The organism is Pseudomonas sp. XS1P51 (assembly GCF_054897845.1).
The window spans coordinates 57,672-166,456 of the sequence record NZ_CM142707.1; the positions used below are offsets into that span (position 1 = coordinate 57,672).

The following is a 108,785-nucleotide window of genomic DNA, read 5'->3' on the forward strand; positions in this document are numbered from 1 at the left end:
GCAGGCTCGCTCCCACAGGTGATCGGGTTGAAACACATATTTGTGAACGACTCAGGTCCTTGTGTGCGAGCCTGCTCGCGATGGGGCCGGCCTTGCCGGCCTCAATCCCCCTTCGGTAACTCAATCACAAACCGCGTCCACCTGTTGTCCGATTCGCAACGAATCTGCCCGCCATGGGCGCGGATGATCGACTGGGTGATCGCCAATCCCAACCCCGCATGCTCGCTACTGCCTTCACGGCGCGCCGGATCGGCTCGATAAAAACGGTCAAACAACCGCGGTAGCAAGTCTTGCGAAATCCCGTCCCCGGTGTTTTCGATACTCAAGCTCAGGCTATTGGGCTGCTCAACGATCTTTACCCGCACTTCGCCGTGCGCCGGCGCAAACCGCAGCGCATTGTCCAGCAAATTGGAAAGCGCCCGACGCAACATGCTGCGATCGCCCTCCATGTGCGCATTTCCCTCACGACTCAACGCCACCCGGGCTTCCTCGGCCAGTGGCGCGAAAAACTCCAGTAACAGATCCGCTTCTTCCGCCAGTTCCAGCGGTTCACGCTTGGGCATCAACAACCCGTGGTCAGCCTTGGCCAGGTACAGCATGTCGTTGACCAGTTGCGCCATCCATTGCAGTTCTTCGAGGTTGCTGTGCAGCGCTTCGCGGTAGTCCTCGATGGGGCGTGGGCGGGTGAGGGTGACCTGAGTGTGGGTCAGCAGGTTCGACAGCGGTGTGCGCAACTCATGGGCGATGTCGGCGGAGAAGGCCGAGAGCCGTTGAAAGGAGTCGTCGAGGCGTCCGAGCATGGCGTTGAAGTTGTGGGCCATTTCCGCGAGCTCTGGCGGCATGTCCGCTTCGGGCAGGCGTGCGTTGAGCGATTGCGCCGAAACACCGCTGGCGACCGCACTCATGCGCCGCAACGGACGCAAGCCGCTGCGCGCCGCCCAGGCGCCGAGCAGGGCGGTGGCCAGGGCTGACAAACCGACGGTCAGCCAGATCAGGTGCTGCATGCGTTGTAGAAAGTGCTGGTGATGGGTGATATCCAGCAGCAAGGTCAATTGCGGTGAATTCGGCTTGTCGACAAACAACGGCGCATTCAGGACTCGGTAGTCGGTGCCATCGTCGCTGATCGTCGACAGACCCGGTTTTTGCGGGAGCTTATCGGGCAGGCGCACCGAGCTGTCATACCAGCGCTGGCCGTCGCTGCCAGTGATTCTCACTGAAAGATCGGCTTGCCGGCTCAACTCGTCCGCCAGTTTGACTTTGCTTTCGCTCGATTGAATGTCGTGAAGCGCCCGACGCAAACCAATCAACTTACCGTCCAGCAGCTGCTGATCAAGCTCCACAAAGTGCGCCTCACTGGCGCGGCTGAACAGCACCCCGGCGAACAATGAAACCACCGCAGTGCAAGCGGCAAACAGCAACGCCAGGCGGCTGCTTAACGAAAGCCGGCGCATCAGGCGGGGCGCTCTTCGAGGACGTAACCCATGCCGCGCACGGTGTGAATCAACTTATTCGGGAACTCATCGTCGATTTTCAGGCGCAGCCGGCGGATAGCCACTTCGATGACATTGGTGTCGCTGTCGAAATTCATGTCCCAGACCTGGGAAGCGATCAGCGACTTGGGCAGCACTTCGCCCTGACGTCGCAGGAGCATTTCCAGCAGGGCGAACTCCTTGGCGGTCAGGTCGATGCGCTGGCCATTGCGCTCGACGCGGCGGCGGATCAGATCCAGCCGCAGATCTGCCAGCTGCAAACTGGTCTCCTGCGGCGTGGCGCTGCCGCGACGCAACAAACTGCGGACCCGGGCCAGCAGCTCGGAGAAGGCGAAAGGCTTGACCAGATAGTCGTCGGCGCCCAGTTCGAGGCCGTGAACCCTGTCCTCCACGGCGTCTCTTGCGGTCAGAAACAGTACCGGCGTGTCGAGGCCTGCACTGCGCACTGCTTGCAGAATCTGCCAGCCATCGCGACCGGGCAGCATCACATCGAGAATCAACAAGGCGTAGTCGCCGCTCAGCGCCAGTTGCTGCCCGGTGCTGCCATCGGCCACCAGTTCGGTGTTGAACCCGGCCTCGGTCAGGCCCTGGCGCAGGTAATGGCCGGTTTTGGGTTGGTCTTCGACGATCAGCAGTTTCATGGGCGACTCGTGGCAAATGGAACGAACGCTTTATACCGTGGGCAGCGTGAGTACAGGCCAACCTGACAAAGTTGTAATCTGGCTGTCAGGTTGCAGGCAGTGGCAACAGTTTAGAGTTTTCCACACGCTGAACCTTATCTTGTTGGAGTACGACTATGTTTTTGCGCAAACCTCTGGTGCTGGCCGCGTGTTTGTTGGCGCTGAGTTCACCTGTGTGGGCATCGCCGGCGCATAGCTACGACTTCGGTCAACCGGCCCCGGCCGCCAAGGCTACCCGTAGCGTCGAAGTGGTGATGGGCGACATGTCGTTTACCCCCAAAGCCATCGATATCAAGGCCGGTGAGACGATTCGCTTCGTGCTGGTGAATAAAGGTCAGTTGCTGCACGAATTCAACCTCGGCGACGCGGCGATGCATGCAAAACATCAGCAGGAAATGATGAAGATGCAGCAGAGTGGCATGTTGACGCCTACAGGCATGAAGGAAATGGACCACGGTTCGATGGCTGGCATGGATCACGGAATGATGAAACACGACGATCCGAATAGCGTCCTCGTTGAACCGGGTAAAACCGCCGAGCTGACCTGGACCTTCACCAAGGCCACCATCCTGGAGTTTGCCTGCAATATTCCCGGCCACTATCAGGCTGGCATGGTCGGTAAACTGACAGTCAGTCAGTAAGCACTCTAAGGCGGGAGCAAAGGCTGGTAGAATCCGCTGATTCTTCAGTCAGGTTTCCGCCATGCATCCCGCAGCCGAACACTCGCCGCTGGGTAAATCCAGCGAATACATCGCCACGTACACGCCGTCCTTGCTGTTCCCGATCCCGCGCACCGCGAAATGGGCCGAACTGGGCCTGACGGCTGAAACCCTGCCCTATAAAGGCGTGGACTTCTGGAACTGCTTCGAGCTGTCGTGGCTGTTGCCGTCCGGCAAGCCCGTGGTGGCGATTGGCGAATTCAGCATCCCGGCGGATTCACCGAACATCATCGAATCCAAGTCGTTCAAGCTGTATCTGAACTCGCTGAATCAGACACCGTTTGCCGACACCGCGAGCCTTGAAGCGACGCTGGTGAAAGACCTGTCCGCCGCTGCCGGCAAACCGGTCGGCGTGCGGATTCGCAGTCTCAAAGACGTTGAGGTTGAAGGCGTCGTGGCGTTGCCGGGCGTGTGTATCGATGATCTGGACATCAGCGTCAGCAACTACGAGCATCCGCGTCCGGAGCTGCTGCGTTGCGATGAATCGCGCATTGTCGAGGAGAGCGTGCACAGTCATTTGCTCAAATCCAACTGCCCGGTGACCAGCCAGCCGGACTGGGGCAGTGTGGCGGTGGAGTATCGGGGGGCGGCGCTGGATCACGCGAGTTTGCTGGAATACATCGTGAGCTTCCGTCAACACTCGGACTTCCATGAGCAGTGCGTGGAGCGGATCTTCCTTGACCTGCAGCGGTTGCTGAAACCGGAGAAACTGACGGTGTATGCACGGTATGTGCGCCGTGGTGGGCTGGACATCAACCCGTATCGCAGCACTGAAACCGTTCAACTGCAGAACCACCGACTGGTCCGCCAATGAAGATCTAATGTGGGAGCGAGCCTGCTCGCGATGGCGGGGTGTCAAACAGCATCAATGTTGAATGTGCTGGCCTCATCGCGAGCAGGCTCGCTCCCACAGGGAGTTGCATTTCAGGCTGTACGAAATAAAAAGCCCCGCTATTGATAGCAGGGCTTTTTTGTATCCGGCGGGTTCAGATGCCCATGTTGCCCAGGGTCAACACGATGTTGCGCAAGGTGCCGGCAATGGCAGGGTGTTCGAGTTCGAAGCGTTCGACGGCCAGGTTTACGCCGTCAGCGAGGCTGGAGTCCTGGGTTTTGGTTTCGAGCTCGATTTCGAGTTCGATCTGTTGCATCAGCGTGTGCAGGTCTTCGCGCTCGACTTCGGACAGTGGCGGATTCTGTTCCAATTGCTCGCGCAGAGTATTGAGCTGTTCTTGCAGTTCGCGGGCAGGCATGGCGTTCTTCCTTTTATCGATAGGCACTGGCATAGACCGCAGCGGCACGCCAAAGGTCTATGGCTGACCTTTAGATTAATCCACTCCCGCGCAACCTGCATGATCTCGATCAGGGCTTTTCGCCCTTGAGCCGGCGCAGGCTGATGTCGGCCAGGCAGGTGTCGAGTTCACCGAGGTGATCGATCACCGAATGCACGCCCAGACTGAACAACTGCACCGTTGCTTTGCCGCGCAAGTGTTCGCGTTCCTTCTGGCTCAAGGCGTGCCATTCGTTGGGCGCCAGCCCGCAGAGCGAGCCGCAGGACGCCAGGCCAATTGTCCACAACCCGGCGTTCAGACCCGATTGCAGTAAGCGCGGTTCGCCGCTCACCAGCACGCAACCATCCAGGCGCTCGACGTTCAATGCCATCAACGCTTGCCAGCAGGCATTGGGTGCCGGCCATGGATTGATTGTTGCGGGGTGTTGCGAAGGTTTGATCCATTCCGGCAAGGCGACGGCCAGGGAATGGCTGAGGCCCGGGGGCAATTCATCGAGCCAGGCACAGGGAATTTGCTGTTGCTGCAAGCTGCACAGGCTGTCCAGCGCGCCGGGTGTGACCTCGGCGTGCTCGGCAGCCTGGGCGCCGTGCTGGTGCGTGCGAGCGCCGAAATCCACCAGGCAACCGCTGAGGCCGAACAGTACGGCGGTCAGGCTGGGTGCAGCGAGGGGCAAGGTTTCGGCGTGCGGCATGTCAGCGTCCCTGAAATAGTGACAAGGCTATGCGCCGCCGGTGACAGTTGAGTGACACTGATGTGAATCGCTCACAGTCATGACGAATCATCCGTAGGCTACAGCGCACGATGCTGCCTAAAGCCGCTTTTCCGTCTTATACTAGCCAGCTTAACGCTTGGGCCAAGGGCCCGCGCCAGTACAAATCCAAGGAGTTTTCTATGCGCTGGAGCAATCATCTAGCTCAGCTTTGTGTATGCGCCAGCGTGCTGCTGGTTCCGTTTGTTGCCCAGGCAGCCACGGAAGAAGATCCTTGGGAAAGCATCAACCGCCCGATCTACAAGTTTAACGATGTGGTCGACACCTATGCACTGAAGCCTTTGGCTCAGGGTTATCAGTTCGTGACGCCGCAGTTTCTTGAAGACGGCATCCACAACATGTTCCGCAACGTCGGTGATGTCACCAACCTCGCCAACAATATCCTGCAGGCCAAACCGGCCGCCGCTGGCGTCGATACCGCGCGCCTGATCTTCAACACCACTTTCGGCCTGCTGGGTTTCTTCGACGTGGGCACCCACATGGGCCTGCAACGTAGTGATGAAGATTTCGGTCAGACGCTGGGCTACTGGGGTGTAGGAAGCGGTCCATACGTGATGTTGCCGTTGCTGGGGCCAAGCACCTTGCGTGATGCGCCATCCAAGTATGTCGACAGCTACACCAGCCCGTATCGCTACATCAACGATGTGCCCGTGCGTAACTCGATCTTCGGTCTGAACATCGTCGACACCCGCGCCAGCCTCCTGTCGAGCGAGAAGCTCATCAGCGGCGACAAGTACGTCTTCATTCGCAATGCGTACTTGCAGAACCGCGAGTTCAAAGTGAAGGACGGCCAGGTTGAAGACGATTTTTAACGTCGACCGGTAAAACGAAGAAGGCGGCCGATTGGCCGCCTTCTTTATTTTTGGATCCGGTTATTTCATCTTCAAGATTGTAAGGCCGAGTTTCTGACTGCTGCCGTCCTGTTCTTTCACCCATACCACCTCGGTGTCAGCCTCAAGCCCTTTCAGCGCCGCATGATCGGAATCTATCCGCACGCTCAGCCGGTCACCGACCTTGAACAATCGAGGTGCCTCAACCTGCATGCCACTGCTGGAAAGGTCGATGCAGACAGCTGCAACCTCGTCGCCTTCATGAATCAGCGCGACATCGGCATCGACCCGCATGCGGATGAAATCACGCTTTTCGCTGTAGTCCCGATCGGTTTGACTCATGGGCTTCATCCTTCCATTGGGTTACGGTTTTGCCTGTTCTTATAACTCCCGGCGATTTGACAAGTAAAGACGTCAAGCGACCATCGGCGTGAGCTTGAAACGCCCCGCGGATGGGAGTACCGTCTGCGCCTTAGAAGGGCACCTCTGGTGTGCCTGTGAGTAGGGCGAATGCTCGAAAGCGGTGCGACAGAGAGGCTAGAAAGCGAATCCAGTAGTGTGAGCCGGGACAAAACCCCTGCCTGCTACGCCAACCTAATTCTGGCGCCGTTTGCCCACATGCCAAAAACCAGTGCCACGCTGCTGATAATCGATGATGACGAAGTAGTGCGCGCGAGCCTCGCCGCCTATTTGGAAGACAGTGGTTTCAGCGTCTTGCAGGCCAGCAATGGCCAGCAGGGTCTTCAGGTATTCGAGCAAGACAAGCCCGACTTGGTCATCTGCGATCTGCGCATGCCGCAGATGGGCGGACTCGAACTTATCCGTCAGGTCACCGAGCTGTCGCCGCAAACCCCGGTCATCGTGGTTTCAGGCGCTGGCGTGATGAACGACGCGGTCGAGGCCCTGCGCCTGGGCGCGGCGGACTACCTGATCAAGCCTCTCGAAGATCTGGCCGTGCTCGAGCACTCTGTGCGCCGGGCCCTGGATCGCGCGCGCCTGCTGCTGGAAAACCAGCGCTACCGCGAGAAGCTGGAAAAGGCCAACCGCGAGCTCGAAGCCAGCCTGAACCTGCTCCAGGAAGACCAGAACGCCGGTCGCCAGGTGCAGATGAACATGCTGCCGGTCAGCCCCTGGAGCATCGACGAGTTCAAGTTTGCTCACCAGATCATCCCGTCGCTGTACCTGTCGGGTGATTTCGTCGACTACTTTCGGGTCGACGAGCGTCGGGTAGCCTTCTACCTGGCGGACGTTTCCGGTCATGGCGCCTCATCAGCCTTCGTGACCGTGCTGTTGAAGTTCATGACCACGCGCTTGCTGTTTGAATCCAAGCGCAGCGGCACATTGCCGGAATTCAAGCCTTCAGAGGTCCTTGGTCATATCAACCGGGGCCTGATCAGTTGTAAGCTGGGTAAACACGTCACAATGGTCGGTGGAGTCATCGACGAGGAGACAGGTTTGTTGACCTATAGCATCGGCGGTCATTTGCCGTTGCCTGTGTTGTACACGCCAGACAGTGTTCGTTATCTGGAAGGGCGCGGTCTGCCGGTGGGCCTCTTCAACGAAGCCACCTACGAAGACCACGTGCTGGAACTGCCGCCGACGTTCAGCCTGACGCTGATGTCTGATGGCATTCTGGACCTTTTGCCAGAACCCACACTCAAAGAGAAAGAAGCTGCTTTACCGCAACGGGTGAAGGCAGCGGGCGGCAGCCTGGATGGTCTGCGGCAGGTTTTTGGATTGGCCACGCTAGGGGAGATGCCGGATGATATCGCCCTGTTGGTGTTGAGCAGGAATCTTTAATGAGTACCGGTAGAATCCAGTTCGCCGAGCAGGACGGCACCTTCGTCCTGAAGTTCGTCGGTGAAGTTCGCCTGACCCTGTGTTCGGCGTTGGATGCGACTATTGAGCGGATCTTCACGGCGTTGAACTTCAACGCGATCGTGATCGACCTGACCGAAACCCGCAGCATCGACAGCACCACCCTTGGCCTGCTGGCCAAGCTGTCGATCCTGTCGCGGCAAAAGGTCGGCCTGCTGCCGACCGTCGTCACCACCCACGAAGACATCACCCGTCTGTTGCAGTCCATGGGCTTCGAGCAAGTGTTCAACATCGTTGACCGCCCGATCCCTTGTCCTGAGTGCCTGACCGACCTGCCAGACCAGGACCAGTCCGAAGAAGTGGTGCGGATCAAAGTGCTCGAAGCACACAAGATCCTCATGGGCTTGAACGATTCCAATCGTGAAGCGTTCCATGATCTGGTGAATGCGCTGGAGCGTCACTGATCCTCTGACCAGGCGGCGCCTATCCGGGCGCCTCGAGTAGCTCCGAGTTGAATGCCGCACCCAGAGCACTTGTGGGAGCGAGCCTGCTCGCGAAGGCGTCATAACAAACACCCAGATTCAAAGCGTAAAAAAGGGCGAACCTGTCAAGGTTCGCCCTTTTTGCGTTTGCTCCTGGTGGATCAGAGCTTGGCTTGCAGCAATGCTTCGAGTTTTTCCTGGTCGCGAGCAAACTGACGAATACCCTCAGCCAGCTTCTCGGTCGCCATCGCATCCTCGTTGGATAACCAACGGAACTGCGCTTCATTCAAGCTCAAGCGCGCTTCACCGGCATGACCCGGTGCCAGTTTACGCTCCAGCTTGCCAGTATCCGCCGCCAGCTTCTCCAGCAGATCCGGGCTGATGGTCAAGCGGTCACAACCGGCCAGTTGCTCGATCTGATTCAGGTTACGGAAGCTCGCGCCCATGACCACAGTCTTGTAGTCGTTGGCCTTGTAGTAGTTGTAGATGCGCGTCACCGACTGCACGCCCGGATCATCCGCGCCGGTGTAATCGTTACCGTTGGCCTTCTTGTACCAGTCGTAGATACGGCCCACGAACGGCGAAATCAGGAACACACCCGCATCAGCACAAGCGGCAGCCTGAGCGAACGAGAACAGCAGCGTCAGGTTGGTCTGGATGCCTTCTTTTTCCAGGATCTCGGCGGCGCGGATGCCTTCCCAGGTGGAAGCGATCTTGATCAGCACGCGGTCACGGCCAATACCAGCCTTTTCGTACAGCTCGATCAGACGGTGCGCACGCTTCAATACAGCGTCAGTGTCGAACGACAGGCGCGCATCCACTTCGGTGGAAATACGGCCAGGGATCACTTTCAGAATTTCTTGCCCTACCGCGACACCAAAACGGTCGCTGGCCAGGCCGACATCGCCCTTGCAGTCGCTGACGCAAGCGTTCAGCAACTCGGCATAACCGGGAATGGCCGCCGCTTTGAGCAGCAGGGAAGGGTTGGTGGTTGCGTCCACGGGTTTAACGCGAGCGATAGCTTCGAAGTCGCCGGTGTCGGCAACCACGGTGGTCATTTGTTTGAGTTGTTCCAGCTTGGAAGTCATGGGCGTGCTCTGTCCTATGGGTCTGATGACATTACCCGAGCGCTGACAGCCACTCAAGGGCGCGTACGTGTATCGATGGCCCCAGCGGCAACAACCTGAAAACGGCTGTTTGAAAGGCGGGGCGCGGTATCGGTAAGTAGGATGCCAAAACGGAGCACAGGTTCAAAGCAACTGACCGTTGACGCCACTCCTGCAACTCCACCGTCTGCTTGATAGATAGGTGTACGGGGGGCACTGATTGTTCTCAATGGTCGATGAGTATCATGCATTGCGTGCATGAACGGAAAAGCTACCGGGCCCGGTCGAGTCGAATTTAACCGTTAGAATATGTCAAATAATGAACTTCGGATGGCGTGTAATGTACTGATGATAATGTATGTACTGGATGGGAAGATGACTTCACAGGGAAGGCGGGTGTCCGGGGTTGGGGAGGCTTTCGATGACCTTGTTCTCCGTTATGTCTTAAAGAAACTGACGGAGGTGTTTGAAGAGCTGCTCGAAGTTTCAAAAAGAAACTACCCGGATAACATGGCGGGTATGCTCGAGTTGGGGCAGGTTAAAGCCGCAAAGAAAATTTCCGGCTGGCTAGGTCGAGTGAGATACAGCACTCCCTATCAGGTCACTCGCGCATTGACTGACCAAATGAACGATTCGCAGAAGTTAAAGAACGACCTGCGCTTTGAGGCGCAAGCCGTATTATTGGAAGTTTTGGTAGAGGCGTCGTTGGCAATGGACGCCGCGAGTTATTCAGAGTTTATGAGTAAACCTCTCCATTAACTGCGAGCTGGTCATAAGCTACTGCATCTTCAGTAACGTCTTGACGGCGGTTTGCGCCGGTTTGGATTTGCCATCGGATGTGATGAGTCCAAAGCTTTTCTCGCGGTCGTTACTTCCTGAGTCGCTGTTTTTCCATTCGTAAAGGGACGTGAGCGGTATATTCAGGGTTTTGATGTCTGTAACGAATTTTTTGACTCTTATTGCTTGTCCGGTTACTCCTCCGATGGAACTGAGCGACGGCACTCCCCACTCAGTAATGACACCAGGGACATGGAAGTTATCAAGTATAAATGCTTGGGCGCTGCTTATCTCAGTGCTCGACATGCCATAGGGATGATAGGAGACGGCACTCAGGCATTGCGGGTGATCAGTGATGATTTTAGTCAGTGCTACTGCTGCCTTGGAGTCTTTGGTTGGCGCCCGTGCGAAGCCGAACCCGATCAGTGGTGTGGAACGTTCTCGTTTTTGTAACGCCTCGCACACTGTACTCATGAAAGGAGCAAACGTTACTTCAAAGTCCTGGGTTGGCCAGTATTTTGGCAAGTCAGGTTCATTCCATATTTCAATGGCTACAAGCTGCGTGCTGTATGTGTTTTCCAGATCGATGACTGAGTTGGCGAACGTCTGTCCTGCGGCGATGAGATCACTGCCACTGTTTTTCGTTTTGCTGGTTAACGCCTTGGTTGAACGGACGGTCATCAATACCGGTAGATCGGCGGATTTGGCGGCCGCAAAGGCTTCATTGATCTGGTTGTGATACGCCGAACTGTTCAAGCTGTTCGTCCAGACGCCAAAACGCACGAATCCGAACCCTGAGGCTTTGATCTGTTGGGCGTCTGAGGCAGAGAAATTTTGTATTTTTACCTGAACGCCTATTGTCTTGTTGTCTGTAGCCAGCACTGGAAAGACGCTGTCAGCGTGAGCGTGATTGAAGGGGCTGATGATGAGCAGTGTTGAAACGGTGAGAAGTCTAAATCGCGTTGAGGTCATGTCTGGCGTTCCTGCTGAGTCAAATGTGCCGTCCGTGCATGAGTCATGGTGAAAATGGTATTGGCCAGTAAACACGGCGATGTGCTCAATCCTATAGGAGTAATACTCCAAGTGATCCACTGTTATTTTTTGTCTGGCAAATAACTGTCGATGTGCCAGTGTTATTTTTGGTCCGGTTATTCTGGTTGGGCGTTTTTTGTGTGTCGTGGTACTTAATACACTTGTATTTCCAAGATTGATCCATCTCTGAATGCGGGGCCGACGCTATCGGTTCACTCATATCCCTGCGACACATTGGACGATTCGACACAACACGGGAAGAGTAGCCTTGTTCAGAAAAATACTTGTCGTCTGCGTTGGCAATATTTGTCGAAGTCCAACCGCGGAACTGTTGCTGCGCAACGCGCTGGAGTCTTCAGATGTCGTGGTTACTTCTGCGGGCCTGGACGCGCGAGTGGGCGAGTCTATCGAGCCAAATGCACGCGTGGTTCTTGAGGAGCATGGTCACGTTGCCCAAGGGTTTACCGCGCGGCAGATCACTCCAGCCATTGTTAATGAATCAGACCTCATTCTGGTCATGGAAAAAGAGCATGTAAAAGGCGTGCTAAGGATTGCATCACACGCGAGGGGCAAAGTGTTTCTTCTGGGGAAGTGGCAGAGTGAACGCGAAATAAAGGACCCGTATCGTCAAGGAAAAGCTGCTTTTGTCCATGCCCATGCATTGATCGAAGATGCTGTTTGCTCATGGGCACAGCACCTCGGACGTTGATGGATGATTTTCAGATTAGTAATAATGGTAAAAGAATAGACATTATGCAGTTACCGTCAGTAGTCAATGCCCAGGAAAAAGATAAAGACGAGATTGATCTTCTCGGTCTATTAGGTACGTTGCTTGATCATAAATGGTTAATAGGCGCCATTACCGGTGCGTTCATGGTGACAGGCGCAGCGTATTCGATTCTGTCGCCGCCGGTGTATTTGGCGAACGCTTTGGTTCAGGTCGAGCCGAAAAAGAACGATATGTTGGGCTTCTCGGATATCAGCAGCATGCTCGGTGGGCAATCTCCGGCGGCTACCGAGATCGGTATTATCAAGTCCCGCGCGGTCATCGGTAAAACAGTCGATGATCTACATCTTGATATTGTGATAACGCCTAACACGTTTCCCGTTGTGGGCGGTTTTCTTGCAAGACGTTATAAAGGCACTTCCGTCGACAGTGTTTCACCTCCTCACTTTGGCATGAACAGTTATGCCTGGGGCGGTGAGCGTCTGGATATCGCCACGCTCAATTTGCCTGATGAACTGCTCGGTAAAAAATTGACGCTGGTTGCTGCGGAGCAGCATCGATTCAAACTCTTCGATGACAACGGCGGCTTGCTGGTCGATGGAGTCACAGGCGAAGCAGTCGCAGAGAATGGCGTCGAGGTGCTCATCGCGAACATGGCCGCGAACCCGGGCACTCAATTCGAAGTGGTTCGCAACCCGCGAATTGTCACCATTCAGAACTACCAGGACGCTCTTGATGTTTCCGAGCAAGGTAAAGAGTCGGGCATTATAAGCCTGGCCCTGGCCAGCACCGACTACTCCCTGGCGGTGAAGATCCTGAACAAGATCTCGACACTTTATGTGCAGCAGAATGTGCAACGCACCTCTGCCGAAGCGGCCCAGAGTCTGGATTTCCTGCAAGCACAGCTCCCTCAAGTCAAAGACGATCTGGTCAAAGCCAGCAATGCGCTGAACAGCTATCAAACCCGCGGCAATACAGTAAATATCTCACTCGAGACCAAGTCTGTCCTGGAACAGATAGTGACCCTGGATACGCGCATCTCCGAGTTAAAACTCCAGCAAGCGGACATGGATCGCAAGTTCACCAGAGAGCACCCGTCCTACCGCGCCTTGATGGCGCAGATGGGTGATTTGAACAACCAGCGCCAAGGGTTGGAGAAAAAGGTCCAGGGGCTTCCGGCGACACAACAGGAGTTGTTGAACCTGACCCGTGATGTGGAAGTGGCGACACAGATCTATACCCAGTTGCTGAATAAATCCCAGGAGCTGGACATCGTCAGGGCAGGGGCGGTCGGCAACGCGCGGTTGATCGACACGGCGGATGTCGACATGACAACGCCAATCAAACCACGCAAAGCCCTGATTGTTCTTATTGCGACCTTCCTGGGTGGATTTGTCGGTGTTGCCCTGGTGTTAGTGGGTAAATCACTGAGTCGGGGACTCGAAGGGCCGGAAGCCATCGAGCAACTTGGGCTGCCCGTCTATGCGTCTGTTCCCTACAGCGCTTTGCAACAAGAGCAGGATAAAAAAGTCCGGTTGGACGACGTTTCCGACAGCCAGGCGTCTCTCTTGGCACTGCGTAACCCCACTGACCTGTCTATTGAATCGATACGCAGCCTGCGAACCTGTTTGCATTTTGCCGGGCTGGATGCAACCAACAACCGAATCATGATTTCCGGTCCGAGCCCACAAGTAGGCAAAACCTTCGTTTCCTCGAACCTGGCTGCCGTCATTGCTCAAAGCGGGCAAAGGGTCGTGCTGATCGATGCCGATATGCGTAAAGGTCATCTGCATAAAACCTTGGGCACCCCTGTCAGCAATGGCTTGTCAGATCTATTGGTCAAGCGGTGCAGCATTGAGCAGGCGGTCAATAAGATCGAGGTCGAGAATCTGCATTTCATCAGTCGGGGACAGGTGCCTCCTAATCCGTCAGAGCTGTTGATGCACGTCAATTTCAGAGAACTACTGGCAGAGCTTAGTGAACTTTACGATGTGGTCATTATCGACACACCACCACTTTTGGCAGTGACGGATGCTGCCATTGTGGGGCGTGAAGCAGCCATTAATCTGATTGTGACGCGCTTTGGTGTAAATCCTGCCAAAGAGATTGAATTGACCATTCGGCGATTCGCTCAGAATGGTATCGAGTTGAAGGGCGCTATTTTTAACGGCGTCGAGAAGCGAGCATCCAGCTATTACGGTAATGGCAGTTATGGCTATTACAACTATGAATACGCCTCTGACAAGTCGTGATGCGAGTTCTATCTGCCGGGTAATCAGGTCGAGAGTGGTTGATGACACGAAATCACTCTCGGCTTTGATTTGCCTGCGACTATGTTCAAGGAGATAGGTGGATTGTGAAAAAAATACTACACGTGGCAGAAACTATAAAAGGTGGGGTTGCGACCGTCATTCGCACAATATCGACCCCCCCTGAAGGTGATGCTCTACAGTATGAACTTGTTTATTTGATCCCGTTCGACCAGAGGAAAGAGTTGCACGGTATTGATGAACAAAGCATCAGAACCTTCTCAAGGACGAAGAGGGACGTGGTATCCCTCTTGCGGTTTGCCTGGCAAATGGCCCGTGTGATCTTCAAGGAAAAACCGGATGTCGTGCACTTGCACAGCACGTTCTCCGGTGTGATTGGTCGATGTGTGTGTCTGGTCATGCGCCCTTGGCGGTCACCTAAAGTGGTGTACTGCCCACACGCATTTTCTTTTTTGATGGAGAGTTCTCCAGCCAAACAAAAAGTGTATTCGCTGGTTGAGCGGCTTTTACAGAAGGTCACGGATGTCATTATCTGTGTCAGTCAGTACGAACTGGACAAGGCCGCTTCCTTTGGTATCGATCGTCATCGCATGAAGCTGATCTACAACGGCATTCATTATAAGAGCGATGAGAGCAGGTGCAGTGAAAACTCGGGCATCCATCTTTTATATGTGGGCCGACTGGACTACCAGAAAGGCTTTGATGTTTTGCTGAAGGCGTTCGCTGAAGTCGGGCGAACCGACCTGAAACTCACCATCGTTGGAAGTGCTGTCAATGAGGACCAGGTAGAGTGCCCCGTCATCGAGGCGGTTGAATACCTGCCTTGGGTGACCCCCAGCGAAGTAAATGACCTCTACAAAACGGCGGACGCCTTGATTGTTCCCAGTCGCTGGGAAGGCTTTGCCATGGTTCCCCTTGAGGGAATGGCCATGGGATTGCCCGTTATTGCCAGTGATTGCACCTCGCTCCCTGAGTTGGTGACGCACGATGTCACGGGCTACATCTTCTCGACGGGTGATCACCAGGCGCTGGCAAACATATTGGTGAATATCAAGAAGCAAACGTTGCTGGATCTTGGGGCCGAAAGTCGCAAGGTGGTGCGTGAGCGTTTCAGTGCGACTTTGATGATTCAGCAAACCTATGACGTGTATTCCGCTCAAACTTATTAAGTAGAAATCAAATGATGAACGTAACTATTTTGCATGGCTACAGTGCGTCCAACTCGGGTGATGGCCTTCTCGTCGACTTGGCAATCGCCTTGGTGCAGCGAAACTTTGGTGCTGACACTTTAATTAACGTAGTTGCGTCTGACCCTAAATCATTTAGTTATCTTCCTCATAAGCGGTATGGCGCACCGGTCATGGCAGCCAAAGGATTGGGCAGAGTCAAGGAGGCTGTTTTCCTTAACCAGTCTTATGTGGGGCTCGCGGATCTCTTGCGCACGAGTGATCTGATTGTCGGGGTCGGCGGTGGGTACATGAGGTCAAAAAGTGCCTTCGAACATATCAAGCTGAAGCTGGGTCATGCCAAACAGCTCGAAACGGCCATTTTGAGTAAGGTGCCCTCCGTTTACCTCCCTCAAAGTATTGGCCCGTTCCACGGCGAGAGCAGCAAAATCGTAGGGCACTACGCCAGTGCCGATGCGGTATTTGTCAGGGACAATCGGTCGGCGGCTATTTTCAACTCCAATGAAAATGTTTATCGAGCGCCGGACCTGGCGGTCCAGGCGTTAGCGAAAAAGATACTGGTGCAACCCAAGTTCACCCGCTGTGCATCCTCGCCCTCCGTGGTGTGCGTTGTTTTACGCAAGCCACCGGAATGGACTAAAGAAAAGAAAGTTGCCTACGTTGCCAACCTGAAGCTGCTGTTGATGAGATTAAGGGCAAAGAGCAAAGTGGTCTGCGCTGTACAAAGTGCCGTCCGTGGCAACGATGACGGGGCTTTTTACCGGGAGCTGGGCATTACCGAGGATCTGCTGCCGCTGAAGGCGACACTGTCGAAGTATCGGCCTGATCTGGTTATTTCCGTAAGACTGCATGGGGCCATTGAATCGCTCCTCGCCGGAGTACCTGCTTTTCATATCAGTTATGAGCGCAAAGGCTTTGGTGCGTATCAGGATATGGGTGTGGAAGACTGGGTAATAAACGGTGGAGACATCGACGTCGATTACATCATCAATACCGTATATGCCCCGAACGCTTTATCCAGATTTGGTAAGAAACTAACGGATACCTGCAAAGAAATAGAAGGCAAAACGGCGCTGATGGACAATATCATCAAAGGGATTGTTCGATGATATTTCGGTTGTTGCTGCGGGGAGGTGCATTAGGCGCAAAGTTTTTGCTGGTGCTGGCCATCACCCATTACCTGGGTTATGACGCATTGGGCTTTTACGGCGTAGTGGTGGCCGCCTCCTTGATAGCCTCAAAGTTTTACAGTGTCGGGTTCAGTTCTGAAATCAACCGGTTGATCAGCGTCAGGGGCAGTTCGCGACTTGTTGTCGATAAAGTACTGGCCTTGTACCTGGCCGTCGGTTTGTTGTTATCGGTGGTGACGGTCGCACTCTACTCACTCATCAGCGATGTAGAGGCGGGCGCCGCGCTGATCGCGTGCGTCACGCTTCTGTTGCTCACCGAGCATCTCTCCTTCGAAATAAACTCGTTTGTTTTCTCGGCACAAAAAGCCAACTGGGGCGCGTTGTTGTTCTTCATAAAAACCGGCCTCTGGGCGCTCATTGCCGTGGGAGGACTCATGGCGGGCGTGGTGTCCACCATCGCCAGTGTTCTTTGGATGTGGGTGGTCACCAATCTCCTGGTGATCATCGCCGGCTACCTTATTGTGGTTAATGTTCATAAGGGACGGGAAGTCAGTGCCGTCACCACGGTTTCTGTCTGGAGAGCAGGGCTGCCCTTTTATCTGGGAGGCGGCCTGATTGCATTGAGTCAGTACGCCGAGCGTTTTCTCATTCTGGACATTGAACCCTACGCAAGCCTTGGCAAGTACGTGTATTCCTGGTCTGCCGCCAACACTTTGCAAGCGCTGTCATACGCGGTGGTTGCGGTCGTTGCCATCCCGGTGCTCGCCAAACGCTACAAGGATGACCCGCAGGCACTGACTGTCCGGCAACTATTCCTGAATCAATGGGTGCTGCGTTCCCTCGTTGTTTCCGGTGCGGTTGCGGTCTTGATTTATGCCTTCTTTAACATCCTGCTTGATTATGTCGAGGCGGCAGTCCCGCGCCCGGATAACAGGATTTTATCCATTCTGATTTTCTCGTTTACCCTTCGCGCTGTCGGCGACATCGTCTGGGGAGGTTTGATTGCCGCGAAGAATAGTCGGGTCTCGTTAGCCAGTGCGGCTATTTGCCTGGCGATTTCATTGCCGGTCAGTTACGTGCTTATCAAACACTATTCAATTTATGGCGCCGCGTGGGGGAATGTCTTCTCGATTACGGTGCAGTTAGTCGTTATTGCGTTGCTGACCAGGTTTGCCCGGTCGAAGGTGACCGCGTAATGGCTCTATCACTGCCCTCCATAGAATTTCGCGGCAGAAAACTGGACTCGTCCATCTCATTCCTGATTTTGATGTGCGGTCTTTTTCTGTCCATTGCGATGCCGCTGCTGATGCACCGAGATCCGGGCCCTGATGCGATGACGTTGTGGTCGTCATACGCTCGCTCCGACAACTGCAATTTCTGGAATCCCTTTTCTCCCGATCGGTCTTCTTACGAATGCTCCGCCTACCTGCTGCGCCCCACAGGTATCAACCTGGACAATGCGTGGGCCTACGGGATGCTGTGCAACCTGTTTCTGACCTCCATTCCCATCTTTATCTTCAGAAGAATACCGATAACGATTTTTCTGACCTTGTGCCTGTGGGGTGTCGTCAGGTCGTTTTTTCTCGATAACCTGACCAAGGAAATTATTGTTTCGGTGGCAGTGATCGCCATTCTGGTTTTTTCATTTTCGACACGATACAGAGCGGGCTTTTTCCTTTCGGCGCTGTTTTACGGCGTGCTGATTCGGCCTTACTGGATATTGTTCTCGTTGGTCTGGGTCGGCGTGTGCGTCATGAAAAAGCGTGTGTCACGTTTCAGTTTTTTCCTGATGTTGTTCATGTTCTATCTGGCGATCGCAACCGCGATTCAATTGGTGGTCGGCTATTCGGTTTCGTCCATTCGAGCCAGTAACAATGAACAGCGCACGTTGGGTGAGGAGGGATCAAAGTCATTGATCGTGTCGTGGATCAGCGGCGGCGATTTCGTCTCGCAGGCCGTGGATTCGATGAGCATCTTTTTCAGGCTGTCTTTCCCGGTGGAACTGATACTGCTCTCCGGCCTGGGTCAGATCATATTTGTCGTCCTGATGATGATGACCTCGTTACTGATGTTCAAAATGATGACGTCCAGTGACTACAAGGGCGCAATCATCGAGCCGAAAGTTAAAGAGCTTATCGCTATCCCACTGTCCTTTTTATTGGTGCAGGGCCTGTTCGAGCCTGACTTCGGCTCTTTTGCACGACATTTTTCCATGGTGGTGCCGGTGCTGTTTCTGGGGCTGGGGTTGCAGTTACGCGCAAAAAACCTGAGTGGGTTGAACCAGGCATCTTGAACTGAGGTTTGTGTTCCATGCAAAGCAAGAAAAAGTCGTTGGAAATAGAAACACTGCGAGGTCTGGCGTGTCTCCTGCTGGTGCTTTATCACGTGATAGGGCCGTTGGGGGGCGGACTGAAAATAGACCTGGGGTCACCTTATCGAGTCCTGGCCGATTCGATGGTGTATGTCCGGATGCCGTTGTTCACCTTTATCTCGGGTTACATCTATTCCATTTACAAAATCAGAGGCAATGACTTTTCCGCTTACGTTGTTGGCAAGGTGAGAAGGTTGATCGTGCCCTTGTTTTTTGTCGGTATTCCATTTTCGGTGCTGCAGGTTGTGGGGCCAGGTGTTAACAAGGATCTCGGTTTAACCGATGCCTTGCTGTCGTTTTATGTGCCGGTTAACCATTTCTGGTTTTTGCAGGCGGTTTTTATCATCTTCATGTTTGTCGGTTTTCTTCAGTGGCGCGGTCTGTTGCAGACGGCGACGCGGCTGTATCTGTTGTTTTTGTTTTCGGCGATTGTGTTCTTGTTGCCGTCCTTTCCGGTCGATGCGTTTGGCATCAATGGCGCCATCTATTTGCTGCCTTTTTTCGTGACAGGGATGATTTGTCACGAGAAGGTCAGTGCCATAAAGCAGTCGCTTAAAGTGATCGGACCGGTCGTGTTTGTCTTGATATCGGTCGCTCTGCTCTATATTGCGGCTGTGGATCGCGAACTCATCGTCGATCGCAGAAGCCTTGTCGGCTTGCTCGTTGGCTGTATTTCCTGCGTCGCGTTACTGTCGAGTGACATGCGCTCGAAATCGCTGATCTGGCTGGGGGGACATTCCTACGCGATTTTCCTCTTTCACGTGCTGTTCGCTGCCAGCTCACGGTTCGCGTTAGGTCGTTTGGGCGTGACCGATGAAAGCGTCCTGATCGGCGGCGGGGTGCTGTGCGGATTGTTGGGCCCGGTGGTGCTTTCGAATATTTTCAGCCGTTTCGCCATCACTTCTACTCTGTTTTTGGGCGAGCGTGCGACCAGTAAAAAGCCCCCAGGGCCAGCGCTTAAGGTGTCTCAATCCTGAGCGCCGGTTCAGTGGTTTTCTGATAGGCGGATGAGCCAATGGTCTATGTCGATGATGTGCGTCCCGTTCCGGCTCCGGTTATCGAAGTGAGAAGCTCCCGCGAACGGCTTGCCGAACTGCGCAAGGGTAAAGCGGGGGAAGTGCTGGCCATCTCGGTGATTGGTGACAGCTATAGCGCCGGGCAGGATTTTTATCTGAATGACCTCACTCAGCGCCTGGCGAAAGATTATGGTTTCGCCGGGCCTGGCTATGTCGGGTTCAACCACGGCGCCGCGCTCGGTGGTACGAATTTCAAGTACACCCGTAGCAGTAAAAAATACTTCGGAGGGGATTGGGACGTTTCCGGTCTTGGACAAGCGAGTCCGGACAGTCGCACCGTTACCGGGCAGGTGGGTGCTTATCTTGAAGTAGATTCGAACGAAACGCCGGCCATCGATACATCCATTGCCCACGCCAAATTACTCTACCTGGGGAACGGCAAAACCAATGAGTTGCGGTACAGGTGGACACCTTCAGGTACGTGGCATCCGTTGACGATTGCCGGGTCGGGTGTGCAGGAGGTGGAACTGTCCGGCGTGCCGGACGGTGCTGATTGGGCGTTAAGGCTTGAAGTGGTAAAGGGGGCGCCCACGTTGTTTGGCGTGTGGCTGGCCAATAACCGTGGCGGCGTCAGGGTTTCCAAACTTGCTGCTTCAGGTGCCGCCTCAGGTGACTTTTATAAAAGCGACAGCCAATGGCAGGCCCGGTGGAAAGCGGTCGTTTCAAAGATACCCGCAGACGTTTACCTGATTATGTTAGGTGGGAATGACCAGGGTTTTGGCGTCAAGCCAAGGGATTATCTGGAGAACATTAAAGGACTGGTGCGGATGGTCCGCGAGATTGATCCGGCGGCGAGCATCAATGTGATCATGCGTCAGGACACGACTCGGTCCAGTGCCTATCCAATGTCCGATTATGCTCAGGTGCTTGAACCTTGGGCACGCTCTGAGAACATCGCCTATTCGAGTTTGCAGTGCACGTTCGGCCCCGACTTCAAGCGTTATGCCAGTGACGGACCGACCCCGATGATCGGCCCGGACAAAATACATCCCATCCCGGGTTCGGGAGGTCGGCTGATCGCGGATTATTTCTATCGTCTGACCGTCGGCGGGGTCAGTGCGGTATCGGCCCAGGGTGAATGCGGTGCCGCTTTGAAATAACCGCTCACCGTTCGAAGTGTTCCAGTTGGCCCAGCAACTCTGCAGTTTTGAGAGGCATCAGCTCGGGATCACAGCGCGTTTCAACATTGATGACAATAGCCGGGTCGCTACCGCGGATGCGAACCCGGAATCGCCAATTGTTGAACATCACTTTAAGCCCGTCGCGCTCATCGACATCCAGAGCCTGGTGGGCGTACAGGCTTTTCAGATGGGCGAGAAAGGAGAGCGGGTCTCTGACCCGGCGATGAATATCGCCCGAAGAGGGGAACACCCCGATACGCTCTACCAGCAGGGTTGTGCCCAGCCAGGCGGCAGCGTTGGAGGACAACGACGGGTCTTTCGACAGCCAGGCCATTACCCCGAAGTTGCTCGCTTTCAGTTCGATGTCTACCGGGTGTTTTGCAGTGGTCATAGTAGTCTGCCTGAATGAAAGAGTTTGACGACGGCTCCGGGGAAAGAGCGCTGAGTATTAAAGGCCCTTGAGATACAACTGCTCATAACAAAAGTTGGTCGCGTCGATGTAGCCTTCTGCACCACCGCAATCAAAGCGCAGGCCTTCGAACTTGTAGGCCAGCACGCAGCCATTTTTCGCCTGCTTCATGAGCGCGTCGGTAATCTGGATTTCGCCGCCCTTGCCGGGTGGGGTGTCGGCGATCAGATCAAAGATGTCGGGGGTCAGAATGTACCGGCCAATGATCGCCATATTGGACGGTGCGTCTTCAGGGGCAGGCTTCTCAACCATGCTGTTGACCCGGTAGATCCCTTCGGAAATAAGTTCGCCGGCGATCACGCCGTATTTGTGAGTCTGGTCACGGGGTACTTCCTGAATGGCCACGATCGAGCAGCGAAATTTCTTGTAGAGCTTGATCATCTGCGCAAGCACGCCGTCACCTTGCAGGTTCAGGCACAAGTCATCGGCCAACACCACGGCAAAAGGTTCGTCACCGATCAAAGGGCGACCACTGAGAATCGCGTGCCCCAGGCCCTTCATTTCCACCTGACGGGTGTAGGCGAAGGTGCAGGTCTCGATCAGCTCTCGGGTGCCGGCCAGAAACTTTTCCTTCTCGGTGCCGCGAATCTGATGTTCCAGTTCATAGCTGATATCGAAATGGTCTTCCAGTGCCCGTTTGCCCCGACCGGTAACGATTGCCATGTGCTGCAACCCGGCGTCCCGCGCCTCTTCGACGGCATACTGGATCAAAGGCTTGTTGACGATCGGCAGCATTTCCTTCGGCATCGCTTTAGTAGCAGGCAAGAAACGCGTGCCATAACCGGCGGCGGGGAACAAGCATTTACGAATCATAGAAATATCCTGGAAAGTCATTGTTCACAGCCAAGTAGAAGACAGTGTCTACACGGGCTGTGATATTCGATGTATTACTACGTTTGTACTTTAATACCCCAGATGTGTTGTAGGTTGCAATTATCAACCGGTGCAGAATGAGATGAATGTTATTAGTTGTCTGGCCTGTCTGTAATTGGTTAATTTTAGTCGGGCTCTATCGGTAGTGTCGGTTTTTTCAAAGTGCTAATAAGTAGTGGGTATCAATTCGTGGCTTGCGTGAATAGTTTCAGGCGGGACGCCGGATATATACACGCTATTTAGTACTTCAATACCCCACTATGGACCGCTCTATGAAGATTCTGGTAACGGGTGGAACCGGTTATATCGGTTCGCACACAACACTTGCATTGCTCGAAGCGGGCTTTGATGTAGTTGTGCTGGACAACCTTTGCAATAGCTCTGACGCTTCATTGGATGCGGTTGAGTCCATCTGCGGAAAAGCGGCCTTATTGATTCATGGGGATGTGTGCGACAGAGCCTTGCTGGATCGGATTTTTCAGGAACATTCAATTGATGCCGTCCTGCATTTTGCCGGGCTCAAGGCCGTAGGCGAGAGCGTTCGCAAGCCGCTCGAGTATTACGAATCCAACGTTTGCGGGAGCATTGCGCTCTGTCAGGCGATGGCCACAGCCGGCGTATTCAGGCTGGTGTTCAGTTCATCGGCCACGGTGTACGGCGCACCTGAGCAGATGCCGATTCGTGAAGATTTTCCAACGGGCACGCCCACCAACCCTTACGGGCAATCCAAGCTGTTCATAGAAAACGTGCTGCATGATCTGTGTGCGGCAGAGCCGCGCTGGAGCATTGCGCTGTTGCGGTATTTCAATCCGATCGGCGCTCACGCCAGTGGGCTTATGGGTGAAGATCCCAACGGGATTCCCAATAACCTCGTGCCCTATATCAGCCAGGTTGCCGTGGGCAGTCTGCAGGAACTGTCGATATTTGGTGACGATTACCCCACCGTCGATGGCACCGGAGTGCGCGACTACATTCACGTCGTGGATCTGGCTGACGGGCATCTCAAAGCGTTGCAATCGATCTCTGTGCGCACCGGGATCAACATCTGGAACCTGGGCACGGGAGACGGTTATAGCGTTCTGGAGGTACTGCGGGCATTCGAGCAGGCGTCGGGGCGACCGGTGCCTTATCGCATGATGCCGCGTCGCTCGGGTGATGTCGCCGAGTGTTGGGCGGATCCCTCCAAAGCGGCAAAGGAGTTGGGCTGGAAGGCCACCCGGAATTTGCAGGAGATGATGGCGGATACCTGGCGTTGGCAATCGAATCATCCGAAAGGCTATCTCGAGTAGGACCGATTGTTATATCTGGCCTCAATGTTAAAGATCGTCGGAAAAATTGACTGGCCATCTATTCGGCAAGTCCGTAGATATAAAGACTACCGTTCGACGCCATGTTCTGTATTTAACTGAACGCCTGGTATCACTCCAAAGGGTCGAACACCAGGAAGGAGTTTTATATGAAAAAGATGATGGTAATAGCCTTGTTGTCGATGACGAGCAGCTGGGCGCTCGCCGCAGAAGAACCACTCACGATGGCGACAAAAGTGGTGGGTGACGTGACTGCCGCGCAAGCAGCACTGGCCAGCACTGCACTGGTTGCAGGTGCCGTGGCCGCTTCCAACAGCGGCGGAAGTTCCAATGGCGGAACCACCGGTACAACCGGAACCACTGGCACTACCGGGACAACCGGCACAAGTAACTGAGAAATTTCGCAGGTGTAATACAAGATTGCCCGGCTAATACCTGGGCGATCTTGTTTTGGGTTTGCCCTTGAATAGCGTAGTGCCATTATGATTCGTAGTGTTCCTTTTTTAATGCTGGCAAGTATTGCTTTGCAAGGTTGTATGTTTTCCCCAGGTCAACATCTGAGCACCAGTGATATCACTCGTGAAGGCGCCAGCGAAAGCAGTCGGGTTGAGCTGATTCCGATTACCCCCAAGCTCATCGCCATGGACAGGGCGACACAGGTACGTGAGTCTCTGCCCCCGGAATTGTTGACGACACCCGTCGAATACCTCATTGGTAACAACGATGTCTTGTACATCACGGTATGGGATCACCCTGAGCTGACGGCACCTTCAGGAGCGCAGCAGCAGATCGATGCAAACGGCCGTCTTGTTCGTTCCGATGGCACGCTCTACTACCCCTACATCAAAGAAGTCCAGGCCGCCGGCAAGACCATCCAGCAACTGCGATCCGATATCGCCGAGAAGTTGTCGACCTTCATCTCGGAACCGCAAGTGGATGTCGCCGTGTTGCGTTTTGCCAGCCAGAAAGTGGTGGTGTCGGGCGCCGTATTGAAAGCAGGCCCTCAACCGATTTCCACCAACCCGCTCAGTATTGTCGAAGCCTTGGGATCCGCCGGCATTGACCCGTTGAATGCTGATTTGTCCGGGTTGCTGTTGACGCGTAACGGGCGGGTCTATCCGCTGAACCTCGATGCGCTCAATCAACAAAATGCAGAGTTGCAGAAGGTCTACTTAAGAGGCGGCGATCAGTTGTACCTGCCGTACAACGACAACAAAAAGATCTATGTAATGGGCGAGGTCAATCAGCCACGCGCGTTGACGTTCAAGACCCGCACCATGAATCTCTCCGACGTCATTGGCTCGGTAGGGGGGTTGAACCAGACCACCTCGAACGGCAACGCCGTGTACGTTATCCGGGGCGTAGAAAACCTCGATGTAGAACCCGCCAAAATCTATCAGCTGCAAGCCGAGTCGCCTTCCGCCATGGCGCTCGCCACTCACTTCGCTGTTCGTCCCCAGGACATTGTTTACGTCGGACCTGCCAACGTCACTCGCTGGAACCGCTTCATCAGTCAATTGGTGCCATCGGCCTCGATTCTCGGTATGGGCGCTGCCGCACAAAACAACTTAAGTGAAGCCAACAACAGATAAGGCCTGGTCCAACTGTGAGAACGTTGAATGTTAGCGTCTGCTTGATGGCGGCCTTGCTGTTGTGTGGATGTAATCCCCTGATGACTGCCACGCTGGCGAACTTCAAAGCCGTTGCGAGTGGACCCGACACCCTGGATTTGACCCCGGCCCAAGTGGCCGAAGTTCACTATCCCCAACTCAAGTTGACCACCCCTTCCGGCGAAGGGGTGTTGGCGTTGGTGCGTGAACGCGGTGATTTGCAGTTCTGGGTCGCGTCCGGCAAGCAGGTGCTGTTGCTACGTGACGGGCTGGCGGTTCGCAGTGTCGGTCTTGGTTACGGTGGTGATCTGGACGGGACTCGTTTTGAAGCGGTCTCGCCGTTCAAGCAAGGGCTTCACCGGTTGCCCGATGGCTACACCAGCCAGCGCTGGATCGATCTCTATCAAGGCTACGAAGTGGGTATCGCCTTGAACAGTCGCTTTACCCGCAAGCCCATGGAAACCATCAGGATCCTGGACAAGGAATACGCGTTGCTGCGTGTCGATGAGCATATTGATGCACCGGCTATTGGCCTGCACGCGACCAATCATTATTGGGTCGATCCAACTAACGGTTTCATCTTGCAGAGTGAGCAGCAACTAACTGCGCAACTGCGGGTGAAGATCGTTCAGTTGACCTATGAACGTGGGATTGTCCGTTGAAATTTCCCAAGGTTTTATGGGCCAGCCTGCTGTTGATCACCAGCGGCGTGAGTCATGCGGCAGTCTTCGTCAGTGGCGACGTGCGCAATCCGGGGCCGGTCGAATTGCAACCCGGTGGCCGCGTGCTGGACGTGATCCGTTCCGCACAACCGAATGCTGAAAGTTACTGGCTGGCGGCAGCCTGGCTGCGACGGCCATTGCTCGAAGAGCAGGCCCGGCTTAAAGCCGGGGTCTTGTTCGATTTGAAAGTACTGCAACGCACGGCCCTGCTGTTCGATCGATCCAGCCGGGCGGCATTGGCGTCGCGGTTGTACGAGCAAGTGAGCCGCTTGCCGGTGACGGGGCGCCAGGTGGCCGTGCTGGATCCGATCGCCGTGGAAGTCGGGTTCGCCCGCAACTTTCGCCTCGATGACGGCGACAGCCTGATCTACCCGTTGCGTTCCGGTGTGGTTGAAGTGCTGGGTGCTGTCGCCGAACCATGCCGAGTCGCGTATCGCGCCATGCAGGAGGCTCGCGATTACCTGCAGGGGTGTTTGCCACTTGCCGATGCTGAAGCCGATTACCTCTGGATTATCCAGCCCGATGGCGTCACCCGCCGGGTCGGCATTGCGCCGTGGAATCGCGAGAGTGGGCAGGTGCCTGCCGCTGGCAGCAAAATCCTGGTCCCTGTCAAAACCGATGATCTCAATCCGCCTATACCTGAACTGAATCAGCAGTTGGCCGAATTTCTTGCCACGCAACTGGCTGAGGTGGTTCCTTGAATTTACGTTTTGCAGCAGTGTTGTTATTGCCCTGTGGTTTGGCTCACGCCGAGCCGCGATGGACTCAGAATGATTTCGGCGGTGTGGGTTTGATGCAGACACCGACTGCCCGAATGGCACCGGCCGGCGAGTTGAGCGTGAATGCCAGTCGAACCAGCCCCTATAGCCGTTACAGCGTTTCACTCCAGCCATTTGAATGGCTCGAAGGTTCATTTCGCTACACCTCGATCTCCAATCGCAACTATGGCCCCGACTCGTTGAGCGGCGACCAGAGCTATAAAGACAAGGCCGTGGACGTCAAGGTACGCCTGTGGCAGGAAAGTCACTGGGCGCCTGAGCTGGCACTCGGCTTTCAGGACATCGGCGGTACCGGGCTGTTCTCCAGCGAATATCTGGTGGCCAACAAACGCTATGGCGACCTGGATTTCAGCGCGGGCGTTGCCTGGGGATACCTGGGTAATCGAGGCGATTTCGATAACCCGGCGGGTTGGGTGGATGATCGCTTCAAGACCCGGCCAGACGGTGAGGGCACCGGTGACGTCAACACCAATGCCTATTTTCGTGGACGACCTTCATTGTTTGGCGGGGTGACCTACCAGACACCCTGGGAGCCGCTCAGCCTGAAACTCGAGTACGAAGGCAACGACTATAAGAACGAACCGCTGGATAACCCGATCAAGCAAGACTCGCCCATCAACATTGGCGCGGTTTTCAAGCTGACAGACTCGGTGGATCTCAGTGCTGGCTGGGAGCGCGGCAATACCGCGATGCTTGGCATCACCCTGCACACCAACTTCGTCAGCCGCAAGGCCCCGGCCAAGACCTACGACCCGCCCGCGGAGCGTCTGCCCGCGCAGGCACCCGCCACCGCGCCGGATCAGGTCGACTGGGCCAACGTGTCCCAACGACTGCAGAAAAATGCAGGCTATAAAGTTGAGCGCATCACCCAGCGCGGCTCAGAGTTATTTGTGTACGGCGAGCAGTCGAATTATTTCCATTCGGCCAAAGCCGTCGGCCGGGCCAGCCGGATTCTCGACAACAGCGTCAACGACGATATCGACTGGTTCACCCTGGTGAACAAGCGCTACGACATGCCGCTGGAGGAAACCAGTGTGCCCCGCGAGACCTTTCGCGAGGTGGTCAACAACGAGGAGCCGCTGCAAAGTCTGCATCGCACCACCGAGGTCAACGCGGCGATGCCGCACACGGAGACCACGCTTTATACCCAGGCACGCGACCCGTTCAACTACGGTGTCGGGCTGGGCTACAAACAGAACGTCGGTGGCCCTGATGGCTTGCTCTATCAGTTGAGTGCCGATGCGGACGCCGAATATCGTTTCACGCGCAATACCTGGTGGAGTGGCATGCTCAGTGCCAATCTGTTGAACAACTACGACAACTTTACCTACGACGCCCCGAGTGGATTACCCCGGGTGCGCACGGACCTGCGCAAGTATTTGACGACCTCTGACGTCACCATGCCCACGTTCCAGTTCAACCACGCCGAGCAGTTGGATAAAGACCTGTATGGCATGGTCTACGGCGGCTATCTGGAATCGATGTTTGCCGGCGTCGGCGGTGAGGTGCTGTTTCGTCCCGTGGGCGAGCGCTGGTCTGTCGGTGCGGACCTGAACTACGTTCGTCAGCGCGAGTTTAACCAGGGCTTTGGCCTGCGTGATTATTCGACCGTCACTGGCCATATCACAGGTTATACCGACTTGCCCTACGATGCCTTGGCGGCCGTTAGCGTCGGACGTTACCTGGCACGGGATTGGGGCGCCACGATCGACCTGTCGCGGGAGTTTTCCAACGGTGTGCGATTCGGTGCCTGGGCGACGTTGACCACGGCGTCGAAAGCGGAATATGGCGAGGGCAGCTTCGACAAAGGCATCTACATCTCCATTCCTTTCGACGAACTGATGAGCATGTCGACCATGCGCCGCGCCAACATCGTCTGGTCGCCGCTGACCCGGGACGGTGGTGCACGGCTCAATCGCGGCTACTCGCTGCACTCCATGACCGACAGCCGTGACAGCGACATGTTCTACCGCAACTTCGACAAGATCACTGAGTAAAGGCGGGCGATCTGTAGCGCGACGAATGCTGCAGATCGCACCGCGGTTAACCGGTTGGATCGTCTATGAGCAAGACCTTGCGCAGAGTTCTCTGCGTTATCCCTACACACTCGCAACGCTAACCCAGGGGGCCGACTTCTAGCCTGACGCTTCCTGTTGGTCTCCTGAAGTTGGTGTCTGCACCCCAATAAACGCCCACGAAAAAGGGGACTTGCGTCCCCTTGTTACGTTGTCGGTACCCAACCACTAAGCCTTCAGTAAATGTCCTTCGACAGCAAGGTGAAGGGCGTCTTCACCAGGATCTTCAGGTCCAGCCACAACGACCAGTTATTGATGTACTTGAGGTCGATTTCGACGCGCTTTTGCATCTTGTCGATCGTGTCGGTCTCGCCGCGGCAACCGTTGATTTGAGCCAGCCCGGTAATCCCCGGTTTGATTCGGTGGCGAGCCATGTAGGCGAGAATTTTGCCGGAGTAGTAGTCATTGTGCGCAACGGCATGGGGACGTGGTCCGACCAGGGCCATATGGCCTTGCAAGACATTGAACAACTGCGGCAACTCATCGATCGATGTACGACGGATGAAGCGCCCGATCGGCGTTATCCGCGAGTCGTTACGACTGGCCTGCTTGACCTCGCGATCATCGTGCACGCGCATCGAGCGAAACTTCCAGACCTTGATGACTTTCCCGTTCCACCCATGGCGATCCTGTTTGAAGAACACCGGACCGTGGGAGCTGAGTTTGACGGCCAAACCAATGAGCAGAAGTAACGGGCTCAGAAGGACAATAGCCATCAGCGCGACGCTTTTATCGAGCAGGCTCTTGCTCAGCGCGGCAGTGGGTTGGCTGGTCAGCGGGCTTTCATTCAAATAGATCGCTGGTAGGCCGTCCACGTCTCTCACCGAGTGATTGAGCAGTGTCAGGCTGTTCAGGTCCGGAACCCAGACGACGTCCACGTTGGCATCCAGCAAGTCGAGATACATGGCTTCGATTTTTGCCGCTTCACTCAGCGGCAGCGTGATGTAAAGACGTCGGATGTCATGGATCTTGATCAGCTGCAGCAGTTCTTCCTGCGGGCCAACGACAGGAGGTGCTCCCGTTTCCAGCAAGGGAGTGCTGTCGGAACTGACCAGTCCGACCAAGGGGAAGTGTTCAAGCGTGCGCAGCTTGTTAGCCAATCCCAATGCCAGCTCTCCAGTGCCGACAATCAGCGTTTTATGTTCGCTTTGAAGGGACCGTTGATAGTATTTCGAAAAGCCGTGTAGTGGGACGTACAACAATGCCTGCCCGATGTAGCTGCAGATTGCCCATACCAGGATGATTTGCCGGGAGAACAGCTCATTGGCCTTACAGATGAAGGCGACAATCGCCAGCGCTGCCAATGTCATGGACCAGCCCATCAGCAGGCGTCCCAACCCCACCAGGTAGTTATCTTTCTTCGCATAGACGCCACACCATGAATAGGCGGGAACCGATGCAAGTACAGTCAGTGTTGCGCACACTCGATAATAGAACTCTACCGTTCCTGTCTGGTTATAAACCAATAAAAACAACAGGGCGACAACAAAGCCCTGACCCATTACCCACTGTCCCCAGAAGGTCAATCCTTTGAGGTTGGTATTTCGATTGATACGAAGATTGTTAACCATGCGATATCCCCAAAATACGTCCATTTCGCTTGTTGATAGGCAACAGCCAAAGTTGAATAAGCAAGAGTTATTATTCTTATAAGATGGCGATGCGTTAACGAGCGAAACGCCAATGTGCGGCGCTCTCGTCAGTGAATAGACTAATTTATCGTGGCGGGTGTTGTCTGACGACTTCTAACAGGTGGTTAATGTATCTGGCTGATATATAAAGGGTAGGGTGGCGTTAAAAATGGTCGGTAATGTAAAGGGTATTCGTAGTGTTGCAGAAGGGGGGTGTTAACTATGAGGGGGAAGGCAGGGAGGGCATGGCGGGATGTGCTTTTTTATTTTTGTAGTGCACCGCCGAGGAGGTCATTCCATTGGCTTAGGTGAGGCTTTTCCCTCGTACGATTTTTTGAATCAGGCAATAGCCACGATTCCTGACCGCCCGGAAAAGACGTTCGCCGTTGCTGGCATTTTTAAACTTTTCCTGTAATCGGCTCAGGCACATTTCGAGGCCCCGGTAGTGTTCAGGTTCCCTGCCGATACTCCGGATAAGATCGTCTTTACTGACCACGCGATCGTCATGGTGGAGCATTTTTTTAACCAGCGTGGCCTCCAGGCCCGTCAAGGTAATCTCCACGTCATCTTTGATCAAAGCGCCGCTGCCATTGCTCAGTCGCCAGGTTTCCGTATATGGATAGTGTGGTTTGGCAACATTGGATAAAGAATCCATTGTGCCATCATTTGGGTCATCTTCAAGATGGTTAAATAGAGTGTCGGACTGGGTGGCCAACCATTCCGACTCGAAGGTCGAAAGTATGCGCTGCGTATCACGCTTGATAACAGGATGGACAAATCTGTCCAGATAAGGGGAAATAAACTCCAAGAGTTTAGGGGGGGAAGAGGGCGAGGTAACGCCTTCGACAAACATTTTGGCCTGTGACGTACCAAATGCGTTATATCGCTTGCTCGAGAGTAAGGCCTCAAGCTCAAGTTGTAATGCCGGACTATGAGTAACTACGACAAAATATTTTCTGGGGAGGGTTGTACTGCTTTCCATGTCTCTCTCCTGAAGTGCACGCCTGTTATTGGGTTTAAAGGTTGTCGGCAGGGGAGTAATGGCTCCCTTGGAAATAATCAAAGGGCAGCGCGCGGGCCAGTATATGGCTAGCGGCATGCTCGACTCTGTCAGCTATAAAGGAGACTTTGGTGTTGTGAGTCAGCATGGTCATGCGTTCGTGGAGCCGATTGAATAATTCTGGGTTGCCAGTGAGCTTAAGACTCAAGTCTAGGGTTGAGACGGAGATCTTTATATAGTCGAATAAATTCAAGGTTGTAAAGATTTCGATACTTTCATCGCGAGTGTTGTAATCGTCGAATGCGATTTCTATACCGTGATCTTTCAACAGATACACGTTGTGGAGGATTTTCTTTTTATCCGTGAAGCTGACCGCCGAGAGGGGTAACTCATTTAGCGCAATAACCAGTGTCTGGCCAAAGTCGCGCAGGGCGTCAGCGGATTGGATCAACTCTTCCGTCAGCGCAGAATCGGCGAGATCGGACTGTCTTACACAAACAAATATACGGCTTAAGTATTTGTTTTCATTGGCTTTATTGCGATCTTTCAGCGAGAAGGCAATCAGCCGGGTCTGCATGAGCACTTCGCTATAGATGCCACTCATCTGATGCGCCGGAAGTGCACAGGATGCATGAGTTGGCAGAACTTGATTGTCGTCGAACTGTATTTTGATCTCGCTGCCAAATGGACAGTCGTCGCGTGTGAGGATCAATTGCCGAGACAGGTAATGATTCGCACAGGCGAAGTGTGACACGCTCCCCATTGCGTTCATAATGCATAACTCCCTTATATACTAATAATCAGGCTGTCGAGATCAGACCCCTGATTAACCGATATCCATGCCCGCGAATACTTTGAATGGCATTGGTGCCATACATGCCTTTTATCTTTCCGCGAAGGCGGCTGATAGATTTTTCCAAGGCTCTTGGGTCATAAAAATTTATATTAAGCCCCATGATTCTGGCGATTTCGTCATGGCTCAATATTTGGTTTCTTGTTTCAGAAAATGCTTCAAGAATTTTCATTTCCGGAAACGACACATCCAGCTTTTTATAGTCTCCAATGAGGCACATACGAGTAGCGTCCAAGAGCAGATTTTGTCTCTTCTGCCATTCTGCGCTACTGAAAAACTCGGAAAGTGCATCAGAGTTTTCATCAGGGAGAGTACTGAATTTGATGCAGTGGTCGGCCCCCGCAAGATAATATTTCATCTTGTTGTAGGTGCCTCTGCCGGTGATGGCTACAAAAATTATTAGCCCCTGGTTGTCGGCACGAATGGTTTCCACCAGTGCGAGGCTTTCAATAAAAGCCTGAGGGCTGTCAATGACAATGAAGACTGCGCGGTATGAACTGGGTTCCCTGTTTTTCTTGAAAGAGTTGCTGTAGCACATGGTATCAATGGGTATATCATTGGCTACGTGGCTTGCTACTAATTTCCTGAACTCTTCAGCTAACGTATGGGTCCGTCCAATAGTGAGAATACCTGTCACCTCCTTTGTGTGGCTGTGGCTGATAGTCGTTATTTTCCCTGTAAGCATCATGCTTTGACTCGGCTGGGTGCTGACATTCGGATGTTAAAGCACCAATTCTCATTTGTGACTGACAATTGGTAACATTTCGCGGGTTTTTCCAGCAGCCGTCACAGTTTTTTTAACATTGCTGGTGAATCGGACGTGATTCTTTGCTCTCCAGGGGCTTGGTATGCCAGATGGCAAGAGCATAGCATAGTGCCATCTTTTGTCCCGATGTCCTGAATTTCCAGATCAATACTCTGCGCAGGCGCTTAAAATGCCCACCGCTTGATTTTTAGTTTTGAGTTATAAGTACCCTGAACTTTGTTATTAAAAACGCAAGTTTATCCGGTTTGCTGGCAAGAATATGACTAATGCTCGCGGTTATATAACGTCCCCGTTCCTGGTTGTAATGCTGGACGTTTAATAACATCGAGTTTTAATGCAGGGCTGAGTGCGCTTTACTCTCTCGTTTGCGATGAATCAGGCAATTTGCTTTCGTTAGTGAGGAGGATGAATGGATTTTTGGACTACGGTTACGGTATTGATTTTAGGGATGGTCGAAGGGCTGACGGAGTTTTTACCCATATCAAGTACAGGGCACCAGATTATTGTCGCGGATTTGCTCGACTTCGGCGGCGAGCGAGCCATGGCCTTCAACATCATCATTCAATTGGGAGCTATCCTGGCGGTCGTCTGGGAGTTTCGGCACAAGATCCTCGATATCGTCACAGGCTTGCCAACCCAACGCAATGCGCAACGTTTTACCTTGAATCTATTGATCGGTTTTCTGCCGGCAGTTGTTTTGGGCGTGTTGTTCGCCGATAAGATTCATGACTATCTATTCAACCCGATCACCGTGGCGGTAGCTTTGGTGGCAGGCGGCATTGTTATGTTGTGGGCTGAGCAGCGAGAACATGTGGTGTACGTCGACCATGTTGACGATATGCGCTGGTCCGACGCCCTTAAGGTTGGTTTCGCACAATGCCTGGCGATGATTCCGGGGACTTCGCGCTCTGGATCGACGATTATCGGTGGGCTGCTGTTTGGTCTGTCACGCAAGGCGGCGACCGAGTTTTCATTCTTCCTGGCAATGCCGACCATGGTGGGGGCCGCAGTCTACTCAGGTTACAAATATCGGGACCTGTTCCAGGCCGGCGACCTGCCAGTCTTTGCCTTGGGTTTCGTGACGGCCTTCTTTTTCGCCATGATCGCCGTGCGCGGTTTGCTCAAGTTCATTGCCAGCCACAGTTACGCCGTATTCGCCTGGTACCGGATCGCATTCGGTTTGCTGATCTTGGCTACATGGATATTCGGTTGGGTTAACTGGACTGAGGCTGCAGCGCTCTGACACTTGCACCAGGCTGCGGGACATGCGGCCTGGTTTCAAGAAAGTGGATAACCGTTAACGCCCCTCAAGCAACTCCGCCGCCTGATCCAGCAACGCCAAAGGCTCTTTAGCCTTGTGAATATCCACCGACAACAACTGGCGAAACTTGCGCGCCCCCGGAAACCCGGTGCCCAGTCCCAACACATGCCGAGTGATATGGTGCATCGAGCCACCGGCATCGATATGCGCCGCCATATAAGGCCGCAACTGCGCCAGCGCCTCGGCCCGGCTGATCACCGGTGCCGTGCTGCCGAACAGCTGCTGATCCACCTCAGCCATCACATAAGGATTGTGATAAGCCTCACGGCCCAGCATCACGCCGTCAAACGTCTGCAAATGCTCGTGACAAGCCTCCAGCGTCTTGATCCCGCCGTTGAGAATAATCTCCAACTCCGGAAAGTCCGCCTTCAACCGCGCCGCCACGTCATAACGCAGAGGCGGAATGTCACGGTTTTCCTTCGGCGATAACCCCTCCAGAATCGCAATCCGCGCATGCACCGTAAAACTCGTGCACCCGGCATCCCGAACCGTACCGACGAAATCACATAACTGCTCGTAACTGTCCCGCCCATTAATCCCGATCCGATGCTTCACCGTCACCGGAATCGACACCGCATCCCGCATCGCCTTCACACAATCGGCCACCAACTGCGGATGCCCCATCAGGCACGCCCCGATCATATTGTTCTGCACCCGATCACTCGGGCAGCCGACATTCAGATTCACCTCGTCGTAGCCGTGCTCCTGGGCCATGCGCGCGCACATCGCCAGGTCCAGCGGAACACTGCCGCCGAGCTGCAGGGCGAGGGGGTGTTCGGCTTCGTTGTGACGCAGGAAACGGTCGTGATCACCGTTGAGGAGCGCGCCGGTGGTGACCATTTCGGTGTAGAGGAGGGCGTGTTTGGAGAGCAGGCGCAGGAAGTACCTGCAATGTCTGTCAGTCCAATCCATCATCGGGGCGACGGAGAAGCGCCTGGACGGCTCAGAACGGGCGTGGCTAGTATTTACGGGCACTTCAGGTTTTTCGAGATTCATTGGTACTGGTCTTTTATACAGCGGTTTTTACCCATTTTTCCTTGTTTTTCGAAGTCGCTTGCTACAATGTAGCAAGCAAGATCAGCAATGTAGCAACTGGAAATGGGCACGATCACATCACGTAAGCGCAAGGACAACTCGACGGCCTACACGGCGCAGATACGGATCAATCGGGACGGGAAGACAGTTTATCAGGAAAGCCAAACCTTCGACCGCAAGCAGGTCGCCCAGGCTTGGATCAAGCGCCGCGAGACGGAGCTGGCCGAGCCTGGCGCGATTGAGCGCGCGAACCGCAAGGGCGTGACGATCAAGAAGATGATCGAGCAGTACCTAGACGAGTACGAAAAAATCCGTCCGTTGGGCAAGACCAAGAACGCCACGCTGAAGGCGATCAAGGACACCTGGTTGGGTGAGCTCGACGACTCGGCGCTGACCAGTCAGAAACTGGTGGAGTTCGCGCAGTGGCGAATGGGCAAGGAGGGTGGCGGCGTTCAGGCGCAGACAGTCGGCAATGATCTGTCGCACTTGGGGGCGGTGTTGTCTGTGGCGCGGCCGGCCTGGGGTTACGAGGTGGATGCGCTGGCCATGTCGGATGCGCGCAGGGTGTTGCGCAAGCTGGGCATGGTCAGCAAGAGCAAAGAGCGTAACCGGCGACCAACCCTAGATGAACTGGACAAGCTGATGAAGCACTTTTTCGAAATGCAGGAGCGCCGAAAAAGTTTGATCAACATGCCGAAGCTGATTGCCTTCGCGATCTTCTCGACACGTAGGCAGGAGGAAATCACACGGATTCTCTGGGAAGACTTGGATGAGACCCGTCAGGCCGTCCTGGTGCGCGACATGAAAAACCCCGGGCAGAAGATCGGCAACAACGTGTGGTGTCATCTGCCGGATGAGGCCTGGGCGATTCTGCAGTCCATGCCCAAGACGGAGAAGGAAATCTTTCCCTATAACGCCAGATCGGTATCGGCGTCCTTCACGCGGGCCTGCCCTATGCTCGGAATTGAAGACCTACATTTCCATGACCTGCGGCATGAAGGGGTAAGCCGACTGTTTGAGATGGACTGGGACATTCCCAGAGTGTCAAGCGTGTCGGGGCATCGAGATTGGAACTCATTGCGTCGTTATACGCACCTGAGAGGAAGGGGGGACTCCTATAAGAGTTGGCAGTGGAAAGATTGCCTTCTCAAGAAGTGACGAAACATTCTGAGCCGATTTGGCCCGGTGGGTCGTTGCTTGCGGTAGGCAAAATTAGTATGTTCTCAGACCTGTGATATTAAAAAGACATCCAGCCTGTCTTTTTACCCCCAATTTGCCCATTGCTGAGATTAGAAATGAGAGCTGAGTTCAAGGAAAAGAAAGCGGTTTCTATTGATCTGTTGACCTTGGATGAGAAAAACCCTCGTCTCGGTTTCGCCAAAGATCAAGATGCTGTTTTAGCTCGAATGATTGCGTACGGGCAGCCTTTCTTTGCGCTGGCCAAGGATATTGCTGAGTCTGGTTTGTCCATTGAGCATGTCGTGGTGCAAAAAGATGGAAATAAATACAGAGTTAGAGATGGGAATCGTCGAATTTCAGCGCTAAAACTATTAAATCGACCACACCTCTGCCCTGATAAGGCCACACGGGAGCGATTTACGAAGCTTGCGAAAACGGCGGAGGAGAATGGCAATCTGCTCGGCAGGGTCGATTGCATGGTTGGATCCAGTGAAGAAGCGATTAACGCTTATATCTGGCGAGCCCACACCGGTGAAAATGGTGGGGTGGGCAGGTCGGGGTGGGAGTCTCTGCAGCAAGAGTTTTATCAGATTTCAATCGGTGAGAAGGGAGGCTATTGGAGGGCCGCAAAGCTCATGCTTTGGGCTGATGAAAACGATTTGGAGGTTCCAGATAAGTTCAGCATTACTACTTTGGGGCGGTTTTTTAACGCGGCGAAAAATATCAAGTTACTTGGTTTTGAGTTTGATGAGGAAGACAATATTTTTCCAACGGTGCCATTGTTTACGGCCGTTGTAATCGTCAAGAAAATCATTGCTGATATAGAGTCTGGATACGTTCACGTGAAGCGTGGCGACACTCCCGGAACCCTTTCGCTGATGTTGGCAGAAAATCGCGATCTGTATATCGCTGCGATTCGACACGAGATGAAGTTGGACTCTGTTGGCGCGGCTGACCCTGTGCCGGGCGGCAACGACACGGGTACAAGACCGGTGTCTCCGCCGGCCGGCGGCCAGCCTGGTGAAAATGGTAGTGGTCCAGGCGTAGACGGCGGCAAGCCTGGAGCGGGTCCTACGCAAGCAGGTGCTCCAGGGGCTGAGGGGGCGAATGTAAAGGGTGGCAAAAACGGCACCACTCCCGCAACTCACAGCTCTCTCCGGAAAAAATATGTGACCAGGACTTTGCATCCTCTGGAAATGCCCACGAGCGAACAAAAAATTAGAGATATCTATAAAGAGCTTCAGACTGTCGAAAAGTGCCCGATAGCGGGGATGATGCTGGTGCGGGCCTTTGTTGAAAGTACCTTCAGGGCATTCGTGAGGAGAAACGAATTGATGGAGGAGGGGCGTATCGATGGTGCCTCAATAAAGGACATGCTTAAATTTATTCGAAAGAAGTTGATTGACGATAGTATTTTGGTAGAGGGAACAGGGTCGGATTTATTTCAGAAGGTCGAGTTGATGGCGCAAAATTCGATCGTGACAGTGCCGACTATGCAGAAGTTTATTCATTCTGAAATGTTTAATCCCAAGGATGCGGATGTTATAAAAACTTGGGATGAGTTCTATCACTTCTTGAAATTGCTGTGGCAGTTGCTAGCTGCTAAGGCTTAATTGTTTTGTGCTCGGCTCCTTAATTGGGCTTATCTGTTTTGATGTGAACGGTAAGGGGTCGATGTTTATATTTTTGTAGATTAGAAGCTCTTTTGCAACGGGGCGTTCCAGGTGGCTTGAGTAGATGATGTTGAATGTTAATGTGTTGTGGTCTTCGTAAATTTCTTGAATTTCTTCGCAGTTGTCATACGTCACAATAATTGGTGTCTTTATTGAGTGTACCAATTGCGCAATGCGTACGTGGTCGTCGTGCGTATAGAAACTTGAGTAAAGTTGGTCGGCCTTCTTGTAGTACGGTGGGTCAAGGTTTATCAATGAGTTCGCATTGTGCGGAACTTTGTTCATGAACTTGATGGCGTCATCCGACGAAATTGTTATGTTGGATCTCATTTCGCTTATGTCTAGGATGCGTTTAGCTAGATTTCCTTTTGTGTACCGGGCGTCGATTTTATAATTTCCGTCCTGGTTCTTCCCTCCAATAACTCCCCCTTTTATAATGCCTGAACGATTGGTTCTATTCAGAAAGAAAGTAGCGAAGCCTAATTCGAGCTCGGTGTGCTTTAGAGGATTGAAGTAGATTTCTCGCTGCTTTTCTCTTTCGTCGATAGTTACTTCAGTTTCAAGCAGAAGCTTGATGAAGCTGCGGCTATCATTTGTAACGGAATTCCAGAAGCTATAAATTGCAGGGTCAATATCATTAATAAATATGTTTTTTACGTACTTATTGCTCAGCAGATAAATTGCCGCGCCCGCGCCGCCGGCGTAGGCCTCAATGTACGAGCCATCTTGAATGTTGTTGTTCCTTAGCAGGTGCGCAAGCCAGGCTCCAAGCTTGGCCTTGCCACCGGGATAGCGTAACGGTGTAAGCATCTGACTATTCTCTAAAAAATCGCTTATGATATTGGATTTTTTAAGGGATTACAAATGGTGATTGGTAACCCCTCAGTAGTAGCGAAAATATAGCTCTTATTTAAGTTAACGCATAAGTTGTTTCTGCTCTTTGGTCGCCTTGTCTCTTTGCTTGTCGATGTAGTCGGCTAAATCTCGTAGATGGATACCAAGGGCGGCCTTTTGGCTATTGGCTCCAAGCCTGACAATTGGAATGTCTATTTCTCCTGACATGCATTTTAGTTTGAATTTCTCAACAGTTAATTGCATGTAATCAGCACAAACGCGACTGAGTGGGATGACAGCCTGTCCATCATATTGAGCCATTAGTAAAAAAAGCGTATTCATGCTGCCACCCCTATCAAATCGCCATCTGCTGGATCTATGTTTTCACTAACTAACGCCATCATCGGCCACGGCGAAACCGAATTGCCAACCATCATTACCTGAGTCTTATTGGTGAATTTCCGGCCGTCATGCCCGGTGTCGATGATGTAATGCTCGGCGCTCGGGTGATTACGCTTGTGCATGCGGATCGCGTCGGCGTCGTGGTTGATGGCGATATCCACTGGAATGTCGGTGGTCATCTCCTGGCCCATGGTCGCGTCACCGCCGCCTGCGAACAGGTCGACGCGGATTCCGCCAATCAAGTTCAGACCGAATTGTGTTTTGACTGCTGTCGTGATTGGAGTGGGGTCGAAGGAAGTCATGCTTGGCCTCCATGGACGGGAGTGACGAAAGTGGGCAAGCTTTGCGACCGCTTTGGCGCAAGGAGCCAGCAATGAATACTGACAGCGCTAAATTCACGAATAAGAGACTGGTTTTGTGGTTGCTTTCCCCTCTCGGTGTGTTGCTCGTTGTAGGTGGCGCGGTTTTGGCTTTTATGCAAAAAGATGCGCCTGCATGGTTTCAAGTTATCGGAAGCTTGGCGGCCGTCATCACTGCACTGGTCGTAGCTAACAAGCAGGCGCGTGACACTGCTCAAGCGCGCAGGTCTAAAGATGAGGTGGTATTTAGGCTCGTTTGTGGCGTCGCAGAGCGTGCTGCTGCGGTGAGTAGCCTTTTGTTTCAGAATTTCGACACGATTCAATCTAATGACAAGGCTGCTCGGGTTGAAATCATGACGACAGTTGAGGAGCAGTTGCTCGCTATGCGCGGCATTAATCCTGTCGATTTGCCATTGCCAGATATGGTCGAACCCTTCCTGGTTATAAGGGGAGCATTGGAGCAGAGTGTGGTCATGGCGCGTCTGCTTTCCGATACGGGCATGATTGATAGATTGAGGTGTGCGACAACGCTTTCGATGAACTCTCAGGCTATTCACCAGGCGGCCAGAAAATTGTCTGGAATGCGGCTGGCTTAGATTTTTTTTCGGAGGTTTATACCCCACAACAGGCTGCGCGGGCGGGCAATTCTGAGCGATTAGCGTTGCATCGGGTGTGGCTGCCTCGCGCAGCTTTTCGTGGGGTATAAGTGCCTCGGCAGTGGAGCTGATAGAAGCAGTAATGCCTGCTGCTGCGCAGCAGAGACTCTTTGTTTCTTGTATGTCGACGCCATTAGCGTTGCAGAGCAAAGCGGTCGATGTTTGGGGGGGGTGCAGATCCGTCTTCATGCCGCTTTCCTCCGGTGTTCGATTGCGAGTTGGTCCATCAGGCGCTGGTGAAACGTGAGCCGTGCTTCGGTGGCGGACCATGGACGGATGGTTTCAACCATGGGTTCGATGCCGATCAGGCAATCCCAGATTGCCGGATCGGTTGGCATCAGATCGCGGCGTTCGGTGGCAAGAGCGATCAGGTCAGCGTGGCGAACAGAAGCCGGCAGGTCCTGGTCCAGGTCGAAACGCGTGCAGATGCGCTTCCAGATCCAATTCTCGACGTCCTGGTAGGCATGCATCCATTGCTTCAGCGGCTGCACCATATCGCCGATGTAGGCTTCGGTAGCGTCGTGCAGAAGTGCCGTTAATTTGTCCTCGTCGGGCACCAGGTCAGCGACCATGCAGCAATGTTGTGCCACGCTGTAGAACTCGCGGGTGTGGCCATTGAAGCGGCATAGATTGGCCAGCGAATGGGCGATATCGCGTGGGTCAATCAGGTCCGCATCAGGCTCATACAGATCAAAGCGCTTGCCGGTATAGGTCAGAATCTGACTCATGCAGCCTCCTTGACCAGATCAGCCAGCAACAGTGCGTGCTTGGTGTCCTTGTGCAATTGGCGCATCGCGTCGAACCCGATTAGCGCAGCCAGCTGACGGTCGAACTCTTTGCGAAAACGCGTCACTTCACGTAGCTCGGTAGTGGCTTTGGTGCATTGCTGTTGCAGCGCGCCGGCTACCTGTGGGGTCAAACGCAACAATGGAGTAGGGCGGTTCATGCTGCTTCCTCCTGCACTACTGGTTCCAGAAGGGCAGCCATGGCAAGGGTCTGGTCGCGCAGGGCGAGTGTGTCGCGTTCGAGCTTTTTGCCGGTGCGGAATGCGCTGAATGTCTCGGCAGCAATTCTGAGTTTTTCGGCAATATCCAGCAGGATCTGGCGGTTAGGTTCGCCGAGTTTGGATGCGGCCAATGCACGTGTGTAGTGGTCCCAAAGCTGTTGGTGGTGCTGGCGGGCTTGATCAAGTCGCAGGTTCAGCTCGTGGAGTCTCTCGTTACTGTCTGCCCGCTCGATGCTCTGGCCCTCAGTGATGCCGGCGGTCATGCCATCGCTACGGCCCATCTTGTAGCCAAACCAGAAAAGAAGGCCGACAGCGATGGTGAGTCCGATCAGTGCGTAGATTTGAATCTCGGTCATGTGGTGTGCTCCTGGTGTTGTCTTAGGCTGGTGGTGACAGCCATTTGGGTTGCTGGTCTTACTCGGTTTGTTCGTCCTGCGGTCGCAGCATCTCTTCGTCCGCCTTGTAGGCACGGATATCGATCAGTGAGGCGACATGCCGGATGTGTGCGTACTTCGGCGCCTTCCGGCTGGTGTCCAGCGTGGTGATGGGGAGCTGGATCCGGCCGCTGTTGATCTCCGCCACAAACGATTGTTCGTTGAGATTGCGGAAGTACTGCTCGCGCACTTTTTCCAGCGGGATCAGCACGTCGCCGAAGGTGCGGTAGAGCAGTTCCACGGTGGCCGATTCTGGTGCGGGCAGCAGTCGGAGTGGTGTTTGACCTGCATTAGTCATTGGCTTGCGCAGCCTCCTTGCGTTGTGTTCTTGCCGGATGGTTCCAAGCGTTCAGGCAGTGGCGTTTGGTCAGCTCGCGCAGATGCTCCGGCACTTCGAGGAGCGCGGCGTTGCGCTCCTCGCGTGTGCGCATGGCGACAATCTGGCGGGCGTATTCCCTAGGCCACGTCACGGCTATCTACCGGGATTTCGGGTAGGTTCAGCCCCAGTTGCTCGGCCAGCCAGCGGATGCCGGGCTGCTTGATTCGGGTTGACTGGCTGTACTGCATGCCGAGCTGGTCGTGGTACCAGTTGCTTTCCTTGATCCGCAGGTACTCGCGATCACGAGTCGGATAGGTCGGCAGGTTCCGCTCATTGAGCAGACCCTTTTCCCGCATGAGGCCGATCAGCTTGGGCCGGGTCAGGCCCAGGTGTTTTGCGGCTTGAGCAAGCGTACGTTCCATGGCACCCCCTTAGGCTGCATGCGCGGCGGGAGTCGCCACGGCAGCCAGGTGGTTAATGGACTCGACAACCTTCTTGTAGATCTCGGCGTCGGTACCGCACACGGTGAAGCACTTTGTACGCGGGCGCTTCACACCGATGCTCATGATCGTGGTGACGCCGGTGCGTGTTTGGGTGCGATGGATGGCGACATGGAAGGGGAGCTCGAACCCCATGTCGAGACTCAGTACGCCGCCGGTGCTCACCAGCTCGAATACCCGCTGCTTGTTCTCGACATCAAACCGGGCGTATTGGCGGCTTGCGTGCGGGAGGTTCAGCAAATCGACTGTGTTATTTGGATCAAATGGGCCGTTGACGATCTCTTCGATAAAGTCGGCCAGCTTGAGGTGCATCTTTTTTTCGTTCTTCAAGGTCAGCGTGTGGCGCTCGCTACCCAGTTCAACTGTGAAGAGGGTGTCAGATGTGTTGCGTTCGACTTTCAGGCGAAACGCCAAGGCGTCACGCTTGGGTGTCGACCTTACGACATGGTTGAAGGTCTCGGTCAGATTGACTTGGGCGTTGAGCAGCTGCAGCGTGCGGTTATCCAGCTTGTATTTGCTCATGCTGCACACCCTCCGCCATTCGGATCGAACGGATCAGGAGTCGCGCGGGGTTTTATCTTGGGTTTGGTGGGGATGAATGCGCAGCCGGATTCGCGAGCCAGACGGCGAATCTCGAAGATGCGGGAGGGGTCAGCAGCGGCCGGGTGGACGTGCAGGGTAGCTGTGGTGTGCATGGTGTTGCCTCGCTCTGTGGTGGAGAGTGAGACAAATATAACCTTAAAGGTTAATTTTTCAAGAAAAAATGACCTTGATGGTGTTTAGATGGCGATTTCCTTCACGCCCATCGCGTGAATCCACCCACCACGCCAAAAATCTTCGCATTGAGCAAGAGAATGCCAGAGTGCTGTTCGCCAGTGGTTTCTTCCAAATGTTCTGCTTGAATCCAAATGACTTTTCTGTAAGAAAAATTTGAACGATTCATCCCCTATTTCAGAAAAGAACGTAAAGCTAGTTATTTGAGATGAAAGAAATGAGTTTATTTCAGGTTTGTATCTATTATTAAGTTCAAGTTCGGAAAATTGAAAGGATAGCCTGGATATTTCATCTGCATCTATTTCTGGGTTGTTCGTGATCGAAAAGTTAACAATCAAACCGTCTTCTGAAATGCTTGCTTGAGCAGTTAAAAATTCTTCATCTGTAAGATTGCTGAAGTATACGTGTGAGTATTGAGTGGCCGGTTCTTCGCCCGCAGAAGCTCTTTTTTTGTTGTTGCACGGATGGCAGCAAGGTACTAAGTTTTTTGCATAAATTGAATGAGCTTTAAAGACTGATCGAGGAATGTGATGGTCAAGATCCCTTATTTCGCCAAAGCCACAATATGGACATTTTTCTACTGCAAGTTTTAAACGCTCTCTAAGTTTTTCAAGTCTGCCACCAATTTGTACTTGGTTGTAAGCTGCGTGCAGTGCTACCAGTAGTTCATTTTCAAGGGTCGAGGTATTCAATAGTGGTGAAGGTTGGCCGTGTAATTCATCATACAGTTCGTAAAGACGAAGGATTTCAGTTTTTTGCTCCGGAGTTATTGGGAATGACGGTGAGCCATTGGCATAAGTCAATGCGTTTGTAATGTCTAGCTCTGCTTGAGATGTATCCGGAGGAGGGACTTTCCACATTATTGTTTACCTTTTGTTGCAAGCTGACTCATTACATATGCTCTGGCTTGCATGCTTAGGCCATGTGGGGAGAAAAGAGCTTCAATGGTTTCTAAAGATGTATATGCGTTAATTATCGAGTCTAGGACTTTATAAAAATCAGTTGCATTTGTGTTTAGGCCGAAAAACTCGCCGGTTAATGTACCAACATTTTCTCCGAATGTTTCACTCTTCGTTTTAAATGCGCTTGTGGTACTACCCTCTCTCCTAATGGCATAAACATGGCTTGAAAGCGTTTCTTGTATTACGACGGGCGAATGGGTTGCAACAATGGCAAATGCATTTTTTTCGTTGAGGATAAGTCGAATTGCATGCATTAAAGCAGCTAGTAATGGCGGGTGTAGGTGTGTCTCTGGTTCATCTATTAAGATCAACGAGCCTTGCGTTACATTTGCCGCTAAGTTTGAAAGGATGTGCATTACAATTTTATGGCCCGTACTCCAAGACATGAACGCTTTAGTAGGACCCAAGTACAGCATTAACTCGACGTTGAGTATTCCACTGAAAGAGGGGAAAGATGGATCTTTTAGAAGGGTGTGTAATGCTGCATTAAGTATTTTTTCTGACCCGTTTCGCTTCACAAGTTTCAATGTATTAGCGAATTCATCTGCTAGTGTGGAGATTGATTTTAGAAGCGTATGAGAAGTCTTATCTTCTTCAGGTTGGGGGCTTTCGGTATTTTTGGTTTCGGAGTTTATTTTATTAGCTAGTTCCGAAGCAATATCTCTAAGTCCACAGAATACGAAGCGGCCAATCCCCGAGTTCGTCTCACTAGCTATCTGGACTCTTTCGTCAGGATCGCTTTCGTTTTTTGGCTTAACGCCGGGTAGTGTAAAATTGTCAAAGGCGCTATATGAAACAGTTATTATTCGAGGAAAGCCGATGTAAGTTGGTATTATTTTACCAAGGCCATCAAATACTCCATCTTCTCGATGTTTAACGCTGCCATGCGCCACGCGAGCAAGTCTGGCAAGAAGTGTGCTTTTTCCAGAACCATTTCTGCCGATAAGTGCAATTATTCTACTTGGTAGTGGATGTTTCTTATCGTTTAGAGTGGGGTTAAGTACTCTGAAGTCAAAGGTTATTGGTTGCTCCCAGTCTGTGGGGTGAAATGTAAATTGAAGGCCGGAAGATGTGATCTTAGTGTAGTTTTTTGTTAGAATTGCACTTGCTGTAGTTAGAAAGTCATCAATGGCCGGATGGTATCTGAATAGAGAGTCTTTCCAGCCGGGCTCGTCTTTGAAGTTGGAAATCAGGCGAGAGTTGAAAACGATATCGTTAAGGCCGGACAGTAATTTTTCTCGCTCTGAATATCCGAGTTGAGAAAGTCTTTGATAGTAGTCTAGTGATTGACCTAATGATATAAAGTCGCTTGGCAAACATAGGATGTCATCGTTTACATATGGCTTTTTGTCCGCGGCTTGCCCTTTTTTTAGTATTTTCACGCCGCCGAGAAAGAGTAGGCCGGACTTGGTGTTTGCTCCGGTTTCAAAGTACAAGTTATATTGTGTTCTAAAACTATAATCATCCCATTCATCTTGTACTAAGATGAAGGTTGGCTCCGTATATTGTCCTTTTTGGGGAGGAGTTGAAGTGACTTTTATTAGGTTGTTCACTATGATTTTTCCTTAAATCAGATGCAGTGCTCTAGACGGTTATAGGTCTGAGATTTTCCATCTGGCTCTACCGCATATACTCCATTCTTCTGACATGCGGATTATTCTCTCGGGCCAGTCAGGGTTTAGTGCATACAGATATTGCTCATTACCTTCCTGCTTAAGCTGTTTTAGAGTCGCAGCTTGGTCTCTTGTTCTTTTGGCTGCAACAAAATGGCCGGGCAGTGCTTCTAACGATGGGTCGATTACGATCTTATCCCCCTCCAGAAACTTTGGTTCCATGCTCACCCCTTCCACACGGAGAATGAATGCACGCGGTCCCACTGGACCAGGCGCATCGATCCATTCCTCTGCATCTCTTGGGTCGAAACTTCCGTGAGCTTCACACCACGCTCCTGCAGCAATTGATCCGATTACCGGCAATTTACGTCCTGTATGGCTCAGCACCGTAGCGTTGTTGAACTCGCCAAGCCCGTAGGGCATGTCGAGATAGCCCGTATGCAGGGCAAGAGCTTTCTCAATCTCGCGAGCAATCTGGTCACCGATACCCTTCGTGGGATTCTTTCCACCGAACGCACTCACTTGGGCGGGAGCTTTGCCCAGTAGGTCAGCGATATCAGTCAGGCGAAGTTTTTTTTCGGCTAAGACTCTTCGGAAATTCTGTAGGCGGGTATCTGAGATTTTCATTCGGAGATTCTGGCTTTTTTAACCTTTCAGGTGAATATCCAAAATGGTGTTGAAAAAATTAACCTTTATGGTTAAATGTGGCGCTAGGAGGTACACCACATGAATCTGCGCGACTACATCAACAGTTTGGATTCCGAGGCGCTTACGGCTTATGCAGTACGTTGTCGCATAGCTGTCAGCTACCTACGGCTTCACGTCAAATATGCGAGTAAAGACCCCAGCGTCTCACTGATCAAATCATTGACTCGCGAGAGTGAAGGTTGCGTCTCCCTTGCTGAGGTGCTGGAACATTTCGGTATCACCGAGACGATTTTAACTAAAGCAGCATAGCTAGAAAAAAGGCGACCCAATGGCCGCCCAGTTCCTCCCGGCACGCACCACCACAGCGCTGTCGGGTCGCGATAAAGATAGGCGGGCACACCACATGCAAACCGTCGATCTTTACCGCGCTTTCCAAGGCACGGATGCCTTGGTGTTGCTGCCTTTTCCACCACAGATTGGGCAGCTGTTGCGCCAGAGGTGAGCGACGGATCGTTCGCCTCGGCACGGTGCCGGTGTCGATCCTGAAGATCTAGCCGGCGTTTGGGCCCTTTCAAGCCACGCGGCAAATGTATCACCACTGCATGTCGCGCGGCACTGGCAACTTACAAGGATTAATGCCATGAGCCGAATCGCTCTGAGTTCTATAGAACGGGCGCAGCGGGAAATCCTGCCGCTCGATCTAGCGCTTTACCATGCTGCTCGGGACTATCCCGGCGGCGCCGCTGCAATTGCCGCCACCACCGGTAGAAACGCCACCACGCTGCAGCACAAGCTATCTCCAACCCACCCCAGCCACACGGTCAACATTCAGGAGTTTGGCGAGATCCTGGAGCTGACCAAGGACCGCCGCATCCTGGATGCGGTGCATGCGTTGGTAGGGGATACGACCTGGCAGGAGTTGGCCGAGGCGTACACCAACGACATGCCTGAAACCTTGACCACCGGCATTGCTGAGTATTTCCGGCAGGTGGCTGACTTGGCTGATACATGGGCCAAGAGCATCGGCGACGGCGTGGTCAGTGACCACGAACTGGCCGCGATTCGCCTGCAGGTGTTTCGCGGTATTCAGGGGCTGCTGGGGATGTTCAACCGCGCCACCTACGTCAATCAGACAACGCGGGGTATCGACCGTGGTTGATATCGTCGACTTTGCCAATGATCTGGTGCAGGAGCGTCTTGATCAGGCTCTTGCTGCACGTAACGCCGCCAAGCCCGCTTTGGCGGCGCATTCATTTCTCTTCTGCGAAAACTGTGACAGCCCTATCCCTGAAGGACGTCGCCTTGCTGTCCCAGGCTGCACGCAGTGCGTGAGTTGCCAAGAGATCGATGAGATCTGGGAGGCTGTCTATGCTCGATGAGGTATTGGGGCAATTCGCAGACTATGGCCTTGAGCCTGAGCAGGCGCTGACTTTCGGCAAACTGACCCGGTGCAAGACTTCGCAGGACAAGGGCAAGGAAAAAAACGGTTGGTACGTCGTCCACGAGCATCGGACCGAGAAAAACGAGACGCTGATCTTTGGCAGCTTTGGTGACTGGCGTTCGGGCGAAACACAAAAGATCAAGGTCAAGGCCGGGCGGATGTCCCCCGAAGAGCGTGAGGTCATGCGCGCTCGGCAGGAAGACGCCAAGCGCCGCGCTGCTGAGATCGCGACCAACGCGGCACGTCGAGCGGCAAACCGGGCGGCGGGCCTGTTCAAGCGTATGCCCGAGAAGGGCCGCAGCGATTATCTGGATCGCAAGCAAATCGTCGGTTTTGGTGTTCGCTACGCGCCGCGCACGGGCGCGTTTTTGGTGCCTATGTGCAACGTGCGAGACCAAATCGTTGGACTGCAGGTGGTGTTTCCAACCAAGCAGGAAGACACCGGTCGGGATAAGTCCTACTGGCCTTACGGTATGTCCAAAGAGGGCGCCTTTCACCTGATTGGTCCTCACCCTGAACCGGGTGAACCGGTGCTGGTGTGTGAGGGCTACGCTACCGGCGCAAGCCTACACATGGCGACCTCGCTGACCGTGGCCATCGCATTCGACGCGGGCAACTTGCTGGTGGTCTGCAAGGCCATGCGCGAGCGCTTTCCGGGTTGCCCATTGATCGTCTGCCGCGATGATGACTGGAAGACCAAGCGCCCTAATGGCGAGCCCTGGAACCCCGGTGAAGAAAAGGCGAACAACGCCGCATTGATTGTCGGCGGTCAGGTGGTTGCACCGATCTTCTCTGGTGAGCGGGAAGACAAGTGGACCGACTTCAATGATCTGCACGTTGCCGAAGGCCTGGAAGCGGTGCGCCGTCAGGTTCTGGCGGTGGTCAAGCCACCGGCAGCGGGCGGTTGGAAGGATCAATTAGCCCGCACTGAAAACGGCGCCCTGATCGCGCACATGCAGAACGTTGAGCTGATCCTCGGCAACGACGAACGCTGGGCTGGGGTTATCAGCTACAGCGCCTTCAGTTCCAAGATCGTCAAGCTACGGTCTGCACCATATGGCGGTGGCACGGGCGACTGGGCCGACATCGATGACGTTCGGGTGATGAAGTGGCTCGCGCAGCAATACAACCTGCGGGTGAAGTCAACCCAAGTGATCGAGGCGGTGAGCGTCGTCGCCCATGATCATGCGTTTCATCCGGTGCGGGAGTACCTGAACAAACTTGAATGGGACCGGGTGCCTCGGCTGGAAAGTTGGCTTACTGATGTGATGGGCGTGCAGGCCAGCGACTACTCGGCCAAGGTCGGCAAGCGCTGGATGCTTTCGGCGGTGGGGCGGGTGATGAGGCCCGGCTGTAAGGCTGACTCGGTGATGATCCTTGAGGGCGCGCAGGGTGCTGGTAAGTCGACGGCGATGAGCATTCTCGGCGGCGAGTGGTTCATGGATACGCCTTTTGCCTTGGGTGACAAGGACGGGTTTCAGGCAATCCGTGGCAAGTGGATCGTCGAGCTGGGCGAGCTGGACAGCTTCAACAAGGCCGAGAGTACCAAGGCCAAGCAGTTTTTCTCCGCGTCTACCGATACCTACCGCGAGAGCTACGGCCGCAGAACGAACGATGTGCCACGCCAATGTGTATTCGTGGGTACGACCAACCAGGACGAGTACCTCAAGGACGCCACCGGTAACCGGCGTTATTGGCCGGTCGCTTGTACCAAGGTCGATCTGGAGAAACTGCGCGAGATCCGCGACCAGCTCTGGGCTGAGGCGATGTTCTGTTATGAGGCGGGTGATATCTGGTGGGTGACGCCTGACGAAGCGCCGATGTTCGCCGAAGCACAGGACGAGCGTTTTGTGGTGGACGAGTGGGAAGGGCCAATCCTGGCCTGGTTGGAGGAGTCGCAGATCGGTGAAACCACCACCGGCAGCGAGGTGCTGTCTGGCCCGCTGAAGCTTGACGCCGGACACTGGGGTAAACCCGAGCAGATGCGGGTGGGGGCGATCATGCATCGGCTGGGCTGGCGGCGTACCCGCATGCCGGCGTTGGTGAAGAGTGGGCAGCGTCCGTGGGCCTACAAGAAACCGGCAGGTTGGGGCGGTGCCTCGGCGTTGCAGCGGGAAGCGTTCGAGGAGCCTTGCTTTGATTAAGCGAATCGACGAGATGCTCAAGCTGTGGGCTGAGGATCTGCACAGTCAACACGAAGGCGGTTCGGAGTTGGGCGGCGGCAACATGATCGCGATGTTGATGGAATGCAAAGGGGAGCTGATTCGCGGGACTCGCGGCAGCCGGGTGCTGCTGGATGAGTCGGCGGATATCGAGCTGATCGTGAACAAGCATCTGGCCCCAGAGCTGGCCCTGGTGGTGATGGAGCACTACTGCAACCATGAAAGCTTTTTGTCGCAGAAGATGCTGCACTGCGGATGCAGTGCGCCGACGTACTACCGCCGCTTGCACGATGCCCACGTGCACATCGAAGGCATGTTGATGGGGAAGGCTGCGTGACCCCAGGCACGACTCCGGCAATTGTTGTCCCACTGGCCCGCCTTGTCCCACTGCGTTTTAACGTGGCGGGACAAGCGCGGGCCTTGTCGTTGTTGGTCTGTCCCACCGTCCCACCTGTTGGAGCGTCCCGCCCATGTGAGCGCAGCGGACACCAGCACGCGCCCGTGGCGCGCACGCGTGTTATTCAATTTCTTCCTTTACACGAGAAAGAAGATAAAAAAGTAGGACAGTGGGGCGAAGCCCCGAATTCAGGCGCTCTCAGGCGTCCCACTTCGATTCTGAAAGGTGGGACAGATGGGACAACACAACAGCAACAGATAGCCGAAGTGGTGTATTCACCGACATTCGCTAGGCGTTCACCCTGCGTTACCCACTTATTCACCGGGTGGCATTAAAGTGGGGTTGCTGCCATGAGAATCCACCTGTAAAAAGTAGTCATCTTCGATAGGTGCGACCGCAGAGAGCGGCAGGCACCACACACCAAACCCGGCCACTGCGCCGGGTTTTTGCGTTTATGGGGTAGGGCGATGACAAACGAGCAACAAGCGCTGGCAGAGATGCCGATCTGGTTAGTGATCGTCCTGGCCCTGGTCGGCGGCGTATCGGGGGAGATGTGGCGGGCCGATAAGGATGGGGCACGGGGCTGGGCATTGTTGCGCCGGCTGGCTTTGCGGTCTGGTGCCTGCATTGTCTGCGGCGTATCGGCGATGATGTTGATGATCGGTGCGGGCATGACGATCTGGACCGCCGGCAGCTTGGGCTGCCTGACGGCGATGGCCGGTGCTGATGTTGCCATTGGCCTGTACGAACGTTGGGCCGCCAAGCGGCTGGGCGTCTGCGAAGTGCCGCCCGCAGGCGGGGAGCAGGGGTGATGCACCGGTTTGGGGCGCCGAAAATCGCCGGGGACCCTGGGGTTATTTGAGGGGTACGGGGTCGGAAACCCGCGGGATCTTGTTAGCGGCAGGGTTGCCAGCTTACTGAAATTCAATCCATTGAAATTGAAAGGTTTCCATTGAAAAGCCGTTGAAAAGGAGGGCTTATGACAGAACCAATGTACCTGTCGAAGAGCGCCTTCGCGGCTCGGATTGGCAGGGCTCCCAGCTACATCACCTGGTTGAAAAACAACAACCGCTTGGTGCTGACCGCCGATGGAAAGCAGGTCGATGTCACGGCCAGCGAAGCGTTGATTCGCGACACAGCTGACCCCAGCAAGACCGCCGTCGCCGATCGCCACCACCAAGACCGGCTTCAGCGTGACGTGTACAGCCAGTTATCCAGCCAGGTCGAGCCGACTTCAACGGCTACGCCGCCGCCCGCGATCATCCCTGCGGGGCAGCTGCCCGACTTCCAGAAAGCGCGGGCACTGCGCGAACACAACCTCGCTCAACTTGCAGAGATCGAGTTGCACAAGGCGAAGGGCGCGCTGGTCGCCCTGGCAGCGGTTAAAACCGGAGCCTACAACGCCGGCCGCATGCTGCGCGACCAACTGCTCGGCATGCCTCCGCAACTCGCTCCCGAACTGGCGTCCATGACAGACCCTTGGGAAATCGAAAAGCACCTGACGGCGGCGATTCGTCGCTCACTGGAAGACGCTGAACGCATGTCATCAGCGGACCTTGAACACGCACTGACCACGAGTTAAGCCCATGCCCATGGAATTTCCTGACGGTGCAGAGGTGTACCGCGAGGAGTATTTCCGTGGGCTGCGGCCCGATCCGGATGTCTGGATCGATCAGTGGTCCGACGAGTACATGCGGATCCCGCGTGACACCGGCGCCGCTGAGCCCGGTAAGTACCGCACCTCGCGCACGCCGTATGCCCGCGAGCCCATGCGTTGCCTGTCGCCGGCTCACCCCTGCAAGCGCGTGGTCACCATGGTGGCCTCGCAGTTGATGAAAACGCAGATTGCATTGAACTGGATCGGCGGCCTGATCCACATGACACCGTCCAACATCCTGACGCTGCTGCCGAGCCTCGGCCTGGCCAAGCGAGTGTCCTCGCGGATCAGCAAGACGATCAAGGCCACACCGGTATTGCGTGAGCGTGTGGCGTCCAGCCGATCGCGGGACTCGCGCAATACCATGGACACCAAGGAGTTCGAGGGCGGTTCGTTGTACGTCACGACTGCCGGCTCGGCGGCCAACCTGTCGGAACTGTCGGCACGCTACGTGTACGGCGATGAGATCGATCGTTGGGAGGTGGACATCGGTGAAGAAGGAGACCCGATTGAGCTCGCGGAAACCCGAGGCAGTACCTTCGGCCGCAACGCGAAGTTCTACTTTTCCAGCTCGCCGACTATCAAGGGGGCTTCACGGATCAACGATCTGTTCGAGGGTAGCGACCAGCGTTACTACTACGTCCCGTGCCCGAGCTGCGGACACATGCAGACCCTGGAGTGGGAGCGACTGCATTACTCGAAAGACTACAGCGTCGTGCATTACGAGTGCGCCGGTCCTGATTGCGACGTACTGATCGAGGAGTACCACAAGGGCGAGATGCTCGCCAAAGGCGAATGGCGGGCCCATGCCGAGGGCGACGGTGAGACGATCGGCTTTCACCTCAATGCGCTGTATTCACCGCTGGGTTGGATGGATTGGAAGTCACTGGCAAAGCAATTCGAGAAAGCAAAAAAGGCTCAGGCCAAAGGCGACCTCGAACCGATGCAAGTGTTCTACAACACCCGCTTGGCAAAGGTCTGGGACGCAGCCCAAGAGCAAACCAAAGCTGAGGTGTTGAGACAACGAGCGCGGCTGGAAGACTTCACCCTCGGCTCGCTGTCGGCTGCCGTGTTGATGATCACCGGCTCCGTCGACGTCCAGGCCAACCGCCTGGAGTTCATGGCCATGGGCTGGGGAGTCGGCATGGAACGCTGGGTTGTCGACTACCAGGTGGTTTCAGGTGATCCCGCTGATGAGCGCACCTGGGCCGCCTTGGACGAACTGCTCAAGGGCAAATACCGTCATCCGTGTGGAGTCTGGCTGGGCATTCTTGCGGTAGCTGTCGACTCCGGTGGACACCACACCGATGAGGTCTACCAGTTCTGCCGCGTTCGTCGCTGGCGCAACATCTTCGCCATCAAGGGCGCGAGCAAACCCGGAAAGCCTGTGATTGCTCAGCGGCCGTCGATGGTCGATGTGACTTGGAAGGGCCAGACCGAACGCAACGGCGCCGAGCTGTGGTTTGTCGGTACCGACACGGCCAAGGACTGGATCTACAATCGGTATCCGTTCGAGTCCGGACCGGGTGCGCTGCACTTTGCCAATGACCTGCCGGACGACTTCTTTGATCAGTGCGTCGCAGAACGCAAGGTCGCGCGCTACATACGCGGCCACAAGCGCATTGAGTGGGTCAAGGGCAAGGCCGAGCGCAACGAAGCGCTCGACCTGATGGTGTATTGCCTGGCCATGGCGCATTACCTGGGCCTCAACCGTTACAAGGAACACGACTGGGAGCGAGTGCGTCAGTCCCTGGCGCAGTCGGGTCTGTTCGACGACGCCTTGGGCATCAAGCCTGTTCAGGGCGAACGCGTCACCGCACCCACAACACCAGCTGCTGCACCGCAATCGGCTCCGCAACCCACTGTTGCTGTCGTGCAATCGCGACCGGCAGCGCCGCCACCTCAACGCCGCAGTTCCACCAGCGGTTACCTGAAGAGACGCTGATATGTCATTTACCCAAAAGCACCTCGACGCAGTTGAGGCGGCCATCGCGCGCGGTGAGAAAGTCGTGCGCTACACCGACCGCACCGTGGAGTACCGCACCGTCGACGAGCTGCTCAAGGCGCGCGAAGAAATCCGCACGTCGCTGATCAGCGCCGCCGGGCCTCGCTCACGCGTGGTGCGGCTGTACCACGGAGGCAAAGGAGTCTAATGGCCCGTCACTTTCCGACGCTCACCCGTAACGGATTCGTGTTGCCGTCGAACATCAAGGCCAGTTACGAAGGCGCCGGAGAGGGCCGTCGCTCCACTGGCTGGGATGCTCCCGACAACGGGATCAACAGCATCAATACCCCGGCACTGCGCAACCTGCGTTCACGGTCCCGGGCGGCGGTTCGCAATGACCCGTATGCCTTCAACGTCATCGACAAGCGCGTCAGCAACTTGATCGGCACCGGCATCACACCGAGGCCGAAAACCGACGACGATGATCTGCGCGCGTTGCTGCAGGAACTTTGGGACGATTGGGTTGATGAGTCGGACGCCGATGAGCGCACCGACTTCTACGGCCAGCAGGCGTTGGCCGCTCGCACGGTGGAAACCTCGGGTGAATGCTTTGTGCGATTGCGGCCACGCAGTCTGGACGAAGGCCTCGCGGTTCCGCTGCAGCTGCAGATCCTGGCACCGGAGTTCGTGCCGCATGACAAGTTCGAAACCACCAAAACCGGCAACATCATCCGCGCCGGGATTGAGTTCACACCAGGTGGTAAGCGGGTGGCGTACTGGATGTACCTGTCGCATCCGCGCGATGCGTCGTCGCTGAACGCCGGTTACAACCAGCTGGTGAGGGTACCAGCCGCGCAGGTGCTGCACATCTTTGAGCCGATCGAGCCGGGCCAACTTCGCGGCGTACCGCGATTGTCACCGGTGCTGAAGCGCCTTCGTAGTCTCGATAACTACGACGACGCGCTGTTGTTCCGCCAGGAGGTGTCCAACCTGTTTGCCGGGTTCATCAGTCGACCGGCGCCGGACTCAGGCCTCGTGCCGAGGGATCCGCTCACCGGTCAGCTGCTGAATCCTGATCGCGATGGCTTCACGCCGATGGTCGCGCTGGAGCCGGGCACCATGCAGGAGTTGGGACCGGGTGAAGAGGTCGAGTTCTCCAAGCCGCCGGACGCGGGCAATAACTACCCGGATTTCATGCGGCAGCAACTGATGGCAGCGGCTGCCGGAACGGGCACGCCTTACGAAATCCTCACCGGCGACATGCGCGAGGTCAACGACCGGGCGCTGCGGGTGGTGCTCAACGAGTTTCGCCGTCGCCTGGAGCAGCTGCAATTCAGCGTTTACGTGCACCAGCTCTGCCGCCCAGTGCGGGCGGCCTGGATGGACATGGCAGTGCTGTCCGGTGCCCTGGTGCTGGACGATTACACACAGCGACGTCGCCATTACCTGCGCACACGGTGGGTGCCACAAGGCTGGGCCTACATCCAGCCGGTGCAGGACGTTCAGGCGCGCCGGATGGAAGTGCAGGCGGGTTTTGCCTCACGCAGCGAGATGGTCCTGCGTACCGGTTACGACGCGGAAACGGTCGATGCGGAAAACGCCGCCGACCTGCAACGGGCTACGACCCTTGGCCTCAACTACAACACTCTCGACGCCGTCGTAATCAACGACGACAAGGAGCAACCATGAGCAAGAAAGCGCGACCGCGCATTTACAACCGCGCGGGCAAGCGGGTGCAGGTTCAGGATAAAACCTGGTACGCCGTGCAAGCCAGCGGCGAAGCCGCCGAGCGGGTGATCGAAGTTTTCGTCTACGGCGAGATCGGCGCCTGGGGCATCACCGCCAATCAGTTCGTGCAGGACCTGCGCGCCATGGACGACGGTGTCTCGCCGGTGATCGCCGCGTTCAACAGCATCGGCGGTGACCTGTTCGACGGGCTGGCCATGCACAACGCGCTGTCACGGTTGGGCGAGCGCTGTACCGGGCGGATTGATGCACTTGCCGCCAGTGCCGCGAGCGTGGCGGTGTGCGGTGCTCACCGCGTGGTAATTGCCTCCAACGCGATGTTGATGATTCACAACCCCTGGACTTATGCGGCCGGGGATGCCGAAGACTTCCGCAAGGTAGCCGACGTGCTCGACCAGACCATGGAAGCGATCATCGCGGCTTACAAGGCGAAGGCGCCGGACATCGATGAGGATGAGCTGCGGCGATTGGTTGCCGCTGAAACCTGGCTGACCGCCAATGAGGCGGTGGCGCTGGGCTTGGCCGATGAGGTGGGCGACGGCGTCAAGGTCAAGGCCTGCCTTGGCCAGGGGGCCGTGCTGCAGCGTTACCAGCACGCACCGGCCGAGTTGCTGGCTCAGCTCGACGAGCCGCCCGAGACGGATCCGGAGTTGGAGCCAGTCGATCCGCCTCCGACGCCGCCCGTGGTCGACTCAGCCAAGCTGGCCTTGATGATCACCCAGCGTTGCGCCGAATCCGGCATCAGTAACCTGATCGAGCCGCTGCTGAGCTCCACCAAGCTGGAAAACGAAGCGATCGTTCAGGCCGGCCTGACCCGGGCCAAGGCCGTGAATGATCTGTGTGTCGCGGCTCGTTTGCCCGAGTTCAGCGTCGAGTACGTGGCCGCTGGCCTGGACGTAGCGGCGGTGCGGGCGCGTCTGTTCGACAAGATCGTCGGCAGTGGCAAGGGCTTCGAAATCGATAACAGCCTGCCCCTGGATAATGACCCGGCGCCGAAGGTGCTGGCCAAACAACCTGATCCCACCTCGATCTGGGCCGCTCGACAAGCCGCTCAATCTGGACCTGCGCACGGCGCGAAAGGAGCAAGACCATGACCATCAAAAAAGAACCGATCCACGCCGGTGAGTTTCTCCTCTCTGAAGGCGCAGGGAATATTTCCCGGGAAACCATCAACGTCGCTGCCGGTGCTGCGCTGTATTCGGGTCAGATCCTCGGCCTGGTAGCGGCCACCGGCGAGTTCGCACCGTATGACCCGGTCGCGGAAGACGGCAGTGAAACGGCCGTGGCCATTCTTTATGGCTCGTTGGGCGAGTCGGACATTGTCCGTCGTGCTCGTGCCGTGGTGCGGTTGGCGGAAGTCAGCGAAGCGCATCTGACGGGGCTGGATCCTGACGCCGAGCAGGCGTTGGCCACTCATTTTCTGATCGTTCGCTAAGTCGGTCAGCCCACTTTACGCACCCCGCCTTGAGCGGGGTTTTTCATTTCTGGAGAGTCCCCATGGCCGATATCGCCATTTTTGACGACGAAGCATTCACCGTTACCGCGCTCACCGCAGCACTCAACGATCAACCCTATCTGCCAGGTCGCATCAGTGCCCTGGGGTTGTTCCGTGAGGAAGGGGTCACCACCCTGACCGTGCAGATCGAGAAGGACGGCGACACCCTGGCATTGGTTCCGGCGGGCGAGCGGGGTAGTTCTGGCCTGGTGGTCGGGGCCAGCAAGCGCAACCTGATTCCCTTCAACACCGTGCACCTGCCGGAACGCTTCACCATCAAGGCCGACGAGATCCAGGGCATTCGTGCCTTCGGTACCCGCACCGAGCTGCAGGCGGTGCAGGACGTGGTCAATGCCAGGCTGGCCAAGGCGCGGCGTCAGTTGGACGCCACCCACGAGTTCCAGCGCATGGGCGCACTCAATGGCCTGATCCTCGATGCTGATGGTCAGACACCGCTGTTGGATATCTATGCATCATTCGGCGTGCAGCGTCAGGCGTTGCCCATGGGGTTGAACGATCAGAACACCAAGCTGCGGGTTAAATGCGTCGAAGCACTGGATATGCAGGAGGACGCGCTCGGCAGCGTAACCAGTACCAGCTCCCGCGCTTTCTGCGGTAAGAACTTCTGGAACAAACTGATTGTTCACAAGTCGGTCGAGGAGACTTACCTCAACAGCCAGCAAGCGGCGGCGTTGCGCGGTGATGCCCGAGAGAGCTTCGAGTTCGGCGGCATTATCTGGGAGCGCTACCGTGGGAAGGTGGCGGGCGTTTCGTTCGTTCATGACGACAAGGCGTTGCTGATTCCTGAAGGTGTGCCGGATTTGTACATCTCGGTGTTCGCGCCGGCCGACTACATGGAGACGGTCAACACCCAGGGCATTCCGTACTACAGCATGATCGAGCCGTTGCCCTTCAACAAAGGCATGGCCGGTGAAGCCCAGTCCAACCCGCTGCACCTGTGCACTCGGCCCCGCGCACAGATCCTGCTGGAGCTCTGACCGTGGGTTTTCGCGATCTGATCGCCGAGGTCGACGCGGTGGTGTTCGAAACCCTGGGCGACACCGCGCGGATCGAAGGGCGTGATGAGCCGGTGCTGGGCATGTTCTCCGCGCCCTGGCTGCAGGCGAAGATCGGCAAGCTCAATACGGGCCTGCGCGAACCTCGGTTCGAGATCCGCGTCAGCGATTCGCAGGGGCTGGAACAGGGTCTGCTGGTCACCATCGACCTGCCAGAGCTGGATGGTGGCGGCGAGTACGACCTGCTGCAGCTGGAGCCGAGCGGTGACGGTCTGGTCGCCTTGATCCTGAGGATGCGCGCATGAGTGTCGGCAGCTATTTCAAACCGTCGGCCGGTGGCGGGATGCTTTCCATCCAGTCCTCGGCCGCCGACCTGCAAGCGTTCGAGGACTTTGCCAAGCTGGTGCCGAAAGCAGCCGCTGCGGCTCAGCGTCGAGCGATCAACAAGACGTTGGGGTGGCTGCGCACGCACATCGCGCGCGCGGTCAGTCGTCAGGAGCGCATCGCTGTCGCGGCAGTGCGTCAGCGTCTGCGCAGTTACCCGGTCTCCGGTGGAGCCACCAGCGGCAAGCTGTGGTTTGGCCTCAATGCGATTGAATCGAGCCGGATCGGGCGAGCGCGACAATCCGGCAGCGGCGTGTCGGTGGCCGGGCGGCGTTATCAGGGGGCTTTTCTCAAGAAGGTCTACGGCAACAAGCCCGACATCTGGATCCGCACCGCGAGCAAGCACTTCAATGCGGACGACTATCCCGACAGCACGGTGTCGGCAGGCCATGGTGCCAGTTCGGGGTGGGTCGCGGAAAACGGCGATCGCTTTCCGCTGGCCAAGGCCAAGGTATCGCTGGAGCAAGCACGGCCGCACTTCGACGCGTGGATCAAACGGGCACATGCACGCTTGCTGGAAATCCTGCAGCAAGAATTTAACTTTGAGCTGCAGAAGTACCTGAAGGTGACGGCCAATGCCTGAAGAGCCTTTTAGTCTTGATCAGCTCTATCGAGCGATTGAACAGCATCTGTCGAGCAGTTTGCCGGGCATCAAAGCGGTCACGGCCTGGCCGAACATCAAGGACCGTATCGCGTTGCCGGCGGTGTTCCTTGAAATGGCCGAAATGGAGCCGGGCAAGGACCTCGGCACCGGCGAGACCACGCTGGTGTGCCGGTTCGAGGCGCGGATCATTGTTGATCCGATAAAACCGCAGCATTGCCAACAAGCCGCACACCTGGCGGCGCAATTGGCGGTGTTGTTGCGGATGCAAACCTGGGACGTCGCAGTTGAGCCGGCAGAGTTCGTTCAGGCCATGCAGGATTGGACCAGGCCGGAGCTGGATGGCTACACCGTCTGGTTGGTTGAGTGGACCCATCAACTCTACCTCGGGGTGGAGGAATGGCCGTGGCCGGAGGATCTACCAGATCCACCACCGGTTGGTGATTACCCCGTTGAGGTGGTACTGGCACCGGAGGATCAGCCATGAGTTACCCCAGCGCCGAGCATGACCGCATGATCGCAGCGATGCTGATGCCGTGCGTGGTGGTTGGCGTCGATCTGGCGGCACCGGCGGTGCGGGTATCGAATGGCGAGTGGACCAGCGCCTGGGTGCGCTGGCACAGCCTCGCGGCCGGGAAGGCACGACACTGGCGGGCACCGAGCCTGGGCGAGCAGGGGGTGTTGTTCAATCCCAGTGGCCAGGCTGGCATGGGCACCTTTATTCCGGGGCTGTACGGCGATGCCGGTGCCCAGCCGGATAACCGCGATCATGTGGAAGTCTGGCGTTTTGATGATGGCGGCTCGCTGGTCTACGACTGGCAGGCCAAGAGCTACACCATCACCTTACCGACTGGCCGGGTAGTCACCAAGGTGGGCGCAACTGAGTCCGTCACCACTGACAGCAATGTCACGGTGACCACGACCAACATCAAGTTGATCGCGGCGGTGGAAATTCAAGGCCCATTACGCGTAACGGAAAGTGTTGAGGTCCTCGGCGGAGTACACGCTGCTGGGGACATCACCAGTGACGCGAATATCCTCGCTGCTGGATTAAGCGACAACCACCACACGCACTAGGGGGTGACATGAGCGAAGGACCACAAGCGCCTGAGTGCTATGACGTTGAGGTGATCGTCAAGTTGCTGCGGGGACAAATTGCCCAGGAATATGACGCCTATCGTATGCGCGAGCGCTGGCCGATCGTTTTAGCCAAAGCCGATCCTAAAGTGGTCGCCGAGGCGCTGGTACGGGTGTTGAGTTACGGCCAGTACGTGGCTCGCGAGCGACGCACGGTGTTGGCGAACTTCACCATCAACTGTAACGGGGGCGACCCTCAAGCGATCGCGGATGCCGTGGCCCAGTGCGCCGGCGCCGTTCGCTTGTAGGCGTAACCCCTCAATCATTCAGCCCGCCATGTGCGGGCTTTTTCATGCCTGGAGAAAACATGGCCAAGCCCACCGAGTTATCCGCCGACGATCAGTCGCCCGCTGCGGATCTGCTGCTGACATTCCGCGACAAGGTCTACACCTCGCGCACTCTGATCGTCCCCAAAAGTAATCGCACGCTGGCGGTCGCCAAGGGCCGTGTCGAAGTGTCGGTGTCGGATGAACAGGCTGTCAGTTATCTGAAGGCCAACCCAGAGTTCGAGCAATTGAAGGAGTGACTTAGATGATCGGAATGGATCGCCAGACCGGCCAGCCCATCTCCGGCATTGAGCATCTCCGTCAGTCCATGGCCGACATTCTGGGCACGCCGATTGGCAGTCGTCGGCACCGTCCGGAATACGGCAGCAAGCTCCGCGCATTCGTCGACTTACCTATTAACGCCGGTTGGAAAAGCTCGGTGCAAGCGGAGGCGGCCCGAGCGTTGGGTCGCTGGGAGCCGCGCTTGAAGCTTGAGAGTGTGCGGGTGCTGGCGGTGCTGGGCGGAGAAATTGATCTGAGCATTGCCGGCGACTACCTCGGCGACCGCTTTCTAGTGGAGGTGAGCGTATGAGTGGCTTGGATCTGTCGGCATTGCCGGCACCGGACGTTCTGGAACCCTTGGACTTTGAGGTCACCTATCAAGAAGGGTTGGACACCTTTCGCGGGCACATGGGCGATAACTGGAGTGCACCGCTGGAAAGCGATCCGGTGGTCAAACTGTTGGAGGTCGGGGCTTACAACAAGGTCAGCAATCGCGCTCGGGTCAATGACGCGGCCAAGGCCCTGCTACTGGCGCACGCCATCGGCAGTGACTTGGACCAGTTAGGGGCGAACTACAACCTCAAGCGCTTGGTGATTCAGGCCGAAGATCTGACGGCGGTGCCGCCGGTGCCGGAGATCAAGGAAAAGGACGATCCGTTTCGCGAGCGTATCCAGTTGGCCTTTGAAGGGCTGACCACGGCGGGGCCGCGTAACAGTTACATCTTGCATGCGCGTAATGCTTCGGGGCTGGTGACGGACGCCACGGCCGAAAGCCCGTCACCCTGCTGCGTGACGGTCACGGTACTGAGTTCTGAAGGGGAAGGCGAGGCCGGTCCGGAGCTGTTGGCTGCCGTCGCGGAGGGGTTGAATGATGAGGATGTGCGGCCGCTCACGGACTTTGTCACGGTGCAGAGCGCGGAGATCATTCGCTACCGCGTCGACGCCATTTTGCATATGAACGGCGCCGGGCCTGAGGGCGACGTCAGTCTGGCGGAAGCCATCAAACGTCTGGCGGCCTGGATCAATCCGCGTAAGCGGTTGGGCGTCGAGGTGGCGCGTTCGGCTATTGACGCGCAGTTGCATGTGGCTGGCGTGTCTCGGGTTGAGCTGACCGACTGGGTCGACTTGGCTCCGAGTAAGGCTCAGGCGGCGTTTTGCACCGATTACAGTGTGACGCTGGCGGGGGCGACATGAAGAGCCTACTGCCGAGCAATAGCACGCAACTGGAGCGCGCCCTGGAAGCGTCGTTTTACGAGCGCACGATCATCCCGCTGCGCACGCTCTACAACGCTCAGACCTGTCCGGTGCATTTGCTGCCGCATCTGGCGTGGGCGTGGTCGGTCGATCGCTGGGATCACCGATGGTCAGAAGCGACCAAGCGTAATGCGATCGCCGCGTCGTATTACATCCATGCCCGCAAGGGGACCATCGGCGCGTTGCGCCGGGTGGTCGAGCCCTTGGGTTATCTGATCGAAATCGTCGAGTGGTTCAGGACGGAGCCCAAAGGCGTACCGGGAACCTTTGCGCTGAAAGTCGGCGTGCTGGACACCGGTATCACCGAGGAAATGTTCCAGGAACTGGAGCGCCTGATCGACGACGCCAAGCCCGTGACCCGGCATCTGACCGGGCTCGATATCACGCTGGAAACCCGCTTGAACGCCTATGTCGGTTTCGCTGTGTATGACGGCGACGAGATCGATGTGTACCCCTGGAACAACCCGGACATTGACGTGGTGATTCAGAGCCGCCACGGCGTTAGCGAATACACCCTCGACGAATTGGACGTGTACCCCCATGGTTAATCAGAACTCTATTTTCGGCGGCCTGCTCACGACTCAGGGGGCCGCCAAGAAAACCAACTGCGACGCGCTGGGCATCCCGTGGGAGCCGCGGTACATGCTGATTGGTGATGCGGACGGCACCGACCCGGTGCCCAGCCCCACGCAGACCCAACTGGTCAATCAGGTCTATCGGGCTCAGCTTAATCAGCTGCGGGTGTCTCCGACCGACGACAACGTTTTGATTGCCGAGCTGGTGTTGCCCCCCGACGTGGGCGGCTGGTGGATTCGCGAACTGGCTCTGGAAGACAAGGACGGCGTGTTTTGCGCGGTGGCCAACGCGGCGCCAAGCTACAAGCCCTTGCTCGCGCAAGGCTCGGGGCGCAATCAGGTGGTGCGGATGCACATCATCACCAGCGGCACCTCGAACATTCAGTTGAAAATCGATCCCTCGGTGGTGCTGGCGACACGGCAGTACGTTACCGATACGGTTAACGGTCTGCTGCCCGCAAACAAGGTTGCCGGAACCTACACCAAGGTCACGGTGAATGATCGCGGGGTGTTTGTGGCGGGGTCGAACCCGACCACCTTGGCCGGGTACGGCATCACTGATTCGTTGACCTCGGAGCAGGTGAATAACGCGCTGGATAACAAGGCCGATAAAGCCACCACGTTGGTGGGTTATGGCATTACCGATGCGCTGCCGGCCGACCGTCTTGTCTATTCGCCGAATGCCCCGCTGCCGGCGGATGGCGTGGTCGGTACGCTCTGGCTGCAATACGAGGTGCCGCCGGGATGAATTTCCATATCAAGCTGGCAACTGGTTATGCCGCTGGGGTGATGCCTCGCGTCAAGCTCGCTGACGGGTGGCGCGACGGCCAGGAGCTGTTCGTGAAAACGGCGGACGGTTGGCGAACGGTGTGGCGGCGCACGGTCGTGTTTATCAACACCATCGAACGCGCCGGCGCCTCGATTTTCGATCTCATGGGCCAGCCGACTAAGGTCGGGAGCTACGTCTTCATTAACCGCGCCGTCATTTACGGCGGCGCCTCTGGGTTCGCCCTACGCACCGGGGTTTTCCCGGCCGGCTCAAGCCTTACGATCATCAACGAAAGCTATCTGCGTGGCCGTGGCGGGAATGGTGGATCGCACTCGGGAAGTATGAACGGCCAACCGGGCTTTGCTGCGTTGCTGCTCGATATCCCCGCTCAGGTTAACAACGCGGCAGGTTGGATATGGGGCGGTGGTGGTGGGGGCGGTGGTTCCTATGCTGCCTCCCGCGACGCGGGCGGCGGTGGCGGTGCGGGGCGTCCAGGCGGCGCAGGCGGTAGCAGCTTTCAGACGAGCACGTTGCCTGTCTACGGCGCTAGCGCCGGTACCGAAACAGCCGGTGGCAGCGGCGCAGGGTTTCCAGGCGCCGGGCCGTTCGGTGCGGCGGGTGGCGCACCGGGTTTACCGGGTAGCGGTGGCACCTACGCGGCCGGCGCGGCCGGTGATGCCGTCACCACGCAAGGCAAGGCGTTGACCTGGCTCGCAGGCAACACAACTGATCGAGTAAAAGGACCCATCGTATGACTGCACTGAAAATTCTATCGGTCAGCGCGACTGACCGCACGATGCTTATTGATTGGGGCAACGTGACGCTCAATCACTTTATCCCCTTGGAAATCCTGGACGCTCCCGACATTGAAGCCGTGGAACTGCTGCAGATAATCGAGGCCATGCGCCCGGCTGCCCCGGTGGCGGTTGATCTGCCCCAAGCGCTCGAGGCGATGGTTGAGCCGGTTGACTTTGGCGACGTGGAGCGCGCCTGGCGTGATATCGAGTTGGCCAAGTGGGTCGCGGTGAGGGATCGCCACCGTGATGAGCTGGAGCTGGGTATCGCGACGACCTTAACGGCGGTGCAATACGCCGAGTTGTTGGCCTATATCCAGCTGCTGCGCGACTGGCCTCAGTCTGCGGAGTTTCCCGATAGCGAGCACCGACCGGTCGCCCCTTCTTGGTTGGTTGAGCCCTAAACGCCCCGCACTGACAGGGCGTTTTCTTTTCTGACATCCGAGGTCTATCCATGACGTTGCATATCCTGCGCGCTGCTTTGCAGTGGGCGCTATTCCTGCCGCTGCGCGTGTTCCTGATCCTGCTGGGCTGGCTGGTGGTGCCTCTGGCTCTGCCGTTTCTCACCATCGAAAGCCCGTCGATTGCGTTCACCCAGGCACCGGGGTTCTGGGCGCTGGGCCGTCTGCCGGCATGGGCCTGGCTGTGGTCGAATGACCGCGACGGTGCCCTGGGCGATAAGCGCGGCTGGTGGCATCTGAACGCGCCGTTCGGCCTGGGCGCCTATCACTGGTTCTCACAGTTCTGGTGGTTGGCCATCCGTAACCCAGCCAACAACATGCGCTTTAGTCCCTGGTTCAGTTGTCCGTTGGCTGAGTGTGATTACCGTTACTGGGGCAATGAGAGTGTCAAGGATCGGCCAGGGCAAGGCGGCCGACGGCTACTGCTAGCGACACACAAAATCACCGGCAGGCGTTACTACGGTTTCTATGGTGTCTGGCAGTGGTCAGCGACACGGGCTCTGGTGATTCAGCTCGGCTTCAAACCGGAGCCCAGCGACTGGGCCGAAGACTACAGCGCCGACCCTTCGGCGCAGTGGAAGGGCCTGACGTTCGAGGTCAATCCTTGGAAGGCCATTTAACCCGCTTATAGACGTCACCCTGTTCTTAGCAATACGCGTAACACGAACATCCCTGACAGCCTCGCTTATGCGGGGCTTTTTCGTTTCTGGAGAGTAAGCCTTATGAGTTTCTTTCACGGCGTCACCACCACGCTGATCGATACCGGCGCGCGGACGATTTCGCTACCGTCGTCCTCGATCATCGGTCTGTGCGACACCTTTATCCCGGGTTTGCTCGGTGGCGGTACGGCGCTGGCCGGCGAGCTGAAGCTGATTACGTCCGAGCGCGAAGCCATTGCCGCGTTCGGCCCGGATTCGGCGATTACCAAAGCCGCTCAGGCAATCTACGTGCGCGCCAAGGCGGTAATCGTCGCGATCGGCGTACCCAAGCTGGAGGACGCCGCGCTGCAAACGTCCGCCATCATCGGTGGCGTTCTCGCCAATGGCCAGCGTACCGGCCTGCAGGCGCTGCTGGATGGCAAGAGCAAACACAACGCCCAGCCCAAGCTGGTCATCGCGCCGAAGCATTCCGCCACGCAAGCGGTAGCTACCGCCATGGATGCCCTGGCCGGCAAGCTGCGTGCGATGGCCATCCTCGACGGGCCGAACACCACCGATGAAGCGGCCATGACCTACGCCCAGGAGTTTGGCAGCAAGCGTCTGTTTATGGTCGATCCGGGCGTGCAGTTCTGGGACACGATCGTCAGTGCGACGGTCGATGCCCCGGGTTCGGCGTGGGCGGCGGGTCTGTTTGCCTGGACCGATGCTAACTACGGCTACTGGGCGTCGCCGTCGAACAAGGAGTTCGTCGGCATCACCGGCACGACTCGGCCGATCGAGTACCTGGACGACGACGAAACCTGCCGGGCTAACCTGCTGAACAACGCGAATATCGCCACCATCATTCGTGACGGCGGCTATCGCCTGTGGGGCAACCGTACCCTGTCCAGCGACCCGAAATGGGCATTCGTTACCCGGGTGCGGACCTGCGACATCCTCATGGACGCGATCCAGGCGGGGCACAAATGGGCGGTCGATCGCTCGATCACGAAGACCTACGTGGAGGACGTGACCGAGGGCCTTCAGGCGTTCATGCGCGATCAGAAGAACGCCGGCGCGGTGATCAACTTCGAGGTCTATGCGGACAAGGAAATGAACACGGCCACCCAAATCGAGCAGGGCAAAATTTTCTGGCGCATCCGCTTTACCGACGTGCCGCCGGCAGAAAACCCGAATTTCCTTATCGAAGTCACCAACGAGTGGCTGACCGAAGTTCTTGAAACCGCCTAAGGGGGCCGCTCAATGATTCCTCAAGTTCTCTCCAACATGAACGCATTTGTCGACGGTGTGAGTTTTGCCGGTGACGTGCCCACGCTGTCGCTGCCCAAGCTGACGCAAAAGACCGATGACTACCAGGGCGGCGGCATGTCCGCCCCGGTCGAAATCGCCATGGGCCTGGAAAAGCTCGAGGCGGCGTTTACCACCAACGGCGTGCGTCGCGAGTCGCTGAAGTACTTCGGGCTGGCTGACCAGACCGCCTGCAACATTGTCTTTCGTGGCGCTTTTCGGGGGCTGAAAGGGACGGTTACGCCGGTCGTGGTCACCCTGCGCGGTGGCATCAAAGAGGTCGACATGGGCGACTGGAAGCCGGGCGACAAGGCCGAAATCAAGCACGCGATCAAGGCCGTTTACTACAAGCTCGAAATCGACGGCCGCGTGATGTACGAGATCGATCCACTCAACATGATTCAGGTAATCGACGGTGTCGATCAGCTGGCTGCAGAACGCTCGGCCGTCGGCCTCTAAGGACAAATGAACATGACTCAAGTAACTCAAGACACCGTGGTATCGAACTTGCCGAAATGGCTGAAGCTAACCGACGAAGGTGTGACAGTCACGCTCAGATACCCAACCCTGATCAGCGGTGTCCTGACCGATGCTCTGACCGTGCGCGCGCCCAGCGTGAAGGATTGGCGGGCGTCCAAGGTGGCTGGCAATAGCGACTACGAACTGCAGGAGCTGTCGTTGTTTGGCAGTTTGACTGGGCTTACCGAAGCGGAGTTGTTGACCTTGAAATACAAGGACTACCAGCGCCTCTCGGCGGGCTATTTTCGCCTGGTCGAAGAAGACGACGTTTAACGCCGCCACGCTCAAGGACGCGGCCCGACGCTTGGCGCGAGAGACCGGTTTCTCGGTCGCCGAGATCGAGGCCATGCCTTTTGACCAGATGGTGTGGTGGCTCTCGGACTGAGCCACCTTTGTTTTACCCGACGTATAGGGCACGCACATGGCGAACAAACTCGCGCTCGGCCTGGTCATTGGCGGGGCGGTCAGCTCTACGGTGGGCTCGGCGTTCAAGGACGTCACCAGTCGCATCAAGCGTCTGGAGGCCGAAGGCGCCAAGGCCCGAGTGCTGCAAAAGACCATCGGCGACACGGTGCGGCTGCGTGAAGAATGGCGCAAAGCGCACATGGCTGGCGACAAGGGTGCCTCAGCGTTGCTGAGCAAACTGGAAACCAACCTCAGCAGTCTGAAGAAGCAAGGTGTTGAAGTCCGTAATTTGGCCAAGGCCTACAACAGCATGGGACAGGCGGCGGCCAAGGCCGAGCTGAAAGCCAAAGGTCACCAGCAGATCGACGAGGGCAAGCAAAAGCTCAAAAGCAGTGTCGGGCAAGCGGCGGCTGCCACGGCGGCGATGGCCATCCCGACGAAAGTCAGCGCGGACTATGGCGCGATCATTCGCGACATCGCGATCAAGGCGAACATTGCCAACAAACCCGAAGAGGCAACGTTATCCAGAACGGTGATCGACACGTCTCGGGACACTGGCATGGCGCGTAACCAGGTGGCCGAAGTGGTCAACGCGCTGGTGGGAGCCGGCATGGAGCTGGACAAGGCCCTGCAGTACGCCCCGACAGCGGCCAAGTTCGCCGTGGGCCAAGGTTCAGACGGCGGCGAAACGGCGCGCATGATCAACGCCCTGGGACAGAACGCCAAGATCTCTGATCCGGCAGTGATGCAAAAAGCGCTGGAGGCTATTGCCTATCAAGGGCAGGCGGGGAGTTTTGAAGCGGCCGACATGGCGCGCTGGTTCCCTGAGCTGCTGGCTGGCATGGGCAAGCTGGGCATCACCGGCATGGACTCGGTGACGCAACTGGGCTCGATGCTGCAGGTGCAAATGAAGACCGCCGGTGGTTCGGATGAGGCGGCCAACAACCTCAAGAACTGGATGGAAAAGATCGGCTCGGGTGAGACGGTCGACGCTTACAAAAAGGCCGGGATCGATTATCAGGGGTCGATGAACACTGGCCTGCAGAATGGAAAGTCGACGCTGGAGTCCAGCTTTGAGTTGGCCCAGAAATACATCGCGGCGACCGACCCGAAAAAGGCCGCTGCCATGGCGGAAGCCACGGCCAGGATCAGCAAGGAAGCGGATCCGGAAAAAGCCAAGGCCATGCTGGTGTCCTTGGAACAAGCGTTGCGTACCGGCGATCTGTTCTCCGACATGCAGGTCAAGGGAGCCTTGACCGCGTACATGCAGAACAAGGACCTGTACGACAGGCTGAAAAAGGAATCGGCCAGTGCCACCGGGATTCTGGACAAGAACCTGGAGGAGCGCCGGCAGTCGTCGGCGCAGAAATGGTCGGAGATGGCGCAGGGCATGGACGACGCCATGCGTGCGATCGGTGATGCGTTTCGCCCCGTCACGGACAAGGTGGCAGAGGGTCTGACCTACGTCACACAAGGGCTCAGCAACCTCTCCGACGAATCACCGCGAGTGGTGCAGGGCATCGGTGCAGCGGTCGCGGCGGTGATCGCGTTTCAGTCGGCTATGAGCACCTTCAAGATCGCCAAGGGGTTGATGAACCTGGGACGCGGTTCACTGATGGGCAATCCGAACATTCCGCAAAAGGTGATCGTCACCAACATGGGGGCCATGGGTGGCGGCGGTGGTCTGGATGCCGGCGACCTCGATGCCGATGGCAAGGGAAAAAAGGGCGGCAAGGGCGGTGGTCGCGGTGGCGGCGGTGCCAGTGTCGGCTCCGTGGTCAAAGGGGCGGCGGTGGTTGCCGTGGTGGATGCAGGTTTTAAGGCCTACGACACCTACCAGAACGCCGAGACGCAGGACGAGAAAGCTGAAGGATATGGCGCGGCAGCGGGCGGTCTGGCGGGTACGCTGGCCGGTGCCGCCGCCGGTGCGGCGATTGGCTCGGCGGTGCCGGTGATTGGCACCATCGTCGGCGGCCTGATCGGGGGCTACCTCGGCAGCCAGGGCGGCGATGCCCTGGGCGGCTACCTCGGCAAGTCGATGTTTGGTACCCCCGAGGAGCTGAAGAGCATGCCGGCGGCGGGGCCGCTGATGATGGTCAACGCCGGCAAGAACATCCCGCCGGTGATGGGTGACATCGCCAAATCGTTCGATACGGCGCCGAAAGCGTTCGAGCCGCCACCGGTGTCGTATGACCCGCGCGACCTCAACTCAAAAGACGCCATGCTGCTGCCGCACTTTGCCAACAAGGTGCGTTTCCCGGGTTCTGAGTTGCGCCGGCCCAAGGTCATTCGCTCCGGGCTGGAGGATCCCGCGCCGCAGCCGGGTGATGCTGCGCGCGCCATGATGTTGCCGCCGGCCAGTGCGGACGCGGGCATGACAGCGGGGCCGCTGGCGATGGTGGCGAAGCCGGCACCGACCACGATCGAATCGAAAGTGGACATTCAGGCGCCGTTCTCGCTGGTGGTCAACGGCGACGTGAAGGACGCGGCGACGCTCTACGGTCAACTCAAACCGCTGCTCGATCAGCACTATCGGGATATGGCCAGGCAAGTGGGTAGCAGCAAGCTCTACGACGCACCACACGTTTAATCAGGAGGGCGCATGCCTGCATTGGAGCAATTACAGTCGGGGCTGAAGTACCTCGCGTCGGCCGGCGAAACCGGCCGGCGTAGCCTGGACGGCATGCTGGGGCCGGTGAATGGCGCGATCAGCGAAATCAGCGGTGCCGCGTCCGAGCTGGAGGATCTGCCCTTTGTCGGGCCAGAGGTCGGGGCCAAGCTGCAGCGCGTCATGCGTGGAGTGCAGGCAGCTCAGGCCAAGGTTGGCCAGGTGGTGGCTACCTACAACAAGGTATCCCGGGCACTGTCGACAATGGACGAGCGCTTCGGCGTGCTAAAGGAGCAGGCAGCCAAGGCGGCGACAGCGATCAACAAGATCGCCGGCAAGGTCAATCCGTCGTTGGGTAACGTCTTGCCCACGGGCGCGTTTGCGGCCGATGGCACGCCGGCACCGGAGGCGGTGAAGCCGTTTCCGCACCTGCTGATCATTCAACCGCAAGACCCCAAGGCCAAGCCGTATTACTTCAACCTCGACACGGCAGCCTTTGATTCGCTACGCCGCTCGACCGAATTCCGCTGGGCCTCGCAGGAGCGCCTGTCACGGCGGCCGGCACAGCAAGGCGTCGGCATGGGCGACGAGAAAATCACGCTCAAGGGTGCGATCTTCCCGGGCTTCAGGGGTGGACTGAAGCAGCTCGACACGCTGCGCTCGATCGGCGCCCAGCTCAAACCGCTGACGCTGACCACGGGTTATGGCGACGTGCTGGGTACGTGGTGCCTGAAGAACGTCGACGAGGATCAAAGCTCGCTGCTGCAAGGCGGGATCCCACGTAAGCAAGAGTTCACTCTGGAGTTTGTGCGCTATGGCGACGACATGCAGAACGTCTGACGGGGATCTGTTGGACACCATTTGCCATAACTTCTATGGCCACCTGAACGGCAGTGTCGAGGCGGTGCTGAATGCCAATCAGGGACTGGCCGAGGAAGAGCAGCCGTTTCGCGCCGGCTTGATCATCCTGCTGCCGGATTTGCCGAGTCCAGTCTCTGAAGGTGTGACGCTGTGGGACTGATCTCGTCCAGAGTCGCCGCTGGCGACTGATCGAGTTACGAGTTACAACCCATCCCTCAGCCCGCCCCGTGCGGGTTTTCTTTTGGACAAAATCCATGACTCCCATGTTTCGCGTCGTCGCCGATGGTGCCGACATCACTGGCCTGATCAATGATCGGCTGATCCAGCTTCGAACCACGGACAAACCCGGCATGGACTCGGACGAGTTCGAGTTGCGCATTGATGACCGTGACGGGCTGGTGACGTTGCCTCGGCGCGGGGTCGGCATCGAGATTTACCTGGGCTACGCCGAGACAAGCTTGGCGCGCCTGGGCCGCTACGTGGTCGATGAGGTCACGGTGTCGGGGCCGCCGGATACGATCGTGATCACGGGCAAGGCCAGCGACATGCGCGGCAGCGGCAAGACCATTCGCAGCGGTAGCTGGGAGGACGTGCCGCTCTCGAAGATCGTGACCGATATCGCCGCGCGTAACGGCTGGGCGCCGGTGTGCCCGGTGACGACGAAAGTCTCCCGGGCGGACCAGCTTAGCGAGTCCGATTTTAATTTCATCACTCGCCTGGCCAGGCTGTACGACTGCACGGCGAAGGTCGCCGACGGCAAGCTGTTGGTGATGCCGCGCCAAGGCGGGCAGAGCGCGAGCGGCAAGGCGTTCGGCGCCGTCACTATCACGCGCAAGGACGTCAGCCGCTGGCAGTTCCGCTTGGGCGATCGCAACACACACGGGAAGGTGGCCACCAAACACCAGGACAAGAAGGGCGGCAAGCTTTCGGTGGTGTCCCTGGACAATGACGACGTGCCGGATGGCCTGCCCTCGGTGCACACCGATCGGCACATCCACCCAAACAAGACTGCCGCCGAGTCGGCGGCCAAGGCGCGCTTGGCGGCGTTCAACCGCTCCGGCGCCGGGGTACGCTTTGAAATGCCCGGGCGCACGGACCTGTTTGCCGAACGGCCGGTCAATGCTCAGGGCTTCAAGGTCGGGCTCGATGGCGAGTATCTGGCGGATTCCGTTGAGCAGGTTTACACCCAGGCCGGCTGGTCGACCGCGGTTGAATGCAACGGCGGCAACAAGGGCAAGGCCAAAGCCAAGGGCAAGAAAAAGAAGGAGGTGAAGCCGGTCAAGATCGTCAGTCTGTAATAACCCCGTAGCACCCCGATAACCGCGCGTGCGGTTTTTTATGCCTGGAGTTCGTATGTCCATCACCGAGCAACAGTTACAACGCATCATGCCCAACGCCCGCCGCCAAGCGGGCGTTTTTGTTTCCGCACTCAACGCCGCCATGGCGCACCGACAAATCAATACGCCGAAACGTCAGGCTGCGTTCCTGGCCCAGCTGGGTCACGAATCCGGTCAGTTGCAGTACGTCCGCGAGCTGGGCGGTGATCAGTACCTGAGCAAATACGATACCGGCAATCTGGCGGTGAAACTGGGCAACACCCCCGAAGCGGACGGCGATGGCCAGCGCTATCGCGGTCGCGGCCTGATCCAGATCACCGGCCGGAATAACTACCTGCGCTGCAGCCTGGCGCTGTTCGGTGACGAGCGCTTGCTGCGCACCCCGGAGCTGCTTGAGTTGCCGCAATGGGCCGCCGAGTCGGCCGGGTGGTTCTGGTGGATACGGGAGCTGAACGCGCTCGCGGATCGGGATGAGTTCGAGGTGATTACCCGCAAGATCAATGGCGGTCTCAATGGTCTGGCGGATCGGTTGCAACTGTGGGAGCGGGCGAGGGCGGTGTTATGCGTCTCGTCGACCTGATCCCGGCACCGTATCGGTTGCTCGCGATGGGCGTGTTGTTGGCGGTGCTGGTCGGTGGTTCTGCCGCGATCGCGTGGCAGGTTCAAGACTGGCGCTACGGCAAGCAGCTGGAGCAACAAGCCCGCCTGCAGGCGGAAACCCTCAACCAATTGGCCTTAGCCGCTGCGGCACAACAACGTGCCGAGCAAGACAAGCGCCTGGCGCTCGAGCAACGACTTTCAGCCAGCGAACAAACCCATTACCGAGCCCTAAGCGATGCCCAACGTGATCAAGGTCGCCTGCGCGACCGCCTTGCCACTGCTGATCTGCGCCTGTCAGTCCTACTCGACGCCACCGAGTCAGCCAGCGGCTGCGCAGTGCCAGCCACCACCGCCACCGGCGGCGTGGTTCATGGCCCCACAAGAGCCCAACTTGACCCAGCGCATGCTCAACGAATTATCGGCATCACCGACACCGGCGACCAAGGATTGATCGCCTTGGCGGCCTGCCAGGCCTATGCCAAAGAAGTCTCAAAACCGAAGTGAAAAAGAGCGGCCGGGGTGGATGCGTCAACATCCAACCCGGCCGCCGTCCCTGCAGAATGTCCCTGCAAGTCCAGCCAAGGCTCTTGCTCCGTGCACAAAGCGCGGCGAGCCTAGCACCTGTTTATATATACAGTAAAGGTCTTGCTCTCTATGTCCACACCCATCATCCCTTGGATGGGCGGCAAACGCCGCCTGGCCGATCGCCTTATCCCGCTTTTTCCGCCTCACGAATGCTACGTCGAAGTCTTTGCCGGCGGTGCCGCGCTTTACTTCATGCGTCCCCAGGCCGCGCCGGTTGAAGTTCTCAACGACATCAACGGCGACCTGGTCACGCTGTACCGCGTTGTGCAGAACCACCTCGAAGAGTTCGTGCGCCAATTCAAATGGGCGCTCAGCTCGCGCCAGGTGTTCGAGTGGCAGAAAATGACCCGCCCCGAAACCCTCACCGACATCCAGCGCGCCGCCCGATTCTTCTACCTGCAGCACCATGCCTTCGCCGGCAAGGTCACCGGGCAGACGTTCGGCACCGCGACCACTGGCCCGGCCATCAACCTGCTGCGGATCGAGGAAAATCTCTCGGCCGCCTGGCAGCGTCTGTCCGGCACCTACGTTGAAAATCTCCCCTGGCTTGAATGCGCCGAGCGCTACGACCGTCCCCATACCTTCCATTACATGGACCCGCCTTATTGGCAGACTGCAGGGTACGGTGTCGACTTTCCGTTTGAGAACTACGAACGGATGGCCGACTTTATGCGCCGCTGCAAGGGCAAGGTGATGGTCAGCATCAACGACCATCCGGACATTCGGCGAGCTTTTGAAGGCTTTTATGTTGAAACATTGGATATTCGTTACAGCAACACGAACCAGCGGCAGCGAAAGGCCGAGGTAACCAGCGAGTTGATAATAATGAACTGGAGTCCTAACGAGTTTGAGCTAATCTGAGGCTCTTGCCTGGTTGATCACCATGTTATGTCGCGAGCCTTGCTCTTTTTCTGATGGGGAGGGGGCGCATTGACTACTTTAAGAAATAACGCCATGATCTACGGATGAGAAATGAATGGTTAGTCATAACCTGCTAGTTACTATTTAAACTACTGCTTAATTTATGTGTTAAAGGAAAATATGAGCATAAAAATATTTGATTCGGAAAATGATGGTGTTATAGAAAGCTATGTCGGTACCGGAAAGGCAACGTACGAATACGCACTAGATAAGCTGTTGCCTTTAACCAAAAGGTTTGACGCGCAGAGAAAGTTGCAGGACAAGAAGTTTTATAAGCGGTTGCAGCGAGATATAATTAAGGGTTGCTTGATGCCGCCTATTACAATAGCATTCGTCGATAAGGGGAATACCAATTTAGATGATCGCGAGGTATTTGAAGAGTTTGTGAATTCACATATAGATCATGGTTACATCTTGGATGGCTTGCAACGCCTTAATACCTTATTGAGTGCTTCGGAAGATGATGGTTTTGACGCGTCGCGTCCGATACATCTCAACGTGATAGTATCGCCATCTCAAGATAAATTGCTATACCGAATGATTACGCTTAATAACGGTCAGAAACCTATGACCCCGCGTCATCAAGTTGAGATTTTAACACAGGAAATGTTTGACTTTAGTAGTCTTAGTAACATTAGCGTTCAGACCGAGAAGGAGCGATCGGAAAAGCTTGTAAGAGGGGCATTTAATTTGGCGGATATATCAAATTCCTATCTGGCTTTTTTGACAAATAATGTAAATAACGAAAATAATAAGATCGTCAACGAGAAAATGGATGAGATTCTCGTTGGGAGAGTGCTGGATACAGATATAGCTGATGGATCAATACAGTTTGAAGATGTGTTGGTGTTGATTGATGGATATTGTGCGAATGAAGAAATTAAGAAATGGTTCAAGGTTAATAATAATCTGATAGGTTTTTGTGTTGCTATCAAGAAGAGTTATGAGGATTTTGAGGGTGTAAGCGTTGATGAGTTTGAGCAGGCAGTACAGGTTTTTGAGGTGGGATTTGATGCGATAAACGCTTCTAAAGTTAACTTGGGTAAGTATCGTCGAATGCTGTCAAAAGAGTTTTTTGAAAATTACGATAAGTTATCGCAGCTTGGTGAAGAGGATTTGACAGAGTATTTTGCGGAGTTTACTTCGTAATGGCTCAATACTTACCATTTGAATTTTTTGATAATTTATCTGAATACGCGAAATCAAGGCTTCCCGTAGGGCTGCAGATAACCGGGGATAGTGACCCCGATGTCTTGGTTCTGATAAGGTTGCTCAGTGGTAACTTGGGGATTCGTTACGCGGGTATTAATAAACAAATCAAGCAAGAGAGGAATTATTTTTCTCCTGAGTTTAAGAGTATGGGGAGTAGATGGGGGCGAGGCTTTTCCGGGCTTGTGGGTGAAGAAGTAACTCCGGATGATGTTGCAAAATATATACAGGCGCGAAAGTTTATTAATAAGTCTTTCTATCGTGAGATAATATACGAGTTAATTAACTATTTTGTGCATAGGTCTCGAAATTCTCATACGTCGGCCTTTATTTATCTATATAGGTTGCTGGAGCGTATTTCTTATTGTTTTCCTTTGATATATGTTTCTATGACTGAGGATTTCAAGAAAACTTATACTGAGGTAAAGAGTTTTTTCGGTGAGTCTAAAGAAAAGGATGAGAAGGCTTTTTTTAAAGTGTTTATTGATACGATATTCGCAGGCGATGATGTTCTCCAAACGACGGTGGATTTTAGCTTTGAAGTGCATGGTGAAAGTGTGGATGATGCCGTCCGCTTATGTAGCGCGGTGAAAAAAGTTCTGAATAAGGATTTCAGGGAGGACGGGTTTCTTCGAGATACAGAGATTTCAATGCGGTATCAGAATGTTGGCCAATTCATCATTGCAGTGAGAAATGGATTTTTTCATAATCTCAGTAAGCAAAATAATCTCGATGCAGAAGCGTTGAGGGATTCGGATGTGCTTTTTAAATTGATCAATGATAAGTGCCTGGGATGGGTTGCTAGCATATTTTTAGCGATATTTTCATATAATATGTCAACGGTTCGGGAATGAGTTTCGAGTTTTTGTCTGGCTGGCCGAAAGGCCGAAGCGTGAGAAGGAGGCATTGTTAGAGTTCAGTGGCTATTATAGCGGTAGTTGTTGGCTTTTTGAGCGGGCTTTTATTTGTTCTGCTGTTTAAAAGCTCGAGAATTCTATTGATGTTAAAGGCTCCATGTAACCTCGCATGCTAAATACTCACGGATGACAATTTTAATTTTAACCTCGCCGTCTTGGTCTCCTGCATGATAACGGTAGTTTCCCTCCTGTACGTGAATCCAGTCATTGATTAGAGATTCTAATGTTAAGATTTCACCGTTCTCTGATTGTAGTGTGATTTGTGTTACAAGTACTCTTTGCGATGCCCTTGATCCGATTTCACCTAGCAACTCAATATGTTCGAAGTCTTCGAACTCATCTCTTTTCTCTTCGGATAGCAAGAAGGTTGGTTGCCACCAAATCGAAGTTGGTTCCATTCGACACGCTTTGCTGAGTTCGAACCACGCATGGCCCCTTGCGAGTTTTAAAACTATATTTTTAACTCTTTGAGGCTCGATGTTATAATGAAGTTGTTCATCTACTATGATTTTGGCTGACTCAAGTCTTGCTTTTAATGCAGGAGATCGTAACAATATGTTGGCTATTTTTACGCGATGAAGTTTGTCAGGGTCAGTTGAGTTTGAAACAACTGATTCAATTAAACAGGCGAGGTACTCTTCGTCCGACGAAAATCCGTTATTACAATATCGGCACGCTGATACTATCGGTAGATTTTCTGGTAAAGGGGAGTCAAGAAAAACTTTTGATGGTACGTGCTCACGTGTTTCCTCGGTGCCCCCGCAGTAAATACATCCTTGGCTTAAGCGTTCATCCGCGAGGTTTTTCAATTGATCCATCCTTCGATCACTCCTGTAATTTTATCTAGCATTTTTCCACCTAAACGATATTAATTCAATCTCGGAAGGTTGATAACAGCGGGAAACGACTATAAAAATATTGTTATCTCGCGAACAGAGGTATGGCGCATTAACCGTTGCCTCCAATGTCGTGCGGCGAATTTTGACAATATGCTATGATAGATCATCTATCGCGCCGTAGACGTCTGAAGTCCTACATGACGATGACTTTAAGGGTTCTTGTAGCTTCCATTGCACCGGACATCAGACTTATCAATTCCAGCTGTTCGCCAGGCTCGGCCATATTATCGTCAATGACCCGTCTTTTGGATGAAACGCACGGTTGGTTAGCTTAGTACCAATCCATTCATCGCCGAGTCCTGTAGCTTGACGGATGGTTACTTCGAGTACTTTGAACGCTTCAAACACGGCATTACCGAATAATTCCTGTCTGAACAGGCGGAATGCGGGAAAATGCTATGTGTTGATTATTATCGTAGTCATTAAGCGCCTCGCTTAGGGCGTTGTGTGCACACTCACTGCTGCGTGAGGAATGTAACCTGCTCCCGAGTACCAGAAGCAAAGATTGGTACAAATCCAGCTAGGGAGCGTCGCATAGCGGCTTGTCCGTTAGGTAGATGAGATCTGGCATCAAATACCTTCCAAATCTATTCAAATGACTAAATTCTATAGCCAATGTCATCTGACTTAGCATCGATTTCTTTTCGAGAAAGCCCAGGCATAGCAGTGGTATTGCTCGCGTAAGGCATCGCATGAGTATTGCTTAAAAGTTGCTACATAGCGGCCGAAAACTGATACAAAAACCAGTCAGGCTAGAGGGCACAGCGGTTTCTACGTCCAATCCATCATCGGTGCGACGGAAAAGCGGCGGGAGAGCGGGGCGGGTGTGGCGGTGATTGGGGGCATTGGGGGATCTGGAATCGGTGAGGCTGGGAGGTAGGGGAGTTTATCAGGATTGGGCTTACGGGGCTTAGGTGAGTCTTGCGGCGGTTGTTTGGGGAGCGCGGGAGACGGAAGTAGAGGGTTCAGCTCGATCGGCCAAAAGGGGCGTCCGGGCGAGCGCCCCTTTGTGACGTCAGGACGATTCTGCATCCATATGTCGGGCAATGACATCTAGCACATCACAACCATCGCGCAACGGCACGCAGCAAAGCAATGCGAAGTCGCTGAGAATGACCGAGTCAGTGGTGATGTCGCCGCGCATCGCGAGGTTTTCAAGGATCTGCGTTACCGCACCAATTCGGTAGCGTGCGGTGCTAAGCAGTGAATGCAGCGGTTGGGTGGTATTCACATACAGCGAGGGGAGGTCGTCGGCGTTGCTGGTTAAAGCCATAAATTCTTTCATGTGGAGCTCCATTAATTTGAGAAAACTACTACTCAATCGTCGCCAAACGAATGGGTGGTAGCCGTACGCGGGTTGGCGAACCGGGCAATGGAGAAACCGGCAGACCCTGGGGTCTCCCGCGCACAGCCACCATATAACAGGCAGCTAGGTGCGTTCCGAAACGCTCCGAAAATGGTCGAAGGATTCAGTTCAATTGCCATCGAGTCGCCAAACCCGACACGCCATTTGGGCGTCGGGTGGACTATAGGCTTCGTGACAAAAGCGCAGCAATGGACAAGTGTACGGACAATTCCGAGTGTCGTGTAGGACGGTGCTCTTTTGAACGTTTGGATGGGGGGAACGCCCTTTTTTGCACCAGGAAACCGCCATAGCTGAACCAACGCTGTCGCCAAGCAAAGTTTCATGAAGCCTGACGGGCTCGCGGAATAGGATGATGACCTAAGTCCGTGTCGCCCCGCTTCCAGCCCCCAGCCCATAGGGAACTGAAAAATGATCTCGAACCTCTTCAAAGCCGCGCTGATCGCCGGCGCATTGCTGTTGAGCGCCTGTTCGGGTGTGAGCACCAGCAGCTGCTTTTCAGAAGACTGCCAATCGTTTTATGGCCACCGCTCCAACAACCCCAACAAGTTGAGCTTCGGCGGGAGTGCGATTGGTAGCAGCTTTAGTGAGTACAGCTCGGGGTTGCTGCATGACGATTAAGGTGTGACGCAACGGCTTAGGTGTTTCTGCCGTTGCGCGGTTTGTCTGATGTCCCGTGAATGGCGACTGCTTCGCAGTCGAACGCAGGCTTCGCCAGCTGCTACAGAGGGTGGAGGAGGGGCTGCTATTTAGACACGGGCGTCGCTATCCACTGACCCAAAACCTTCTGGTAATTACCCGTCACCTTGGCCAGGTGCAGCCACTGATCGACATACAACTTCCAGGCGATGTCGTCACGCGGCAGCAGGTAAGCCTTCTCCCCATACTGCATAAACTGAGTCGGATTCACCGCGCACAAACCAGGTTTAAGCTTTTGCTGGTATAGCGCTTCCGAAGCATCAGTAATCATCACGTCAGCCTTCTTATCCAGCAGCTCCTGAAAGATCGTCACGTTGTCGTGAAGGCTCAATTGCGCCTTGGGCAGAAACGCGTGAACAAACGCTTCGTTGGTGCCGCCCGCCGGTTCAACCAAACGAACCGAAGGCTGGTTGATTTGCTCGACAGTCTGGTACTTCGCCTGATCCTCGCAGCGTACGAGCGGAATTTTGCCGTCGACATCCAGCGTGGTGCTAAAGAAGGCTTTTTTCTGGCGCTCCAGCGTCACCGAAATCCCGCCGACGCCGATGTCGCATTTACCCGCCAGCATGTCGGGCATCAGGGTTTTCCAGGTGGTCTGCACCCACTCAACCTTGACGCCCAGGCTGTCGGCCAGCGAGCGGGCCATGGCGATGTCGATCCCCGAGTATTCGCCGTTCTCGGCTTTGACGGTGTAGGGTTTGTAATCACCCGTCGTGCACACGCGCAGTTGGCCTTGTTGAATGACGCTGTCCAGATGTGATTGCTCTGCCTGAACGCCAAACGAGAGAGCTAGCAGGCCACCGAGCATCATTGTGCTTTTTATGTTTTTCATCGTTATCCCGCTTCCATGATGGAGTGGGGACTGAGAGTACTTATTTTTTACTGCACGGCTCAACAGCCCGAGACCGCTGAGGAGCCCGCCCGTCAGTTGGGAGACAACTTGACGACGAGGCTAACGGGCGATGCCTTTCAGAAGGCTGAGGTGGGGATTACAGTTTTGACAGGTTCATGCGGTATTCAACGGTTTGAATTCGGCTCGGCCGAAGACGCCATGGTGCCGCTGCCGCAATTGATAAACGAAGACGACTTCAACCAGCGTTGATCCGGATAGTAAGAAAACAGCAACTGCCCGTCTTTCATCGAATCAATCAGCTTGTGCGCAATGGCCGGCCGTACAGCCGGGCAACCGAGGCTTCGCCCAATCCGCCCGTTCGCCCGCGCAAGGACCGGGCTGACATAAGGTGCGCCATGGATGACGATCGCCCGGTCGAAGGCATTGTCGTTGAAACCCGGCTCCAAGCCTTCCATGCGCAACGAGTAACCGTTCTGCCCGACATAGCTGGACTGGGTGCGGTACAAGCCGATGCTGGTGGCGAAGCTTTCGTTCTGGTTGGAAAACTTGACCGCCATGTTCTCGCCGCTGTTGCGTCCGTGGGCGACCAGTTCGTGAAACAGTAATTTGCGCTGTTTAAGGTCGAAGACCCACAGGCGTTGTTCGGTGGAGGGCAGGGAGTAATCGATGACGGCGAGTCTTTGGACAGGTGCGGCACCTTGGGCCAAGCTGCATTGGGAGGCGCGTACGGCCAGCCCGATCACCTTGGCGTTGGCGTCTGGAGCGGCTTTGACCAAAGCGGCCTCAAGTGAATCGGCGTAGGCTGCCGTGACTGAAGTTGAACTCAGTAGCAGGGCCGTGATTAAAAGGCCGAAGCGGTCTCGCGCCATATGCGGGTCTCATCATGATTGTTTCGAGTCTAGCAGTGGTAGCGCTGCCAGCCGGTGAATGCGGGAGATTAAGGATTATTCATGGGGCAGTTAACAAGGTTATTCGTCATAAGCCGCATTTTTTTTATAGGCTTTCTGATCAGCGGTGCTGCCATTGCGCAAACTTCGTCGATTGAGCCGCCATCTCCCGTTACCAGCGTTATCGAGGCAGCACCGGGTGACATCGTCGGCCGGGAGATCCAGGCCATGCTCGCGCCGCTGGCCTCGGCGTTTCCACCGCTGCTGACGTCACCCGGCCACCAGCGGGTGGATGTCAGTCGCGTGGTCATGGATTTTTATACGCATCGCGGCTATCGCGCAGCGTGGACGCAAGACAGCGATGTCGCTCAGTTGTTGAAAAGCCTGGGCGACACGCAAGCCGATGGTCTGGACCCTGCGGATTTTCATATTGATGAGCTGGCCAGGGATCGAGCGTCGATGCAATCCCCGGCGCAACGAGCGGCTTTCGATATCGCCGCCACCCATACGTTCATCACGGCGCTGCTGCAATTGCGGCGTGGCAAGGTTGACCCCTCGCGCCTGGATATCCATTGGAACTTCGACCCTGTCGGCGTCGATCCGCGTGAAGACGTGAATAACTTCTTCCTTGCCCTCGACACCCATGATGTCGCGCGGGCCTTTGCTCAGGCACCGCCACAAGAGGCGGTCTACGGCAGCTTGCGGGCAGGCCTGGCGCAACTTCGCAGGGTTCGGGACGCGGGTGGCTGGCCGAAGATTGCCGAAGATCAGTCGCTCAAGCCCGGCATGGACGTACCTGCCGTTGCGCAGTTGCGAGCCCGTCTGGTGGCGGGTGGTTACCTGGCCCCGCCACTGAAGGCACGCACGGATTACGACGAAACCGTCACCGCCGCCGTGAAGAAGTATCAAAACGAGCAATACCTTGGCGCGGACGGTGTCGCGGGGGCGGCGACACTGGCTGCCTTGAACGTGTCCGTTGAGGCACGTATCGACCAGGTCCGGGTGAACATGGAGCGTGCGCGGTGGTTGCTGTATAAACTTCAGGGCACTTTTGTCATTGTTGACATAGCGGGTTACAAAGTTGCGCTCTATCGCGACGGCAAGGCGATATGGCGGTCCCGGGTACAAGTCGGCAAGCCGTTTCGCAGCACCCCGGTGTTTCAATCGGAGATTACTTACGTCACGTTCAATCCGACCTGGACGGTGCCGCCGACGATTCTGGTCAAAGACATGCTGCCGAAGATTCAAAAGAACCCTGACTACCTTGCGGCCAATCGAATCAGGGCCATTGATCGAGAAGGGAACGTAATCGATCCGTCGACGGTCGATTGGTACAACCCGCGTGGCATTACGCTGCGACAGGATGCCGGTCCCGACAACTCGCTGGGCCAGGTGGTGATCCGCTTCCCGAACGAATATGCGATTTATCTTCATGACACACCGCATCGGGAGTTGTTCGCGCAATCGCGTCGCGCCACCAGTTCAGGCTGTATCAGGGTCGAGAGCCCGCTGCAGTTGGTTGAACTTTTGTTCAACGATCCGGTTCATTGGAATAACGCCGGGATACAGGCGCAGTTGGCTAACGGCAAGACTGAAAACATCAGGCTCCCCGTCAAGGTGCCGGTGCTGTTGGCCTACTGGACAGTGGACCTGGGTAACGATGGTCGAGTGACGTTTAAACCTGACGTATATGGTTACGACTCTGCGGTTCTACGGGGATTGAATCTGCCTTCACAACCGCCCATTTTAGAGTTGCAGCGCAAAGGACTTACCGCTGTGGCGACAGGGCAAAAGAGCAATAGCGAGTAGAGAGCCCGGACCGGTTGTCGGTATGAAAGTGGCCCGTCAGCCTTGCGCTGGGTCGCAGTTTTTGGAACGGGTAGCCAAGCGGTTGGCGCACCCGGCGAAAATTATCACAATGAAAAACGCACCAATATTCGACTCCCCAAAGCAATAGGGTATTTGAAGATGGATGTTGCGCAGAAAAACTCGTCACCCCTGACAGGTCTGCTTCAAGTGCATGACCTCGATGAGTGCCGCAACATTCAAAAAGGTCCGGTGTTTATCATTGCCTCGGGGGCCTCTGCTAAAGATTTTCCGCTGGAAAAATTTGCCGATGTTCCAATGATCACGATGAACGGGGCCATTTCGAAGTTCATCGGGCCGGATATCAAACCATTTTTTTATGCCTGCACCGATGAAGCCTTTCAACGAGATCAACCCGAATTGTTCGCGCAGGCCATGGGCCTCAGTCAGCGGGTCGCTGTCTCGGAAGACCTCATCAGGCATGCGCCGGTTGTACCTGCGGGTGAACTCTACCTGGTGACCAGGGCGCCCAAGCTTTCCTGGACCGATCTGGTTTTCAGGGGCGATAAGGAGCTCGTCAGAAGTCGCGGACTCGGAAGTGGACGCAATAGAAGCCTAGGTTTCAGCAAGAACCTCAAACGCGGTTTTTTTGATGCTCGCACCGTGGTCTATCTGACTTTGCAGATGGCCTATCACGTGGGGTTTACCAAGGTGTTTTTGGTGGGCGTCGACTTGAATCAGTCAGCAGGGCGCTTCTATGAAGCGGCAGGCACCTTTGTTTCGCCCTGCGTGCTCGATCAGCATTTTTATACGAGAATCCTGCCGTCGTTCGAGATATTGTCGAAGTACGTCGTGAACGATGATTTTCGGGTCTACAACCTGTCCGGTTCCTCCAGGATTCCTCGTGACGTCATTCCCCGGGTGACGCTGGATAAGATCGACAAGATGATCTGACGGGCCTCGCAGCGGTTAATCATTTCGATTCACTTTCGTAGTGTGAGTGTGCTCGAGGCCATGCCAGAGTACGGCCTGTTTTGATTGGCCAACTTCCGGTCAAGGACATCACCAGGTAAGCCATCCCAAAGGAGTGGGTCGATGAAGAAACTTTACGCAGTAGCCGCACTGATCGTGCTGACGTTCGGCAGCATGGGTTCGAGCACTGCTCGGGACTCAAGAAACGACAGGCCCGAGTCCGTCGCGGGGGTGTTCGATTACTACCTGTTGACGCTGTCCTGGTCGCCCACTTATTGCCTGACCCACAAGGACGATGCGCAATGTTCCGGTAAGGGCTATGGCTTCGTGCTCCACGGTCTCTGGCCGCAATACGCCAAGGGCGGTTGGCCGCAGTCCTGCATGCCGAGGGTGAAACTGTCGGCAGAAGAGCGAGCGAAGGGGTTGACGTTGTTCCCGACCCAGAAGCTGCTCGAACACGAATGGGCCAAACACGGCACCTGCAGCGGCCTCGGCGCCATGGGCTATCTGGAGGCTTCCGACAAAGCCGTCGGCGCGGTCACGATTCCAGAGCCATTGCAGCCTTTCAGTACTTCGCATTACTTCCAGGCCCGGGACATTGCGCAGATGTTCCGCCAGAGCAATCCCGGCATGCCGGCGGATGGTATTGCGGTGATCTGCAACGGGCCGCAGTTGTCGGAGGTGCGGGTGTGCATGGACAAGGATCTGGAATTTACCGCGTGCGGGAAGAGCGTGAAGACTCAGTGTCGGGCGGGAGATATTCGGGTTCCGCCTTCGCGCTGATGGGACGGTTACCCGTATTGTTGCAGAAAAAAATGGGCGTTCATGGTTCGCCCGTTTCCTGGGTTCATGCTTTGCCCAACTCCTTGCGCAAAAACTCCACCAAGGCGCGCTGCAATCCGCTCAACGCGCCTTCCCGGCTGATCAACGCCAATTCCGTGGGCGGCAGTTCGGGCAGGTCGGTGCACACACTGTGCTCGGGCAACACCGCCGAAACGGGCAGCACTGACACACCCAACCCGGACGCCACCGCCGCCTGAATGCCCGTCAGGCTATGGCTGCCAAACGCAACCCGCCAGGGCCGTTGAGCCACATCCAGCAAGCGGATCGCCCGCTGACGATAAATGCAGCCTTGGGGAAACAGCGCCAAGGGCAATACCCCGTTGGCTGAGTTGACGCCTGCACCTTTGACCCACACCAGCGCTTCTGGCCAGGCCGCCCAGCACGGTCCGCTGTCGGGTTCGCGTTTGACCAGGGCGATGTCGATGTCGCCCGCGGCCAGTTTCTGCTTGAGATCGGTGCTCATGCCGCTGACGGTTTCCAGACGTGCTTGCGGTCTGGCCCGGTTGAAGCCGGCGAGAATCAGCGCCATGCGCCGTGCGTCGAAATCCTCCGGCACGCCGATGCGCAGGATCTCCAGATCGAGGTCACTGGCCAGGGCTTCGACAGCCTCCGAGGACAGGGCCAGCAAGCGCCGGGCATAGTGAATCAGCAGTTCGCCATGCTCAGTGACGCTGATGTTCTGCCCGGTGCGGTCACGAAGCAGCAGCGTGTGTCCGACCAGTTCTTCGAGCTTGCGAACCTGTTGGCTCACGGTGGATTGGGTCCGGTGCACACGATCGGCGGCGCGGGTGAAGCTGCCTTCATCGACCACGCAGACGAAGGTCTTGAGCAATTCAAGATCGAGCACGGCGGCCTCCTTGATATTTGAATTTCAACTAAGTTATCGATACTAATTTAATTTCACACTATCGAAAAGGGCTCGTAATCTGAAGATCACCCTTCAGAGGATACGAACATGACACTCAAAAACACCCCACGCCCCGAGTGGCTGACTTTCGATTGCTACGGCACGCTGATCCAGTGGGATGAAGGCTTGCAAGCCCTGGCCGCCGGGATTCTGCGCGACAAGGGCGATCACACCGTCGATGTTGATCGCCTGATCGAGGTGTACGACCGGCATGAGCATCGTCTGGAACAGATCCCGCCCCATCGCTCGTTTCGCCAGTTGAGTACCCTCGGGTTGCATCTCGCCCTGGAAGAGTTGGGGTTGGCGAGTACGCCCGAAGACAGTCAGCGCCTGGCCGGGGCGATCCCGCGGATGCCGCCGTTCCCCGAAGTGATCGAGACCCTCGCGCGCCTCAAGGCGATGGGTTTCAAGCTGTGCATTGTGTCCAACACCGATGACGACATCATCGCCGGCAATGTCGCGCAACTGGGCGGGCATATCGATCGGGTCATTACCGCCCAGCAGGCTGGCGCCTACAAGCCGAATCCACGGCTGTTCGACTACGCTCATGAGCAGCTTGGCGTCAGTCGTGACCAGGTGGTGCATATCTGCGCCAGCCCGACGCTGGACCATACCGCCGCCCGTGACATGCGCTTTCGCTGCGTCTGGATCGACCGCGGCACAGGACGGCAATTGCTGCCGGACTATCAACCCGATGCGATATTAAGCACGCTGGATCAGGTCGTGCCCTTGTTCAAATCCCTCGGCTGGTAAACCACGGAGTCGTCGCCATGGCACACACCCTTGCAGGCAGTTCCCGTCCCGCGCGCTACACCGATCTGAATCTGGATTCGCAAGCCGCCAATACCGCACGCGCAGAATTGGCGGCTTGCTTTCAACTGGCGGCGCTCCACGGTCTGGAGGAGGGCATCTGCAACCATTTTTCCGCCATGGTGCCGGGGCGCGATGATCTGTTTTTTGTGAACCCCTACGGGTACGCGTTCGAGGAAGTCACCCCTGAAAACCTGTTGGTCTGCGACTTCCACGGTAACGTCGTGGACGGCGAAGGCCAGCCGGAAGCGACCGCGTTTTTCATCCATGCGCGGCTGCACAAACAGCTGCCGAGGGTCAAAGTGGCGTTTCATACGCATATGCCTCACGCCACGGCGTTGTGTCTGCTGCAAGGTCCGCCGCTGTTGTGGCTGGGACAGACGGCCTTGAAGTTCTACGGCCGTACAGCGGTGGACGAGGACTACAACGGCCTGGCCCTCGATGAGTCCGAAGGTGACCGGATTGCCAGCGTCATGGGCAACGCCGACATCCTGTTCTTGAAGAACCACGGCGTGATTGTCGCCGGGCCGACCGTCGCCGAGGCCTGGGACGATCTGTATTACCTGGAACGTGCCGCTCAGGTGCAGTTGATGGCAATGGCGACTCAGCGCGAACTCAAGCCCGTTCCCCATGAAATCGCCCAGCGGGCTTACGAGCAAATGCGTCTGGGAGATGCTGAAAGCGCAAGGGCCCATTTGCACAGTGCAATGCGGCGCCTGTCCAAAGGACAATTGCCCCCCACCACGGCGTAGACTAAGCTCACAAAAATTAAGGGTTTTGGGCCTTCGCCCATGCCTTACCCTTACAGGACGAGCTTTTGCCTAACCCCCTTCACGACCCGCACAACGCCCCCGGCGTCGATTTGAAACGTATACCGCTGCGCAAGGCAGCGGTGCTGTTTATTGCGGTCGTGTGCTTGTGTCTGTGCGGTTTGCTTTACCTGCAACTGGAGCAGTCGCGCCGCCACGATCTGGCGGTGGCCGAAGTGGCGTCATCGAACCTGACGCGAGCCGTGGCGCAACAGGCCGAAGACACCTTCATGAAAGCCGACCTGGTGCTGACCAGTCTGGCGGACTGGATTCAGGTAGACGGTTTTGGCCCCGCGCAAAAGCCACGGTTGCAGAAAACATTCGCCCGGCGAGTGCAGGCGCTGAGTCAGTTGCACGGGATATTTCTGTTCGACCAGAAGGGGCAGTGGGTCGTGACCTCATTCGAGGATATGCCCCGCGGCGTGGGCGTGGCGGACCGCGAATACTTCATGTTTCACCAGCAGAATGTATCGTCCGTGGCGCATATCGGGCCGGCGATCCGCAGTCGGGAAAACGGCGAGTGGATCATTCCGATCTCCAAACGGGTGAACGACAAGAACGGCAAGTTCCAAGGCGTGTTGCTGGCCGGAATCAAGATGGCGTACTTCGACCAGTTCTTCAAAAGCTTCAGCCTCGATGACAACGGCTCGATGTTCCTGGCGTTGACCGACGGAACGCTGCTGGCGCGCCGACCGTTTGTGGACGCGCTGATCGGCACGTCATTGGTCAAGGGCGAGATCTTCCAGAAATTGCTGCCCAACGCGCCCTCTGGCAACGCGATGCTCCGCTCGGTGGTCGATGGCACTGTGCGGTTGTATGGCTACCGTCAGCTCGACGCCTATCCACTGGTGGTGTCGGCGGCCTCGTCCAGGGATTCGATTCTCAAGGATTGGTACGACACGGCGCTTCAATCGAGCATCATTGTGGCGCTGGTCGTGCTGGGCGTGGGGTTGTTCGGTTGGGTGTTCGTTCGCCAGGTGCGCGTCGGCGAACGGGTCGAAGCGGATTTGCGCAAGGCGAAGGAGGCGTTGAAGCTGATCGCGACCCACGACAGCCTGACCGGTCTGGCCAATCGGCGGCTGTTCGAGCAGGCGCTGGAGGTCGAGTTCGGCCGTGGTGCCCGGCAGTCGAGTCCGCTGAGCCTGATCATGCTCGATATCGACTACTTCAAACGCTACAACGACGCGTATGGCCACGTGGCAGGGGATCATTGCCTGGCCGAAGTGGCGCGGGCGGTGAAGGGTTGTTGTCATCGAAAGGCTGATCTGGCAGTGCGTTACGGCGGTGAGGAGTTCGCGGTGTTGCTGCCGGATACCGACATTCACGGCGCAATGGTGATTGCCGAGCAGATCCGCCGCAGTGTCATGGACAAGAACATCAGCCACAGCGGTTCCCCCACCGGTTACGTGACGGTCAGTCTGGGCTGTTATTCGTTTGTGCCGATGGGCCGGGACAGCATCGAAGTGTTCATCGAACGCGCCGACGCGGCGTTGTATCAGGCCAAACATTCGGGGCGAAATCGCTCGGCGGTGTTGTCGATGGAAGGGGGCGTCGAGGCGCTGATGCGTTCGGATCGATGAGTTGCAAGTGGCCCGTGATTTCACATCACGGACTGCTTTTACGCGTTCAGCTGCCTGTCCCGCCTCCAGCCCCGCCGGTCCCGCCGCCTGCAGCGCCTGTGCCGCCACCCGCGCCAGAACCGCTGGTTCCGCCACTACCGCCAGTGCTGCCGCCCGACGAGCCCGAGCCGCTATTGCCGCCGTCAGCGTTATGCCCGCCCGAAGGTTCGCCTGGATTATTGTTCGGCGCCATGGTCGAGCCGCCGGTTGAGCCCGATTTGGTGCCGGTCGCCTCCGCGCCATCGCCGGAGGCGGCAAGCGTCGCCGCGGATGCTGCGGACAACAATCCGGCCAGTAACAGCGAGGTGATTTTGAGGTTCATCATGGTGCGTCTCCAAAGATGAGTCGTTACCTGATGTTGGTGTGAAGGGCGGGGCGGTTGGTGCCGGTTGGATGACGAGTGGTCGGCGCGAGCCGTCAGGTGAGCTTCCGAAGGGGCGCAGCAATAAAACGATGGCGATCTATCAATGTGGGAGCGAGCCTGCTCGCGATGCGATAGTCCTGTTTCGAATGAGCTGACTGGACGGATGCCATCGCGAGCAGGCGAGCTCCCGCAGTGGTTCGAGGCGTCAGCGAGGGCTGTATTCCGCCAGTTTCTTCTCCAGCTTCTCCCGCACCTGCGGCCATTCCTCATCAATGATGCTGAACCGCACCGAGTTGCGCTTGCGCCCGTCCGGCATGATGCGTTCGTGGCGCACGATGCCTTCCTGCTGCGCGCCGAGCCTGAGGATCGCGTTGCGCGACTTTTGGTTGTTTTCGTCGGTGGTGAATTGCACCCGCACGCAGTCCAGCACGTCGAAGGCATAGCGCAGCATCAGGTATTTGGCTTCGGTGTTGACGAAGGTTTTCTGCCTGCGCGTGGAGATCCAGCTGCTGCCGATTTCGAGCTTGCGGTTGAGCCGGTCGATTTTCCAGAAGCGCGTCGAACCGATGACCTCGCCGGTGTCCTTGAGCACAATGACGAAGGGTAGGACGGTGCCAGCATCACGGCCGTCGAGGGCTTTCTTCAGGTAGCTGTCGACGGTGGTGGGAGAGGGCACGACGGTGACCGTCAGGTTCCACAGCTCACCGTCCTCGGCAGCGTGTACCAAGGCGTCGGCATCGGCGTATTGCAGCGGGCGCAGGGTGATTCTGCTGCCTTCCAGTGTTGTTTCCATGACGTTGATGTGCTCGGCAGATCAGGCGGGCGTTGGACGCTTATTACGCCGTACATGAGACTGCCGACGCAACCACCGAAAGGTGCAGAGGTCACACACTAGACACCTCGGCATCAGGAGCGCCGGCCCATGAAGAATTTGCGAATCGCGACGTTCAACGTCAACGGCATGCGCGCCCGACTGCCCAACGTGCTGGCCTGGCTGGAGCGAGAGAAACCGGACATTGCCTGCTTGCAAGAACTCAAGTCGGTGGACAGTGCATTCCCCGTCGCGGAACTTGAAGCTGCCGGCTACGGCGCGATCTGGCAGGGACAGTCGTCGTGGAACGGGGTGGCGATTCTGGCGCGGGATGCGCAACCGCTGGAGAGTCGCCGAGGTCTGCCGGGCGATGACAGCGATACCCATAGCCGCTATCTGGAGGCTGCCGTGCACGGCGTGTTGGTGGGCTGTCTGTACCTGCCCAATGGCAACCCGCAGCCGGGGCCGAAGTTCGATTACAAACTGGCGTGGTTCGAACGGCTGATCGATTACGCCAAGGACCTCCAGAGCAGCGAACACCCAGTGGTGCTGGCCGGTGACTACAACGTGGTGCCGACCGACCTGGACATCTACAACCCGCGTTCCTGGCTCAAGGATGCATTGCTGCAACCGCAAAGCCGCGAGTGTTATCAGCGCCTGCTGGACCAGGGCTGGACCGATTCCCTGCGTCATCTGTATCCCGAGGATCGGCTCTACACCTTCTGGGATTATTTCCGACAGCACTGGCAGAAAAACTCGGGGCTGCGCATCGATCATCTGCTGCTGAACCCTGCCTTGAGTCCTTATCTGCATGAGGCCGGTGTCGATGCCTGGGTTCGCAACGAGCCCCATGCCAGCGACCATGCGCCGACGTGGATTCGGCTGGGCGCGCGCAAGCGGCGTTGATTTCCAGGTGTACGGCAATTGGCTAAATCAATTGTCGTTCCGGGTCGCTTTTGGCTTATACATGGCGCCCATCGGCGGAGTGATCCGCGGCCCCGTGCACAAGGACTGAACGATGAGCGAGCCACGCCTGACGACCCCTGCGTTGTACTTGCAACGTCTGGGCTTCGACGCGCCTCCGGCGCCGACCCTGGAAACCCTGCGCCAGCTTCAACTGCGTCACACAGGCGTTTTCCCGTTTGAAAACCTCACCACGTTGTCGGGCGAGCCGGTACTCATTGACCTGCCGTCGATCGAGCGAAAGGTTCTGCACGACGGTCGCGGCGGTTACTGCTACGAACTCAACTACCTGTTCCTGATCTTGCTCCAGGAGCTGGGCTTCGATGCTCGCGGCATCTCCGGCCGGGTGGTCATGGGCCAACCTGAAGGCACCTGGACCGCCCGAACGCACCGCTTGAGCCTGGTGACCCTGGACGGCGTGCGCTACATCACCGACGTCGGCTTCGGTGGCATGGTCCCCACTGCACCGCTGATGCTCGACAGTCCGGCCGAACAATTCACGTTTCACGAACCCTATCGCATCGAGCAGCACGAAGATGGCTACACCCTGCGCGCCAACGTCGCCGGCGAATGGCGGGCGATGTACATCTTCGACCTGCAACGCCAGGAAGACATCGATTACGCCGTCGGCAACTGGTACGTCTCGACCCACCCCGAATCGTCTTTCACCAAGCAACTGATGGTGGCGCGAACGGGGGAAGGATGGCGCCGCACCCTCAACAACGGCAGTTTTGCGATTCATCGCGTCGGCAGTGAGAGCGAGCGACGGCAGGTGGTGGATGTGGATGAGTTGAGCGAGTTGCTGGAGAGCGAGTTCGGGATACGGGTGCCGGTGCATGAGGCGTTGAAGCGAGTGCTTGAGCGGGTGATCGAGCCCGCGTAGGGCGCAAATAGTGCACCACGAAGAAGGGGCAGGTTCGATGAGTCTGGCCCTTTCATTTGCTCGATACTCAGCCGTTCGGCATCGCGCAAGCGGCTTGCGTTTTTGTCTAGGGCCGGGCTTCGGGTTCCATCACGCGATGAATTTCATTAAGGGCTTCTGACAATTTTTTCTCCAGGCTTTTCAGCTCGGAGGCCGATATTCCTTTTTTGAGATGACCGGCATTCGCGGCGGACTCTCCGGTTTTGCCTTTATTGCTGAGCAAGACCTGTCGCAACGTGTTGTTGATCACGGTCTGGTAACCAAACCCTTCACTCTCGGCCCGAGCACGAGCAGCCTCTATGACGGCATCATCGAGCATGATGGTGATGCGGGTCTTGCCTTTGCTGGGGGCAACCGCTCCACGCTTGGCATTGCTGAAGTCGTATTCGTCTTTCATCGGTCAATCCTCCATGTACTGGCGACGCTCGTTTCGGGTGGCGATGCGCGCGGAAATAATTCGAACGAAATTCGGATCGCGATAGGTGTACGCAACAACCAGCAAGCGCCCTTTGGCATCCAGCCCCATGATGATCCACCGCTGCTCATCATGATAATCGTCCTGAAATGTCAGGGCTCGTTCGTCGTAGAACACAGCTTCTGTCTCTGCGAGGCTCACACCTTGGTGCTTTAATTTGTTAGCAGCGTTTTTTGCCTTGTGATACTGAATTTCGAATGGCTTCATTATGCATACTTTATATGTATAAAAAAGAGGGCGTCCATACCGGTGGTCGCCAGGAATTCAAAAGGCTGGCCGGTGAAGGGGACGGGCTGAGGAGGGATGTATTTCAAGAGTTTTTCTTGAAAGGGAGGTGGCCGTGGACAAAGGGGCGAGTGGCCATGTGTCCATAATGTGACTGATAAGTTGTATACAACTATATAGACATTTGTCATTAGTCTTGCATACAGTGCGCATAACAAAAACCAGGGAACCCCCCAACCATGAAAACGCCCCATGTTTCACACCAACGGCCTGAGGACGAAAACCTCGGAGTCGGCGCGAATATGGCTTACGGCCTGCAACACGTTCTGACCATGTACGGTGGTATCGTCGCGGTGCCCTTGATCATCGGCCAGGCGGCCGGGCTCTCGCCGGCGGACATCGGTTTGTTGATTGCTGCTTCATTGTTTGCAGGGGGCCTGGCGACATTACTGCAAACGCTGGGTTTACCGTTTTTCGGTTGTCAGTTGCCACTGGTGCAGGGCGTGTCGTTCTCTGGCGTCGCGACCATGGTGGCGATTGTCAGCAGCGGCGGGGAGGGCGGGTTCCAGTCGATTCTCGGGGCGGTGATTGCCGCGTCGTTGATCGGGTTGCTCATTACCCCGGTGTTCTCTCGAATCACCAAGTTTTTCCCGCCGCTGGTCACGGGCATCGTGATCACCACCATTGGCCTGACGCTGATGCCGGTGGCTGCACGCTGGGCCATGGGCGGTAACAGCCATGCACCGGACTTCGGCAGCATGGCGAACATCGGTCTGGCGGCGGTGACGCTGGTGCTGGTTCTGTTGCTGAGCAAGATCGGCAGCGCGACGATCTCCCGGTTGTCGATCCTGCTGGCGATGGTGATCGGCACGGTCATCGCGGTATTCCTTGGTATGGCGGACTTCTCGTCTGTTACTCAAGGACCGATGTTCGGCTTCCCGACGCCGTTCCACTTCGGCATGCCGACCTTCCATTTCGCCGCGATTCTGTCGATGTGCATCGTGGTGATGGTGACTCTGGTGGAAACCTCGGCCGACATCCTCGCGGTCGGTGAAATCATCGGCACCAAAGTTGACTCCAAACGCCTGGGCAACGGCCTGCGTGCCGACATGCTGTCGAGCATGGTCGCGCCGATTTTCGGTTCCTTTACTCAAAGCGCGTTCGCCCAGAACGTCGGGCTGGTGGCAGTGACCGGCATCAAGAGCCGCTTTGTGGTGGCCACCGGCGGGTTGTTCCTGGTGATCCTCGGTTTGCTGCCGTTCATGGGCCGGGTCATCGCCGCCGTACCGACCTCGGTGCTCGGCGGCGCCGGTATCGTGCTGTTCGGCACCGTAGCCGCCAGCGGCATACGTACGCTGTCCAAGGTCGACTACCGCAATAACGTCAACCTGATCATCGTCGCTACTTCCATCGGCTTCGGCATGATCCCCATCGCCGCACCGAACTTCTACGACCACTTCCCAAGCTGGTTTGCGACGATCTTCCACTCGGGCATCAGCTCCTCGGCGATCATGGCCATCGTGCTGAACCTGACGTTCAACCACCTCACTGCCGGTAACTCGGATCAACAGTCGGTTTTTGCGGCCGGTACTGAACGGGTTCTGCGTTATCAGGATCTGGCAGCGTTGCGGGAAGGGGACTATTTCAGCGAAGGCAAACTGCGTGACTGCGACGGAAACGAGATTCCGGTGGTGGAGGCGGGCCATGAGTCGAGCGAGCATCGAGCGGCTCACGCCAAAAGCAGTGAGCATGTCTGACAGTTGTATTCGCTTGAAAGACTGCTAGCTCAAAAGATCGCAGCCTCGTTTCACTCGACAGCTCCTACAGAGAATTGCGTTCCCCTGTAGGAGCTGTCGAGTGAAACGAGGCTGCGATCCTTTGGCCACAAAAAAGCCCCTGAACCTTTCGATTCAGGGGCTTTTTGATATTGCTGTCTGGCTCCACGACCTGGACTCGAACCAGGGACCCAGTGATTAACAGTCACTTGCTCTACCAACTGAGCTATCGCGGAATGCCGTGTATGTTACTGATTCAAAAAGAGAAGTCAAGCATCTGTTAGTGGCTTGAGGTATTCATGGGGACAGACGGTGGTTTATCGGTCATTGGCGGTTACCAGAATCGTCTCAGAGGTCTACCATGGCCGCCCGGAAGTGGTTACACGCGCTGCCGGCCATTCGCCGAAAAGGTACGCGTCATGAATCATCCAGCCACCACATCTCATAACAACGGGGTGATCGCATGAGCATCGCTCAGATCAGCCTGCCCAAAGGTGTCGGCCCGCACGCCGAAAAACTGTTCGACGCAATCACTCAGGCCAGCACCGCTGACGAATTGAACCGCGCTGGCGGCAAGGCCGAAGGTTTTGTCCTGGGCCTGGAAAGCACCAAGGCCATCAAGAGCCAGGTCGCTGAATCGCTTTATGTCGCCTATGACGCCGCCGCCAGCCAGCGTGCAACCGAACTGGCCTAACCGCCGAACGTAACGGTGGCGAGCATCAGTTTGGCGTACAGCATCGTGGCGGCCAGTTGCACCAGCCACAAGGCCAGGCCGCCGAGAAAGACGCCGGCAGCCACTTGCATCACCAGGTTGTTCCCGCGTTTGGCCGGAGTGCGTGGCACGAAATGGTCCAGCTCATCGCGGTCGGCGCGTAGGTCATCGTTTTTCATGTGGGTTCTCGTAAGAAATCGGGTGTACACAAAACCTGTGGGAGCGAGCCTGCTCGCGAAAGCGGCGGCACATTCAGCCTCAATGTGACAGATAGACCGCTTTCGCGAGCAGGCTCGCTCCCACATTTGATTTTGTGTGGAGTTTAGAGGGCGGAGCCACCGCTTTGAGAATTATCTGAGGCAAACAAAAAACGGGAAGCCCCAAGGCTTCCCGTTTTCGTATCACCACGCGACTCAGATCACCGCAACGATGGCCTTGGTCACGACGTCGATGTTGCTCTGGTTCAGCGCGGCAACGCAGATGCGGCCGGTGTCCAGGGCGTAGATGCCGAACTCGCTGCGCAGGCGGGTGACTTGATCAACCGTCAGGCCGGAGTAGGAGAACATGCCACGCTGACGACCGACGAAGCTGAAATCACGCTGTGGAGCGTTTTTCGCCAGCAGGTCGACCATCTGGGTGCGCATGCCGCGAATCCGCAGGCGCATTTCGGCCAGTTCTTCTTCCCACTTCGCGCGCAGTTCCGGGCTGTTCAGCACGGCGGCGACGATGCTTGCACCGTGGGTCGGCGGGTTGGAGTAGTTGGTGCGGATCACGCGTTTGACTTGCGACAGCACGCGGGCGCTTTCTTCTTTCGATTCGCTGACGATCGACAGGGCGCCAACGCGCTCGCCGTACAACGAAAAGGATTTGGAGAACGAGCTGGAGACAAAGAAGGTCAGGCCCGATTCAGCGAACAGGCGCACGGCAGCGGCGTCTTCGTCGATGCCATCGCCAAAGCCCTGGTAGGCCATGTCGAGGAACGGCACGTGGCCCTTGGCTTTCACCACGTCCAGGACGTTTTTCCAGTCCGCCGGGCTCAGGTCCACACCGGTCGGGTTGTGGCAGCAAGCGTGCAGCACAACGATTGAGCCGGACGGCAGGGCGTTCAGGTCTTCCAGCAGGCCGGCACGGTTAACGTCGTGGGTCGCGGCGTCGTAGTAACGGTAGTTATGCACCGGGAAGCCAGCGGTTTCGAACAGCGCGCGGTGGTTTTCCCAGCTCGGGTCGCTGATCGCCACGATGGCGTTCGGCAGCAGTTGCTTGAGGAAATCGGCACCGATTTTCAGGGCGCCAGTGCCGCCAACGGCCTGGGTGGTGAGGACGCGGCCGGAAGCGATCAGTGGCGAGTCATTGCCAAACAGCAGTTTTTGCACGGCCTGGTCGTAGGCAGCAATGCCGTCGATTGGCAAGTAGCCACGGGAAGCGTGTTGAGCGACGCGAATCGTCTCGGCTTCGACAACGGCGCGCAGGAGTGGAATTCGCCCCTCCTCGTTGCAATAAACACCGACCCCCAGGTTGACCTTGTTGGTACGGGTATCGGCGTTGAATGCTTCGTTGAGGCCCAGGATTGGATCGCGTGGTGCCATTTCGACAGCGGAGAACAGGCTCATTTTTGCGGCGGCTCTGAATGGAGAGTGGAGGGACGTGTCGCGCTCCAGCCGAATGCACTAGAGCGGTGCACAAACGGGGAGCTAGTATAGAGGCCATCACCAATTTAAGGCGACAGGCAATTCAGCTTTTAACGTAGGTTTGCCCGATTATTTTTCGACCGTTAGTCGATTGATTACGTCAAAGACTTCAACGGATGTAGGACGTTTGCCTTGAAAGAGCGGGCAATCGGCTCCACATTGAGCACAATCCAGTTTTTTCCTCGGGCGACGTCGGTCGTTTGCGGTCTTTCTCGTTCCTGCCCGGATTGCCCGGCAGACGCGAATCCAGAGGTTTTTTATGTCTGAATTCCAGCTAGTCACCCGCTTCGAGCCCGCCGGCGACCAGCCGGAAGCCATCCGCCTGATGGTCGAAGGCATCGAAGCCGGGCTGGCGCACCAGACGTTGCTCGGTGTGACCGGCTCGGGGAAGACTTTCAGCATCGCCAACGTCATTGCCCAGGTGCAGCGTCCGACCCTGGTGCTGGCGCCGAACAAGACTCTCGCCGCGCAGCTGTACGGCGAATTCAAGGCGTTCTTCCCGAATAACGCGGTCGAATACTTCGTTTCCTACTACGACTACTACCAGCCCGAAGCCTACGTACCGTCCTCGGACACCTTCATCGAGAAGGACGCCTCGATCAACGACCACATCGAGCAGATGCGACTCTCCGCGACCAAGGCATTGCTGGAGCGCAAGGACGCGATCATCGTCACCACGGTGTCGTGCATCTACGGTCTGGGCAGTCCGGAAACCTATTTGAAGATGGTTTTGCACGTGGATCGCGGTGACAAGCTCGATCAGCGCGCGTTGCTGCGCCGTCTCGCCGACCTGCAATACACCCGCAACGATATGGATTTCGCCCGTGCGACGTTCCGGGTGCGCGGCGATGTCATTGATATCCACCCGGCAGAATCCGATTTTGAAGCGATCCGCATTGAGCTCTTCGATGATGAAGTCGAAAAGATTTCCGCCTTCGATCCGCTGACCGGCGAAGTCACCCGCCAGTTGCCGCGGTTCACGTTCTATCCGAAAAGCCACTACGTGACGCCACGGGAAACCCTGCTGGGCGCCATCGAAGGGATCAAGGTCGAGCTTCAGGAGCGCCTGGAATACCTGCGCTCCAACAACAAACTGGTGGAAGCGCAACGGCTCGAGCAGCGCACGCGCTTTGATCTGGAGATGATTCTCGAACTGGGATATTGCAACGGCATCGAAAACTACTCGCGCTACCTGTCGGGCCGAGCATCCGGCGAGGCGCCGCCCACCCTGTTTGACTACCTGCCGGCCGACGCCTTGCTGGTGATCGACGAATCCCACGTCAGCGTCCCGCAGGTCGGCGCGATGTATAAGGGCGACCGGTCGCGTAAAGAGACGCTGGTCGAGTACGGCTTCCGCCTGCCCTCCGCGCTGGATAACCGGCCGATGCGCTTCGACGAGTTTGAAAACATCAGCCCGCAGACGATTTTTGTCTCGGCCACGCCGGGCAACTACGAGGCGGAACACGCCGGTCGCGTGGTCGAGCAACTGGTGCGTCCGACTGGCCTGGTGGACCCGCAAATCGAAATCCGCCCGGCGCTGACCCAGGTCGACGATCTGCTCTCGGAAATCTCCAAGCGTGTGGCGCTCGAAGAGCGGGTGCTGGTCACCACGCTGACCAAGCGCATGTCCGAAGACTTGACCGATTACCTGGCCGACCACGGCGTGCGGGTGCGTTACCTGCACTCGGACATCGACACCGTGGAACGGGTCGAAATCATTCGCGATCTGCGCCTCGGTACATTTGATGTGCTGGTGGGGATCAACCTGCTGCGTGAAGGCCTGGACATGCCGGAAGTGTCGCTGGTGGCGATCCTTGATGCGGACAAGGAAGGCTTCCTGCGTTCCGAGCGTTCGCTGATCCAGACCATCGGTCGGGCGGCGCGTAACCTCAATGGTCGGGCGATTCTGTATGCGGATCGCATCACCGGTTCCATGGAGCGGGCGATCGGCGAAACCGAGCGTCGACGCGACAAGCAGATCGCCTTCAACCTCGCCAACGGCATCACGCCGAAGGGCGTGTTCAAGGACGTCGCCGACATCATGGAAGGCGCCACCGTGCCGGGTTCGCGCAGCAAGAAGCGCAAAGGCATGGCCAAGGCCGCCGAGGAAAACGCCAAGTACGAAGCCGAACTGCGCTCGCCGGGCGAAATCGCCAAGCGCATTAAAGCCTTGGAAGAGAAGATGTATCAGCTCGCCCGCGACCTGGAATTCGAATCGGCCGCGCAGATGCGCGACGAGATTGGCAAGCTGCGGGAACGGTTGATCGCTGTTTGAGATTGGCGGTGAAAACTATGGCCTCATCGCGAGCAGGCTCGCTCCCACAAGGTTCAGTGTGATCCCTGTGGGAGCGAGCCTGCTCGCGATTGGGGCACCTCGGTTTTAATGGGCTTCCCCAGCCTTCAACCCCGCCGGCAACGCCTTGGTCAACAACACCGCCAGCATGCTGATCCCCAGTGCAATCCCGACAAAGTGAAACGCATCGTTGTAAGCCATGATCGACGCCTGCTGATGGGCAATCTCGCTGAGCTTGCCCAATGCCGCCATCTCACTGCCAAACCGATCCGTCAAAGACGCCATCCGCTCGGCCACCTGCGGGTTGCTCGGCACAATCGCCTCGCGTAAATAATCAAAGTAGGTCTTGGTCCGCGCATCCAGCAACGTGGCGAGGAGGGCGATGCCGATCGCGCCGCCGAGGTTACGCAGAATGTTGAACAGGCTCGACGCCGACCCCGCGTCCTGCGGCAGGATGTACGCCGTGGCGATCAACGAGATGGTCACCATGATCAACGGCTGGCCCAGTGCGCGGATGATCTGGATCTGATTGAACTGCGGCCCGGCAAAATCCGGGTTAAGCACCCCCGATGAAAAACTCGCCAGGCCGAACAGCCCGAAACCCAGCGTGCACAGCCATTTCGGCGAGACGTATTTCATCAGCTTTGGCACCAGCGGGATCAGGAACAGCTGCGGCACGCCCATCCACATGATCACTTCGCCGATCTGCAAGGCGTTGTAGTTCTGGACCTGCGCCAGGTACAGCGGCAACAGGTAGATCGAGCCGTACAATCCGACACCCATTCCGACACTGGAAATGCTCGACAAGCCAAAGTTGCGATTGCGCAGGATGCCGAGGTTGATCAGTGGATTGGGCTTGGAAACCTGCACGATGACGAAGGTGATCAGGCTCACCAGCGCGATGCTGCCCAACGTCACGATCAGGCTCGATTCCAGCCAGTCCTTGCGGTGGCCTTCCTCCAGAAACACTTGCAGGCAACCGAGGCCGACGCCCAGCGTGAGAATGCCCAGGTAGTCGGTGCTTTTCAGCAGTTCCCAGTGCGCTTCTTTCTTCTCCAGGCCATACATCAGGCCGGCGATCATGATCAGGCCCGGCGGCACGTTGATGTAGAAGATGTATTCCCAACCCCAGTTCTCGGTCAGCCAGCCGCCGAGGGTCGGACCGATGGAGGGCGCGAACGTCGCGGTCATGGCGAACATGGCCATGCCTTTGGCGCGGTGGTGTTCGGGGAGTTTGATCAGGGTGAGGGTGAACGCCAGCGGAATCAGCGCGCCGCCGGTGAAACCCTGAAGCGCGCGAAAAACGATCATGCTCTCCAGGCTCCACGCCATCGAGCAGAGCAGGGACGCGGCAAGAAACCCGAGCGAAACCCACACCGCCAGTCGGCGTGCCGAGAGCAACTGCACCAGCCACGCGGTCAGCGGAATCATGATGATTTCCGCCACCAGGTACGAAGTGGAAATCCACGAGCCTTCTTCCAGGGTGGCCGACAGCGCGCCCTGAATGTCCTTGAGCGACGAGTTGGTTATCTGGATATCGAGCACCGCCATGAAGGCGCCGAGCATCACACTCATCACCGCGATCCAGTCCCGTCGGGTCGGTTCGCCGACCGGGCGGATCAGTTGATCACCGGCCATCGTCAGGGGCGTCTTTGATATTCACTTTGGCGGTGACCGACATGCCCGGGCGAATCTTGCCGTGCAGCGGATTGTCCGCGGCGAAGGTCAGTTTTACCGGAATCCGTTGTACGACTTTGGTGAAGTTGCCGGTGGCATTGTCTGGCGGCAACAAACTGAACTGTGCGCCCGACGCGGCGAACAGGCTGTCGACCCGTGCGTCAATCGGCGTGTCGCTGTAGGCGTCAAAGGTCAGCTCGGCTTTCTGGCCGGGCTGCATGTGGCCGATCTGGGTTTCCTTGAAGTTGGCCTGAATCCAGATGTCCTGGTCCGGCACGATCGACATCAGGTAAGCGCCGGCCTGCACGTATTGGCCTTCGCGGGCGGCGCGCTGGCCGATCAGGCCGCTGATGGGCGCGTGGATTTCGCTGCGGGTCAGGTTCAGTTCGGCCTGGGCCAGATCGGTTTTCGCGTTGGCGATCTGCGCGTCTAGGCGTTTGATTTCGGCGCTGAGCGCGTTGACCTGTTGGCGCTGGCTCTGGGCGTCAGCCTGGGCCTTGGCCACTTGCGAGCGGGCAATGTGATTGTCGGCGGAAAGGGTGGTGACCCGTTCTTCCGAAACATAACCGGGTTTGCGCAGGGTCTGTGCGCGGGACAAGTCGATCTGCGAGCGACCGAGGCTGGCCTGGCTGGACGCGACTTGCGCCTCGCTGGCGGCGATCAGGCTGGCTTGCCGGGTCAGTTTGCTCTGGGCTTGCAGGCGTTCGGCCTGACGCGTGGCGAGGGCAGCATTGGCGCGGTCGACGGCGAGGTGGAAATCATCACCTTCGAGCTTGATCAGCAATTGGCCTTTCTCGACGTGCTGATTGTCCTGCACCAGCACCTGATCGATGCGCGCGCCCAATTGACTCGACACACGGGTGATCTCGCCCTGGACATAAGCGTTGTCGGTGCTTTCATAAAACCGTCCCTTGAAGAACCACTGGGCAAAAAAGCCCCCGGCAACCAGCAGGACGATCAACAGGAAAATAAACAGGCGACGCTTGAGTTGGGCAGGCATGGGGCAAACTGTAGTCGAGAAATTGTAAGGAAAGTTATCAGTGGTCGAATCTGGCATACAGCGAATGATGGGTAAATGCCATCGGCTGATAATCGGGCATTCACCGCCGCATACGCGTGTTGTAGACGCAAACTTGGCTTAAATGCCCTGCTCACTGGAGCCGGGCGGGCAACGCCTGTTACCATTCGCCCTTTGTTTTATCTTCATTTCGAGACTTGCCATGACCACCGTCCGCACTCGCATCGCGCCATCGCCTACCGGGGATCCCCACGTAGGTACCGCTTACATCGCTTTGTTCAACTACTGCTTTGCCAAGCAGCATGGCGGTGAGTTCATCCTGCGGATCGAGGACACCGACCAGTTGCGTTCGACCCGCGAGTCCGAACAGCAGATTTTCGATGCCCTGCGCTGGTTGGGTATCGACTGGAGCGAAGGCCCGGATGTGGGTGGCCCGCACGGTCCTTACCGTCAAAGCGAGCGCGGCGATATCTATCAGAAGTATTGCCAGCAGCTGGTCGAGATGGGCCACGCCTTCCCGTGCTTCTGCACCGCCGAAGAACTGGACCAGATGCGCGCCGAGCAAATGGCCCGTGGCGAAACCCCGCGTTACGACGGCCGTGCGCTGTTGCTGTCCAAGGAAGAAGTCGCGCGCCGTCTGGCCGCTGGCGAGCCTCACGTGATCCGCATGAAGGTGCCGAGCGAAGGCGTTTGCGTGGTGCCGGACATGCTGCGTGGCGACGTCGAGATCCCGTGGGATCGCATGGACATGCAAGTGTTGATGAAGACCGACGGCCTGCCGACGTACTTCCTGGCCAACGTCGTCGATGACCACCTGATGGGCATCACCCACGTCCTGCGCGGCGAAGAGTGGCTGCCATCGGCACCGAAACTGATTCTTCTGTACGAGTACTTCGGCTGGGAACAACCGGAGCTGTGCTACATGCCGCTGCTGCGTAACCCGGACAAGAGCAAGCTGTCCAAGCGCAAGAACCCGACGTCGGTGACGTTCTACGAGCGCATGGGCTTCATGCCGGAAGCGATGCTCAACTACCTCGGGCGCATGGGCTGGTCGATGCCGGACGAGCGCGAGAAGTTCTCGTTGCAGGAAATGGTCGACAACTTCGACCTGAGCCGCGTCTCCCTCGGCGGGCCGATTTTCGACATCGAGAAACTGTCGTGGCTCAACGGCCAATGGCTGCGTGATCTGCCGGTGGAAGAATTCGCCAGCCGCTTGCAGACCTGGGCGCTGAACCCTGAATACATGATGAAGATCGCGCCGCACGTGCAAGGCCGGGTGGAAACCTTCAGCCAGGTCGCACCGCTGGCCGGTTTCTTCTTCGCCGGTGGCGTGAACCCGGATGCCAAGCTGTTTGAATCGAAGAAGCTGTCGGGCGATCAGGTTCGTCAGTTGATGCAGTTGATTTTGTGGAAGCTGGAAAGCCTGCGTCAGTGGGAGAAGGACAGCATCACCGCAACGATTCAAGCGGTGGTCGAATCCCTGGAGCTGAAGCTGCGTGACGCCATGCCGCTGATGTTCGCCGCGATCACCGGCCAGGCCAGTTCGGTGTCGGTGCTCGACGCGATGGAAATCCTCGGTCCGGACCTGACCCGTTTCCGCCTGCGCCAGGCCATCGACCTGCTGGGTGGCGTGTCGAAAAAGGAAAACAAGGAGTGGGAAAAACTCCTGGGCAACATCGCCTGATTTCCACTGTAGGAGTTGCCGAAGGCTGCGATCTTTTGATCTTGCCTTCGGCGTCACCCCCGTTTTCCGGGGGGAGGGCGGTAAGTGATTGTTATGTCGGCAAAAAACTTTGGAAATTGTTAAAAATAAATTTGACACGTTTCTGATGCGCCATTAAGATTTGCCCCGTCCTCAGCGATGAGGGGCTATAGCTCAGCTGGGAGAGCGCTTGCATGGCATGCAAGAGGTCGACGGTTCGATCCCGTCTAGCTCCACCAATTTACACTTCGAGGCCTGGCCACACCGGTCTTGAAGCGATCAACACTCAGCGTTGATCAGTTGTATAGAAGGGTTTGCGTCCCCTTCGTCTAGTGGCCTAGGACACCGCCCTTTCACGGCGGTAACAGGGGTTCGAGTCCCCTAGGGGACGCCAGTTTTACAGAAGCGATGTTGCAAGATGTCGCTCCGCCGCGAGGCGAAAAATCCGGGGCTATAGCTCAGCTGGGAGAGCGCCTGCATGGCATGCAGGAGGTCAGCGGTTCGATCCCGCTTAGCTCCACCAATTTTACAGTTCAAGGTCTGGCCACACCGGCCTTGAATCGATCAGCACTCAGCACTGATCAGTTGTATAGAAGGTTTTGCGTCCCCTTCGTCTAGTGGCCTAGGACACCGCCCTTTCACGGCGGTAACAGGGGTTCGAGTCCCCTAGGGGACGCCACGATTACCCGCTCTGCGGGATTTTATAAGGGTCATTCAATTATTGAATGGCCCTTTTGTTTGTCTGGCGTTTGGCCAAACCCCCTCATTTCTTACAAACTGTTCTTCAGACCAGCGGTCACATTCACGACTTGCGGAAAATTATTATGAGAATAATATTCTAGTCGTAATATTCGGAGGCAACGATGAACGATAAAAAAGCTCAAACCCGCGAACGCATCCTTAAGGCTGCCAGCGCAGCGCTGATTCAGCGCGGCCCGGCCGAGCCGAGCGTGGGCGAAGTGATGGGCGCGGCCGGCCTGACGGTTGGCGGCTTCTATGCGCACTTCGAAAGCAAGGACGCAATGATGCTGGAAGCGTTCAAGCAATTGCTCGGTCACCGTCGTGGCTTGATCGCCGACATGGATGCCGAATTGACCGGTGAAGAACGTCGCGCGTTGGTGGCTGCGTTTTACCTGTCACGCAAACACCGTGATTCCTCTGAGTCAGCGTGCCCGATCCCGGCGTCTGTCGGCGAGTTGGGTCGTCTGCCGGACGAGTTTCGTGTGGCGTTGAATGAGCACGTGGAAATGATGGTCGCGCAGTTGGCGGCCAGCCCGGAAGACACCGACAAAGCCCTGGCCGACATGGCCTTGATGGTCGGTGGTCTGGCCCTGGCACGGGCGCTGGGGCCAGGAGAGTTGTCCGATCGATTGCTGCGCGCCGCCAAGTCTGCGGTGCTGTGACCTAAAGGCGCTAGCCTGAGGAGTGAGAGCGATGAGCACGTTAAAGTGGGTTCGTGGCGTTAATGGCACCTTGGGCTGGTTCGCACCGAAACTGGTTGCGAGCAAAATGCGATTGGCTTTCATGACGCCGCGAGAGCTTCCGCCGCGTGATTGGGAGCTGCCGCTGCTGGCAAAATCCGAACGGATCACCTTGCGCTTCGGTCTCTCGGCGTTGCGTTGGGGGCAAGGCCCGGCGGTGTTGCTGATGCACGGTTGGGAAGGCCGGCCGACGCAGTTTGCCAGTCTCATCAACGCGCTGGTCGATGCCGGTTACACCGTGGTCGCCCTGGACGGGCCGGCTCACGGACGCTCACCGGGCAACGAGGCAAACGTCGTGCTGTTCGCTCGGGCCATGCTTGAAGCGGCTGCCGAGTTGCCGCCGCTGCAAGCGGTCATCGGTCATTCCATGGGCGGCGCCAGTGCCATGCTCGCCGTTCAATTGGGCCTGCGCACCGAAACCCTGGTGACCATCGGCGCTCCGGCGCGGATTCTCGGGGTATTGCGCGGTTTCGCCCGTTACGTGCGGTTACCGCCGAAAGCGCGTTCGGCGTTCATTCGTCAGGTCGAGAGAGACGTTGGCATGCGCGCCGCTGCGCTGGATGTTGCGCACTATCAACTGGACATGCCCGGTTTGATCGTCCATGCCGAAGACGATTGCTTCGTTCCGGTCAAAGAGTCCCAATTGATCCAGGAGGCCTGGTTCGATAGCCGTTTGCTGCGCCTGGAAAAGGGCGGTCATCAGCGGGTGCTGGCAGACCCTCGGGTAATTGATGGCGTGCTATCACTGCTGGCCGGTCGCAGTCTGCAATCGCGCCAATCGGCCTGAGCATCCGTTACACTGCCCCGGTCGACATCATCTGACCGGGAGTGGGGCATGGGCTGGGATCGGGCAACGCCGTTTATCATCGATCTGCAAGTAGGCGCCGAGGACATCGACGGGCTGGGTCACGCGAATAACGCGGTGTACGTGACCTGGCTTGAGCGTTGTGCCTGGCGCCACTCGCAGCGGCTTGGCCTCGATCTGGTCGAGTATCGGCGGCTGGATCGGGCGATGGCGGTGGTGCGGCACGAGATCGATTACCTGGCAGCTGCCTATGAAGACGATGAATTGCAATTGGCGACCTGGATCGTCGATTGGGACCAGCGCCTGAAAATGACTCGTCACTTCCAGTTGAAGCGTCCCCGCGACAACACCACGTTGTTGCGTGCGCAAACCACCTTCGTCTGCATCGAACTGTCCACCGGCAAGCCCAAGCGCATGCCAGCGGAGTTCATCGAGGGCTATGGCCCGGCGTTGCAGCCAACGACCTGACCCGATCCCCGTAGGAGCTGCCGAAGGCTGCGATCTTTTGACTTTGCTGTTACTGCCCAAGAGCAAGATCAAAAGATCGCAGCCTTCGGCAGCTCCTACAGGTGGTTACCTTTTCGATTGTGAAACCCAGTAAACTGCCGCACGTTTTTCGTCGAGTGTGTTTTTCATGCAAATTGCTTTGGCGCCCATGGAGGGGTTGGTCGACAACATCCTGCGGGACGTGCTGACCCGTGTGGGCGGTATCGATTGGTGCGTGACCGAGTTCATCCGGATCAACGATCAATTGCTCACACCCGCGTATTACCACAAATTCGGCCCGGAACTGCTGACCGGCGCCCGGACCGCGTCCGGCGTGCCGCTACGGGTGCAACTGCTCGGTTCCGATCCGGTGTGCCTGGCGGAAAACGCCGCGCTGGCCTGCGAACTCGGTTCCGAGGTCATCGACCTGAACTTCGGCTGCCCGGCCAAGACCGTCAATAAGTCTCGCGGCGGCGCGGTGTTGCTTAAAGAGCCTGAATTGCTCAACGAAATCGTCGAACACGTTCGCCGCGCCGTACCCGCGCACATCCCCGTCACCGCCAAGATGCGTCTCGGTTTCGACAGCCCGGACGGCGCGCTGGTCTGTGCCACGGCGCTCGCTGAAGGTGGCGCGGCACATATCGTGGTGCATGCGCGGACCAAAACTGACGGCTACAAACCGCCCGCCCACTGGGAGTGGATTCCTCGCGTGCAAGAGGTGGTCAAGGTGCCGGTGTTCGCCAACGGCGACATCTGGAGCGTCGAGGACTGGCGCCGTTGCCGCGAAATCAGCGGTGTGGAAGACATCATGCTCGGTCGCGGCCTGGTCTCGCGTCCGGACCTGGCCCGGCAAATCGTTGCTGCACGGGCCGGTGAAGAAGTGGTCGAGATGACCTGGGCCGAGCTGCTGCCGCTGATTCAGGACTTCTGGCTGCAAGCCAAGGCGCAGATGACGCCACGCCAATCGCCGGGCCGCCTGAAGCAGTGGCTGGCGATGCTGACCCGCAATTATCCCGAAGCGGTCGAGCTGTTCACCGTCCTGCGTCGTGAAACCGAACTGGATCAGGTCTCGCGTTTGTTGGGGTTGCAGGTGGCTGAAGCCGCCTGAAAAAATCTTCAAATAATCTCTTGAAAAGCAATCAGCGGTCCTTATCTAAGGATTACGCGATGCCGAATTCGGGTCGCGGAGACAAAAAAACTTGCTGATTGTTTTCAGGAGATTTGAACCATGAGTACTGCATTTTCCCTGGCCCCACTGTTCCGTTCCTCGGTAGGTTTCGACCGCTTCAATGACTTGTTCGAAACCGCCCTGCGCAACGAGCCAGGCAGCACCTACCCACCTTACAACGTGGAAAAACACGGTGACGACCAATACCGCATCGTCGTGGCGGCGGCCGGTTTCCAGGAAGAAGACCTGGACCTGCAAGTCGAGAAGGGTGTGCTGACCATCAGTGGCGGCAAACGTGACGCGACTGAAGGCGTGACCTTCCTGCATCAAGGCATCGCCCAGCGCGCGTTCAAACTGTCCTTCCGTCTGGCGGACCATATCGAAATCAAGGCCGCTGACCTGCGTAATGGTCTGTTGAGCATCGACCTGCTGCGCGTTGTTCCGGAAGAGGCGAAAGCCAAACGCATCCCGATCAACGGGACGCAAAACCCAGCTCTGCAGCACTAAGTCAGAGCAATGAAAAGGGCGCCATTGGCTAATGCCAGTCAGTTAAGCTGACTGGCATTTTTATTTTTGATCGGATATTTCGGGGATTTAAGCCTGATGGCCCGGGGGTAAACGCGCTCCTCCCGTCGATGAGGCAGGACGTAATGCGTGGCTGAAGCATGCAGCTCGGCCAGGTATTTGGGGATGTTCCCGGAGCGATCAGCCGAGACGCTGTTGATAAAACCGAGGATCGCCCAGGTGCACGCGGTAAAGCTCATTTCGCATGGGTAAATACCGGGACAA

The 108,785-nt window shown here is 56.5% G+C and carries 122 protein-coding genes and 5 tRNA genes (1 of these 127 only partly in view); 84 read left to right on the forward strand and 43 right to left on the reverse strand.

The features are described from left to right. Nucleotides 1–101: 101 nt before the first annotated feature. Together ACYZUD_RS00235 and ACYZUD_RS00240 are read right to left on the reverse strand one after the other, a co-directional pair. Nucleotides 102–1,451 (reverse strand): heavy metal sensor histidine kinase, encoded by a 1,350-nt coding sequence (locus ACYZUD_RS00235; RefSeq protein ID WP_462022061.1) that lies wholly within the window; start codon nucleotides 1,449–1,451, stop codon nucleotides 102–104. Next, nucleotides 1,451–2,131, reverse strand: a complete 681-nt coding sequence (locus tag ACYZUD_RS00240) for a heavy metal response regulator transcription factor (RefSeq protein ID WP_462022062.1) — start codon at nucleotides 2,129–2,131, stop codon at nucleotides 1,451–1,453. Before ACYZUD_RS00240 ends, ACYZUD_RS00235 begins: the two co-directional genes overlap by 1 nt. 155 nt (nucleotides 2,132–2,286) lie before the next feature. Between ACYZUD_RS00240 and copI the strand changes: the two genes are divergently transcribed. Both copI and queF read left to right on the forward strand, forming a co-directional pair. After that, the gene (copI, locus tag ACYZUD_RS00245) at nucleotides 2,287–2,811 is read left to right on the forward strand and encodes a copper-resistant cuproprotein CopI (protein WP_462022063.1); all 525 of its coding nucleotides are present in this window, start codon (nucleotides 2,287–2,289) and stop codon (nucleotides 2,809–2,811) included. A gap of 61 nt (nucleotides 2,812–2,872) precedes the next feature. Beyond that, nucleotides 2,873–3,703 carry an NADPH-dependent 7-cyano-7-deazaguanine reductase QueF gene (queF, locus tag ACYZUD_RS00250; RefSeq protein WP_462022064.1) on the forward strand — a complete coding sequence of 277 codons (831 nt, stop codon included), beginning with the start codon at nucleotides 2,873–2,875 and terminating at the stop codon, nucleotides 3,701–3,703. A 172-nt stretch (nucleotides 3,704–3,875) separates the two neighbouring features. On the opposite strand, the gene ACYZUD_RS00255 is transcribed toward queF, so the two are convergent. Both ACYZUD_RS00255 and ACYZUD_RS00260 read right to left on the reverse strand, forming a co-directional pair. Then, nucleotides 3,876–4,139: a DUF4404 family protein gene (locus tag ACYZUD_RS00255; protein ID WP_462022065.1), complete on the reverse strand. Its 264-nt coding sequence runs from the start codon at nucleotides 4,137–4,139 to the stop codon at nucleotides 3,876–3,878. 109 nt (nucleotides 4,140–4,248) lie between these two features. After that, nucleotides 4,249–4,869: an HAD family phosphatase gene (locus ACYZUD_RS00260; protein ID WP_462022066.1), complete on the reverse strand. Its 621-nt coding sequence runs from the start codon at nucleotides 4,867–4,869 to the stop codon at nucleotides 4,249–4,251. Nucleotides 4,870–5,069: 200 nt separating this feature from the next. Between ACYZUD_RS00260 and ACYZUD_RS00265 the strand changes: the two genes are divergently transcribed. Further along, a complete protein-coding gene (locus tag ACYZUD_RS00265; protein ID WP_462022067.1) occupies nucleotides 5,070–5,759 on the forward strand; it encodes an MlaA family lipoprotein in 690 nt (229 codons plus the stop codon). 60 nt (nucleotides 5,760–5,819) lie between these two features. Here the strand turns inward: ACYZUD_RS00265 and ACYZUD_RS00270 are convergent, their stop codons facing one another. Further along, nucleotides 5,820–6,119, reverse strand: coding sequence for a PilZ domain-containing protein (locus ACYZUD_RS00270; protein ID WP_462022068.1), 300 nt, complete (start codon nucleotides 6,117–6,119; stop codon nucleotides 5,820–5,822). A gap of 276 nt (nucleotides 6,120–6,395) precedes the next feature. On the opposite strand from ACYZUD_RS00270, the gene rssB reads away from it, so the two are divergent. Together rssB and rssC are read left to right on the forward strand one after the other, a co-directional pair. Then, entirely contained in the window at nucleotides 6,396–7,577 is a 1,182-nt protein-coding gene (gene rssB, locus ACYZUD_RS00275; RefSeq protein WP_462022069.1) for a two-component system response regulator RssB, read from the forward strand. Then, nucleotides 7,577–8,059: an anti-sigma factor antagonist RssC gene (gene rssC, locus ACYZUD_RS00280; protein WP_007935262.1), complete on the forward strand. Its 483-nt coding sequence runs from the start codon at nucleotides 7,577–7,579 to the stop codon at nucleotides 8,057–8,059. Before rssB ends, rssC begins: the two co-directional genes overlap by 1 nt. A gap of 179 nt (nucleotides 8,060–8,238) precedes the next feature. On the opposite strand, the gene tal is transcribed toward rssC, so the two are convergent. Beyond that, nucleotides 8,239–9,165, reverse strand: a complete 927-nt coding sequence (tal, locus tag ACYZUD_RS00285; RefSeq protein ID WP_462022070.1) for a transaldolase — start codon at nucleotides 9,163–9,165, stop codon at nucleotides 8,239–8,241. A gap of 393 nt (nucleotides 9,166–9,558) precedes the next feature. Between tal and ACYZUD_RS00290 the strand changes: the two genes are divergently transcribed. After that, nucleotides 9,559–9,942: a hypothetical protein gene (locus ACYZUD_RS00290; RefSeq protein WP_462022071.1), complete on the forward strand. Its 384-nt coding sequence runs from the start codon at nucleotides 9,559–9,561 to the stop codon at nucleotides 9,940–9,942. A gap of 18 nt (nucleotides 9,943–9,960) precedes the next feature. Here the strand turns inward: ACYZUD_RS00290 and ACYZUD_RS00295 are convergent, their stop codons facing one another. Further along, a complete protein-coding gene (locus ACYZUD_RS00295) occupies nucleotides 9,961–10,932 on the reverse strand; it encodes a glycosyl hydrolase family 5 (RefSeq protein WP_462022072.1) in 972 nt (323 codons plus the stop codon). A 328-nt stretch (nucleotides 10,933–11,260) separates the two neighbouring features. Between ACYZUD_RS00295 and ACYZUD_RS00300 the strand changes: the two genes are divergently transcribed. The 8 genes from ACYZUD_RS00300 to ACYZUD_RS00335 all read left to right on the forward strand — a co-directional run bounded on the left by ACYZUD_RS00300 (nucleotide 11,261) and on the right by ACYZUD_RS00335 (nucleotide 20,853). Beyond that, entirely contained in the window at nucleotides 11,261–11,701 is a 441-nt protein-coding gene (locus ACYZUD_RS00300; RefSeq protein WP_462022073.1) for a low molecular weight protein-tyrosine-phosphatase, read from the forward strand. A gap of 44 nt (nucleotides 11,702–11,745) precedes the next feature. Further along, on the forward strand, nucleotides 11,746–13,971 hold the full coding sequence (locus ACYZUD_RS00305; RefSeq protein ID WP_462025151.1) for a polysaccharide biosynthesis tyrosine autokinase: 2,226 nt from the start codon (nucleotides 11,746–11,748) through the stop codon (nucleotides 13,969–13,971). A 104-nt stretch (nucleotides 13,972–14,075) separates the two neighbouring features. Continuing rightward, nucleotides 14,076–15,158, forward strand: coding sequence for a glycosyltransferase (locus ACYZUD_RS00310; protein WP_462022074.1), 1,083 nt, complete (start codon nucleotides 14,076–14,078; stop codon nucleotides 15,156–15,158). Between the two features lie 14 nt (nucleotides 15,159–15,172). Next, on the forward strand, nucleotides 15,173–16,285 hold the full coding sequence (locus tag ACYZUD_RS00315; protein ID WP_462025152.1) for a polysaccharide pyruvyl transferase family protein: 1,113 nt from the start codon (nucleotides 15,173–15,175) through the stop codon (nucleotides 16,283–16,285). Next, a complete protein-coding gene (locus ACYZUD_RS00320; RefSeq protein WP_462022075.1) occupies nucleotides 16,282–17,502 on the forward strand; it encodes an MATE family efflux transporter in 1,221 nt (406 codons plus the stop codon). Before ACYZUD_RS00315 ends, ACYZUD_RS00320 begins: the two co-directional genes overlap by 4 nt. Continuing rightward, nucleotides 17,502–18,599 carry a hypothetical protein gene (locus tag ACYZUD_RS00325; protein WP_462022076.1) on the forward strand — a complete coding sequence of 366 codons (1,098 nt, stop codon included), beginning with the start codon at nucleotides 17,502–17,504 and terminating at the stop codon, nucleotides 18,597–18,599. Before ACYZUD_RS00320 ends, ACYZUD_RS00325 begins: the two co-directional genes overlap by 1 nt. A 17-nt stretch (nucleotides 18,600–18,616) precedes the next feature. Continuing rightward, on the forward strand, nucleotides 18,617–19,654 hold the full coding sequence (locus ACYZUD_RS00330) for an acyltransferase family protein (RefSeq protein WP_462022077.1): 1,038 nt from the start codon (nucleotides 18,617–18,619) through the stop codon (nucleotides 19,652–19,654). 38 nt (nucleotides 19,655–19,692) lie between these two features. After that, nucleotides 19,693–20,853 carry an SGNH/GDSL hydrolase family protein gene (locus ACYZUD_RS00335; protein ID WP_462022078.1) on the forward strand — a complete coding sequence of 387 codons (1,161 nt, stop codon included), beginning with the start codon at nucleotides 19,693–19,695 and terminating at the stop codon, nucleotides 20,851–20,853. 4 nt (nucleotides 20,854–20,857) lie between these two features. Here ACYZUD_RS00335 and ACYZUD_RS00340 read toward each other — a convergent pair whose 3' ends face one another. Together ACYZUD_RS00340 and galU are read right to left on the reverse strand one after the other, a co-directional pair. After that, nucleotides 20,858–21,265, reverse strand: coding sequence for a mannose-1-phosphate guanylyltransferase (locus tag ACYZUD_RS00340; RefSeq protein ID WP_462022079.1), 408 nt, complete (start codon nucleotides 21,263–21,265; stop codon nucleotides 20,858–20,860). 57 nt (nucleotides 21,266–21,322) lie between these two features. After that, a complete protein-coding gene (gene galU / locus ACYZUD_RS00345) occupies nucleotides 21,323–22,156 on the reverse strand; it encodes a UTP--glucose-1-phosphate uridylyltransferase GalU (protein ID WP_462022080.1) in 834 nt (277 codons plus the stop codon). A 332-nt stretch (nucleotides 22,157–22,488) separates the two neighbouring features. On the opposite strand from galU, the gene galE reads away from it, so the two are divergent. The 6 genes from galE (at nucleotide 22,489) to ACYZUD_RS00375 (ending at nucleotide 28,631) form a co-directional block, all read left to right on the forward strand. Further along, nucleotides 22,489–23,505 carry a UDP-glucose 4-epimerase GalE gene (gene galE, locus ACYZUD_RS00350; protein WP_462022081.1) on the forward strand — a complete coding sequence of 339 codons (1,017 nt, stop codon included), beginning with the start codon at nucleotides 22,489–22,491 and terminating at the stop codon, nucleotides 23,503–23,505. Nucleotides 23,506–23,672: 167 nt separating this feature from the next. Then, nucleotides 23,673–23,918, forward strand: coding sequence for a hypothetical protein (locus ACYZUD_RS00355; RefSeq protein ID WP_462022082.1), 246 nt, complete (start codon nucleotides 23,673–23,675; stop codon nucleotides 23,916–23,918). Nucleotides 23,919–24,005: 87 nt separating this feature from the next. Continuing rightward, nucleotides 24,006–25,115 (forward strand): polysaccharide biosynthesis/export family protein, encoded by a 1,110-nt coding sequence (locus ACYZUD_RS00360; RefSeq protein ID WP_462022083.1) that lies wholly within the window; start codon nucleotides 24,006–24,008, stop codon nucleotides 25,113–25,115. Nucleotides 25,116–25,129: 14 nt separating this feature from the next. After that, nucleotides 25,130–25,795 carry a YjbF family lipoprotein gene (locus ACYZUD_RS00365; protein WP_462022084.1) on the forward strand — a complete coding sequence of 222 codons (666 nt, stop codon included), beginning with the start codon at nucleotides 25,130–25,132 and terminating at the stop codon, nucleotides 25,793–25,795. After that, nucleotides 25,792–26,556, forward strand: a complete 765-nt coding sequence (locus tag ACYZUD_RS00370) for a capsule biosynthesis GfcC family protein (RefSeq protein ID WP_462022085.1) — start codon at nucleotides 25,792–25,794, stop codon at nucleotides 26,554–26,556. Before ACYZUD_RS00365 ends, ACYZUD_RS00370 begins: the two co-directional genes overlap by 4 nt. Continuing rightward, entirely contained in the window at nucleotides 26,553–28,631 is a 2,079-nt protein-coding gene (locus ACYZUD_RS00375; RefSeq protein WP_462022086.1) for a YjbH domain-containing protein, read from the forward strand. The genes ACYZUD_RS00370 and ACYZUD_RS00375 overlap by 4 nt, the downstream gene beginning before the upstream one ends. A gap of 254 nt (nucleotides 28,632–28,885) precedes the next feature. Here the strand turns inward: ACYZUD_RS00375 and ACYZUD_RS00380 are convergent, their stop codons facing one another. The 4 genes from ACYZUD_RS00380 to ACYZUD_RS00395 form a co-directional block, all read right to left on the reverse strand. Next, nucleotides 28,886–30,280 carry an undecaprenyl-phosphate glucose phosphotransferase gene (locus tag ACYZUD_RS00380; RefSeq protein ID WP_462025153.1) on the reverse strand — a complete coding sequence of 465 codons (1,395 nt, stop codon included), beginning with the start codon at nucleotides 30,278–30,280 and terminating at the stop codon, nucleotides 28,886–28,888. A 364-nt stretch (nucleotides 30,281–30,644) separates the two neighbouring features. Then, nucleotides 30,645–31,322 (reverse strand): winged helix-turn-helix domain-containing protein, encoded by a 678-nt coding sequence (locus ACYZUD_RS00385; protein ID WP_462022087.1) that lies wholly within the window; start codon nucleotides 31,320–31,322, stop codon nucleotides 30,645–30,647. A 34-nt stretch (nucleotides 31,323–31,356) separates the two neighbouring features. Next, complete coding sequence (locus ACYZUD_RS00390; protein ID WP_462022088.1) at nucleotides 31,357–31,944, reverse strand: EAL domain-containing protein; 588 nt, start codon at nucleotides 31,942–31,944, stop codon at nucleotides 31,357–31,359. 196 nt (nucleotides 31,945–32,140) lie between these two features. After that, nucleotides 32,141–32,881 carry a winged helix-turn-helix domain-containing protein gene (locus ACYZUD_RS00395; RefSeq protein WP_462022089.1) on the reverse strand — a complete coding sequence of 247 codons (741 nt, stop codon included), beginning with the start codon at nucleotides 32,879–32,881 and terminating at the stop codon, nucleotides 32,141–32,143. Between the two features lie 487 nt (nucleotides 32,882–33,368). Between ACYZUD_RS00395 and ACYZUD_RS00400 the strand changes: the two genes are divergently transcribed. Further along, nucleotides 33,369–34,202 carry an undecaprenyl-diphosphate phosphatase gene (locus tag ACYZUD_RS00400; protein ID WP_462022090.1) on the forward strand — a complete coding sequence of 278 codons (834 nt, stop codon included), beginning with the start codon at nucleotides 33,369–33,371 and terminating at the stop codon, nucleotides 34,200–34,202. Nucleotides 34,203–34,256: 54 nt separating this feature from the next. Here ACYZUD_RS00400 and dusA read toward each other — a convergent pair whose 3' ends face one another. After that, nucleotides 34,257–35,276 (reverse strand): tRNA dihydrouridine(20/20a) synthase DusA, encoded by a 1,020-nt coding sequence (dusA, locus tag ACYZUD_RS00405; protein ID WP_462022091.1) that lies wholly within the window; start codon nucleotides 35,274–35,276, stop codon nucleotides 34,257–34,259. 102 nt (nucleotides 35,277–35,378) lie between these two features. On the opposite strand from dusA, the gene ACYZUD_RS00410 reads away from it, so the two are divergent. Both ACYZUD_RS00410 and ACYZUD_RS00415 read left to right on the forward strand, forming a co-directional pair. Beyond that, nucleotides 35,379–36,473 carry a site-specific integrase gene (locus ACYZUD_RS00410; protein WP_462022092.1) on the forward strand — a complete coding sequence of 365 codons (1,095 nt, stop codon included), beginning with the start codon at nucleotides 35,379–35,381 and terminating at the stop codon, nucleotides 36,471–36,473. Between the two features lie 137 nt (nucleotides 36,474–36,610). Next, nucleotides 36,611–38,107, forward strand: a complete 1,497-nt coding sequence (locus ACYZUD_RS00415; RefSeq protein WP_462022093.1) for a hypothetical protein — start codon at nucleotides 36,611–36,613, stop codon at nucleotides 38,105–38,107. Here ACYZUD_RS00415 and ACYZUD_RS00420 read toward each other — a convergent pair. The 3 genes from ACYZUD_RS00420 to ACYZUD_RS00430 form a co-directional block, all read right to left on the reverse strand. Further along, a complete protein-coding gene (locus ACYZUD_RS00420; protein WP_462022094.1) occupies nucleotides 38,090–38,977 on the reverse strand; it encodes a DNA adenine methylase in 888 nt (295 codons plus the stop codon). The genes ACYZUD_RS00415 and ACYZUD_RS00420 overlap by 18 nt on opposite strands. Nucleotides 38,978–39,082: 105 nt before the next feature. After that, entirely contained in the window at nucleotides 39,083–39,343 is a 261-nt protein-coding gene (locus tag ACYZUD_RS00425) for a pyocin activator PrtN family protein (protein WP_462022095.1), read from the reverse strand. After that, nucleotides 39,340–39,705, reverse strand: a complete 366-nt coding sequence (locus tag ACYZUD_RS00430) for a hypothetical protein (protein WP_462022096.1) — start codon at nucleotides 39,703–39,705, stop codon at nucleotides 39,340–39,342. The genes ACYZUD_RS00425 and ACYZUD_RS00430 overlap by 4 nt, the downstream gene beginning before the upstream one ends. A gap of 71 nt (nucleotides 39,706–39,776) precedes the next feature. On the opposite strand from ACYZUD_RS00430, the gene ACYZUD_RS00435 reads away from it, so the two are divergent. After that, entirely contained in the window at nucleotides 39,777–40,358 is a 582-nt protein-coding gene (locus ACYZUD_RS00435; protein WP_462022097.1) for a hypothetical protein, read from the forward strand. A gap of 245 nt (nucleotides 40,359–40,603) precedes the next feature. On the opposite strand, the gene ACYZUD_RS00440 is transcribed toward ACYZUD_RS00435, so the two are convergent. The 10 genes from ACYZUD_RS00440 to ACYZUD_RS00485 all read right to left on the reverse strand — a co-directional run bounded on the left by ACYZUD_RS00440 (nucleotide 40,604) and on the right by ACYZUD_RS00485 (nucleotide 46,653). After that, a complete protein-coding gene (locus ACYZUD_RS00440) occupies nucleotides 40,604–41,146 on the reverse strand; it encodes a phosphohydrolase (protein WP_462022098.1) in 543 nt (180 codons plus the stop codon). Then, complete coding sequence (locus tag ACYZUD_RS00445; protein ID WP_462022099.1) at nucleotides 41,143–41,364, reverse strand: hypothetical protein; 222 nt, start codon at nucleotides 41,362–41,364, stop codon at nucleotides 41,143–41,145. The genes ACYZUD_RS00440 and ACYZUD_RS00445 overlap by 4 nt, the downstream gene beginning before the upstream one ends. After that, entirely contained in the window at nucleotides 41,361–41,780 is a 420-nt protein-coding gene (locus tag ACYZUD_RS00450) for a hypothetical protein (protein WP_462022100.1), read from the reverse strand. The genes ACYZUD_RS00445 and ACYZUD_RS00450 overlap by 4 nt, the downstream gene beginning before the upstream one ends. A gap of 58 nt (nucleotides 41,781–41,838) precedes the next feature. After that, on the reverse strand, nucleotides 41,839–42,156 hold the full coding sequence (locus ACYZUD_RS00455) for a pyocin activator PrtN family protein (RefSeq protein ID WP_429386830.1): 318 nt from the start codon (nucleotides 42,154–42,156) through the stop codon (nucleotides 41,839–41,841). Next, complete coding sequence (locus tag ACYZUD_RS00460) at nucleotides 42,149–42,289, reverse strand: hypothetical protein (protein WP_173887048.1); 141 nt, start codon at nucleotides 42,287–42,289, stop codon at nucleotides 42,149–42,151. The genes ACYZUD_RS00455 and ACYZUD_RS00460 overlap by 8 nt, the downstream gene beginning before the upstream one ends. A gap of 25 nt (nucleotides 42,290–42,314) precedes the next feature. Further along, the gene (locus tag ACYZUD_RS00465; protein WP_462022101.1) at nucleotides 42,315–42,599 is read right to left on the reverse strand and encodes a phage antirepressor KilAC domain-containing protein; all 285 of its coding nucleotides are present in this window, start codon (nucleotides 42,597–42,599) and stop codon (nucleotides 42,315–42,317) included. A 9-nt stretch (nucleotides 42,600–42,608) separates the two neighbouring features. Then, the gene (locus ACYZUD_RS00470; protein WP_462022102.1) at nucleotides 42,609–43,199 is read right to left on the reverse strand and encodes a hypothetical protein; all 591 of its coding nucleotides are present in this window, start codon (nucleotides 43,197–43,199) and stop codon (nucleotides 42,609–42,611) included. 257 nt (nucleotides 43,200–43,456) lie between these two features. Then, nucleotides 43,457–44,311, reverse strand: a complete 855-nt coding sequence (locus ACYZUD_RS00475; RefSeq protein ID WP_462022103.1) for an HNH endonuclease — start codon at nucleotides 44,309–44,311, stop codon at nucleotides 43,457–43,459. Then, the gene (locus tag ACYZUD_RS00480) at nucleotides 44,311–45,966 is read right to left on the reverse strand and encodes an AAA family ATPase (protein WP_462022104.1); all 1,656 of its coding nucleotides are present in this window, start codon (nucleotides 45,964–45,966) and stop codon (nucleotides 44,311–44,313) included. Before ACYZUD_RS00480 ends, ACYZUD_RS00475 begins: the two co-directional genes overlap by 1 nt. A gap of 39 nt (nucleotides 45,967–46,005) precedes the next feature. After that, complete coding sequence (locus ACYZUD_RS00485) at nucleotides 46,006–46,653, reverse strand: LexA family protein (protein WP_462022105.1); 648 nt, start codon at nucleotides 46,651–46,653, stop codon at nucleotides 46,006–46,008. A 99-nt stretch (nucleotides 46,654–46,752) separates the two neighbouring features. Here ACYZUD_RS00485 and ACYZUD_RS00490 point away from each other — a divergent pair, with 99 nt between their 5' ends. The 38 genes from ACYZUD_RS00490 (at nucleotide 46,753) to ACYZUD_RS00675 (ending at nucleotide 76,901) form a co-directional block, all read left to right on the forward strand. After that, a complete protein-coding gene (locus ACYZUD_RS00490) occupies nucleotides 46,753–46,983 on the forward strand; it encodes a hypothetical protein (protein ID WP_462022106.1) in 231 nt (76 codons plus the stop codon). Between the two features lie 331 nt (nucleotides 46,984–47,314). Then, nucleotides 47,315–47,833, forward strand: coding sequence for a phage regulatory CII family protein (locus tag ACYZUD_RS00495; RefSeq protein ID WP_038980005.1), 519 nt, complete (start codon nucleotides 47,315–47,317; stop codon nucleotides 47,831–47,833). Further along, the gene (locus ACYZUD_RS00500) at nucleotides 47,826–48,053 is read left to right on the forward strand and encodes a TraR/DksA family transcriptional regulator (RefSeq protein ID WP_462022107.1); all 228 of its coding nucleotides are present in this window, start codon (nucleotides 47,826–47,828) and stop codon (nucleotides 48,051–48,053) included. The genes ACYZUD_RS00495 and ACYZUD_RS00500 overlap by 8 nt, the downstream gene beginning before the upstream one ends. Next, nucleotides 48,043–50,259: a VapE domain-containing protein gene (locus ACYZUD_RS00505; protein ID WP_462022108.1), complete on the forward strand. Its 2,217-nt coding sequence runs from the start codon at nucleotides 48,043–48,045 to the stop codon at nucleotides 50,257–50,259. The genes ACYZUD_RS00500 and ACYZUD_RS00505 overlap by 11 nt, the downstream gene beginning before the upstream one ends. Further along, nucleotides 50,252–50,614: a PA0613 family protein gene (locus tag ACYZUD_RS00510; protein ID WP_462022109.1), complete on the forward strand. Its 363-nt coding sequence runs from the start codon at nucleotides 50,252–50,254 to the stop codon at nucleotides 50,612–50,614. The genes ACYZUD_RS00505 and ACYZUD_RS00510 overlap by 8 nt, the downstream gene beginning before the upstream one ends. A gap of 527 nt (nucleotides 50,615–51,141) precedes the next feature. Next, nucleotides 51,142–51,486, forward strand: coding sequence for a phage holin family protein (locus ACYZUD_RS00515; RefSeq protein ID WP_282482312.1), 345 nt, complete (start codon nucleotides 51,142–51,144; stop codon nucleotides 51,484–51,486). 167 nt (nucleotides 51,487–51,653) lie between these two features. Next, complete coding sequence (locus tag ACYZUD_RS00520) at nucleotides 51,654–52,256, forward strand: terminase small subunit (RefSeq protein ID WP_462022110.1); 603 nt, start codon at nucleotides 51,654–51,656, stop codon at nucleotides 52,254–52,256. A gap of 4 nt (nucleotides 52,257–52,260) precedes the next feature. After that, the gene (locus ACYZUD_RS00525; RefSeq protein WP_462022111.1) at nucleotides 52,261–54,276 is read left to right on the forward strand and encodes a phage terminase large subunit family protein; all 2,016 of its coding nucleotides are present in this window, start codon (nucleotides 52,261–52,263) and stop codon (nucleotides 54,274–54,276) included. Nucleotide 54,277: 1 nt separating this feature from the next. Beyond that, a complete protein-coding gene (locus ACYZUD_RS00530; RefSeq protein ID WP_010462377.1) occupies nucleotides 54,278–54,484 on the forward strand; it encodes a phage head-tail joining protein in 207 nt (68 codons plus the stop codon). Further along, on the forward strand, nucleotides 54,484–55,965 hold the full coding sequence (locus tag ACYZUD_RS00535; protein ID WP_462022112.1) for a phage portal protein: 1,482 nt from the start codon (nucleotides 54,484–54,486) through the stop codon (nucleotides 55,963–55,965). Before ACYZUD_RS00530 ends, ACYZUD_RS00535 begins: the two co-directional genes overlap by 1 nt. After that, the gene (locus ACYZUD_RS00540; protein WP_462022113.1) at nucleotides 55,962–57,116 is read left to right on the forward strand and encodes a head maturation protease, ClpP-related; all 1,155 of its coding nucleotides are present in this window, start codon (nucleotides 55,962–55,964) and stop codon (nucleotides 57,114–57,116) included. Before ACYZUD_RS00535 ends, ACYZUD_RS00540 begins: the two co-directional genes overlap by 4 nt. Beyond that, entirely contained in the window at nucleotides 57,113–57,457 is a 345-nt protein-coding gene (locus tag ACYZUD_RS00545; protein ID WP_462022114.1) for a head decoration protein, read from the forward strand. Before ACYZUD_RS00540 ends, ACYZUD_RS00545 begins: the two co-directional genes overlap by 4 nt. Before the next feature lie 62 nt (nucleotides 57,458–57,519). Next, nucleotides 57,520–58,515, forward strand: coding sequence for a major capsid protein (locus ACYZUD_RS00550; RefSeq protein ID WP_462022115.1), 996 nt, complete (start codon nucleotides 57,520–57,522; stop codon nucleotides 58,513–58,515). A gap of 2 nt (nucleotides 58,516–58,517) precedes the next feature. Continuing rightward, nucleotides 58,518–58,838, forward strand: coding sequence for a head-tail joining protein (locus ACYZUD_RS00555; RefSeq protein ID WP_462022116.1), 321 nt, complete (start codon nucleotides 58,518–58,520; stop codon nucleotides 58,836–58,838). After that, nucleotides 58,835–59,500, forward strand: coding sequence for a hypothetical protein (locus ACYZUD_RS00560; RefSeq protein ID WP_462022117.1), 666 nt, complete (start codon nucleotides 58,835–58,837; stop codon nucleotides 59,498–59,500). The genes ACYZUD_RS00555 and ACYZUD_RS00560 overlap by 4 nt, the downstream gene beginning before the upstream one ends. Beyond that, entirely contained in the window at nucleotides 59,493–60,005 is a 513-nt protein-coding gene (locus ACYZUD_RS00565) for a hypothetical protein (protein WP_462022118.1), read from the forward strand. Before ACYZUD_RS00560 ends, ACYZUD_RS00565 begins: the two co-directional genes overlap by 8 nt. After that, nucleotides 60,002–60,595, forward strand: a complete 594-nt coding sequence (locus ACYZUD_RS00570; RefSeq protein ID WP_462022119.1) for a phage baseplate assembly protein V — start codon at nucleotides 60,002–60,004, stop codon at nucleotides 60,593–60,595. The genes ACYZUD_RS00565 and ACYZUD_RS00570 overlap by 4 nt, the downstream gene beginning before the upstream one ends. 8 nt (nucleotides 60,596–60,603) lie before the next feature. Continuing rightward, nucleotides 60,604–60,903: a hypothetical protein gene (locus ACYZUD_RS00575; RefSeq protein WP_462022120.1), complete on the forward strand. Its 300-nt coding sequence runs from the start codon at nucleotides 60,604–60,606 to the stop codon at nucleotides 60,901–60,903. A gap of 59 nt (nucleotides 60,904–60,962) precedes the next feature. Beyond that, a complete protein-coding gene (locus tag ACYZUD_RS00580) occupies nucleotides 60,963–61,181 on the forward strand; it encodes a hypothetical protein (protein WP_462022121.1) in 219 nt (72 codons plus the stop codon). A gap of 5 nt (nucleotides 61,182–61,186) precedes the next feature. Then, on the forward strand, nucleotides 61,187–61,513 hold the full coding sequence (locus tag ACYZUD_RS00585; protein ID WP_462022122.1) for a GPW/gp25 family protein: 327 nt from the start codon (nucleotides 61,187–61,189) through the stop codon (nucleotides 61,511–61,513). Continuing rightward, nucleotides 61,510–62,397 carry a baseplate assembly protein gene (locus ACYZUD_RS00590; RefSeq protein WP_462022123.1) on the forward strand — a complete coding sequence of 296 codons (888 nt, stop codon included), beginning with the start codon at nucleotides 61,510–61,512 and terminating at the stop codon, nucleotides 62,395–62,397. Before ACYZUD_RS00585 ends, ACYZUD_RS00590 begins: the two co-directional genes overlap by 4 nt. Further along, the gene (locus ACYZUD_RS00595; protein ID WP_462022124.1) at nucleotides 62,394–63,005 is read left to right on the forward strand and encodes a phage tail protein I; all 612 of its coding nucleotides are present in this window, start codon (nucleotides 62,394–62,396) and stop codon (nucleotides 63,003–63,005) included. The genes ACYZUD_RS00590 and ACYZUD_RS00595 overlap by 4 nt, the downstream gene beginning before the upstream one ends. Further along, entirely contained in the window at nucleotides 62,998–63,780 is a 783-nt protein-coding gene (locus ACYZUD_RS00600) for a phage tail protein (protein WP_462022125.1), read from the forward strand. The genes ACYZUD_RS00595 and ACYZUD_RS00600 overlap by 8 nt, the downstream gene beginning before the upstream one ends. A 137-nt stretch (nucleotides 63,781–63,917) precedes the next feature. Continuing rightward, on the forward strand, nucleotides 63,918–64,556 hold the full coding sequence (locus ACYZUD_RS00605) for a hypothetical protein (protein ID WP_462022127.1): 639 nt from the start codon (nucleotides 63,918–63,920) through the stop codon (nucleotides 64,554–64,556). Beyond that, on the forward strand, nucleotides 64,553–64,999 hold the full coding sequence (locus tag ACYZUD_RS00610) for a phage tail assembly chaperone (protein WP_462022128.1): 447 nt from the start codon (nucleotides 64,553–64,555) through the stop codon (nucleotides 64,997–64,999). The genes ACYZUD_RS00605 and ACYZUD_RS00610 overlap by 4 nt, the downstream gene beginning before the upstream one ends. 50 nt (nucleotides 65,000–65,049) lie before the next feature. Continuing rightward, nucleotides 65,050–65,676 (forward strand): DUF7338 family protein, encoded by a 627-nt coding sequence (locus ACYZUD_RS00615; protein WP_462022129.1) that lies wholly within the window; start codon nucleotides 65,050–65,052, stop codon nucleotides 65,674–65,676. A gap of 102 nt (nucleotides 65,677–65,778) precedes the next feature. Continuing rightward, complete coding sequence (locus ACYZUD_RS00620) at nucleotides 65,779–66,945, forward strand: phage tail sheath subtilisin-like domain-containing protein (RefSeq protein WP_462022130.1); 1,167 nt, start codon at nucleotides 65,779–65,781, stop codon at nucleotides 66,943–66,945. A gap of 12 nt (nucleotides 66,946–66,957) precedes the next feature. Next, nucleotides 66,958–67,461 (forward strand): phage major tail tube protein, encoded by a 504-nt coding sequence (locus ACYZUD_RS00625; RefSeq protein WP_462022131.1) that lies wholly within the window; start codon nucleotides 66,958–66,960, stop codon nucleotides 67,459–67,461. A gap of 12 nt (nucleotides 67,462–67,473) precedes the next feature. Continuing rightward, on the forward strand, nucleotides 67,474–67,794 hold the full coding sequence (locus ACYZUD_RS00630) for a phage tail assembly protein (protein WP_462022132.1): 321 nt from the start codon (nucleotides 67,474–67,476) through the stop codon (nucleotides 67,792–67,794). Nucleotides 67,795–67,942: 148 nt separating this feature from the next. Next, nucleotides 67,943–70,516 carry a phage tail tape measure protein gene (locus ACYZUD_RS00635; protein WP_462022133.1) on the forward strand — a complete coding sequence of 858 codons (2,574 nt, stop codon included), beginning with the start codon at nucleotides 67,943–67,945 and terminating at the stop codon, nucleotides 70,514–70,516. 12 nt (nucleotides 70,517–70,528) lie between these two features. After that, nucleotides 70,529–71,374, forward strand: a complete 846-nt coding sequence (locus ACYZUD_RS00640; protein ID WP_462022134.1) for a phage tail protein — start codon at nucleotides 70,529–70,531, stop codon at nucleotides 71,372–71,374. Continuing rightward, on the forward strand, nucleotides 71,349–71,555 hold the full coding sequence (locus tag ACYZUD_RS00645; protein ID WP_462022136.1) for a tail protein X: 207 nt from the start codon (nucleotides 71,349–71,351) through the stop codon (nucleotides 71,553–71,555). The genes ACYZUD_RS00640 and ACYZUD_RS00645 overlap by 26 nt, the downstream gene beginning before the upstream one ends. Nucleotides 71,556–71,649: 94 nt before the next feature. Further along, nucleotides 71,650–72,693, forward strand: a complete 1,044-nt coding sequence (locus ACYZUD_RS00650) for a phage late control D family protein (protein ID WP_462022137.1) — start codon at nucleotides 71,650–71,652, stop codon at nucleotides 72,691–72,693. Between the two features lie 55 nt (nucleotides 72,694–72,748). Continuing rightward, nucleotides 72,749–73,312, forward strand: coding sequence for a glycoside hydrolase family 19 protein (locus tag ACYZUD_RS00655; RefSeq protein WP_462022138.1), 564 nt, complete (start codon nucleotides 72,749–72,751; stop codon nucleotides 73,310–73,312). Next, a complete protein-coding gene (locus ACYZUD_RS00660; protein WP_462022139.1) occupies nucleotides 73,294–73,836 on the forward strand; it encodes a lysis protein in 543 nt (180 codons plus the stop codon). Before ACYZUD_RS00655 ends, ACYZUD_RS00660 begins: the two co-directional genes overlap by 19 nt. A 150-nt stretch (nucleotides 73,837–73,986) precedes the next feature. After that, a complete protein-coding gene (locus tag ACYZUD_RS00665; RefSeq protein WP_462022140.1) occupies nucleotides 73,987–74,778 on the forward strand; it encodes a DNA adenine methylase in 792 nt (263 codons plus the stop codon). Nucleotides 74,779–74,958: 180 nt separating this feature from the next. After that, entirely contained in the window at nucleotides 74,959–75,987 is a 1,029-nt protein-coding gene (locus tag ACYZUD_RS00670) for a hypothetical protein (protein ID WP_462022141.1), read from the forward strand. After that, complete coding sequence (locus ACYZUD_RS00675) at nucleotides 75,987–76,901, forward strand: hypothetical protein (protein WP_462022142.1); 915 nt, start codon at nucleotides 75,987–75,989, stop codon at nucleotides 76,899–76,901. Before ACYZUD_RS00670 ends, ACYZUD_RS00675 begins: the two co-directional genes overlap by 1 nt. 149 nt (nucleotides 76,902–77,050) lie before the next feature. Here the strand turns inward: ACYZUD_RS00675 and ACYZUD_RS00680 are convergent, their stop codons facing one another. The 3 genes from ACYZUD_RS00680 to ACYZUD_RS00690 form a co-directional block, all read right to left on the reverse strand. After that, nucleotides 77,051–77,782 carry a hypothetical protein gene (locus ACYZUD_RS00680; RefSeq protein WP_462022144.1) on the reverse strand — a complete coding sequence of 244 codons (732 nt, stop codon included), beginning with the start codon at nucleotides 77,780–77,782 and terminating at the stop codon, nucleotides 77,051–77,053. 273 nt (nucleotides 77,783–78,055) lie between these two features. After that, nucleotides 78,056–78,241 carry a TIGR02391 family protein gene (locus ACYZUD_RS00685; RefSeq protein WP_462025154.1) on the reverse strand — a complete coding sequence of 62 codons (186 nt, stop codon included), beginning with the start codon at nucleotides 78,239–78,241 and terminating at the stop codon, nucleotides 78,056–78,058. Nucleotides 78,242–78,878: 637 nt separating this feature from the next. Next, nucleotides 78,879–79,148, reverse strand: coding sequence for a short-chain dehydrogenase (locus ACYZUD_RS00690; protein WP_462022145.1), 270 nt, complete (start codon nucleotides 79,146–79,148; stop codon nucleotides 78,879–78,881). Between the two features lie 489 nt (nucleotides 79,149–79,637). Here ACYZUD_RS00690 and ACYZUD_RS00695 point away from each other — a divergent pair, with 489 nt between their 5' ends. Further along, on the forward strand, nucleotides 79,638–79,847 hold the full coding sequence (locus ACYZUD_RS00695) for a hypothetical protein (protein ID WP_462022146.1): 210 nt from the start codon (nucleotides 79,638–79,640) through the stop codon (nucleotides 79,845–79,847). Nucleotides 79,848–79,971: 124 nt separating this feature from the next. Here ACYZUD_RS00695 and ACYZUD_RS00700 read toward each other — a convergent pair whose 3' ends face one another. Next, entirely contained in the window at nucleotides 79,972–80,757 is a 786-nt protein-coding gene (locus ACYZUD_RS00700) for a transporter substrate-binding domain-containing protein (protein WP_462025155.1), read from the reverse strand. 185 nt (nucleotides 80,758–80,942) lie between these two features. Next, nucleotides 80,943–81,647 carry a murein L,D-transpeptidase catalytic domain family protein gene (locus tag ACYZUD_RS00705; protein ID WP_462022148.1) on the reverse strand — a complete coding sequence of 235 codons (705 nt, stop codon included), beginning with the start codon at nucleotides 81,645–81,647 and terminating at the stop codon, nucleotides 80,943–80,945. Nucleotides 81,648–81,728: 81 nt separating this feature from the next. Between ACYZUD_RS00705 and ACYZUD_RS00710 the strand changes: the two genes are divergently transcribed. From ACYZUD_RS00710 to ACYZUD_RS00720, 3 genes are all read left to right on the forward strand, one after another. Next, entirely contained in the window at nucleotides 81,729–83,474 is a 1,746-nt protein-coding gene (locus ACYZUD_RS00710; protein WP_462022149.1) for a L,D-transpeptidase family protein, read from the forward strand. A 159-nt stretch (nucleotides 83,475–83,633) separates the two neighbouring features. Next, a complete protein-coding gene (locus ACYZUD_RS00715) occupies nucleotides 83,634–84,425 on the forward strand; it encodes a lipopolysaccharide biosynthesis protein (protein WP_462025156.1) in 792 nt (263 codons plus the stop codon). A gap of 141 nt (nucleotides 84,426–84,566) precedes the next feature. Then, nucleotides 84,567–85,226 carry a ribonuclease T2 family protein gene (locus ACYZUD_RS00720; RefSeq protein ID WP_462022150.1) on the forward strand — a complete coding sequence of 220 codons (660 nt, stop codon included), beginning with the start codon at nucleotides 84,567–84,569 and terminating at the stop codon, nucleotides 85,224–85,226. A 64-nt stretch (nucleotides 85,227–85,290) separates the two neighbouring features. Here ACYZUD_RS00720 and ACYZUD_RS00725 read toward each other — a convergent pair whose 3' ends face one another. Beyond that, complete coding sequence (locus ACYZUD_RS00725; protein WP_462022151.1) at nucleotides 85,291–86,133, reverse strand: LysR substrate-binding domain-containing protein; 843 nt, start codon at nucleotides 86,131–86,133, stop codon at nucleotides 85,291–85,293. A 108-nt stretch (nucleotides 86,134–86,241) separates the two neighbouring features. Between ACYZUD_RS00725 and ACYZUD_RS00730 the strand changes: the two genes are divergently transcribed. The 3 genes from ACYZUD_RS00730 to ACYZUD_RS00740 all read left to right on the forward strand — a co-directional run bounded on the left by ACYZUD_RS00730 (nucleotide 86,242) and on the right by ACYZUD_RS00740 (nucleotide 89,392). After that, nucleotides 86,242–86,946, forward strand: coding sequence for a haloacid dehalogenase type II (locus tag ACYZUD_RS00730; RefSeq protein WP_462022152.1), 705 nt, complete (start codon nucleotides 86,242–86,244; stop codon nucleotides 86,944–86,946). A 17-nt stretch (nucleotides 86,947–86,963) separates the two neighbouring features. Then, entirely contained in the window at nucleotides 86,964–87,755 is a 792-nt protein-coding gene (locus ACYZUD_RS00735; protein ID WP_462022153.1) for an aldolase, read from the forward strand. Nucleotides 87,756–87,820: 65 nt separating this feature from the next. Further along, nucleotides 87,821–89,392, forward strand: a complete 1,572-nt coding sequence (locus ACYZUD_RS00740) for a sensor domain-containing diguanylate cyclase (RefSeq protein WP_462022154.1) — start codon at nucleotides 87,821–87,823, stop codon at nucleotides 89,390–89,392. Between the two features lie 46 nt (nucleotides 89,393–89,438). On the opposite strand, the gene ACYZUD_RS00745 is transcribed toward ACYZUD_RS00740, so the two are convergent. Both ACYZUD_RS00745 and ACYZUD_RS00750 read right to left on the reverse strand, forming a co-directional pair. Next, nucleotides 89,439–89,756: a hypothetical protein gene (locus ACYZUD_RS00745; RefSeq protein WP_462022155.1), complete on the reverse strand. Its 318-nt coding sequence runs from the start codon at nucleotides 89,754–89,756 to the stop codon at nucleotides 89,439–89,441. A gap of 244 nt (nucleotides 89,757–90,000) precedes the next feature. Beyond that, nucleotides 90,001–90,588: a GNAT family N-acetyltransferase gene (locus tag ACYZUD_RS00750; protein ID WP_462022156.1), complete on the reverse strand. Its 588-nt coding sequence runs from the start codon at nucleotides 90,586–90,588 to the stop codon at nucleotides 90,001–90,003. A gap of 129 nt (nucleotides 90,589–90,717) precedes the next feature. Here ACYZUD_RS00750 and ACYZUD_RS00755 point away from each other — a divergent pair, with 129 nt between their 5' ends. Further along, nucleotides 90,718–91,512, forward strand: coding sequence for an exodeoxyribonuclease III (locus ACYZUD_RS00755; RefSeq protein WP_462022157.1), 795 nt, complete (start codon nucleotides 90,718–90,720; stop codon nucleotides 91,510–91,512). A gap of 112 nt (nucleotides 91,513–91,624) precedes the next feature. Continuing rightward, entirely contained in the window at nucleotides 91,625–92,452 is an 828-nt protein-coding gene (locus ACYZUD_RS00760) for an arylamine N-acetyltransferase family protein (protein ID WP_462022158.1), read from the forward strand. Nucleotides 92,453–92,558: 106 nt separating this feature from the next. Here ACYZUD_RS00760 and ACYZUD_RS00765 read toward each other — a convergent pair whose 3' ends face one another. Then, nucleotides 92,559–92,888 carry a BrnA antitoxin family protein gene (locus ACYZUD_RS00765; protein ID WP_462022159.1) on the reverse strand — a complete coding sequence of 110 codons (330 nt, stop codon included), beginning with the start codon at nucleotides 92,886–92,888 and terminating at the stop codon, nucleotides 92,559–92,561. 3 nt (nucleotides 92,889–92,891) lie between these two features. Continuing rightward, nucleotides 92,892–93,173, reverse strand: coding sequence for a BrnT family toxin (locus ACYZUD_RS00770; RefSeq protein WP_462022160.1), 282 nt, complete (start codon nucleotides 93,171–93,173; stop codon nucleotides 92,892–92,894). 257 nt (nucleotides 93,174–93,430) lie between these two features. Here ACYZUD_RS00770 and ACYZUD_RS00775 point away from each other — a divergent pair, with 257 nt between their 5' ends. Then, nucleotides 93,431–94,948 (forward strand): nucleobase:cation symporter-2 family protein, encoded by a 1,518-nt coding sequence (locus tag ACYZUD_RS00775; protein WP_462022161.1) that lies wholly within the window; start codon nucleotides 93,431–93,433, stop codon nucleotides 94,946–94,948. Between the two features lie 178 nt (nucleotides 94,949–95,126). On the opposite strand, the gene ACYZUD_RS00780 is transcribed toward ACYZUD_RS00775, so the two are convergent. Then, a tRNA-Asn gene (locus tag ACYZUD_RS00780) sits at nucleotides 95,127–95,202 on the reverse strand. A 227-nt stretch (nucleotides 95,203–95,429) separates the two neighbouring features. On the opposite strand from ACYZUD_RS00780, the gene ACYZUD_RS00785 reads away from it, so the two are divergent. Then, nucleotides 95,430–95,660 (forward strand): hypothetical protein, encoded by a 231-nt coding sequence (locus tag ACYZUD_RS00785; protein WP_462022162.1) that lies wholly within the window; start codon nucleotides 95,430–95,432, stop codon nucleotides 95,658–95,660. Here ACYZUD_RS00785 and ACYZUD_RS00790 read toward each other — a convergent pair. Both ACYZUD_RS00790 and ACYZUD_RS00795 read right to left on the reverse strand, forming a co-directional pair. Continuing rightward, nucleotides 95,657–95,857, reverse strand: a complete 201-nt coding sequence (locus ACYZUD_RS00790) for a hypothetical protein (protein WP_008151298.1) — start codon at nucleotides 95,855–95,857, stop codon at nucleotides 95,657–95,659. The two genes, ACYZUD_RS00785 and ACYZUD_RS00790, sit on opposite strands and share 4 nt — an antisense overlap. Before the next feature lie 234 nt (nucleotides 95,858–96,091). After that, nucleotides 96,092–97,288: an amino acid aminotransferase gene (locus tag ACYZUD_RS00795; RefSeq protein ID WP_462022163.1), complete on the reverse strand. Its 1,197-nt coding sequence runs from the start codon at nucleotides 97,286–97,288 to the stop codon at nucleotides 96,092–96,094. 337 nt (nucleotides 97,289–97,625) lie between these two features. Between ACYZUD_RS00795 and uvrB the strand changes: the two genes are divergently transcribed. Beyond that, complete coding sequence (uvrB, locus tag ACYZUD_RS00800; protein ID WP_462022164.1) at nucleotides 97,626–99,641, forward strand: excinuclease ABC subunit UvrB; 2,016 nt, start codon at nucleotides 97,626–97,628, stop codon at nucleotides 99,639–99,641. Between the two features lie 105 nt (nucleotides 99,642–99,746). On the opposite strand, the gene ACYZUD_RS00805 is transcribed toward uvrB, so the two are convergent. Next, nucleotides 99,747–101,297 carry an MDR family MFS transporter gene (locus tag ACYZUD_RS00805; protein ID WP_462022165.1) on the reverse strand — a complete coding sequence of 517 codons (1,551 nt, stop codon included), beginning with the start codon at nucleotides 101,295–101,297 and terminating at the stop codon, nucleotides 99,747–99,749. Next, nucleotides 101,287–102,336 carry an HlyD family secretion protein gene (locus tag ACYZUD_RS00810; RefSeq protein WP_462022166.1) on the reverse strand — a complete coding sequence of 350 codons (1,050 nt, stop codon included), beginning with the start codon at nucleotides 102,334–102,336 and terminating at the stop codon, nucleotides 101,287–101,289. The genes ACYZUD_RS00805 and ACYZUD_RS00810 overlap by 11 nt, the downstream gene beginning before the upstream one ends. A gap of 220 nt (nucleotides 102,337–102,556) precedes the next feature. Between ACYZUD_RS00810 and gltX the strand changes: the two genes are divergently transcribed. From gltX to ACYZUD_RS00860, 10 genes are all read left to right on the forward strand, one after another. Continuing rightward, nucleotides 102,557–104,038, forward strand: a complete 1,482-nt coding sequence (gltX, locus tag ACYZUD_RS00815; protein WP_008037650.1) for a glutamate--tRNA ligase — start codon at nucleotides 102,557–102,559, stop codon at nucleotides 104,036–104,038. Nucleotides 104,039–104,219: 181 nt separating this feature from the next. Continuing rightward, nucleotides 104,220–104,295, forward strand: a tRNA-Ala gene (locus ACYZUD_RS00820). A gap of 79 nt (nucleotides 104,296–104,374) precedes the next feature. Next, nucleotides 104,375–104,450: transfer RNA gene (locus ACYZUD_RS00825), tRNA-Glu, on the forward strand. 53 nt (nucleotides 104,451–104,503) lie between these two features. Continuing rightward, nucleotides 104,504–104,579, forward strand: a tRNA-Ala gene (locus tag ACYZUD_RS00830). 80 nt (nucleotides 104,580–104,659) lie between these two features. Further along, nucleotides 104,660–104,735: transfer RNA gene (locus tag ACYZUD_RS00835), tRNA-Glu, on the forward strand. 184 nt (nucleotides 104,736–104,919) lie between these two features. Continuing rightward, nucleotides 104,920–105,459 (forward strand): TetR/AcrR family transcriptional regulator, encoded by a 540-nt coding sequence (locus ACYZUD_RS00840; RefSeq protein ID WP_462022167.1) that lies wholly within the window; start codon nucleotides 104,920–104,922, stop codon nucleotides 105,457–105,459. 31 nt (nucleotides 105,460–105,490) lie between these two features. Beyond that, on the forward strand, nucleotides 105,491–106,324 hold the full coding sequence (locus ACYZUD_RS00845) for an alpha/beta fold hydrolase (protein ID WP_462022168.1): 834 nt from the start codon (nucleotides 105,491–105,493) through the stop codon (nucleotides 106,322–106,324). Between the two features lie 48 nt (nucleotides 106,325–106,372). After that, nucleotides 106,373–106,810, forward strand: a complete 438-nt coding sequence (locus tag ACYZUD_RS00850) for an acyl-CoA thioesterase (RefSeq protein WP_462022169.1) — start codon at nucleotides 106,373–106,375, stop codon at nucleotides 106,808–106,810. 166 nt (nucleotides 106,811–106,976) lie between these two features. Further along, nucleotides 106,977–107,936 (forward strand): tRNA dihydrouridine synthase, encoded by a 960-nt coding sequence (locus tag ACYZUD_RS00855; protein ID WP_462022170.1) that lies wholly within the window; start codon nucleotides 106,977–106,979, stop codon nucleotides 107,934–107,936. 120 nt (nucleotides 107,937–108,056) lie between these two features. Then, entirely contained in the window at nucleotides 108,057–108,503 is a 447-nt protein-coding gene (locus tag ACYZUD_RS00860; RefSeq protein WP_462022172.1) for an Hsp20 family protein, read from the forward strand. Nucleotides 108,504–108,541: 38 nt separating this feature from the next. Here the strand turns inward: ACYZUD_RS00860 and ACYZUD_RS00865 are convergent, their stop codons facing one another. After that, nucleotides 108,542–108,785, reverse strand: partial view of an IS4 family transposase gene (locus ACYZUD_RS00865; RefSeq protein WP_462020303.1) — the end only. It continues 1,088 nt past the right edge of the window; the window shows 244 of its 1,332 coding nt (coding positions 1,089–1,332); the start codon falls outside the window, past its right edge; it ends in the stop codon at nucleotides 108,542–108,544.

Excerpts from the sequence above, each read along its gene's own strand:
- ACYZUD_RS00790 (WP_008151298.1), bottom strand. The coding sequence starts at position 95,857 with ATGAAAAACGATGACCTACGCGCCGACCGCGATGAGCTGGACCATTTC.
- ACYZUD_RS00750 (WP_462022156.1), bottom strand. The coding sequence starts at position 90,588 with ATGGAAACAACACTGGAAGGCAGCAGAATCACCCTGCGCCCGCTGCAA.
- ACYZUD_RS00615 (WP_462022129.1), top strand. The coding sequence starts at position 65,050 with ATGACGTTGCATATCCTGCGCGCTGCTTTGCAGTGGGCGCTATTCCTG.
- ACYZUD_RS00415 (WP_462022093.1), top strand. The coding sequence starts at position 36,611 with ATGAGAGCTGAGTTCAAGGAAAAGAAAGCGGTTTCTATTGATCTGTTG.
- ACYZUD_RS00720 (WP_462022150.1), top strand. The coding sequence starts at position 84,567 with ATGAAGAAACTTTACGCAGTAGCCGCACTGATCGTGCTGACGTTCGGC.
- ACYZUD_RS00765 (WP_462022159.1), bottom strand. The coding sequence starts at position 92,888 with ATGAAAGACGAATACGACTTCAGCAATGCCAAGCGTGGAGCGGTTGCC.
- ACYZUD_RS00580 (WP_462022121.1), top strand. The coding sequence starts at position 60,963 with ATGGCCAAGCCCACCGAGTTATCCGCCGACGATCAGTCGCCCGCTGCG.
- ACYZUD_RS00335 (WP_462022078.1), top strand. The coding sequence starts at position 19,693 with ATGGTCTATGTCGATGATGTGCGTCCCGTTCCGGCTCCGGTTATCGAA.
- ACYZUD_RS00755 (WP_462022157.1), top strand. The coding sequence starts at position 90,718 with ATGAAGAATTTGCGAATCGCGACGTTCAACGTCAACGGCATGCGCGCC.
- ACYZUD_RS00380 (WP_462025153.1), bottom strand. The coding sequence starts at position 30,280 with ATGGTTAACAATCTTCGTATCAATCGAAATACCAACCTCAAAGGATTG.
- queF (WP_462022064.1), top strand. The coding sequence starts at position 2,873 with ATGCATCCCGCAGCCGAACACTCGCCGCTGGGTAAATCCAGCGAATAC.
- dusA (WP_462022091.1), bottom strand. The coding sequence starts at position 35,276 with ATGAATCTCGAAAAACCTGAAGTGCCCGTAAATACTAGCCACGCCCGT.
- ACYZUD_RS00695 (WP_462022146.1), top strand. The coding sequence starts at position 79,638 with ATGATCTCGAACCTCTTCAAAGCCGCGCTGATCGCCGGCGCATTGCTG.
- ACYZUD_RS00635 (WP_462022133.1), top strand. The coding sequence starts at position 67,943 with ATGGCGAACAAACTCGCGCTCGGCCTGGTCATTGGCGGGGCGGTCAGC.
- ACYZUD_RS00565 (WP_462022118.1), top strand. The coding sequence starts at position 59,493 with ATGCCTGAAGAGCCTTTTAGTCTTGATCAGCTCTATCGAGCGATTGAA.
- ACYZUD_RS00530 (WP_010462377.1), top strand. The coding sequence starts at position 54,278 with ATGTCATTTACCCAAAAGCACCTCGACGCAGTTGAGGCGGCCATCGCG.
- ACYZUD_RS00270 (WP_462022068.1), bottom strand. The coding sequence starts at position 6,119 with ATGAGTCAAACCGATCGGGACTACAGCGAAAAGCGTGATTTCATCCGC.
- ACYZUD_RS00640 (WP_462022134.1), top strand. The coding sequence starts at position 70,529 with ATGCCTGCATTGGAGCAATTACAGTCGGGGCTGAAGTACCTCGCGTCG.
- ACYZUD_RS00425 (WP_462022095.1), bottom strand. The coding sequence starts at position 39,343 with ATGAATACGCTTTTTTTACTAATGGCTCAATATGATGGACAGGCTGTC.
- ACYZUD_RS00775 (WP_462022161.1), top strand. The coding sequence starts at position 93,431 with ATGAAAACGCCCCATGTTTCACACCAACGGCCTGAGGACGAAAACCTC.
- ACYZUD_RS00650 (WP_462022137.1), top strand. The coding sequence starts at position 71,650 with ATGACTCCCATGTTTCGCGTCGTCGCCGATGGTGCCGACATCACTGGC.
- ACYZUD_RS00660 (WP_462022139.1), top strand. The coding sequence starts at position 73,294 with ATGCGTCTCGTCGACCTGATCCCGGCACCGTATCGGTTGCTCGCGATG.
- ACYZUD_RS00590 (WP_462022123.1), top strand. The coding sequence starts at position 61,510 with ATGAGTGGCTTGGATCTGTCGGCATTGCCGGCACCGGACGTTCTGGAA.
- ACYZUD_RS00325 (WP_462022076.1), top strand. The coding sequence starts at position 17,502 with ATGGCTCTATCACTGCCCTCCATAGAATTTCGCGGCAGAAAACTGGAC.
- ACYZUD_RS00845 (WP_462022168.1), top strand. The coding sequence starts at position 105,491 with ATGAGCACGTTAAAGTGGGTTCGTGGCGTTAATGGCACCTTGGGCTGG.
- ACYZUD_RS00625 (WP_462022131.1), top strand. The coding sequence starts at position 66,958 with ATGATTCCTCAAGTTCTCTCCAACATGAACGCATTTGTCGACGGTGTG.
- ACYZUD_RS00600 (WP_462022125.1), top strand. The coding sequence starts at position 62,998 with ATGGTTAATCAGAACTCTATTTTCGGCGGCCTGCTCACGACTCAGGGG.
- ACYZUD_RS00550 (WP_462022115.1), top strand. The coding sequence starts at position 57,520 with ATGGCCGATATCGCCATTTTTGACGACGAAGCATTCACCGTTACCGCG.
- ACYZUD_RS00445 (WP_462022099.1), bottom strand. The coding sequence starts at position 41,364 with ATGAACCGCCCTACTCCATTGTTGCGTTTGACCCCACAGGTAGCCGGC.
- ACYZUD_RS00645 (WP_462022136.1), top strand. The coding sequence starts at position 71,349 with ATGGCGACGACATGCAGAACGTCTGACGGGGATCTGTTGGACACCATT.
- ACYZUD_RS00390 (WP_462022088.1), bottom strand. The coding sequence starts at position 31,944 with ATGAGTGGCATCTATAGCGAAGTGCTCATGCAGACCCGGCTGATTGCC.
- ACYZUD_RS00840 (WP_462022167.1), top strand. The coding sequence starts at position 104,920 with ATGAACGATAAAAAAGCTCAAACCCGCGAACGCATCCTTAAGGCTGCC.
- ACYZUD_RS00860 (WP_462022172.1), top strand. The coding sequence starts at position 108,057 with ATGAGTACTGCATTTTCCCTGGCCCCACTGTTCCGTTCCTCGGTAGGT.
- ACYZUD_RS00515 (WP_282482312.1), top strand. The coding sequence starts at position 51,142 with ATGACAAACGAGCAACAAGCGCTGGCAGAGATGCCGATCTGGTTAGTG.
- ACYZUD_RS00505 (WP_462022108.1), top strand. The coding sequence starts at position 48,043 with ATGCTCGATGAGGTATTGGGGCAATTCGCAGACTATGGCCTTGAGCCT.
- ACYZUD_RS00700 (WP_462025155.1), bottom strand. The coding sequence starts at position 80,757 with ATGAAAAACATAAAAAGCACAATGATGCTCGGTGGCCTGCTAGCTCTC.
- ACYZUD_RS00760 (WP_462022158.1), top strand. The coding sequence starts at position 91,625 with ATGAGCGAGCCACGCCTGACGACCCCTGCGTTGTACTTGCAACGTCTG.
- ACYZUD_RS00745 (WP_462022155.1), bottom strand. The coding sequence starts at position 89,756 with ATGATGAACCTCAAAATCACCTCGCTGTTACTGGCCGGATTGTTGTCC.
- ACYZUD_RS00680 (WP_462022144.1), bottom strand. The coding sequence starts at position 77,782 with ATGGATCAATTGAAAAACCTCGCGGATGAACGCTTAAGCCAAGGATGT.
- ACYZUD_RS00785 (WP_462022162.1), top strand. The coding sequence starts at position 95,430 with ATGAGCATCGCTCAGATCAGCCTGCCCAAAGGTGTCGGCCCGCACGCC.
- ACYZUD_RS00770 (WP_462022160.1), bottom strand. The coding sequence starts at position 93,173 with ATGAAGCCATTCGAAATTCAGTATCACAAGGCAAAAAACGCTGCTAAC.
- ACYZUD_RS00490 (WP_462022106.1), top strand. The coding sequence starts at position 46,753 with ATGAATCTGCGCGACTACATCAACAGTTTGGATTCCGAGGCGCTTACG.
- ACYZUD_RS00575 (WP_462022120.1), top strand. The coding sequence starts at position 60,604 with ATGAGCGAAGGACCACAAGCGCCTGAGTGCTATGACGTTGAGGTGATC.
- ACYZUD_RS00430 (WP_462022096.1), bottom strand. The coding sequence starts at position 39,705 with ATGACTTCCTTCGACCCCACTCCAATCACGACAGCAGTCAAAACACAA.
- ACYZUD_RS00265 (WP_462022067.1), top strand. The coding sequence starts at position 5,070 with ATGCGCTGGAGCAATCATCTAGCTCAGCTTTGTGTATGCGCCAGCGTG.
- ACYZUD_RS00455 (WP_429386830.1), bottom strand. The coding sequence starts at position 42,156 with ATGACTAATGCAGGTCAAACACCACTCCGACTGCTGCCCGCACCAGAA.
- ACYZUD_RS00295 (WP_462022072.1), bottom strand. The coding sequence starts at position 10,932 with ATGACCTCAACGCGATTTAGACTTCTCACCGTTTCAACACTGCTCATC.
- ACYZUD_RS00675 (WP_462022142.1), top strand. The coding sequence starts at position 75,987 with ATGGCTCAATACTTACCATTTGAATTTTTTGATAATTTATCTGAATAC.
- tal (WP_462022070.1), bottom strand. The coding sequence starts at position 9,165 with ATGACTTCCAAGCTGGAACAACTCAAACAAATGACCACCGTGGTTGCC.
- ACYZUD_RS00715 (WP_462025156.1), top strand. The coding sequence starts at position 83,634 with ATGGATGTTGCGCAGAAAAACTCGTCACCCCTGACAGGTCTGCTTCAA.
- ACYZUD_RS00260 (WP_462022066.1), bottom strand. The coding sequence starts at position 4,869 with ATGCCGCACGCCGAAACCTTGCCCCTCGCTGCACCCAGCCTGACCGCC.
- ACYZUD_RS00710 (WP_462022149.1), top strand. The coding sequence starts at position 81,729 with ATGGGGCAGTTAACAAGGTTATTCGTCATAAGCCGCATTTTTTTTATA.
- ACYZUD_RS00385 (WP_462022087.1), bottom strand. The coding sequence starts at position 31,322 with ATGGAAAGCAGTACAACCCTCCCCAGAAAATATTTTGTCGTAGTTACT.
- ACYZUD_RS00440 (WP_462022098.1), bottom strand. The coding sequence starts at position 41,146 with ATGAGTCAGATTCTGACCTATACCGGCAAGCGCTTTGATCTGTATGAG.
- ACYZUD_RS00410 (WP_462022092.1), top strand. The coding sequence starts at position 35,379 with ATGGGCACGATCACATCACGTAAGCGCAAGGACAACTCGACGGCCTAC.
- ACYZUD_RS00620 (WP_462022130.1), top strand. The coding sequence starts at position 65,779 with ATGAGTTTCTTTCACGGCGTCACCACCACGCTGATCGATACCGGCGCG.
- ACYZUD_RS00330 (WP_462022077.1), top strand. The coding sequence starts at position 18,617 with ATGCAAAGCAAGAAAAAGTCGTTGGAAATAGAAACACTGCGAGGTCTG.
- ACYZUD_RS00355 (WP_462022082.1), top strand. The coding sequence starts at position 23,673 with ATGAAAAAGATGATGGTAATAGCCTTGTTGTCGATGACGAGCAGCTGG.
- ACYZUD_RS00485 (WP_462022105.1), bottom strand. The coding sequence starts at position 46,653 with ATGAAAATCTCAGATACCCGCCTACAGAATTTCCGAAGAGTCTTAGCC.
- ACYZUD_RS00595 (WP_462022124.1), top strand. The coding sequence starts at position 62,394 with ATGAAGAGCCTACTGCCGAGCAATAGCACGCAACTGGAGCGCGCCCTG.
- copI (WP_462022063.1), top strand. The coding sequence starts at position 2,287 with ATGTTTTTGCGCAAACCTCTGGTGCTGGCCGCGTGTTTGTTGGCGCTG.
- ACYZUD_RS00810 (WP_462022166.1), bottom strand. The coding sequence starts at position 102,336 with ATGCCTGCCCAACTCAAGCGTCGCCTGTTTATTTTCCTGTTGATCGTC.
- ACYZUD_RS00465 (WP_462022101.1), bottom strand. The coding sequence starts at position 42,599 with ATGGAACGTACGCTTGCTCAAGCCGCAAAACACCTGGGCCTGACCCGG.
- ACYZUD_RS00340 (WP_462022079.1), bottom strand. The coding sequence starts at position 21,265 with ATGACCACTGCAAAACACCCGGTAGACATCGAACTGAAAGCGAGCAAC.
- ACYZUD_RS00560 (WP_462022117.1), top strand. The coding sequence starts at position 58,835 with ATGAGTGTCGGCAGCTATTTCAAACCGTCGGCCGGTGGCGGGATGCTT.
- ACYZUD_RS00610 (WP_462022128.1), top strand. The coding sequence starts at position 64,553 with ATGACTGCACTGAAAATTCTATCGGTCAGCGCGACTGACCGCACGATG.
- ACYZUD_RS00855 (WP_462022170.1), top strand. The coding sequence starts at position 106,977 with ATGCAAATTGCTTTGGCGCCCATGGAGGGGTTGGTCGACAACATCCTG.
- ACYZUD_RS00570 (WP_462022119.1), top strand. The coding sequence starts at position 60,002 with ATGAGTTACCCCAGCGCCGAGCATGACCGCATGATCGCAGCGATGCTG.
- ACYZUD_RS00475 (WP_462022103.1), bottom strand. The coding sequence starts at position 44,311 with ATGTGGAAAGTCCCTCCTCCGGATACATCTCAAGCAGAGCTAGACATT.
- uvrB (WP_462022164.1), top strand. The coding sequence starts at position 97,626 with ATGTCTGAATTCCAGCTAGTCACCCGCTTCGAGCCCGCCGGCGACCAG.
- ACYZUD_RS00690 (WP_462022145.1), bottom strand. The coding sequence starts at position 79,148 with ATGAAAGAATTTATGGCTTTAACCAGCAACGCCGACGACCTCCCCTCG.
- ACYZUD_RS00705 (WP_462022148.1), bottom strand. The coding sequence starts at position 81,647 with ATGGCGCGAGACCGCTTCGGCCTTTTAATCACGGCCCTGCTACTGAGT.
- ACYZUD_RS00585 (WP_462022122.1), top strand. The coding sequence starts at position 61,187 with ATGATCGGAATGGATCGCCAGACCGGCCAGCCCATCTCCGGCATTGAG.
- ACYZUD_RS00630 (WP_462022132.1), top strand. The coding sequence starts at position 67,474 with ATGACTCAAGTAACTCAAGACACCGTGGTATCGAACTTGCCGAAATGG.
- ACYZUD_RS00435 (WP_462022097.1), top strand. The coding sequence starts at position 39,777 with ATGAATACTGACAGCGCTAAATTCACGAATAAGAGACTGGTTTTGTGG.
- rssC (WP_007935262.1), top strand. The coding sequence starts at position 7,577 with ATGAGTACCGGTAGAATCCAGTTCGCCGAGCAGGACGGCACCTTCGTC.
- ACYZUD_RS00670 (WP_462022141.1), top strand. The coding sequence starts at position 74,959 with ATGAGCATAAAAATATTTGATTCGGAAAATGATGGTGTTATAGAAAGC.
- ACYZUD_RS00525 (WP_462022111.1), top strand. The coding sequence starts at position 52,261 with ATGCCCATGGAATTTCCTGACGGTGCAGAGGTGTACCGCGAGGAGTAT.
- ACYZUD_RS00795 (WP_462022163.1), bottom strand. The coding sequence starts at position 97,288 with ATGAGCCTGTTCTCCGCTGTCGAAATGGCACCACGCGATCCAATCCTG.
- rssB (WP_462022069.1), top strand. The coding sequence starts at position 6,396 with ATGCCAAAAACCAGTGCCACGCTGCTGATAATCGATGATGACGAAGTA.
- ACYZUD_RS00735 (WP_462022153.1), top strand. The coding sequence starts at position 86,964 with ATGGCACACACCCTTGCAGGCAGTTCCCGTCCCGCGCGCTACACCGAT.
- ACYZUD_RS00655 (WP_462022138.1), top strand. The coding sequence starts at position 72,749 with ATGTCCATCACCGAGCAACAGTTACAACGCATCATGCCCAACGCCCGC.
- ACYZUD_RS00665 (WP_462022140.1), top strand. The coding sequence starts at position 73,987 with ATGTCCACACCCATCATCCCTTGGATGGGCGGCAAACGCCGCCTGGCC.
- ACYZUD_RS00320 (WP_462022075.1), top strand. The coding sequence starts at position 16,282 with ATGATATTTCGGTTGTTGCTGCGGGGAGGTGCATTAGGCGCAAAGTTT.
- ACYZUD_RS00360 (WP_462022083.1), top strand. The coding sequence starts at position 24,006 with ATGATTCGTAGTGTTCCTTTTTTAATGCTGGCAAGTATTGCTTTGCAA.
- ACYZUD_RS00495 (WP_038980005.1), top strand. The coding sequence starts at position 47,315 with ATGAGCCGAATCGCTCTGAGTTCTATAGAACGGGCGCAGCGGGAAATC.
- ACYZUD_RS00850 (WP_462022169.1), top strand. The coding sequence starts at position 106,373 with ATGGGCTGGGATCGGGCAACGCCGTTTATCATCGATCTGCAAGTAGGC.
- ACYZUD_RS00400 (WP_462022090.1), top strand. The coding sequence starts at position 33,369 with ATGGATTTTTGGACTACGGTTACGGTATTGATTTTAGGGATGGTCGAA.
- ACYZUD_RS00305 (WP_462025151.1), top strand. The coding sequence starts at position 11,746 with ATGCAGTTACCGTCAGTAGTCAATGCCCAGGAAAAAGATAAAGACGAG.
- ACYZUD_RS00540 (WP_462022113.1), top strand. The coding sequence starts at position 55,962 with ATGAGCAAGAAAGCGCGACCGCGCATTTACAACCGCGCGGGCAAGCGG.
- ACYZUD_RS00535 (WP_462022112.1), top strand. The coding sequence starts at position 54,484 with ATGGCCCGTCACTTTCCGACGCTCACCCGTAACGGATTCGTGTTGCCG.
- ACYZUD_RS00290 (WP_462022071.1), top strand. The coding sequence starts at position 9,559 with ATGACTTCACAGGGAAGGCGGGTGTCCGGGGTTGGGGAGGCTTTCGAT.
- ACYZUD_RS00395 (WP_462022089.1), bottom strand. The coding sequence starts at position 32,881 with ATGATGCTTACAGGGAAAATAACGACTATCAGCCACAGCCACACAAAG.
- ACYZUD_RS00545 (WP_462022114.1), top strand. The coding sequence starts at position 57,113 with ATGACCATCAAAAAAGAACCGATCCACGCCGGTGAGTTTCTCCTCTCT.
- ACYZUD_RS00235 (WP_462022061.1), bottom strand. The coding sequence starts at position 1,451 with ATGCGCCGGCTTTCGTTAAGCAGCCGCCTGGCGTTGCTGTTTGCCGCT.
- galE (WP_462022081.1), top strand. The coding sequence starts at position 22,489 with ATGAAGATTCTGGTAACGGGTGGAACCGGTTATATCGGTTCGCACACA.
- ACYZUD_RS00520 (WP_462022110.1), top strand. The coding sequence starts at position 51,654 with ATGACAGAACCAATGTACCTGTCGAAGAGCGCCTTCGCGGCTCGGATT.
- ACYZUD_RS00730 (WP_462022152.1), top strand. The coding sequence starts at position 86,242 with ATGACACTCAAAAACACCCCACGCCCCGAGTGGCTGACTTTCGATTGC.
- ACYZUD_RS00450 (WP_462022100.1), bottom strand. The coding sequence starts at position 41,780 with ATGACCGAGATTCAAATCTACGCACTGATCGGACTCACCATCGCTGTC.
- ACYZUD_RS00255 (WP_462022065.1), bottom strand. The coding sequence starts at position 4,139 with ATGCCTGCCCGCGAACTGCAAGAACAGCTCAATACTCTGCGCGAGCAA.
- galU (WP_462022080.1), bottom strand. The coding sequence starts at position 22,156 with ATGATTCGTAAATGCTTGTTCCCCGCCGCCGGTTATGGCACGCGTTTC.
- ACYZUD_RS00240 (WP_462022062.1), bottom strand. The coding sequence starts at position 2,131 with ATGAAACTGCTGATCGTCGAAGACCAACCCAAAACCGGCCATTACCTG.
- ACYZUD_RS00460 (WP_173887048.1), bottom strand. The coding sequence starts at position 42,289 with ATGCGCACACGCGAGGAGCGCAACGCCGCGCTCCTCGAAGTGCCGGAG.
- ACYZUD_RS00420 (WP_462022094.1), bottom strand. The coding sequence starts at position 38,977 with ATGCTTACACCGTTACGCTATCCCGGTGGCAAGGCCAAGCTTGGAGCC.
- ACYZUD_RS00805 (WP_462022165.1), bottom strand. The coding sequence starts at position 101,297 with ATGGCCGGTGATCAACTGATCCGCCCGGTCGGCGAACCGACCCGACGG.
- gltX (WP_008037650.1), top strand. The coding sequence starts at position 102,557 with ATGACCACCGTCCGCACTCGCATCGCGCCATCGCCTACCGGGGATCCC.
- ACYZUD_RS00470 (WP_462022102.1), bottom strand. The coding sequence starts at position 43,199 with ATGAGCAAATACAAGCTGGATAACCGCACGCTGCAGCTGCTCAACGCC.
- ACYZUD_RS00315 (WP_462025152.1), top strand. The coding sequence starts at position 15,173 with ATGAACGTAACTATTTTGCATGGCTACAGTGCGTCCAACTCGGGTGAT.